Origin of the sequence: Rhodohalobacter sp. (assembly GCF_034521535.1) — a bacterium.
GTDB lineage: Bacteria > Bacteroidota > Rhodothermia > Balneolales > Balneolaceae > Rhodohalobacter.
Genome location: NZ_JAXHMF010000006.1, coordinates 57,672 through 173,014 on the forward strand (window position 1 = coordinate 57,672; position 115,343 = coordinate 173,014).

General features: G+C 42.7%; 113 protein-coding genes and 5 pseudogenes (2 of these 118 cut by a window edge). 45 read left to right on the forward strand and 73 right to left on the reverse strand.

Annotated elements, in window-relative coordinates; all coding sequences use genetic code 11:
- From U5K35_RS12520 to U5K35_RS12565, 10 genes are all read right to left on the reverse strand, one after another.
- On the reverse strand, window positions 1–173 hold the start of the coding sequence (locus U5K35_RS12520) for a hypothetical protein (protein ID WP_322571830.1). It extends 238 nt beyond the left edge of the window; 173 of the gene's 411 nt are visible here — the first part of the coding sequence; its start codon is at window positions 171–173; its stop codon lies off the left edge, out of view.
- Between the two features lie 5 nt (window positions 174–178).
- Entirely contained in the window at window positions 179–613 is a 435-nt protein-coding gene (locus U5K35_RS12525) for a hypothetical protein (RefSeq protein WP_322571831.1), read from the reverse strand.
- Between the two features lie 381 nt (window positions 614–994).
- On the reverse strand, window positions 995–1,726 hold the full coding sequence (gene ric, locus U5K35_RS12530) for an iron-sulfur cluster repair di-iron protein (protein ID WP_322571832.1): 732 nt from the start codon (window positions 1,724–1,726) through the stop codon (window positions 995–997).
- A gap of 271 nt (window positions 1,727–1,997) precedes the next feature.
- The gene (locus tag U5K35_RS12535; protein WP_322571833.1) at window positions 1,998–2,465 is read right to left on the reverse strand and encodes a plastocyanin/azurin family copper-binding protein; all 468 of its coding nucleotides are present in this window, start codon (window positions 2,463–2,465) and stop codon (window positions 1,998–2,000) included.
- Window positions 2,466–2,478: 13 nt separating this feature from the next.
- Window positions 2,479–2,916: a cupredoxin domain-containing protein gene (locus U5K35_RS12540; protein WP_322571834.1), complete on the reverse strand. Its 438-nt coding sequence runs from the start codon at window positions 2,914–2,916 to the stop codon at window positions 2,479–2,481.
- A complete protein-coding gene (locus tag U5K35_RS12545; protein ID WP_322571835.1) occupies window positions 2,913–3,515 on the reverse strand; it encodes an SCO family protein in 603 nt (200 codons plus the stop codon). Before U5K35_RS12545 ends, U5K35_RS12540 begins: the two co-directional genes overlap by 4 nt.
- A gap of 31 nt (window positions 3,516–3,546) precedes the next feature.
- On the reverse strand, window positions 3,547–4,386 hold the full coding sequence (locus U5K35_RS12550) for a formylglycine-generating enzyme family protein (protein ID WP_322571836.1): 840 nt from the start codon (window positions 4,384–4,386) through the stop codon (window positions 3,547–3,549).
- A gap of 78 nt (window positions 4,387–4,464) precedes the next feature.
- Window positions 4,465–4,977 carry a hypothetical protein gene (locus U5K35_RS12555; protein WP_322571837.1) on the reverse strand — a complete coding sequence of 171 codons (513 nt, stop codon included), beginning with the start codon at window positions 4,975–4,977 and terminating at the stop codon, window positions 4,465–4,467.
- Window positions 4,974–5,483, reverse strand: a complete 510-nt coding sequence (locus U5K35_RS12560) for a multicopper oxidase domain-containing protein (protein ID WP_322571838.1) — start codon at window positions 5,481–5,483, stop codon at window positions 4,974–4,976. The genes U5K35_RS12555 and U5K35_RS12560 overlap by 4 nt, the downstream gene beginning before the upstream one ends.
- Window positions 5,476–5,598, reverse strand: coding sequence for a hypothetical protein (locus U5K35_RS12565; protein WP_322571839.1), 123 nt, complete (start codon window positions 5,596–5,598; stop codon window positions 5,476–5,478). The genes U5K35_RS12560 and U5K35_RS12565 overlap by 8 nt, the downstream gene beginning before the upstream one ends.
- A 354-nt stretch (window positions 5,599–5,952) precedes the next feature.
- Between U5K35_RS12565 and U5K35_RS12570 the strand changes: the two genes are divergently transcribed.
- Together U5K35_RS12570 and U5K35_RS12575 are read left to right on the forward strand one after the other, a co-directional pair.
- The gene (locus U5K35_RS12570; RefSeq protein WP_322571840.1) at window positions 5,953–6,258 is read left to right on the forward strand and encodes a transposase; all 306 of its coding nucleotides are present in this window, start codon (window positions 5,953–5,955) and stop codon (window positions 6,256–6,258) included.
- An 11-nt stretch (window positions 6,259–6,269) separates the two neighbouring features.
- The gene (locus tag U5K35_RS12575; protein ID WP_322571841.1) at window positions 6,270–7,130 is read left to right on the forward strand and encodes an IS3 family transposase; all 861 of its coding nucleotides are present in this window, start codon (window positions 6,270–6,272) and stop codon (window positions 7,128–7,130) included.
- 139 nt (window positions 7,131–7,269) lie between these two features.
- Here U5K35_RS12575 and U5K35_RS12580 read toward each other — a convergent pair whose 3' ends face one another.
- The 5 genes from U5K35_RS12580 to U5K35_RS12600 form a co-directional block, all read right to left on the reverse strand.
- Window positions 7,270–7,458 carry a hypothetical protein gene (locus U5K35_RS12580; RefSeq protein ID WP_322571842.1) on the reverse strand — a complete coding sequence of 63 codons (189 nt, stop codon included), beginning with the start codon at window positions 7,456–7,458 and terminating at the stop codon, window positions 7,270–7,272.
- A 6-nt stretch (window positions 7,459–7,464) separates the two neighbouring features.
- Window positions 7,465–8,988: a DUF4010 domain-containing protein gene (locus tag U5K35_RS12585; protein WP_416221636.1), complete on the reverse strand. Its 1,524-nt coding sequence runs from the start codon at window positions 8,986–8,988 to the stop codon at window positions 7,465–7,467.
- A 56-nt stretch (window positions 8,989–9,044) separates the two neighbouring features.
- Window positions 9,045–9,425, reverse strand: a complete 381-nt coding sequence (locus U5K35_RS12590) for a cytochrome c (protein ID WP_322571843.1) — start codon at window positions 9,423–9,425, stop codon at window positions 9,045–9,047.
- Between the two features lie 149 nt (window positions 9,426–9,574).
- On the reverse strand, window positions 9,575–10,138 hold the full coding sequence (locus tag U5K35_RS12595) for a hypothetical protein (RefSeq protein WP_322571844.1): 564 nt from the start codon (window positions 10,136–10,138) through the stop codon (window positions 9,575–9,577).
- Window positions 10,092–10,787 carry a hypothetical protein gene (locus U5K35_RS12600; RefSeq protein ID WP_322571845.1) on the reverse strand — a complete coding sequence of 232 codons (696 nt, stop codon included), beginning with the start codon at window positions 10,785–10,787 and terminating at the stop codon, window positions 10,092–10,094. The genes U5K35_RS12595 and U5K35_RS12600 overlap by 47 nt, the downstream gene beginning before the upstream one ends.
- Window positions 10,788–11,023: 236 nt before the next feature.
- Here U5K35_RS12600 and U5K35_RS12605 point away from each other — a divergent pair.
- Window positions 11,024–12,013: pseudogene (locus U5K35_RS12605) on the forward strand (LLM class flavin-dependent oxidoreductase).
- A gap of 36 nt (window positions 12,014–12,049) precedes the next feature.
- Here U5K35_RS12605 and U5K35_RS12610 read toward each other — a convergent pair.
- The 10 genes and pseudogenes from U5K35_RS12610 to U5K35_RS12650 form a co-directional block, all read right to left on the reverse strand.
- Window positions 12,050–12,469, reverse strand: a complete 420-nt coding sequence (locus U5K35_RS12610) for a PIN domain-containing protein (RefSeq protein ID WP_322571846.1) — start codon at window positions 12,467–12,469, stop codon at window positions 12,050–12,052.
- Complete coding sequence (locus U5K35_RS12615; RefSeq protein WP_322571847.1) at window positions 12,466–13,020, reverse strand: DUF6364 family protein; 555 nt, start codon at window positions 13,018–13,020, stop codon at window positions 12,466–12,468. The genes U5K35_RS12610 and U5K35_RS12615 overlap by 4 nt, the downstream gene beginning before the upstream one ends.
- Before the next feature lie 255 nt (window positions 13,021–13,275).
- A pseudogene (locus tag U5K35_RS12620) lies at window positions 13,276–13,503 on the reverse strand (Txe/YoeB family addiction module toxin); the annotation flags it as partial.
- Window positions 13,504–13,509: 6 nt separating this feature from the next.
- A complete protein-coding gene (locus tag U5K35_RS19760) occupies window positions 13,510–13,719 on the reverse strand; it encodes a type II toxin-antitoxin system Phd/YefM family antitoxin (RefSeq protein ID WP_416221637.1) in 210 nt (69 codons plus the stop codon).
- 103 nt (window positions 13,720–13,822) lie between these two features.
- Entirely contained in the window at window positions 13,823–14,191 is a 369-nt protein-coding gene (locus U5K35_RS12625; RefSeq protein ID WP_416221647.1) for a cupin domain-containing protein, read from the reverse strand.
- 121 nt (window positions 14,192–14,312) lie between these two features.
- The gene (locus tag U5K35_RS12630; protein WP_322571849.1) at window positions 14,313–14,603 is read right to left on the reverse strand and encodes a type II toxin-antitoxin system RelE/ParE family toxin; all 291 of its coding nucleotides are present in this window, start codon (window positions 14,601–14,603) and stop codon (window positions 14,313–14,315) included.
- Window positions 14,593–14,832 carry an addiction module protein gene (locus U5K35_RS12635; protein WP_322571850.1) on the reverse strand — a complete coding sequence of 80 codons (240 nt, stop codon included), beginning with the start codon at window positions 14,830–14,832 and terminating at the stop codon, window positions 14,593–14,595. Before U5K35_RS12635 ends, U5K35_RS12630 begins: the two co-directional genes overlap by 11 nt.
- A gap of 171 nt (window positions 14,833–15,003) precedes the next feature.
- The gene (locus U5K35_RS12640; RefSeq protein ID WP_322571851.1) at window positions 15,004–15,162 is read right to left on the reverse strand and encodes a hypothetical protein; all 159 of its coding nucleotides are present in this window, start codon (window positions 15,160–15,162) and stop codon (window positions 15,004–15,006) included.
- Window positions 15,163–15,381: 219 nt separating this feature from the next.
- A complete protein-coding gene (locus tag U5K35_RS12645) occupies window positions 15,382–15,561 on the reverse strand; it encodes a type II toxin-antitoxin system RelE/ParE family toxin (RefSeq protein ID WP_322571852.1) in 180 nt (59 codons plus the stop codon).
- The gene (locus U5K35_RS12650; protein ID WP_322571853.1) at window positions 15,549–15,806 is read right to left on the reverse strand and encodes a type II toxin-antitoxin system Phd/YefM family antitoxin; all 258 of its coding nucleotides are present in this window, start codon (window positions 15,804–15,806) and stop codon (window positions 15,549–15,551) included. Before U5K35_RS12650 ends, U5K35_RS12645 begins: the two co-directional genes overlap by 13 nt.
- A 191-nt stretch (window positions 15,807–15,997) precedes the next feature.
- On the opposite strand from U5K35_RS12650, the gene U5K35_RS12655 reads away from it, so the two are divergent.
- From U5K35_RS12655 to U5K35_RS12665, 3 genes are all read left to right on the forward strand, one after another.
- Window positions 15,998–16,345: a hypothetical protein gene (locus tag U5K35_RS12655; protein WP_322571854.1), complete on the forward strand. Its 348-nt coding sequence runs from the start codon at window positions 15,998–16,000 to the stop codon at window positions 16,343–16,345.
- A gap of 100 nt (window positions 16,346–16,445) precedes the next feature.
- Window positions 16,446–16,715 (forward strand): hypothetical protein, encoded by a 270-nt coding sequence (locus U5K35_RS12660; protein ID WP_322571855.1) that lies wholly within the window; start codon window positions 16,446–16,448, stop codon window positions 16,713–16,715.
- A gap of 627 nt (window positions 16,716–17,342) precedes the next feature.
- On the forward strand, window positions 17,343–19,187 hold the full coding sequence (locus U5K35_RS12665) for a hypothetical protein (protein WP_322571856.1): 1,845 nt from the start codon (window positions 17,343–17,345) through the stop codon (window positions 19,185–19,187).
- Between the two features lie 781 nt (window positions 19,188–19,968).
- Here U5K35_RS12665 and U5K35_RS12670 read toward each other — a convergent pair.
- The 7 genes and pseudogenes from U5K35_RS12670 to U5K35_RS19770 form a co-directional block, all read right to left on the reverse strand.
- A pseudogene (locus U5K35_RS12670) lies at window positions 19,969–20,153 on the reverse strand (DUF488 domain-containing protein).
- A 123-nt stretch (window positions 20,154–20,276) separates the two neighbouring features.
- Window positions 20,277–20,642 (reverse strand): phosphosulfolactate synthase, encoded by a 366-nt coding sequence (locus tag U5K35_RS19765; RefSeq protein ID WP_416221638.1) that lies wholly within the window; start codon window positions 20,640–20,642, stop codon window positions 20,277–20,279.
- The gene (locus U5K35_RS12675; protein WP_322571858.1) at window positions 20,581–20,799 is read right to left on the reverse strand and encodes a phosphosulfolactate synthase; all 219 of its coding nucleotides are present in this window, start codon (window positions 20,797–20,799) and stop codon (window positions 20,581–20,583) included. The genes U5K35_RS19765 and U5K35_RS12675 overlap by 62 nt, the downstream gene beginning before the upstream one ends.
- Window positions 20,800–21,413: 614 nt before the next feature.
- Window positions 21,414–21,617 carry a hypothetical protein gene (locus U5K35_RS12680; RefSeq protein WP_322571859.1) on the reverse strand — a complete coding sequence of 68 codons (204 nt, stop codon included), beginning with the start codon at window positions 21,615–21,617 and terminating at the stop codon, window positions 21,414–21,416.
- Between the two features lie 102 nt (window positions 21,618–21,719).
- Window positions 21,720–21,971 carry a hypothetical protein gene (locus U5K35_RS12685; protein ID WP_322571860.1) on the reverse strand — a complete coding sequence of 84 codons (252 nt, stop codon included), beginning with the start codon at window positions 21,969–21,971 and terminating at the stop codon, window positions 21,720–21,722.
- Window positions 21,972–22,496: 525 nt separating this feature from the next.
- On the reverse strand, window positions 22,497–22,907 hold the full coding sequence (locus U5K35_RS12690) for an MmgE/PrpD family protein (protein WP_322571861.1): 411 nt from the start codon (window positions 22,905–22,907) through the stop codon (window positions 22,497–22,499).
- A 357-nt stretch (window positions 22,908–23,264) separates the two neighbouring features.
- The gene (locus tag U5K35_RS19770) at window positions 23,265–23,462 is read right to left on the reverse strand and encodes a DeoR family transcriptional regulator (RefSeq protein ID WP_416221639.1); all 198 of its coding nucleotides are present in this window, start codon (window positions 23,460–23,462) and stop codon (window positions 23,265–23,267) included.
- Window positions 23,463–24,144: 682 nt separating this feature from the next.
- On the opposite strand from U5K35_RS19770, the gene U5K35_RS12695 reads away from it, so the two are divergent.
- The 5 genes from U5K35_RS12695 (at window position 24,145) to U5K35_RS12715 (ending at window position 31,505) form a co-directional block, all read left to right on the forward strand.
- Window positions 24,145–24,522 carry a group III truncated hemoglobin gene (locus U5K35_RS12695; protein ID WP_322571862.1) on the forward strand — a complete coding sequence of 126 codons (378 nt, stop codon included), beginning with the start codon at window positions 24,145–24,147 and terminating at the stop codon, window positions 24,520–24,522.
- A 136-nt stretch (window positions 24,523–24,658) separates the two neighbouring features.
- On the forward strand, window positions 24,659–27,034 hold the full coding sequence (locus U5K35_RS12700) for a TonB-dependent receptor (RefSeq protein WP_322571863.1): 2,376 nt from the start codon (window positions 24,659–24,661) through the stop codon (window positions 27,032–27,034).
- Window positions 27,035–27,820: 786 nt separating this feature from the next.
- The gene (locus U5K35_RS12705) at window positions 27,821–28,228 is read left to right on the forward strand and encodes a hypothetical protein (protein ID WP_322571864.1); all 408 of its coding nucleotides are present in this window, start codon (window positions 27,821–27,823) and stop codon (window positions 28,226–28,228) included.
- A gap of 184 nt (window positions 28,229–28,412) precedes the next feature.
- The gene (locus U5K35_RS12710; RefSeq protein WP_322571865.1) at window positions 28,413–29,225 is read left to right on the forward strand and encodes a FixH family protein; all 813 of its coding nucleotides are present in this window, start codon (window positions 28,413–28,415) and stop codon (window positions 29,223–29,225) included.
- 63 nt (window positions 29,226–29,288) lie between these two features.
- Window positions 29,289–31,505 carry a TonB-dependent receptor domain-containing protein gene (locus tag U5K35_RS12715; RefSeq protein ID WP_322571866.1) on the forward strand — a complete coding sequence of 739 codons (2,217 nt, stop codon included), beginning with the start codon at window positions 29,289–29,291 and terminating at the stop codon, window positions 31,503–31,505.
- Between the two features lie 35 nt (window positions 31,506–31,540).
- Here the strand turns inward: U5K35_RS12715 and U5K35_RS12720 are convergent, their stop codons facing one another.
- From U5K35_RS12720 to U5K35_RS19780, 5 genes are all read right to left on the reverse strand, one after another.
- Window positions 31,541–32,176 (reverse strand): TetR/AcrR family transcriptional regulator, encoded by a 636-nt coding sequence (locus U5K35_RS12720; RefSeq protein WP_322571867.1) that lies wholly within the window; start codon window positions 32,174–32,176, stop codon window positions 31,541–31,543.
- A 166-nt stretch (window positions 32,177–32,342) separates the two neighbouring features.
- Window positions 32,343–32,543 carry an IS3 family transposase gene (locus U5K35_RS19775; protein ID WP_416221640.1) on the reverse strand — a complete coding sequence of 67 codons (201 nt, stop codon included), beginning with the start codon at window positions 32,541–32,543 and terminating at the stop codon, window positions 32,343–32,345.
- A complete protein-coding gene (locus U5K35_RS12725; protein ID WP_322571868.1) occupies window positions 32,543–33,205 on the reverse strand; it encodes an IS3 family transposase in 663 nt (220 codons plus the stop codon). The genes U5K35_RS19775 and U5K35_RS12725 overlap by 1 nt, the downstream gene beginning before the upstream one ends.
- 11 nt (window positions 33,206–33,216) lie before the next feature.
- Window positions 33,217–33,378: a hypothetical protein gene (locus U5K35_RS12730; RefSeq protein ID WP_322571869.1), complete on the reverse strand. Its 162-nt coding sequence runs from the start codon at window positions 33,376–33,378 to the stop codon at window positions 33,217–33,219.
- Window positions 33,356–33,472, reverse strand: coding sequence for a transposase (locus U5K35_RS19780; RefSeq protein ID WP_416221641.1), 117 nt, complete (start codon window positions 33,470–33,472; stop codon window positions 33,356–33,358). The genes U5K35_RS12730 and U5K35_RS19780 overlap by 23 nt, the downstream gene beginning before the upstream one ends.
- A gap of 426 nt (window positions 33,473–33,898) precedes the next feature.
- On the opposite strand from U5K35_RS19780, the gene U5K35_RS12735 reads away from it, so the two are divergent.
- From U5K35_RS12735 to U5K35_RS12745, 3 genes are read left to right on the forward strand one after another with little or no spacing between them, the layout of a single operon-like run.
- Window positions 33,899–34,999 carry an efflux RND transporter periplasmic adaptor subunit gene (locus tag U5K35_RS12735; protein WP_322571870.1) on the forward strand — a complete coding sequence of 367 codons (1,101 nt, stop codon included), beginning with the start codon at window positions 33,899–33,901 and terminating at the stop codon, window positions 34,997–34,999.
- An 8-nt stretch (window positions 35,000–35,007) separates the two neighbouring features.
- Window positions 35,008–38,175, forward strand: coding sequence for an efflux RND transporter permease subunit (locus U5K35_RS12740; protein ID WP_322571871.1), 3,168 nt, complete (start codon window positions 35,008–35,010; stop codon window positions 38,173–38,175).
- Window positions 38,172–39,527, forward strand: coding sequence for a TolC family protein (locus U5K35_RS12745; protein WP_322571872.1), 1,356 nt, complete (start codon window positions 38,172–38,174; stop codon window positions 39,525–39,527). The genes U5K35_RS12740 and U5K35_RS12745 overlap by 4 nt, the downstream gene beginning before the upstream one ends.
- A gap of 455 nt (window positions 39,528–39,982) precedes the next feature.
- Here the strand turns inward: U5K35_RS12745 and U5K35_RS12750 are convergent, their stop codons facing one another.
- Both U5K35_RS12750 and U5K35_RS12755 read right to left on the reverse strand, forming a co-directional pair.
- Entirely contained in the window at window positions 39,983–40,387 is a 405-nt protein-coding gene (locus U5K35_RS12750) for a VOC family protein (RefSeq protein WP_322571873.1), read from the reverse strand.
- Window positions 40,388–40,587: 200 nt separating this feature from the next.
- A complete protein-coding gene (locus U5K35_RS12755; RefSeq protein WP_322571874.1) occupies window positions 40,588–41,532 on the reverse strand; it encodes a hypothetical protein in 945 nt (314 codons plus the stop codon).
- Between the two features lie 293 nt (window positions 41,533–41,825).
- On the opposite strand from U5K35_RS12755, the gene U5K35_RS12760 reads away from it, so the two are divergent.
- Both U5K35_RS12760 and U5K35_RS12765 read left to right on the forward strand, forming a co-directional pair.
- Window positions 41,826–42,302: a Dps family protein gene (locus U5K35_RS12760; protein ID WP_322571875.1), complete on the forward strand. Its 477-nt coding sequence runs from the start codon at window positions 41,826–41,828 to the stop codon at window positions 42,300–42,302.
- Window positions 42,303–42,706: 404 nt separating this feature from the next.
- On the forward strand, window positions 42,707–45,457 hold the full coding sequence (locus U5K35_RS12765) for a triple tyrosine motif-containing protein (protein WP_322571876.1): 2,751 nt from the start codon (window positions 42,707–42,709) through the stop codon (window positions 45,455–45,457).
- Between the two features lie 13 nt (window positions 45,458–45,470).
- Here U5K35_RS12765 and U5K35_RS12770 read toward each other — a convergent pair whose 3' ends face one another.
- The 14 genes and pseudogenes from U5K35_RS12770 to U5K35_RS12840 all read right to left on the reverse strand — a co-directional run bounded on the left by U5K35_RS12770 (window position 45,471) and on the right by U5K35_RS12840 (window position 67,050).
- A complete protein-coding gene (locus U5K35_RS12770) occupies window positions 45,471–47,702 on the reverse strand; it encodes a glycoside hydrolase family 3 N-terminal domain-containing protein (protein WP_322571877.1) in 2,232 nt (743 codons plus the stop codon).
- Window positions 47,703–47,718: 16 nt separating this feature from the next.
- Entirely contained in the window at window positions 47,719–49,746 is a 2,028-nt protein-coding gene (locus U5K35_RS12775; RefSeq protein WP_322571878.1) for a glucoamylase family protein, read from the reverse strand.
- 112 nt (window positions 49,747–49,858) lie between these two features.
- Window positions 49,859–51,127, reverse strand: coding sequence for a LamG-like jellyroll fold domain-containing protein (locus U5K35_RS12780; RefSeq protein ID WP_322571879.1), 1,269 nt, complete (start codon window positions 51,125–51,127; stop codon window positions 49,859–49,861).
- A 39-nt stretch (window positions 51,128–51,166) separates the two neighbouring features.
- Entirely contained in the window at window positions 51,167–52,639 is a 1,473-nt protein-coding gene (locus tag U5K35_RS12785; RefSeq protein WP_322571880.1) for a RagB/SusD family nutrient uptake outer membrane protein, read from the reverse strand.
- Window positions 52,640–52,649: 10 nt separating this feature from the next.
- Window positions 52,650–55,736, reverse strand: coding sequence for a TonB-dependent receptor (locus tag U5K35_RS12790; RefSeq protein ID WP_322571881.1), 3,087 nt, complete (start codon window positions 55,734–55,736; stop codon window positions 52,650–52,652).
- Window positions 55,737–55,747: 11 nt separating this feature from the next.
- The gene (locus U5K35_RS12795; protein WP_322571882.1) at window positions 55,748–57,211 is read right to left on the reverse strand and encodes a glucoamylase family protein; all 1,464 of its coding nucleotides are present in this window, start codon (window positions 57,209–57,211) and stop codon (window positions 55,748–55,750) included.
- A gap of 621 nt (window positions 57,212–57,832) precedes the next feature.
- Window positions 57,833–58,258 carry a DsrE family protein gene (locus U5K35_RS12800; RefSeq protein WP_322571883.1) on the reverse strand — a complete coding sequence of 142 codons (426 nt, stop codon included), beginning with the start codon at window positions 58,256–58,258 and terminating at the stop codon, window positions 57,833–57,835.
- Between the two features lie 212 nt (window positions 58,259–58,470).
- Window positions 58,471–58,782 carry a hypothetical protein gene (locus tag U5K35_RS12805; RefSeq protein ID WP_322571884.1) on the reverse strand — a complete coding sequence of 104 codons (312 nt, stop codon included), beginning with the start codon at window positions 58,780–58,782 and terminating at the stop codon, window positions 58,471–58,473.
- Window positions 58,783–59,153: 371 nt separating this feature from the next.
- A pseudogene (locus U5K35_RS12815) lies at window positions 59,154–62,379 on the reverse strand (efflux RND transporter permease subunit).
- Between the two features lie 53 nt (window positions 62,380–62,432).
- Window positions 62,433–63,506, reverse strand: coding sequence for an efflux RND transporter periplasmic adaptor subunit (locus tag U5K35_RS12820; protein ID WP_322571887.1), 1,074 nt, complete (start codon window positions 63,504–63,506; stop codon window positions 62,433–62,435).
- Window positions 63,507–63,535: 29 nt separating this feature from the next.
- Window positions 63,536–64,900 (reverse strand): TolC family protein, encoded by a 1,365-nt coding sequence (locus tag U5K35_RS12825; RefSeq protein WP_322571888.1) that lies wholly within the window; start codon window positions 64,898–64,900, stop codon window positions 63,536–63,538.
- 56 nt (window positions 64,901–64,956) lie between these two features.
- Window positions 64,957–65,157, reverse strand: coding sequence for a DUF2892 domain-containing protein (locus U5K35_RS12830; protein ID WP_322571889.1), 201 nt, complete (start codon window positions 65,155–65,157; stop codon window positions 64,957–64,959).
- 32 nt (window positions 65,158–65,189) lie between these two features.
- Window positions 65,190–66,344 carry an FAD/NAD(P)-binding oxidoreductase gene (locus tag U5K35_RS12835; protein WP_322571890.1) on the reverse strand — a complete coding sequence of 385 codons (1,155 nt, stop codon included), beginning with the start codon at window positions 66,342–66,344 and terminating at the stop codon, window positions 65,190–65,192.
- Between the two features lie 43 nt (window positions 66,345–66,387).
- Window positions 66,388–67,050, reverse strand: coding sequence for a metalloregulator ArsR/SmtB family transcription factor (locus U5K35_RS12840; protein ID WP_322571891.1), 663 nt, complete (start codon window positions 67,048–67,050; stop codon window positions 66,388–66,390).
- Window positions 67,051–67,315: 265 nt separating this feature from the next.
- Between U5K35_RS12840 and U5K35_RS12845 the strand changes: the two genes are divergently transcribed.
- Entirely contained in the window at window positions 67,316–69,115 is a 1,800-nt protein-coding gene (locus U5K35_RS12845) for a hypothetical protein (protein WP_322571892.1), read from the forward strand.
- A gap of 59 nt (window positions 69,116–69,174) precedes the next feature.
- Here the strand turns inward: U5K35_RS12845 and U5K35_RS12850 are convergent, their stop codons facing one another.
- The 3 genes from U5K35_RS12850 to U5K35_RS12860 form a co-directional block, all read right to left on the reverse strand.
- Entirely contained in the window at window positions 69,175–70,095 is a 921-nt protein-coding gene (locus tag U5K35_RS12850; RefSeq protein ID WP_322571893.1) for a Brp/Blh family beta-carotene 15,15'-dioxygenase, read from the reverse strand.
- Window position 70,096: 1 nt separating this feature from the next.
- Window positions 70,097–71,287, reverse strand: coding sequence for a lycopene cyclase family protein (locus U5K35_RS12855; RefSeq protein ID WP_322571894.1), 1,191 nt, complete (start codon window positions 71,285–71,287; stop codon window positions 70,097–70,099).
- Between the two features lie 150 nt (window positions 71,288–71,437).
- Window positions 71,438–72,403, reverse strand: a complete 966-nt coding sequence (locus U5K35_RS12860; protein ID WP_322571895.1) for a PorV/PorQ family protein — start codon at window positions 72,401–72,403, stop codon at window positions 71,438–71,440.
- A 139-nt stretch (window positions 72,404–72,542) separates the two neighbouring features.
- Between U5K35_RS12860 and U5K35_RS12865 the strand changes: the two genes are divergently transcribed.
- Window positions 72,543–73,613: an agmatine deiminase family protein gene (locus tag U5K35_RS12865; RefSeq protein ID WP_322571896.1), complete on the forward strand. Its 1,071-nt coding sequence runs from the start codon at window positions 72,543–72,545 to the stop codon at window positions 73,611–73,613.
- A 19-nt stretch (window positions 73,614–73,632) separates the two neighbouring features.
- Here the strand turns inward: U5K35_RS12865 and U5K35_RS12870 are convergent, their stop codons facing one another.
- Window positions 73,633–74,427, reverse strand: coding sequence for a hypothetical protein (locus tag U5K35_RS12870; RefSeq protein ID WP_322571897.1), 795 nt, complete (start codon window positions 74,425–74,427; stop codon window positions 73,633–73,635).
- 290 nt (window positions 74,428–74,717) lie between these two features.
- Between U5K35_RS12870 and gatB the strand changes: the two genes are divergently transcribed.
- The 9 genes from gatB (at window position 74,718) to U5K35_RS12915 (ending at window position 84,020) form a co-directional block, all read left to right on the forward strand.
- Entirely contained in the window at window positions 74,718–76,166 is a 1,449-nt protein-coding gene (gatB, locus tag U5K35_RS12875) for an Asp-tRNA(Asn)/Glu-tRNA(Gln) amidotransferase subunit GatB (RefSeq protein ID WP_322571898.1), read from the forward strand.
- Between the two features lie 53 nt (window positions 76,167–76,219).
- Window positions 76,220–77,578: a hypothetical protein gene (locus tag U5K35_RS12880; RefSeq protein ID WP_322571899.1), complete on the forward strand. Its 1,359-nt coding sequence runs from the start codon at window positions 76,220–76,222 to the stop codon at window positions 77,576–77,578.
- A gap of 9 nt (window positions 77,579–77,587) precedes the next feature.
- A complete protein-coding gene (gene tpiA / locus U5K35_RS12885) occupies window positions 77,588–78,358 on the forward strand; it encodes a triose-phosphate isomerase (RefSeq protein ID WP_322571900.1) in 771 nt (256 codons plus the stop codon).
- The gene (purD, locus tag U5K35_RS12890; RefSeq protein ID WP_322571901.1) at window positions 78,358–79,650 is read left to right on the forward strand and encodes a phosphoribosylamine--glycine ligase; all 1,293 of its coding nucleotides are present in this window, start codon (window positions 78,358–78,360) and stop codon (window positions 79,648–79,650) included. The genes tpiA and purD overlap by 1 nt, the downstream gene beginning before the upstream one ends.
- A gap of 135 nt (window positions 79,651–79,785) precedes the next feature.
- On the forward strand, window positions 79,786–80,784 hold the full coding sequence (locus tag U5K35_RS12895) for a hypothetical protein (RefSeq protein ID WP_322571902.1): 999 nt from the start codon (window positions 79,786–79,788) through the stop codon (window positions 80,782–80,784).
- Window positions 80,785–81,870 (forward strand): acyl-CoA reductase, encoded by a 1,086-nt coding sequence (locus U5K35_RS12900; RefSeq protein ID WP_322571903.1) that lies wholly within the window; start codon window positions 80,785–80,787, stop codon window positions 81,868–81,870.
- Window positions 81,871–81,957: 87 nt separating this feature from the next.
- Window positions 81,958–83,010, forward strand: a complete 1,053-nt coding sequence (gene holA / locus U5K35_RS12905; RefSeq protein ID WP_322571904.1) for a DNA polymerase III subunit delta — start codon at window positions 81,958–81,960, stop codon at window positions 83,008–83,010.
- 51 nt (window positions 83,011–83,061) lie between these two features.
- Entirely contained in the window at window positions 83,062–83,670 is a 609-nt protein-coding gene (locus U5K35_RS12910; RefSeq protein ID WP_322571905.1) for a sigma-70 family RNA polymerase sigma factor, read from the forward strand.
- 50 nt (window positions 83,671–83,720) lie between these two features.
- Entirely contained in the window at window positions 83,721–84,020 is a 300-nt protein-coding gene (locus U5K35_RS12915) for a hypothetical protein (RefSeq protein WP_322571906.1), read from the forward strand.
- On the opposite strand, the gene U5K35_RS12920 is transcribed toward U5K35_RS12915, so the two are convergent.
- The 5 genes from U5K35_RS12920 to U5K35_RS12940 all read right to left on the reverse strand — a co-directional run bounded on the left by U5K35_RS12920 (window position 84,013) and on the right by U5K35_RS12940 (window position 87,952).
- On the reverse strand, window positions 84,013–84,645 hold the full coding sequence (locus U5K35_RS12920; RefSeq protein WP_322571907.1) for a tetratricopeptide repeat protein: 633 nt from the start codon (window positions 84,643–84,645) through the stop codon (window positions 84,013–84,015). The genes U5K35_RS12915 and U5K35_RS12920 overlap by 8 nt on opposite strands.
- Window positions 84,642–86,840 (reverse strand): patatin-like phospholipase family protein, encoded by a 2,199-nt coding sequence (locus tag U5K35_RS12925; RefSeq protein WP_322571908.1) that lies wholly within the window; start codon window positions 86,838–86,840, stop codon window positions 84,642–84,644. Before U5K35_RS12925 ends, U5K35_RS12920 begins: the two co-directional genes overlap by 4 nt.
- 59 nt (window positions 86,841–86,899) lie before the next feature.
- Window positions 86,900–87,277, reverse strand: a complete 378-nt coding sequence (locus U5K35_RS12930) for a response regulator (protein WP_322571909.1) — start codon at window positions 87,275–87,277, stop codon at window positions 86,900–86,902.
- 98 nt (window positions 87,278–87,375) lie between these two features.
- Window positions 87,376–87,597 carry a translation initiation factor gene (locus tag U5K35_RS12935; protein WP_322571910.1) on the reverse strand — a complete coding sequence of 74 codons (222 nt, stop codon included), beginning with the start codon at window positions 87,595–87,597 and terminating at the stop codon, window positions 87,376–87,378.
- A complete protein-coding gene (locus U5K35_RS12940; RefSeq protein WP_322571911.1) occupies window positions 87,587–87,952 on the reverse strand; it encodes a hypothetical protein in 366 nt (121 codons plus the stop codon). Before U5K35_RS12940 ends, U5K35_RS12935 begins: the two co-directional genes overlap by 11 nt.
- A 207-nt stretch (window positions 87,953–88,159) precedes the next feature.
- Here U5K35_RS12940 and U5K35_RS12945 point away from each other — a divergent pair, with 207 nt between their 5' ends.
- From U5K35_RS12945 to tmk, 5 genes are all read left to right on the forward strand, one after another.
- Complete coding sequence (locus U5K35_RS12945; RefSeq protein ID WP_322571912.1) at window positions 88,160–88,738, forward strand: bifunctional nuclease family protein; 579 nt, start codon at window positions 88,160–88,162, stop codon at window positions 88,736–88,738.
- Window position 88,739: 1 nt separating this feature from the next.
- Window positions 88,740–90,356, forward strand: a complete 1,617-nt coding sequence (gene bshC / locus U5K35_RS12950) for a bacillithiol biosynthesis cysteine-adding enzyme BshC (RefSeq protein WP_322571913.1) — start codon at window positions 88,740–88,742, stop codon at window positions 90,354–90,356.
- Window positions 90,353–90,931, forward strand: coding sequence for a 5-formyltetrahydrofolate cyclo-ligase (locus U5K35_RS12955; RefSeq protein WP_322571914.1), 579 nt, complete (start codon window positions 90,353–90,355; stop codon window positions 90,929–90,931). The genes bshC and U5K35_RS12955 overlap by 4 nt, the downstream gene beginning before the upstream one ends.
- A gap of 90 nt (window positions 90,932–91,021) precedes the next feature.
- The gene (locus U5K35_RS12960) at window positions 91,022–91,684 is read left to right on the forward strand and encodes a PspC domain-containing protein (RefSeq protein WP_322571915.1); all 663 of its coding nucleotides are present in this window, start codon (window positions 91,022–91,024) and stop codon (window positions 91,682–91,684) included.
- Window positions 91,685–91,701: 17 nt separating this feature from the next.
- The gene (gene tmk / locus U5K35_RS12965; RefSeq protein ID WP_322571916.1) at window positions 91,702–92,304 is read left to right on the forward strand and encodes a dTMP kinase; all 603 of its coding nucleotides are present in this window, start codon (window positions 91,702–91,704) and stop codon (window positions 92,302–92,304) included.
- Here tmk and U5K35_RS12970 read toward each other — a convergent pair.
- Window positions 92,301–94,586: an efflux RND transporter permease subunit gene (locus U5K35_RS12970; protein WP_322571917.1), complete on the reverse strand. Its 2,286-nt coding sequence runs from the start codon at window positions 94,584–94,586 to the stop codon at window positions 92,301–92,303. The genes tmk and U5K35_RS12970 overlap by 4 nt on opposite strands.
- A gap of 82 nt (window positions 94,587–94,668) precedes the next feature.
- Complete coding sequence (locus tag U5K35_RS12975) at window positions 94,669–95,934, reverse strand: DUF1302 family protein (RefSeq protein ID WP_322571918.1); 1,266 nt, start codon at window positions 95,932–95,934, stop codon at window positions 94,669–94,671.
- A 239-nt stretch (window positions 95,935–96,173) separates the two neighbouring features.
- Here U5K35_RS12975 and U5K35_RS12980 point away from each other — a divergent pair, with 239 nt between their 5' ends.
- The 8 genes from U5K35_RS12980 (at window position 96,174) to pssA (ending at window position 103,293) form a co-directional block, all read left to right on the forward strand.
- Window positions 96,174–96,638, forward strand: a complete 465-nt coding sequence (locus U5K35_RS12980) for an SRPBCC family protein (RefSeq protein ID WP_322571919.1) — start codon at window positions 96,174–96,176, stop codon at window positions 96,636–96,638.
- A 66-nt stretch (window positions 96,639–96,704) separates the two neighbouring features.
- Entirely contained in the window at window positions 96,705–97,592 is an 888-nt protein-coding gene (gene aroE / locus U5K35_RS12985) for a shikimate dehydrogenase (RefSeq protein ID WP_322571920.1), read from the forward strand.
- A gap of 4 nt (window positions 97,593–97,596) precedes the next feature.
- Window positions 97,597–98,343 carry a peptidoglycan editing factor PgeF gene (gene pgeF / locus U5K35_RS12990; RefSeq protein ID WP_322571921.1) on the forward strand — a complete coding sequence of 249 codons (747 nt, stop codon included), beginning with the start codon at window positions 97,597–97,599 and terminating at the stop codon, window positions 98,341–98,343.
- 71 nt (window positions 98,344–98,414) lie between these two features.
- Window positions 98,415–99,266 carry a histone deacetylase gene (locus U5K35_RS12995; RefSeq protein WP_322571922.1) on the forward strand — a complete coding sequence of 284 codons (852 nt, stop codon included), beginning with the start codon at window positions 98,415–98,417 and terminating at the stop codon, window positions 99,264–99,266.
- 44 nt (window positions 99,267–99,310) lie between these two features.
- Entirely contained in the window at window positions 99,311–100,465 is a 1,155-nt protein-coding gene (dxr, locus tag U5K35_RS13000; RefSeq protein ID WP_322571923.1) for a 1-deoxy-D-xylulose-5-phosphate reductoisomerase, read from the forward strand.
- Window positions 100,466–100,470: 5 nt separating this feature from the next.
- Entirely contained in the window at window positions 100,471–101,814 is a 1,344-nt protein-coding gene (gene rseP / locus U5K35_RS13005) for an RIP metalloprotease RseP (protein WP_322571924.1), read from the forward strand.
- Window positions 101,815–101,820: 6 nt separating this feature from the next.
- The gene (locus tag U5K35_RS13010; RefSeq protein ID WP_322571925.1) at window positions 101,821–102,468 is read left to right on the forward strand and encodes a phosphatidylserine decarboxylase family protein; all 648 of its coding nucleotides are present in this window, start codon (window positions 101,821–101,823) and stop codon (window positions 102,466–102,468) included.
- Window positions 102,469–102,471: 3 nt separating this feature from the next.
- Window positions 102,472–103,293: a CDP-diacylglycerol--serine O-phosphatidyltransferase gene (gene pssA, locus U5K35_RS13015; protein WP_322571926.1), complete on the forward strand. Its 822-nt coding sequence runs from the start codon at window positions 102,472–102,474 to the stop codon at window positions 103,291–103,293.
- Window positions 103,294–103,303: 10 nt separating this feature from the next.
- Here pssA and U5K35_RS13020 read toward each other — a convergent pair whose 3' ends face one another.
- The gene (locus U5K35_RS13020) at window positions 103,304–103,807 is read right to left on the reverse strand and encodes a hypothetical protein (protein WP_322571927.1); all 504 of its coding nucleotides are present in this window, start codon (window positions 103,805–103,807) and stop codon (window positions 103,304–103,306) included.
- Window positions 103,804–104,871: an alanine racemase gene (locus tag U5K35_RS13025; RefSeq protein WP_322571928.1), complete on the reverse strand. Its 1,068-nt coding sequence runs from the start codon at window positions 104,869–104,871 to the stop codon at window positions 103,804–103,806. Before U5K35_RS13025 ends, U5K35_RS13020 begins: the two co-directional genes overlap by 4 nt.
- 164 nt (window positions 104,872–105,035) lie before the next feature.
- Between U5K35_RS13025 and U5K35_RS13030 the strand changes: the two genes are divergently transcribed.
- The 4 genes from U5K35_RS13030 to U5K35_RS13045 are packed head-to-tail and all read left to right on the forward strand — an operon-like array spanning window position 105,036 to window position 107,693.
- On the forward strand, window positions 105,036–105,482 hold the full coding sequence (locus U5K35_RS13030; protein WP_322571929.1) for an ATP-dependent zinc protease: 447 nt from the start codon (window positions 105,036–105,038) through the stop codon (window positions 105,480–105,482).
- A gap of 3 nt (window positions 105,483–105,485) precedes the next feature.
- On the forward strand, window positions 105,486–106,418 hold the full coding sequence (gene rimK, locus U5K35_RS13035) for a 30S ribosomal protein S6--L-glutamate ligase (RefSeq protein ID WP_322571930.1): 933 nt from the start codon (window positions 105,486–105,488) through the stop codon (window positions 106,416–106,418).
- Entirely contained in the window at window positions 106,411–107,355 is a 945-nt protein-coding gene (locus U5K35_RS13040) for a succinylglutamate desuccinylase/aspartoacylase family protein (RefSeq protein WP_322571931.1), read from the forward strand. Before rimK ends, U5K35_RS13040 begins: the two co-directional genes overlap by 8 nt.
- A 2-nt stretch (window positions 107,356–107,357) precedes the next feature.
- Window positions 107,358–107,693, forward strand: a complete 336-nt coding sequence (locus tag U5K35_RS13045; protein ID WP_322571932.1) for a hypothetical protein — start codon at window positions 107,358–107,360, stop codon at window positions 107,691–107,693.
- 26 nt (window positions 107,694–107,719) lie between these two features.
- Here U5K35_RS13045 and U5K35_RS13050 read toward each other — a convergent pair whose 3' ends face one another.
- From U5K35_RS13050 to der, 5 genes are all read right to left on the reverse strand, one after another.
- A complete protein-coding gene (locus U5K35_RS13050; RefSeq protein WP_322571933.1) occupies window positions 107,720–108,073 on the reverse strand; it encodes a response regulator in 354 nt (117 codons plus the stop codon).
- 181 nt (window positions 108,074–108,254) lie between these two features.
- Window positions 108,255–108,743, reverse strand: a complete 489-nt coding sequence (locus U5K35_RS13055) for a redoxin domain-containing protein (RefSeq protein ID WP_322571934.1) — start codon at window positions 108,741–108,743, stop codon at window positions 108,255–108,257.
- Window positions 108,744–109,346: 603 nt separating this feature from the next.
- Window positions 109,347–109,898, reverse strand: a complete 552-nt coding sequence (locus U5K35_RS13060) for a hypothetical protein (protein WP_322571935.1) — start codon at window positions 109,896–109,898, stop codon at window positions 109,347–109,349.
- Window positions 109,899–109,912: 14 nt separating this feature from the next.
- Complete coding sequence (locus U5K35_RS13065; RefSeq protein WP_322571936.1) at window positions 109,913–110,605, reverse strand: NADH-quinone oxidoreductase subunit I; 693 nt, start codon at window positions 110,603–110,605, stop codon at window positions 109,913–109,915.
- A 96-nt stretch (window positions 110,606–110,701) separates the two neighbouring features.
- Window positions 110,702–112,012 (reverse strand): ribosome biogenesis GTPase Der, encoded by a 1,311-nt coding sequence (gene der / locus U5K35_RS13070; RefSeq protein WP_416221642.1) that lies wholly within the window; start codon window positions 112,010–112,012, stop codon window positions 110,702–110,704.
- A 59-nt stretch (window positions 112,013–112,071) separates the two neighbouring features.
- Here der and U5K35_RS13075 point away from each other — a divergent pair, with 59 nt between their 5' ends.
- Window positions 112,072–112,305, forward strand: coding sequence for a hypothetical protein (locus tag U5K35_RS13075; RefSeq protein WP_322571937.1), 234 nt, complete (start codon window positions 112,072–112,074; stop codon window positions 112,303–112,305).
- Here U5K35_RS13075 and U5K35_RS13080 read toward each other — a convergent pair.
- Both U5K35_RS13080 and leuS read right to left on the reverse strand, forming a co-directional pair.
- Entirely contained in the window at window positions 112,302–114,320 is a 2,019-nt protein-coding gene (locus U5K35_RS13080; protein ID WP_322571938.1) for an ATP-dependent helicase, read from the reverse strand. The genes U5K35_RS13075 and U5K35_RS13080 overlap by 4 nt on opposite strands.
- Before the next feature lie 106 nt (window positions 114,321–114,426).
- A pseudogene (leuS, locus tag U5K35_RS13085) lies at window positions 114,427–115,343 on the reverse strand (leucine--tRNA ligase) (it continues 1,670 nt past the right edge of the window).

Here is a 115,343-nt window from a genome sequence, read left to right on the forward strand (position 1 = left end):
CCCATCACAAACTGCACCAGCCAGCCCCAGATGGCCAGTTCATAGTGCAGTGGCAGTGCTCCCCAGACAGCCGGGTGCAGGGGGAATGCTTTATGAATTAAAATCAGCCCGCCTAATATTACAGCAACAAGCAGGCTGAGAAGAGACAGCCGAATCATCCAAATCGATTGCATCGGCATCAGTTTTTCTCCCTTTTACGTGTTTTCTTTGGCTGAACTCTCGGCCATATTTCACCGATATACAGCACAATTGCCGCAACCTGGAGTATTGCCGAAACCACCACTGTAGTCGACAGAAGGCTGGATTCGGTAAAAACCGGTAGAAACGGCTCAGATAAAAAACGCATGATCAATCCGCCGTTCAGCAAATAAAACGCGCCCACCGCCAGCCACGACTGCTCTTTTTTTCGATCCCGCCTTTTCCGCGGAAACATCCAGATGGAAACGCCCATAATAATTTGGGTGATCCAGCCAATCACAATCATATGCCAGTAGACCGGCAGCAGAAGTTCAGATCCCTGAACTCCCGGCGATTCCGCAACAAGTGCCAAAACCACTCCTAACGTAAACCAGATCATCCCGGCTTTAATAAACCATCGAGTAATATTTGGCATTGTAATCCGCTATCGGTTATCGGATGCTGGTTATTTGTTAGCGAGTTGTAGAGTATTGTATTCTGGAAACGCAAAATCGGATTTGGTTTAAATAATTTGATGATGGACTAATTCTCACCTAAAAAGGGGAGATTGAGAGGGTGTTCACCAAATCTTATATGTACTGAGTTAACATCCCCCTGAATCGAGGCTGTCCAAAAAGTGAAAGTCCACGTAAACAAGCTTAAATAATTTAGACGTTAAATCCCTCTCTATTTGATAGAGAGGGAAATAGGGTGAGTCTGGAGGAAAAACCTAAATTATTTAAGCGGATTCAGGCAGAGTAATCCTTTTTGGACAGCCTCACTTTTATCTTTTTTATAACTGTCCTAAAAAAGGGCGTCAGGCCGCTACAAGGCGTTCTATTTTTTTGAATAGGATGTTGTTTTCGAGGTGTACATGTTTGTGCAGATCTTCCTCGAATCCGGCCAGGTTTTGATACAGCACCTGGTACGTTTTACACGCGTCAGCCGGGGGAGTAAAATCATTACTCAGCTTCCGGATGCGCGCCATGAGCTGTCCGGCACCCTCATGATCATCAATCATTAATTTGAGCTGATGTTTAAGTTCATCCAGCTCCTCTTCGCTGATCTTTTCTCCGCGATCCTTCTTTTCAGAGACTTTTTTAATAAGTGGAAATACTGTCTCTTCTTCATCCGACAGATGTTCCAGAAGCTCGTTTGATAGTGAAGAGAACAGCTTAAAGATTTCAACGTTTTCCGGGTGACGTTCGCCATGAACCTTCACAACTTTAGCTGCGTACATTGGAATCTCACCGGTTTTTTGGCGGACGAACGTATGGTGTGTGTTCATGATATAATCAATCAAAAAAGATGTGTCCCAGTCGCTATAATTATCTCCGCTTGAATGATTTACCCATTGTATACTTTTCAGCTCTTCAGTGATGTCTTCAAGATCAATTCCCTGCTTCTCACAAACAACGCCAAGTGGCCGTCCGCCGCCACAGCAAAAATCGATACCGTGAGCTTTGAATACGCCTGCAGCGTGATAGTTATCGCTTACAATGTCACCGATTTTCTGTTTCGTGATGGGTGGCTGGTTTTCTTTAATCATTTGCATAATTCGTTTATTGATAATTTAGTATTGTGTCAATGTTAAGGTGACGGGTTAGTCATCGGATGAGTCTATCATGAATTCACTCATTCTATCGATACTGCTCGGTTTTAAGAAAAAACTCATCCGATGACTCTCTCGTTCTATCCTAAAGTTTGTACACGACTTAACATTTGTATGAACGTGTTAATTTTGGCTGGACCTACCTCTTTCAGACACAACCGGTAAATCCGGAATACAGTCTCACCTGCATCCCGGTAGGATCTGTATTCTACTTTACGCGGAGAATACCAACCATTCCCCCTTGATAATGTCCGGGAAAGGTGCAGATAAAGTCGTAGTCACCAGGTGTTTCAGGTACGGTGAATTCTATGGTTGACGTTTCCCCGCCACCAATCATTTCGGTATAGGCTACCAGCTGATCTTCGTAATCGGGAGCGATATATTCATTGTCCCTGGCGCCCATCGAGGCCATTACGAATGCATCTGTATCCATATCCTGTGGAAGGATGGCGATATTGTGAGACATTGCCTGGGGAGGCATGTTGCTTACTACCTTAAATACAAGCTTGATGGTTTCACCGGGACTGGCTTCAATCAGCGTTTTATCGTATTTAAGATTGTCCATTCCGGTCACCTCAACAGTTCGGACATCGTCTTTTATGTCGGTTGAATAAACCGGAAGTGCCAGAGTTAATGCAAAGAGTACTACTGCTGTTATTTTGATAAGTGTTTTCATTGGTTTGATATATTTAATTGTTATAAATGGTCGGTTTTAATGTTGTCTTGTTTGAAATAATTTTTCCAATATGTCCCATACGTTCATGAGGCATACAGAAGTAGTTGTACTCCCCGGCCTGCTTGATGGTCAAAAACCATGTGTCGCCGGCCGATAGAATACCTGAATCAAATGACTCCGCGTTTGGTGGTATGTTTAATTCTCTCCGGTTGTCGGGATGATACGCTGTAACCGTGTGCATGCCCTCAACAACTTCGAAGCGAACCGTGTCTCCCGGCCTGACCTGTACCTCTTTTGGCTCAAATCGTGAATCGGCATTTGTGCCAATCACTTTCACCGTTACTGTATCAGGCTTGATTGTTTGTACGTCCTGATCTCCGTTACCATAAGCCGGAAAGGTAGTGATCAGCATAAGTATTATTACAGTGATATGGAGCCTGCCTTTCCTCATTGCAGCTCAGATTTGAACAAGCCTTCAATGGCTGAAGTTGTATCGCCGAGATCGCCTGTTATTCCTTCATTCCTAACGGAAATTTTACCCTGCCCGTCAAGCACCGTGATGAGGTTTGAATGCTCAAAATGACCATCACTTCGCTCGCGATACTGCACGCCTAGCAGCATAGCAAGCTCTCGGATGTCCGACTGTTGAGCCGTCACGAAATTCCATCCGGGGATATCCAGCTGTTCGTATTCCGCATAGGCTTTCAACGCCTCAGGCGTATCGTTTTTATAATCAAAACTTACCGCCAGAACCTGCACGCGGTCACGGACCTGCTCCTCTATTTCGTTGTAGAGTTTCCATGTTCTCTGCATAAGCACCGGACACGTTCCCGTACACTGGCCGTAGAACATCACCACCATGAGCGGTTGCCCTTTATAATCGGCAAGGCGAATAGTTTCACCATCCTGGCTGGTCCACTCCGCGTTCATGTGGTAGAGCGATTCAGCGTGAAATGTTTTCGATGCCTCAAGACCTGAGTGATCCATCTTCATGGTATGCTGGGATGATGCAAGCAGCGGTAATATCATTAAGCCAGGTAAAAGAAACATAAACTTTAGAAGTTGCATGGTAAGTCCTCCGTTAGTAAGTGGATTGATTTGTAGGGTGATTTATCATCAGTGCTGACGATTTCCCTTTTGTGCTTTCTGCATTTTCGGTAGAATCGTACGCGCACCTGAACCCCAGCATTCCTGTGGTACTGGTTGGCTTGAAACTCATTCGCGTGATGTAGCGAATGGACATTGCGTAACCGTACATGGAGCTGCTTCCCTGCATGCGGCCGATGGTGCCGCAGTCGAGAGATAAGTCTGACGCAATGGGCGGCTTGAAATCCTCTACCCACTCCATTACCAGCCCAAAGAGATCTTTTACGCCGTACCTGTTTTCGATTCCCGTGCTGCCAACCGGCTGTGTTTGATTGGCATCTACAGCTGAATACCAGCCGATCAGTTTAGAACTGAACTTGTCAGCCTCCGCTGGTGTGTCGAAGTCCATCAGCTGTGCCGCGTATTCCCACTCATTTAGAGTCGGCAGACGCCCGCCTTTCGAGCCACAGTATGCGTTAGCAGCGTACCAGGACACGCGCGTAACCGGCAGATCAGCTTTCGATTCATCACCATAATCACCGTCATCACTCCAATGTTGCAGGTACCGATTTTCGGCATAGAGCGGCGGAATGTTTGATGATGTCCATCGGGGATTGTTCTGCACAAACTGCCTGTATTGACTGTTCGTGACAGCTGTTTCATCCATAACAAAAGACTCTACCTGGTGTGGCTCGCCCTCTACTTCGGGGAGAACCGAGTGGAAACTGCCGGCCGGAATGTTAACCCGGGACGACTGCGCCAAAGTAACTGCCGTCAGCTGAAATGCTAACAGCACAATCGGTAACAGGAGGAGTTTTTTGGATGCATCTTTCATGGAATTCTGATTTTAATCTTACAAATGCTTAAGACAATTAAGCCACCCCTCAATCGGGATGGCTTTATTTTTGTTGATCTATTGCTGGCGCGGACCGGCTTTAAGCGTTCCGGTTGCTCCTTTTTCAGCATCCGCAAATTCGTGGTCAATCAGTATATATTTACCCTCTTCCGGAACGATAAAGTCAATAGTTGCTGACCCTGATGCACCAAGAAGTACGGTTTGCATGCCGCGCATTTCGTTGAACGGATGGCCTTCAAGCCAGACGCGGTCAAAAATGGCGCCAATCACGTGGAAGCTCGATGTTCCGCTGGGTCCATTATTTGAGAAGTGGATTCTCACGCGTTCTCCGGCATTCGCTTCAAGCGGCTGATCGTGCAGGATTGTTTGGTGGCCGTTAAATACCACATGAGATGGATTTACATTTTGTGCCGCTTCAAAATCATACTGATACAAATCACCTGAGCCTTTTTTAAGGTAGTACTCGGATTGAACAACTACGTATTCCCGGTCTACTTCATAATCTGTTGGGTAACCTTCTTTGGGCGATACAACCACAACACCATGTTGTCCCATCGCAGTGTGCATCAAACACTGGGTGTACCACAGTGATAGATGTAAGTACCCGCATAGTTTGCGATCCAGTCAAATTTGATGGTTTCACCGGGCGCAATAGTTCGCCATTTATCGTCTTTGGCAACCGTTCCCGCGTGGAAATCCATGGAGTGCGGCATCGGCATTATACCGGGCTTGGCATCCATATAGTTATTTTCGGCAACCTGTTGCATATAAGGGCTTGACTCGCTTCCAGGCTCGGTAATTACCACTTCTTCGTCAGACCGGTTTTTCATGGTAAATGTAATCCGGTCGCCTTCTCTTACGTGCAATACAGGACCAGGCACAGTGCCCCCGAATGTCCACGCCCTGTAGCGAACGCCGTTGGCCACTTCAATTTCCTGTACCATAGCGTCCAGCCGGACTTCATGATGTTTATTTCCCTCGTAATTAAGAGGGGCAAGATTGGGTAGCTGGGTAAAATGTTCACCCACAACCGGCGGGCCGTCGTAGTCTTCCGTGAAGACTTCAGCTTCAGCCATTCCAAACTGTCATGCCATCCATTGTGTACTCTTGCGACTGAGCAAGCAGATTGTGTCCGCCAGTGAGAATTAAGAGCGTCATCAGTAGAGTTGATATTCTAAGTAAAGTTTTCATAATAGTTGGTTTGTTGTTAATAATATAAAAGACTCTTTTGTCTTAAATAGAGTTACTATATAGCTCCTCCGCGTTTTTCAAATTAATCAACAATTATGAATTTAAGATAAAGATGTCTTAAATATATTCTGCCACTCCCATACAGCTCAATACTAATCTGAGTTCGATTCATGATTAGCTCGATTGTGCATACCTAAAACCTCAGTGTCCATTAATAAAAAACAGAGAAAAAGTCTTCCGCCAGCTGGCGGAGAGATTTAGTGGGGTGTTCACTGGGTTTTGCGATTGGAGTTTCTACATTTGAGTGGACATGGAGTTAAGGTATATTGAGGCATCTAAATTATACAATAACAAATGGGTAAAAAGAAAACTCGAAAAAGCTACACTAAACAATATAAGCTTGATGTGATCCAACAGAGTTATCAGCGGGAGAACATCAGTGAACTGGCCTCGGAGCTTGGATTATCTCCAGCACTGATTTATAAATGGAGAGCAGCCTATGGGGCCGGATCCACAGATAGTTTTCCTGGAAAGGGCGTGGAGAAGCTTACTCCAGAACAATCGGAGGTGCGCCGCTTAAAGAATGAACTGGCAGAAACTCGCATGGAGCGTGATATCCTAAAAAAGGCAATTGGCATCTTCGGCAAGACAAGTGGGTAATCTTTCAGTTTATGGCAGATTATGCAGAGCAGTATCCCATATCGAAGATGTCTGACGTATTTAAGGTGAGCCGAAGCGGCTACTATAGCTGGCTGGGCCGAGACCCCTCCAAGCGTGCCAAACAGAACGAGCGTCTTAGGCGCCTGATCCACGAGGCCTGGCAGGACTCGGACAAGCTGTATGGCTCGCCAAGGATTTATAATCTGTTAAAAAAAGATGGCTGTACAGCCTCCAGGCCACGTATTGCCCGACTGATGGCCAAAATGGGCATTGCCAGCCGAATTCGGAAAAAGTGGATTAAAACCACGCATTCGACTCATGGATGGCCGGTGGCGGCGAACTTGCTGGACCGCAACTTTGCCCCGGAAGGACTTGGCCAGGTCTGGGTCAGCGACATTACCTACATTCGTGGCGAGAAGGGCTGGATGTATTTAACCACGGTGATGGATCTTGGCGACCGGCAAATTATCGGGTGGTCACTCAGCGGTGGAATGAGCGCAGAGGAAACCAGTATTGCAGCTTTTAAACAGGCGGCCATGCGGCGTCCACCTGGCAAACACCTGATTTTCCATTCCGATCGTGGTGTTCAATATGCGTGTGACTCCTTTACAAAGGTATTAGGCAAGCACAGGATCACCCAAAGCATGAGCCGGAAGGGAAACTGCTGGGATAATGCCCCGGCGGAAAGTTTCTTTAAAACGCTCAAGCACGAACTGGATATGCCGGATTACTTCCAAAGCTACCAGCAGGCCAGATCAGCTATCTTTGAGTTCATAGAAATCTGGTACAACAGAAAACGCCTGCACTCGGCACTTGATTACCAAAGCCCGGTGCAGGCCGAAGAAAACTTAAAACATAAATCAGCAGCATGACTACCTTAACTGATTGTCCACTTTTTTGTTGCAATTCCAATTTGCGATATTCTGATGAACATCCCCCTACCTCCCCTTTTTTAAGGGGGACTTTCAATAAATAATTTATTAATCGAACTCAGGTTACTACTTGATTTTGCTATAAAATGAGATACAAACCTGCCAAAATTCCCGGCACGACTGCCGCCGTAAGAAACAGGATCAACTTTATACTCTCTTTCCAGCCGGCGATGACCGCAAATATAAATCCTTTCACAAGTGTATTAGTAGCTGATGCAAGCACAATTCCCATCGACGCGACCTCATCGCTTAAATCGTCCTGTGCCATACGCGATCAGGAGACGGCGATGGCATCCACATCCATCAAACCGGAAGCTACAGACAGCAGATAAATGCCTTCGTCTCCAAACCACTCTTTCACGGCCTCGGAAAGCAGAAGAATTAAAGCGAGCAGAAAACCGAACCTAAGAGCAAGCCCGAGCTGAAACGGGTTCTTGATTTCAATCTGCTGATCGCTGCTATCTTCTCCTCCGCCTTTCACAAGAAACCAGTAGCCGCCAATTAAAATACCAATAAACATAAGCCCGAGCGGAATCCAAAGGTGCTGCAAAAGCACTCTGTGAACTATAAATACTTCAATTCCAACCCGCACAAACATAATGGATGAGGCTACTAATATTCCTCCCATAAAAAACATTTTCTGCTTGCTGAGTCTTGCAAATTGGGCCATACTGAAAGTGACAGCGGTAGACGACGCCAGCCCACCGGTAACAGCTGTTAAAAACGTGCCTTTCTTTTCGCCGGTAAACTTTATGGCAAAATATCCCACAAAAGAAATCCCGCTGATCAAAACCACCATCCACCAGATCCAGTAGGGATTGAGCGCATTGTAAGGGCCGTACCCCTGATCGGGCAAAAACGGCAGCAGGGCCACTGAAATGATGAGCAGTTTTATACCGGCATACAGTTCCTTTTGTTCAATAACCCTTAGCCAGCCATGCAATACCGGTTTATAGCCCAGTAGTGTAACAACCAGAATGGTGGCGGCCATGGCAATTACCGGTTGTCCGATCACGGCCCAGGCGGCAAGTGCAAACGTAAGCATCATGGTAAAGGCAGTAGTTGTGCCTACGTCCCTGTCTTGTTTTACATCCAGAATATGTGCTGCAATAATCAAGGCCGAAACTGCAATGAATGCAGAGGCCAGTACCCAATCGCTGAGCGTGTCCGACAGCAGCGCCCAAACGCCCCCAAGCAAGCCAATAATACTGAACGTTCGAATACCGGCAATGCGCTCGCCCTCCTCTTCTTCCCGTTCGCTCCACCCGCGTTCAATGCCCACCAGCAGGCCGATGGCAAGCGCCACCAATAGTTTCAGTTCAGTATGATTTGAAAAGTCCATTTGCTGATATGTGTTGATCGACAACTGTTTATGCTCCTTAAAGAAAGCAAATAACCGGCAATAGACGAAACGAAATCGACTCTGCCTTTTAGCTTCATCAGTTACCAGTTTGCTTGAAAAAGAGTCAGGCAGTGCAAATGCGATGTAGCTATCGCCGCCCGGCGTACCCAGTTTGGTTCCGCCGCATGCTACCACTATGTATTGCTTTCCATCCACTTCGTAGGTACTCGGCGTTGCAAAGCCAGCCGCCGGTAGTTCTGTTTCCCAAAGAAGCTCTCCGTTGGTCTTGTCGAACGCCCTGAACATTCCATCCTTGGTCCCCGCGACAAACAATAAGCCCCCTGCCGTTGCAACCGGCCCGCCATAATTTTCACTTCCGGTTGGCGGATCATCTTCTCCGCGAATCTCTTTATGATCACCCAGCGTAACGTTCCACAGATATTTTCCCGTATTCATATCAATCGCGCTCAGTGTGCCCCAGGGCGGACGGATAGCATGATACCCGTTACTGTCTAAAAATCGTGTATACCCGGAAATTTGGTAAGAAACTTCGGGATCTCACCGGGCTGAGTTTCACCTGTTTCTCTGTCGGCACCTTCCGCCGCCTCCTCTTCCCCGTAAAGAAAAGCGACCAATGCTTCCACCTCATCCTCCGAAAGCTGGCTGCCAAAGGCTGGCATCATATTTCTGCCATTTTCGATTACATTCTCCACAACGTCTCTGTCCAGCCTGCCATCAAGATTACGGAGTGAGGGATACCCGCTTTCGGGGCTCCCGGACCGATCGGAACGGTGACACGCCGTGCAATACTGAACATAAGTCCGCGCACCTAAACTTAAATCGGCTAACTCATCATCATCCATAGCCGGCTCCAGGCTAATCAGCCACGCCATCTGGTTGCTGTTTGCATACAATATTCCATCAGGATCTGCTGCGGCGCCACCCCATTCGCCGCCGCCGTCAAGTCCCGGGAAAATTATGGTTCCTTCTGCACTCAGAGGAGTAAACGGACCCTCAAAACGGCTTTTATTAAACGTTTCTATCAGCTCATCCCTGTTTTCTGCATATGGACTGATGTCGCCGCGCAGTTAACATCTGACGGGCATATGGTTCCGGTTTCACCGGGAAAGGCTGCGTGGGCCAGGCCTCTTCGCTGGATGTGTGAAGGAGGAACGGCCCGCTCTTCAATCTCAAATAGTGGTTCGCCGGTCTCCCGGTTGAAAAGAAAAACATATCCGTGTTTAGTGATCTGGGCAACGGCATCCACTTTTTGGCCATTACGTGTCACCGTTATCAGGTTTGGAGGGGCCGGCAGATCACGATCCAAAATATCGTGATGGACAAATTGAAAATGCCAGATTCGTTCACCTGTTTCGGCATTCAGTGCAATCAGGCTGTTTGCAAAAAGATTTGCCCCCTTCCGGTTACCACCATAAAAATCGAAGGCCGCCGAACCTGTAGGAACAAAAACTATTCCACGTTCGCGGTCAACCGACATTCCCGCCCAGTTATTAGCACCTCCTATTTTCGGGTGGTTATGTGCATCTTCCGGCCACGTCTCATAACCATGCTCGCCGGTCTGGGATCGTACGGAATACCCATTCAACCCTCCCCGTCTTAATATTAAATGCCTGGATGTGTCCATCGGCAGCGCCGGAACCTTCCCCAACCCGAAGCGGCATAATAATTTTGTCTTTATAATTCGTACCGGGAGTGGTTGACATCACCATCTTATCAGCAACATCCTCATCCAGCCCTGCTTTCAGGCTTACGCGCCCGCTATCTCCAAACGATTCGACAGGCTCACCGGTTGAAGCATGGAGGGCATAGAGCCATTCGTCGCGAGCAAATAATATTCTGCTGTCACCTCCCTCCTTCCAGTATACAACTCCCCGATTGCTGTTCAGCACATGGACATCGCCCCCTTCTTCGCTCCAATATTCTTCACCGGTGGCGGCATTGAGCGCAAACGGGCGGACGGTTGCCGTCATACCGTACAGCGTATCGTTTACAATAATCGGGTTGGTTTGAACCTGTCCCGTATCTCCGGTGTGATACTCCCAGGCGACCTCAAGTCGGGATACATTTTGCCGGTTTATTTGATCCAGTGTGCTGTACTGATTTCGATCGGGGCCTCCCTGGTATTCGAACCATTCTGCCCCCGATCCAAACGTTTCATCCGGCGAAGGCTTACACGCCCAAAAACTGGTTGCAAAAAATACAACTACAAGAAAAAAAGAGAGGATTCGATGCATTATCTGGAGTAAGGAAATTTAAAAACTTTAAATAGATGAAGATGTTGAAGACGAAATCTATAATATACATTTCGATATTTATTATCATCTTTCAATTCTGCAGATTGCATTATAAAATAATCCCCCACACAGTTCACAAGATGGTTATATAATCCGAACTAATTGTACCGTTATTTTTTTTCGTTGCGTTATCACTATCGTTATAAATTTTTTCTCAAATTTTATTCTTCCCATAAATGATTCCCTTTTCAGTCTTAGATCTCGCCATTGTCACCGAAGGCAGCACGCTTGCAGAATCGATTAAAAATAGCCGCAGACTTGCCGTTGAGGCTGAAAAAGCCGGTTACAAACGGTTCTGGATGGCAGAGCATCACAACATGGAGAACATCGCCAGCTCGGCAACATCGATACTTTTGGGGCATGTTGCCGAAGCTACGGAATCGATTCGCGTGGGCTCAGGCGGCATCATGCTTCCAAATCATTCGCCGCTGATTATTGCAGAGCAGTTCGGCACGCTGGCCACCATGTATCCCGGCCGGGTTGACCTTGGGCTTGGGCGCGCGCCGGGAACCGATCAAACCACGGCAAACGCCATACGGCCCGACCGGATGAACCAGGTGCAGCAGTTTCCACAAAATGTGAAGCTCCTTCAGAAATAATCTCATCCTGCTGAGAACAGAAACAGCAGCGTGCGGGCAATTCCCGGTGAGGGAACCGACATCCCGATCTGGATTCTCGGCTCCAGCACCGACAGCGCCTATCTTGCCGCCGAACTCGGTCTGCCCTACGCCTTTGCCAGTCACTTTGCCCCGCAGCAGCTGATGCCGGCGTTGCGTATTTACCGCGAGCGGTTCAAGCCATCCGATCAGCTTGAACAGCCCTATTTTATGCCCTGCATCAACATCATTGCGGCCGATACGGATGCCGAAGCGGAGTATCTCTCCACCTCCATGCTGCAGATGTTTATGGGCGTGGTGACCGGCGATCGCAAACCGATGCCGCCGCCCGTAGATGATATGAGCACGGTGTGGTCGCCCCAGCAGAAGATGATGGTGCAGCAGATGCTGGCCTGTTCGTTCATTGGAAGTAAAGCATCCGTGATGGCCGATCTCGAGCAATTCATCGATCAAACCAACGCCGACGAGCTGATGATCGCTTCGTACGTATACAACTTTGAACACCGGCTGAAATCACACCGGCTGATTGCGGAAGGGGTTGAGGTTTGATGTGATGGACTTCAATCTGATAGTCTGTAATTAAAGTTATTCCAGAATTTCAATGACCTTCAGAAATTCTGCGGGGCTATACACGGGTAGTTCGCTTTTTTTGAAATCCTTTTGATTCCTGGTAAGAATAGCGTCAAGATTAGCATGAATGGCCGACTGATGGATAACACCATCCTCATAATCGGCAAAATCACATCCAACGGCCTCTACCAACACTGCTCTGGTAATCGCTGCAATGTGAAAAATTTTTAGTATATCCATCACATATTGTTCAGCGTTTTCCGGGTTAAGGGATTTAGCCAGCAAATAATGAATCGTTGTGACGGTTGTACCACATAACCATCCTTCAATTTTTCCTTCCTCGGCTAACCCAACCGCTCGAGATGAGGCTTCAAAGAAAGGCTCCCGCTCCAGGAAGACGTCCAAAAGAACATTTGTATCAAAGAGAACTTTCATTTGAGATGTTTATCCTCTAAGTACGTTTTATAGTCCTCTTCTGTGACGTCAGTATTTTTTAAAATACCGACAAACGAAGCAGTAACAGGGGGCAATTTATTTTGAGACGTTGTTGATTTCGATTCAAGGAGAGAGAAATACTCAGCCACCATTTGGGACACTGAGGTGCCTTTTTGCCTGGCTCTTTCTTTTGCCCGTTTTATTAATGATTCTTCTAACCGGAGTGTGAGTTTGCTTTTCATAAGATGACGTATATAATTTATATAAATATACGTCAGGCAGCCAGAAGAAAGCAAGAAAAATCCACTTAGAAAAGAAACATCAGGTGCTGGATGACCAACTAATTGTGGTAATGAGTATGCAAGAACCGATCTTGAACAGTTCATCGAGCAAACCAACGCCGATGAGCTGATGATCGCTTCGTACGTATACAACTTTGAACAGCGGCTGAAATCACACCGGCTGATTGCGGAAGGGGTTGAGGTTTGATGTGCCGGACTTACTTCAAATAATATGTTTATCGTTTGATGTAGTTCTGATAAAACACCCATTCATGATGTGAAGCTATTTTGAACGGGCGGTGAATCAAACCCGTCAGCCCGCAACTACAGCGTGCAGACAGGGGTGATAATTGCCAGACGCTGTAGGCGTCAAACACATGCTCAGCCCGGGTAGGAGGTCGCTACCGGACCAACGTATTGTCACATCGGCAGAAAGACAACCTCCGCATTGTATCTATGCAGGGTCAAAACAAAACATGGAGGTTGTTCGAATGATTCGTATTTCCAAACTAATCGTAGTGCATTCCGAATAATTTTGACAACCTTTTCCTCTTCATACACTTGATAAACTAAACGATGCTGGGTGTTGATTCTTCTTGAAAAAGCCCCTTCCAAATTGCCAACCAATTTTTCATATGGAGGCATGCCACAAAGGGTCTTCCGAATAACATCGTGAAGCAGCTCTTCAATTTTTGATTGTAATCCCGATGAAGCAGCTTTCCCGGCATCCTTTTCCGCTTGCCTGGTATAAACTCAAGTTTATAGGTACTCACCAGTCAAGCTCTCCTTCCGGTATCTTCCAGTGGAGTGTTCAGATCCTTCAACACGATTGATTTGCATACGAGAAATTGATGTGAGGTAAAGCGTTTCATGAATAGACCGCCAATCTTCTTCGCTAATTAAAATCGCATTGGACCGCTTTCCTGTAATCTGGATGGGTTTATGAGTCTCTGATGCCTCATCAAGCAATCGATAAATATCCTTTCGGGCTTGTGTTGCTGTTAGTGTTTATGATTTGATTACTTGGTCAATTAATAGATTCAGATATTATTTAAATCCTCTCTTTGGCTTCTCAAATGTAAACATCATTAGCAGCAGTACGTTCGTTTTCAGCTCCATCCCCTGTATTTACCACGCCTTTGGGTTCAATCAACAACAATTTCACCTCGTTTTCAGCGTGAGGTTTGTGTTCAACGCCTTTAGGTACAACAAACATTTCGCCTTCTTTTAAGCTAACGACCCCATCCCGAAAATCAATGAGGAGATTGCCTTCTAATACAATGAATGTTTCATCCGTATCCTGATGGCTATGCCACACAAAATCTCCCTTTATTTTTACGAGTTTAAATTGGTAGTCATTCATTTCGGCAATGACTTTAGGTGCCCATTGCTCATCAAATAGATTAAATTTTTTCTCGAAGTTTATGGCTTCATATTTCATCATGTATCTTTTTTGTATGCGGTATTAACGGACTGGCAGTTGTGCTTCCGGACGAATAATTTTGAAGTCGAGCAACCAATGCAAACCCATCAGCAGGAATTGCATGTAATACCCACAGGTTTTAAGTTCGAGATTTCCAATATCCTGGATTGCGCCTTAAGTCCATAACAGCAAATATTGTAATCTGATCTTCTTCAACTGAATAGATAATCCCATAGGGAAAGCGCGACACTAAAAATCTTCGTTCAGTTTTCGTGATTTTCGTTCCTGAATCTGCATACTGCTCGATTACAACCAGCACTTTTTCTACTTCATCAATAAAATCATCCCCAAGGCCAACAACTTGTTCCTCATAATATTCAGCTGCTTCAAAAAATTCTTTTCTGGCTTCTGAGTGAAATTTAATATTCACTTTTGAGGCGGTTTCTTGCTTCATTTAAAACATCCGATGCAGAATGAAGGGAAGCCTCACCAGATTTAAGCGACTCTTTTCTTTTTTGAACTTCATCAATCCATGCCTGTTCGATATCCGGATCAATTTTGCCATGAATGCTTTGCAACAATTTGTCAGCCAGACGTGCTTTATCCTTTTTGTTCAGATTCAGAGCTGAATTTTCAATCTCTTTTAAATCGGTGATCATAGGAAAAGTGTTTAGTTTACCTGAATGTAATTATTAACGATGAAAACCGGAAGAAATTAGATTTTTTGGTAGTGGGTTATCGGCTCTTGGCTTGTGCTCCCAGCCCGTAAACTTGTAATTCGACTCCGAAGCCAAAACTGGTAAGCATCAAGCCAGTTTTAGCATACCTGTTTATAATTTGTCATAATCTTCTGGTTCCACATCAGGAACTTGATCCATAATGTGTCTAAAATTCTGCTTGCTTGCCTTTTCTGCCCGTTCTTTAAGGTAATCTACTGTTAACAAGCCCGACATTTTCTCAGACACCGCCAGGGTGATAAACTGGTTCATAGAAACACTTTCTGGTTCAGCGAGTTCCTTTATTTTTTATGTAACAATTCGGGTAATCGAATGCTTAATGTACTCATGGTTATCCTGTATGATTGGAGAAATTCTTTTACAGTCGCCAGCTTAATGTCAAATTTATCAACGCCCTGAAAATCAGCTTTGTTATACGTTACAATATATTTGCAATTGGCTCTCACCGCTAATTCAAGGATCATATAATCTTCAGTATCCTTCAAATTCATCTACAAGCTTACCGCTTTTCGGATGGCCTGCTAAATAGCCTACCCGATTGAATGCCTCTCGAACCAAATTTTTAGCCGCCGCTGGGTTATCTAAAGAAATATAATCGGCAATTTCATCAAGCTCCTGAAGAGCAGGTTCGGTCCAAATTATTCGAGCCATCGCGCCATGCGCTTTTTGGCATCTGCATGCGAGACAACGCGATCTTCAAGAATAGCCTTTTCACCCCTGGCTAAGCCTTCCAGCAGTTTTAATTTCTTTTGAATCTGTTCGAAATGATCGACGTCAACCAGGTAAGCAGATGGTTTTCCATGCTCTGTTATCAATATCGGCTCTTTTTCTTCTCTGAGCTCCTTTAAGAGTTTTGTTGCCTGGCGCTTGAGTGTTGTAACAAGTTCTGTTTTCATAGTGATACTATAGTACTACTTTTTAAAATTTTGACAACTCTCTTATCTATTGGCATAACATTCGATACACAACATCTACACACTGATGCGAAGCGTTGTGGCAGAATATACGATTTCCGGTGTTGTTTGCAGCTATTCCGTAATCCAGAAGACATTTCGCGGCTCCAAACTATCATCGGTAGTCGCAGATTTTGGAAAAAACGACAAGATTTTATTTCAAGGAAATGAAGACCGGGGGCTCCAACGCCGGTCTTCCCTCCACACCCTTAAATTCTGGTTGTTATCCATTAATAAATTCCAACATTGGGACCATCGGTAGAGTGAACCACCATTTCATTGATAATAAACTGGAGATTTATGAAACGTTTGATTTTAATTACAGTACTTTTCTACGGAATCTTGGTGTAGAATCTGTGGTGGCACAGTCCGGTAATGGTATTCTTTCGGCAGGCCAACAAATTGAAGCAGCCGTTAGCGCGGTATCAGAACCTATGCGTAAAGGCGCTGGGTTCTGGGATCTGATACCTCTGGCGAGATAACTACCTGCGCGAAGGTTCAAACGAACTGGTCTGCCTGGCCGATGACCCCGCAGATGACCGGTTCCACGTAGCGTGCTACCACCAGGACCTTGAACCGTTTATGGCACGCGGCCGTGAACTCAAAGCGGAAGGGCACTCAACAGATGAAGTCCGTGAGATTCGCGAGCAGGAAATTAAAGAAGGAACACTCCCGATGCCCGAAAAACCGATGTCGCTCTACTCTCTCACCGGTGATGCTGACGCCTGGGATTACGAAACCGGTACAGACTGCAATCTGCGCGTCCGCTTTATGTGGTTTATGTTCCTTATGCAACCGTTGAATCTACCGGCATCTCCGCAACTCCCGCCAGCGAGGGAGCGCCGTGGCTGATGAATCCCGGCAAGCCATGGGCACATATTATGGTGGGAACGGGCCGGACTGTAGGTGAGAAAGGGCAGGATTGATACATCTGCTACAGTTCATCAATGGATCTTTACGCTCGAATTTATTAATCAGCCCCGGGCCACTCATCTCATTTTAGAACACAAAGCGATATGTAAAATAAATTTCCGGATGGGTTCGGCCCGGAATATTACCCACAACAAACCAGATCTTCACTAACGAGCTCCGCCTTGCATAACATCCGGTTTTGGATGAAAACTTTCCGCCTTCAACACATGGCTGTTAATCCCTTTCCCGGCTTTCACGTACGGCTGTATTGCAGACCATCATCTAAACCTGCCATCAAGCAATGCTGATGTATCTACAGTAATAATCATAATTCTACGTAACAATTGTACAAGTTATACTGAAATTGTCAAGTAGATGTTAATTTAAAGTCTAATTAGTCTTAATATTTATATTTTTGATATGTGGTAAAGCGAATTATTTAAACCATAAACGCCACTTAATTCGACCGAGCACGATTTATATCTATCAATAAAAGAGTTTTTATCTTATTTAGATTGCATACCTTTCATATTGTTTTACCCACCGATTTAATTCTTATTCAACGATATGCTTCAACACCAATTTCATATTCCGGTTATGGGAACCGGCCACTCTATCGACAGTCCCATTCGCGTTGCTCATCTTGGTATCAGTTCTGTTATGTCAGTAGTTGACGATTTGCTTTGTGAAAAAATCCGAAAGTATTACGCCGGGACGTTCAATCTCCCCTATCAAAATATCCCGCGATCAGCTGCAGACGGCAGAGCAGAGCGAATCACCGCCTACCTTGATACCGTTGCGGATATCGTATCATCCAAATTTGAAGAGCTCAAAAATGCTCCTCTGTTCGAAGATTCTGAAAAGGACCGGTACTTCAGCTTGCTGCCTGACGGCAACCCTCTGAAAACAATCTATCATCAGATTTCATCATTAAATGATGCGGACGAACGGAAAAAATGGATCGACGAGCTTACCGCTCGTATGACGCCCGGTTCAATCGATGTAAACATTATGGCCAAAGTGGATGCGCTGAGAACGGATAAGGACGATCAGCCAATGAGTTCTGAATTTAGTGATGCCAGCGCGGCGCTGCGTGGGTATGCAAATAGTAAACTCTCATCCTCCGGGCTGGTACTGTCTGCTGGATTTAATCCGAGGCTGTATGGCTATCTTTCCGAATTCAACGATTTTTACCGTGATGCTTCCGGACAGATCAAAAAACAAATTATCCTGAAGGTAAGTGATTTTCGATCGGCCCTGATCCAGGGGAAATTTTTAGCCAAAAAAGGACTTGAAGTTGCTGAGTTCCGCATTGAGTCCGGCCTGAACTGCGGCGGACACGCATTTGCGTCCGACGGCCACCTGATGCCGGTACTGCCTGCAGGAGTTCCGGGAGAAGCGGGAACAGCTTGTGGAAACCTTTCAGCCCGATGGTACAAAGTTTTTATGAAACGATCGAGATGGGACTACCCCGAACTGTCTGCCGAAGAGATCAAACCAAAAATAACGGTACAGGGGGGAATTGGCACAAACGGTGAAATGCGCAGGCTGCTGGAAGATTTTGAAATGGACGGCACCGGGTGGGGAAGCCCATTCCTGCTTGTACCTGAAGCTACCTGTGTGGATGAATTTACTTCTAAAGTACTGGCAAGTGCCGGTGAAAGGGAGCTGTATCTGAGTAACGTTTCACCGCTGGGCGTTCCGTTTAACAACGTTCGGGGATCAGGTTCTGAAATCCATAAAAAGGAATTGATCGCCAAAGGGAAACCGGGATCCAAATGCCCGAAAGGATTTTTGGTTTCCAATACGGAGTTTACCGAAAGTCCGATTTGTACTGCCTCTTCCCAGTACCAGCTTTTGAAAATCAATTCCATTCAGGAGAGTGATTTTTCTGATGATGACAAAGAGAAGCAAAAGAACAAGGTTATGGAAAAGACCTGTCTCTGCACCAATCTCGGCACGGGTTCACTGATCCGCCTCGGAATCATGAAACCAAGCTATGGCCGCCAGGCAATCTGTCCGGGCCCAAATATCGCATGGTTCAACCGGGAATATTCGCTTGAAGAGATGGTGGATCATATCTACGGACGCAGTGAATCCCTGGTGCCGGATGAGCGCCCACACATGTTTGCCAAGGAGCTGGTGATGTATGTGGATTATGTGAGTGAACTGTCGTTGCTAACCGACCCTGAAGATTCCGGCTGGAAGAAGTTGCTTAAGATGAAGAAGAACCTGGAACAGGGAATGGATCACTGTATGGAGATAGCGAACGGCACCGCATATCCCGGTGAAAACCTTGCATCACTTCGTGAAACAGTTACCGTTCAGCGGGAAAAGCTGAATGAAATTTCCCACGCGAATATGCTAACGCCGAATTGTATTTTTATTACTGTCAGCACTGACCGGATCTGACAGCGTTGATATTCATTTATGTGAGTTGACATGTGGTCTTCAAAACCCATAGTCCTGTTTCAAATCGTTCCTGACGCCGGAGGCGTATCCTGTTTATAGATATAAATGATGCCAAGTAAATGGAACCCGAGGCTTAAAATGCGTTATCATCCAAAATGTAATCGAAGGGTCGGGCCTGAATTGTGGGTCATGCACAATTGGTCATAGGACCTGCCGACAACCACTCTCCGGCTGCTTTTGAATGATTTGATGCGGAGGTTTGATGAATCAACTACGCACGGTTTCTATAAACAGAATGCTCCTTCTTTAAAGGCGTGGAAGCAGACCTATATCAATCTGAGCACCGATCGATCCTACAGGTTCAAGATCCTGGCGTGATGACGACGATCTTACGCTGACAGAAACCGGCAAAAGCCCAAGGAATCGGTACCAGAAAACATTGGCGCCGGAATGCTGTCGACCGCAACAGATGAAGCCTTTCAGAACCTCGACCGTGACGATAAAATCATCGAACATGGATGTCGCAATGCCTTTTGAAAGATCCAGAAGCGGGATGAAAGTGTAACGGCTGCAGAGTCACAATTCAAACCTATCAAAGCGGCGGGGGAGAATTCCCAGCGAAATAATGAGTGCTGAGGCGCAGGCCGGCGAGAGGCTGACCGAAAGTAGAATCATCATAAATGATCTTTAAAAAAACTGTTTCAACACAATGGCAGGATTGCGATCCTCACCTTCCGCAGCATACAGCAGCGCCAATCTGCCACCGGAGCCATCAATCAGCTCATATGAGTTCTTGCTCTTTCGCAGCCAATTCTCCTTTATACCGGCGGCTGAACTCCTCAAACTTTTCGGTATCGTGATCAAACCATTTTCTCAAGTCAGTGGACGGCGGTACCTTTTTGTTCCACTCATCCAGTTGTGCTGCTTCTTCCATACCCCTCTCGGCCAAAGCCGGTCTACCAGCACACGGTAGCCATCAACATCGTGAGATGGTTCCTGGAAATTTGCTTAATCTGAATATCGACAGTTGACAATCCATTTCATCGGTAGTCAGAGGCCGCATGCGTAAAGGCCGGCACCGGCGCAAACTCAACCTCCCAAGGGCTTTTCAAAACCTGGAGGCCTTACCAGACCACCCTCATACGTCAATACACGCCCCCAGCAGGCTCTTTCGTACCCCAAGTACCGCGGCGCAGCGTTTCGAGCTGGACATATCCCGGCTGCGACCCAGACGAATAAATTCACTTCGGGCCCGTAGTTCTTCATATACCAGGCAAATACCTCGGGATCGGCAGCTTCAAACATCAGCTTCTCCAGACCTATCTCGTCGATGAAATCCGCCTGGGACATTCGGTTCTCCAGGGGATCGGCGTTTTCGGTAATGCCTTCCGATTCAATCGCGAATCTGATAAGCTCCGGCTTCCAGAAAACGTTTGGTCTGTTTGCAACTGGCATAGCCGGTATCAAGCGTTCCTCTTCGCTCTCCAGTTCGCCTTCTCCTGGCCGTATCGCCTCCGGCACCAAACTGAATACCGATTTCGGGCTTGGCTTTCAGGCCGGCTTTCTGAACTTTTTCAATCAGCCGCAGCCAGTCATCGGTGGGGAGGGGCAATGCAACCCGGCCGATAGTTCGATGATGTCAAAACCGTAATCTTTGCAGGTGTCGATGTATCGATCCACGCCTCTCTTCCCTGGATGAGAACATATTCCGCATAAAGTCGCGCGGTAGAAGAACCAGGCAGCGACTCGTAGCCGTGCGGCAAGTGTCGAATTGAGCCACAAGTAACACTTTTCCCGGGCAATTCAGCGAAAACGATCCGCCGGAAAATTTCAGAGCGTCCACGTGTTCGCCCATCGTGTTCCATGATATCCTGCAGGCAGTCGGCTTGCCCATCACTGCGTAATAAGGGCCGCGAAATTCCCGGCGATTCCTGTTTCTCCTGCGTCCGTGTCTTGTTCGTTCTCGTCTAAAAAATCAAAGGTTTTTTCCTGCGTCATAACAATCCCCATTTATTTTTAAAATTTACGACCGTTTTTTCAAGCTTTCAGACATGGGCATTTTTCTTGGTCAAAAACCTGGGTTCGGTTTTTTTAATTAATCTGATTTATTAGTTAAATCTGTCACTGTGTTATCAAAAATACCATGTCTTGTGCGAGACTACTCTTCAAGTGTCATGCACCACCAGGCAAACGCTGACAGATCCGGTAGGTGCTGTTGGGTCTGCTTTACATCTTTAACTTCACATCTACCAACAGCTTCATCAGCTCTTTGACTGAATGGTTTTCAAAATCCTGTACCATGTCGATGATCTGTTCCCTCAGACCCTTTGACGTATATGGTTCAGCCAGCTTTTCGAATTTTTCAATGATCGTCTTCCAACTCGCTCGGACGGGTGTAAAGGCCCTCATAATCCTTTTTATCGATGGCATCGAGTTTCGACCGGTTTCTTCAGGCGAAGCGGTCAGCTGTTGTTGGCATCTCGCCTGGAAACCGGTCGCTGTATTCCTGATTTGGTTCTACCTTCACCTTTTTCAACAATTGTTGGATATCATTCGATTCGATCCCTGTCCTGTTGATATTGGGCGGGCAGCACTTGTCCATCCAACAAGCGCGGCCGATACCACGTACTGCAGGTTGTGGTCGGCCTCTTCCTTGGTGCGCACGATCGTTTTGTCGCCCTCCTCACCGCCGCCGATGATATTGAAGGCCACATCAAAAATCTCAATGTCTATTTTCTCCACATCTTTAGCGGTAAACCCGTGCTTTTCCTTTAGCTCCATCATCCCTCTTTATGGACGATTGAGAGTGAATTTCAGCGTTATATTTTTTTATGATGGTATTTGTAACCCGCTCCAAATCTTCATCCTGCCAGTCGATTGTAAAATCACCGGCGATTGCCTCCTTAAATCCTTTATTTCCTTCAAAGATGGCTGGCGGGCCGGTAATCCCGTATCCGGCAAGATATGCCGCATGGGTTCCGCCAAATGCGGTGTGGGGATAGGCGAGGCCCTTCCCACCGGAGAGTGCTCCTGTTCGTGCTCACACGAAGGGCATTCAGTGCCGTGCCGGATATTGCTACGGCATTGGCAGTTTGATCTTCATTTAATCCAAGCGCTTCTGGAAACACCTGCTGCCACAGCGTAAGATACCCTGCGAAACAGCGAGATCAAAATCCCTTATCGCGTACTCGGTAGCTTCATCAGACTCAATCGGCACTGGCACCTGATAAGCCACAGCCAGCGCCGTTAGAAAATCTTTGCCGCCTGAGATCCTGTTGTTTCTCCCGCCGGCGATGAATGGATCCGATGTTATCTGCTCGGATGGCAGGTTTCGCCTTTGGCCAGGTAGCTGTCGTTAAGACCGAGATATCGGATCAGGCCGCTGTTGTACAGGGCTGCGGCGGTCGGGGTGGCTTTCCCACCGCCAATCAGCGTACTGATCGCTGAACCGGCGAATTCTTCAATCATGGTCCGGATCGCTTTTACCGGAGGACCTTCTATTGCGCCTATTGCGGTTCCAGAGGGAATCGAGTAATCGGATTTTAACGGCGCATACATTGCCGCATCCAGATGCAGATCATAACAAGCATTGTTCGTAAATCTTGCTAAATCGTCTACAATCATAACCGTCGTTCCTTTTTGAAAATTAATAGACCAAATCACAGGCGTTTCATAAGTACAGGCGTGATCTCCTTCAACAATATAGTCGTTCCGTTCCATTTCTTTTCAAATATCTTTGATAAAAAGCAGCCTCCAACTGACATGGAAGTGTTGTCTCTTTCACTACTTCACCAAACAACCACATTCCTTTACGGTTTCCAAACTCTCCCCTTTATGTGGGTGATGTCCCGGCATAAAACCTTCCTCCTTACATCTCGATTAACGCACCGATAGATGATCCATCCTCTTCTTGCTCCGCCTCATCCATCAGGCGTTTGGCTTTTTGGAATCTTTTTTCCCGAAAACTGCTCGAAGAAATCTCTCATTAATGCGTCTTCTCCATTTTTTTTCAGGAATTTTAAAAACTCTCCCATCATTTTCGATTCATGGATGGGACTTGATCACGCCCATTCTCGGTCAGTTTATACTGCAGGCTGGTTGCCCTGGGCCCGACCGCTCATACTTGCGTTCGATATAACCATCGCGCTCGAGTTGCAAAAAATGCTCCCTGAGAGTAGTTTTTGCCAGTCCCATATGGTCCGTTACATCATCAATCGAAAGGATGCCGCTGCGTTTCAGAAGATCCAGAATTTCTTTTTTTGATCCGGTAATCATAATAATAAGGTTGATATAAATAGTTACATTTAAACTACTCAGCGAGCCTGTTTTCCAGGGCGGGTAGCAGCTTCACTCCAAGCGTGATATGCCTCTGATCTTATTGAAACAGGTCAGTCAGTCTTTATCAGGTGACTGAAAGCAGACAGTATCATCAACCCAAAATACTGCCCGTTTTACAAATTCTGTTTTTATACGTTTTGCAATCTGGTGCAGGGTTGCTTCCGATGTAAGTGTGAGTAAATCAACATCGGTTATCATAGCGTATCACTGCATTTACTTTTAATTCTGTGCTTGGCCCATAATAAGGCGATCCGATCATAAAAACAATAAAAACGGTAATTACCGATTATAATATTGTTTTGATCTGAATCGCTCCCTATCTTATGATTTCAATTGCAATAAAGTGGGAGGAAAAATCATCAACGAAACCAAAGACGCACTTCCCGATGCAGATAATGAGAGATTGATAAACGGGATCAACTGATTGATTCGGACCAGTGAAGAATGTCTCAGATACTGTCAGATTTTTCTCAAAACTAATATGCGATAAACCCTACATAAATTGAATTGCTGAAACTGAATCACGAATGAATATCCCTCATTCCCCTTTTTTAAGGGGAAAAGAAAGCAAACCCTCCAAGGGTTCAAAACCCTTGGAGGGTTAACCAAAATTGTTACAATGAATAAACCCGACATCCGAAACGACGACGATATCAAATTGCTGGTCCATACGTTTTATGGAAAGGTAGAGAATGATGAACGTCTCGGCTACATTTTCAATGACTTTGCAGAGGTTGACTGGGATCACCACCTGCCCAATATGGTTGATTTCTGGTCGAATCTACTGTTTCAAACAGGCAGATACAAGGGGCGCCCATTCCGGCAGCATCTGCCGCTGCCAATTCAGAAAGATGATTTCATCCGCTGGCTGAACTTATTCAAGGAAACGGTTGATGACCTTTTTGCAGGAAAAAAAGCAGAGTTCGCTAAAGAGATGGCATCCAAAATTGCGGCTTCATTTGCGCTTCGAATGGAGATGGAGGGTAAGTTCGATTAATTTTCGGGAAACAGTTCCAACTATGAGTTAGCAAGAAAGACATCAAATAGTTGATAGAAGTCTAACACAAGCGATGTCGAACGTAAAGAAATAATTTTAAGTTTTCTTAGAAAGATCTGCATCACAACTATATCCCATGAAATTTGTGTTTAGGACTTCACTTAATTTAACAATTGGTATTTCATTTCTATTTCTGATCGGTTTCTCAACCGGTATCCATGCTCAGTCTACAGGAACACTGACGGGTTATGTTACGGACGCTCGTTCCGGAGAGCCACTGGTTGGGGCCAATGTTGGTCTGCAAGGAACTGCACAAGGTGCCGCTACGGATAGTGACGGGTTTTATGAAATCGATAATATTGAGCCGGGCACTTATGTCGTCGTTGCCACTTTTGTGGGTTACGAAACCCAGCGCCAAAACAATATTAACGTACGAAGCGCGGGTAACAGGAATATCAATTTTGAACTGACACCTACAGCTGAGCAGCTTGAAGAAGTGGTCGTATCGGTATCTGAACCGTTTATCGCTCCTCCTGAAAATCCTGTCAGTTTCAGGCGCCTTTCGCCCGAGGCGATCTCAACCTATCCGGCCGGAAACAGCGATATTGCCAAAGTTGTGCAATCGCTGCCCGGAGTGTCCGGCTCCGTCACAGGGTTCAGAAATGACGTGATTATTCGCGGCGGCGCTCCCAATGAAAACGTCTACTATCTGGATGGCATAGAGATTCCAACGATTAACCATTTCTCCACACAAGGGAGTGCCGGCGGACCGGCGGGCCTGCTTAACGTATCGTTTTTTGAAGGGGTGGAACTTAGTACCAGCGCATTCAGCGCTTCGGCAGGGAATGCACTTTCAGGAGTGCTTCGTTTCAACCAACGCAATGGGAACGACCGTGAATTTCGCACCAATTTTCGCGTGGGTGCAAGTGAAGCCGCATTGACTACCGAAGGACCGCTATTTAAGGGTGAGGCAACTTCTTCCAACACCACCTTTATTGCCTCAGTCCGCCGTTCCTATCTGCAGCTATTGTTCCAGCTTATCGATCTCCCATTTCTGCCTGACTATTGGGATTATCAATACAAAGTGGATCATAAATTTAACTCCAAAAATCAGATCTCACTGATAGGTGTAGGATCCATCGACGATTTTCGGATTAACGTCCCGGACGATATTACCCCCGATCAGCAAGCCACCCTCGATCAGGTACCTGTTATTCAGCAGCAAACCAATACCACTGGACTTTCATATGAGCGCCGCCTGAGCGACGGTTTCGGCATTAGCCGTACGTCGCTGAGCCGAAGCAGTTTTTACAACGATTTTTCACGGTATCGCGACAACGAAAATCAGGATGGCCTTTTTTCCAGAAATCGCGCTCGTGAGGTTCGTTATACCTTGAGGAACGAAACAACTTTTTACCGAGAGCAATCAACCCTCTCTGTTGGTGGATCGGCACGGCTAAATAATTTCGAGAATGATTTTTTTGATGATAACACGAGTGTTTCATTTGACACTGATCTCAATTTCCTGAGTTACGGAGGATTCGTTCAGTGGTCATCCGAGGGGCTTACAGAAAAGCTGGATCTGACCGCAGGAATTCGGTTTGACGGTAATACCTTCACCGATAGTGGTAACGAGATTTATCGTACACTTTCGCCACGGGCAGCACTCACCGTTAATATCGATGAAGAAGGAGAGTGGAAAGGGGTGCTTTCTATCGGACGATATTATAAAATACCGCCGCTTACCGTGCTGGGTTATAAAGAATCCGGTGATTTCGTAAATCGAGATGCACAGTACATCAGGTCGGATCACCTTACCGGTGGAATTAACTATTTTCCTCGTTCGAGCACGAAAATCTCGGTTGAAGGATTTCTGAAATTGTATGATGATTATCCTGTTTCCAATCGGGAAGAGGTCAGCCTGGCCAATCTCGGCGGCGGATTTGAGGTTCTCGGAAACGATGATATTGAGTCTGTTGGAAAGGGCAGAACCTACGGTGTTGAATTCCTGACTCAACAAACATTAACCACAAATTATTATGCTATTCTCGCTTATACGCTATTTTGGAGTGAGTTCACCGGTTTTGATCGGGATCGCTATTTGCCTTCAGCCTGGGACAGCCGTCACCTTCTCACATTTACCGGCGGATATCAACTTGGCAATAGCTGGGAATTCAGCCTCAGAACACGCCTGATTGGCAGAACGCCGTTTGCTCCCATTAATGAAGAACGCAGCATCGAAACCTATCCCGAGTTTGTGTTCGACTATAGCCGGCTTGGCAGTGAACGCCTCAAGCCATTTAACGCTACCGATATTCGAATCGACCGGAAGTGGAATTTCCAAAACTTTTCATTTGACCTCTATCTCGAAATTCAGAATCTCTTTGCACAGGATACTCCATCGGAGCCGAGCTACCTGCTGGAAAATGGTGACAGTCCGCAACTTGTACGTGTTGATCAGCTTAGTGAATCATCCATATTGCCAACAATTGGGATTATCCTGGATTTTTGAAAATCGAGAATACTTTGAAGAGACGGTTTGCCGCATTTTATTGGATTCCATAATGATGAGACCTGTCGGAATGTGATCAAACTGATTGGTTTGTAGCTTTTATTAATAGTATGGGAAAAGATTTTAACCTGAATTATTCACAAAAATTATTAAAAATAGTTTAAACCTGAGTTCGGTTTTAAAATTATGATAAAAGATGCTCCCCACCTTCGTAAGGAGGGGACTTTTGAAGCATATCATTAATAATTAATAATCGAACTCAGGTTTTAAGGGTATATAAAATAGATATTAGCATTCTTACATATTAGTTGGCTTAGTAATCGTTTGGTCTACTCTGCGAAATGTTTCTGTATGCTGCGTTGTCCCGAAAATGGTGTACTCAACGTCCGTCAGCTCACGGACGTTTCTGCTTCCATTTTCAGAACGCCTTGCTCACAATCAAATTTCCCCGAGTTTGTCGGGACAGGGTTTGGTGAATAATTCAGGTAGGTAATTTCCAAGTACGAAATACTTTTTATACAAGAAGCATAAACGGAGTGCCCAAAGTGATAGCTATTCAGATGGTATGAATCAAACCAGTATTGAACTATTAAATGATAAATAAAGGTTACTATTTACGCTATATTCAAACCAGTATTGAACTTAAATGATAAATAAAGGTACTATTCGCTAAATCAGTTTTGTAAAGTCTTCTTTTGGTATTAAGTAATGCTTGTCTTTTTTATTCACAAATAATTGCTATTTTTTAGCGTGTTATCAAAATCTACATATCAAAAACCTATAGCATTGATTACTACTTTTATAATGCTATGGAATGTGGGCGGATGGCTCATGACAGGCGTTGTATTGAATCACTCCCATCACGAAAGCGAAAAATCGATTTGCGACATTTCTTTCTGCTATTGCGCGACAGACGAGGCAGAAACTGTATGCACCTGTCACCATCACGACATGGATGGCAATTCTGAGCATCAATCCGGTGACCACGAAAGCTCTGGCACGTGTTATTTCACAAATACACACACTCCAAATACGACAGCCTCACAGCTCGTTTTTACAAACAACCTAACGGCGTATTACTTTTCTGAACCCACGCCTTTTTATAGAACCACAACCACTTATCTGCCTGCTGAGCCGATTTCAAATCTGCTTCCCGGCAGTTACACCGACCTGCTCCGCCCACCACAGGTTTAATTTGTCATATCTCTTCTTTATCAACATCTGTCGCCCTCAGAATAACGTGACTGATGGATCAAATATGCAGTCGTCTCTCCGCCTGATTCTGGATTAGTGGTGGGTTAGCACTCTGTTTGATTGATCTTTCACACTCTGGCCGGCAGCATCTACACGAAACGAATTAAATCTTTGGTACAATTATATGAAATTTTTAAGATGGGCGGGCACCCTTACAGCCCTCGCGTTACTCATAATAACACTTTCATCCTGCGACACTACAAGCAGTTCTGATCCGGAACCTGAACTGGATCTCGTCACAATCGGATCTGTTGCTTCAGATGATTACACAATCTCTCTGGAGTCGAATTCCCCGCTCCAAACCGGTGCCAATCAACTCTACTGGAAAGTTGAGCGGGACGGAGACCTCGTTATTCCCGAATCGATAACCATCACACCAATGATGGATATGGGCGATATGATGCACTCTACACCCTTTCAGCAGCCGGAAGTTGCCACGGAAGATGATCGCTACTTCTCAAACATGGCGGTTTTTATTATGGCAAGCGGTATGATGGGAAGCTGGTCAATCGAATTCGAAATAACGTTGCCGAACCAGGAAGTACTAATCGGGGAGATGCCCGTGGAGGTAGATTCCTCTTGGCGGCTGACCAGTGTGCGAGATAACAATGACAAGATTTACTTTATTACATGGCTGCATCCGCGGCAACCGGTAACCGGCAACAACACGCTGAGATTTATGGTCCACACGAGAGATTCGATGATGAGTTTCCCTCCTGTCGAAAATGCTGAACTTGAGATCTATCCGTACATGGACATGGGAGGCGGCAGCGGTCACTCAACTGAGTTCACCTCTCCGGAAGCACAGGAAGCAGGCTACTACGAAGGATCCATCAATTACAGCATGAGCGGAACCTGGACAACCTCAGCAACCTTGAAGGTTGGGGATGTAACCCTGCCTGAAGTGATGTTTGAATACAGCGTTCAGGCACAATAAATCAAGGAAATTCGTGAACAGCGCCGGTATTCTTTACCGGCCTTTCACCAAACAAACAGAGCCATGAAATTTCTTATAGCCAATCTACTATTTTTGATTTGGGCATCATCTGCTTTTGCTCAGGTCTCCACGATTCGCGTACTCGATCGGGCTACCGGTGATCCCATTATACAGGCCCATGTCAAATCCGGTGAGGAGACCGTTATCGCCACTACCGATACCGATGGTTTCGTTTCTATTAACCGTGATGATCATCCCGTGATTATTTTAACAGCCGTGGGATACAAGACCCGGGAGTTCATGCTCAGGCCCGGCATGGAAACTCTCTACATGAATCCAGAAATTTACCGCAATGAAACCGGCCTGCTGGTGCTTGCAAATCGCGAAGGAGAAAACAATGTGCAGGCCTATCAACAGCAGCATCACGCCCAGAACATGGACCAGTTTCTCGATAAAATTGATGGTGTATCCACCAACAAGCGCGGGGCTTTTGCCTGGGAACCGGTTATACGCGGGCAGAGCGATCAGCGCATGAATCTGATGATCGACGGTATGCAGGTTTTCAAGGCCTGCGTGGATAAAATGGACCCGATCACCTCTTATGTTGAATCTTCAAATTTATCGGAACTCCATATCGACAAAAGTGGCAGCGATGTAGCTTCCTCAGGTGGAGGCAACAGTTCCATCAACCTTATTACCCGCCGGGCTGAACCGGAATCTTTTTCTATGAACGTAAGTACGGGCTACCGCCTGCCCGACAACTACCGCACGCTTTCTGTTGCCGGGAATACATCTGACCGCACCGGAAGACATGCCGTACGGTTTTCGGGAAGCTATAAAAAAGCTGATGATTTTGTATCAGGTAACGGTACACAAATCAATAATTCCCAGTACGAAAAACTGAATCTTAATGTGAGCTACAGGCATCGACTACCATCAAACCACATTGTTGAAGCAAATTATATTACAGATAAAGCGTATGATGTGGGATATCCCGCCCTGCTGATGGATGCAACCAAAGCACTGGCCGATATTGGTCAGGTCAGGTTTAACTTTGCACCCACCGACAGAAGCTGGCGAGTTGAAACTATTCAGATATACGCCAACGCCATTCGCCATACTATGGATGATTACAGCCGCGATGTGGAAAACCGGGACGTGATGGGAGGGATGCATATGCCGATGTTTGGGGAAACATTTACGGCCGGGACCCGGGTGAATGGTCAAGCCGAGATTGCCCGGCACTCATTTGAGTGGTTTCTGGAAGGGTATAATTCCCGGGCGTATGGAGATATGGAGATGAACAGCCTGGATCCCAATATTGAGGATATGTTCATCTACAACCTGCAGGACGTAACTACCTGGCAGGGAAATATAGGCCTGAAACATCGGTTTATGATATCGGATGACCTGTTGCTGAAAGCAGAGCAGAATATCGCCTTGAAGAATCTCGATACCGGAAGTGAGCGGTTTGCCTCATTTTTTGAAGGCCTGTATAACAGAGAGCTGAATACGCGTCCGAACATTCTCCTCTCAGCCTCTGGAAATCTGCTCTGGATGCCGTTTGACGACTGGAGTTTTTCAGGATCGCTTGTATACTCCGAGCGAATGGGGAATCACATGGAGCGGTTTGGACACTATATCTATAACTATACCGATGGCTATTTCTACGATGGAAACCCGTGGCTGAAGACGGAGCGAGCCATCAATACCGACCTTAATACAACCTGGGAAACGGATAGTCACTCCATCTCACTCTCACTGTTTCATAAGCAGTATTACAACTATATTGATGGTATTCTTTCTGAAACTACGGGAAACACCGGCCTTGAATTCAAGCGTTACGAAAATGTGGGAGACGCCACCATCACGGGCGGAGAGTTCCGAAGCCTGAACCGTCTGGGGCATCTGCTCAGTGTTGAAAATCGGGTCTCTTATCTGTACGCACGAAATCAGACTCTTGGTGAGCCGCTTCCGCTAATTCCACCCATTAAAGGCTTTAGTACCTTGCATCTGCACTTTGGAGAGAACAGGTTAATGGGTGAATTGGAGTGGGCCGCCGCTCAGAAACGAATTGCGCAAACCGCCTCTATTGAAGATGTTACAGGGTCATTTGCTGTACTGAACCTGACCTGGGAACGCGAATGGTTAAATGGCTCTCTCACATCCATTCTGCGAGCCAGCAACCTACTTGACCGGTACTATCACACACACACCAGTATTGGAAACATACCGGAAGCAGGGCGTTCGATAATGGTTTCTTTTAGCTATGCTTTTTGATAGCAGGGAACAGTTACCATTGCTATCACTGAAAGTTATTGTCCATTTTTCATCACCATGCCGACCAGATAATCAGGGATAAATGCTTCCCGGGCGTCAATGAACTCTGAAAAGCCCTCATCGTCCATATCCAATATAACTTGAATGACGGGACGGCCCAGGAAGGGAAAAACCAGTATGGCCATTATGTTCACAAAAATTTGTTCAGGCGGCAGATCTACGGTATTTCCTTTTTCCCTCTCTTCCGTGATCTGCTTCAGAAACGGCTGCACTCGTTTACCGATTTCACCGACTACAAATTTCTTCAGCCGGCTTGGATTTTTGTTCATCTCGTGAATCACAAAGAGGGGGATATCGGGATTGACTTTTAGAAGCTCAATATATTTTTTTGCAAATTTTCGAAGCTTTTCATTCAGCGGCAGATCCGCGTTGAGCAGCGAAGCCACCTGCGGCATCAGCTTGATGATGGAGAGCTCATACACTTTTTCGAATAGCTTCTCTTTTGATCGATAGTAGTAGTGCAGCATCGACTTGTTGATGTCCGCCTTATCCGCTATCTCCTGCATTCGCGCGCCTTCCAGTCCTTTACTCTGAAATATCTCACGGGCCGCTTCAAAAATTTTCTCTTCAGTGGATGACGAGGACTGTTCTGCTGATTCTTCTTTTTTCATGACAACATTTGTTTCAGAATGATTCTAAACTGAAACCCCAAATTCAATTTACACTCTGATAATCTAAAGAAGAAGTCTCCCCTAATAAGTGGAGATTTAGAGGGGTGTCAATCGGATTTTACCACGTTGGAATTGCAACAAAAAAGTGGACAATCAGTTAAGGTAGTCATGCGGCTGATTTATGTTTTAAGTTTTCTTCGGCCTGCACCGGGCTTTGGTAATCAAGAGCCGAATGCAGTCGTTTTCTGTTGTACCAGATTTCTATGAACTCAAAGATAGCTGACCTGGCCTGCTCGGTAGCTTTGAAAGTAATCCGGCATATCCAGTTCGTGCTTGAGCGTTTTAAAGAAGCTTTCCGCCGGGGCATTATCCCAGCAGTTTCCCTTTCGGCTCATGCTTTGGGTAATGCTGTAGGCTATCCAGTTCCTTGGTAAAATCCTCGCAGGCATATTGAACCCCACGATCGGAATGGAAGATCAGATTTTTGCCCGGCGGGCGCCGCAAGGCAGCTTGCTTAAAAGCTGCAATACTGGTTTCCTCGGCGCTCATTCCATCGCTGAGTGACCACCCGATAATCTGCCGGTCGCCAAGATCCATCACCGTGGTTAAATACATCCAGCCATGCTCCCCGCGAATGTAGGTAATATCGCTGACCCAGACCTGGCCAAGTCCTTCCGGGGCAAAGTTGCGGTCCAGCAAGTTCGCCGCCACCGGCCATCCATGAGTTGAATGCGTAGTTTTTATCCACTTTTTGCGGATTCGACTGCTTATGCCCATTTTTGCCATCAGACGGGCAACACGTGGTCTGGAGGCCGTACAGCCGTCATCTTTTAACTGATTGTAAATCCTTGGCGAGCCATACAGCTTGCCCGAATCCTGCCAGGCATCGTGGATCAGCCGGCGCAGCCGTTCGTTCTGTTTAGCTCGCTTGGAGGGTTCTCGCCCCAGCCAGCTGTAGTAGCCGCTTCGGCTCACCTTAAATACCTCAGACATCTTCGATATGGGATACTGATCTGCATAATCTGCCATAAATTGAAAGATCACCCACTTGTCTTGCCGAAGATGCCAATTGCCTTTTTTAGGATATCACGTTCCATGCGTGTTTCTGCCAGTTCATTCTTTAAGCGACGCAGCTCAGCTTGTTCAGGAGTTACCTTCTCCACCCCCTTTCCAGGAAAACTATCTGCAGGATCCGGCTCCATAGGCCGCTCTCCATTTGTAGATAAGAGCTGGTTTTAATCCCAGCTCTGAGGCCAGTTCGCTGATGTTCTCCCGCTGATAACTCTGTTGGATCACATCAAGCTTATATTGTTTGGTGTAAGCTTTTTCGTGTTTTCTTTTTACCCATTGGTTATTTGGTTGTTTTAGATACCTCAATATACCTTAACTCCATGTCCACTCAAATGTAGAAACTCCACACGTTTTGATAAACATCCCCCAATCCCTTTGTTAAGGGGGACACTTTCCAAAACAACCTCAATTGGTAAACGCATTATTCTATTTAAAATATAAAAGTTTAGAACAATTTTTAACTATATGGTTGAAATATTTGGTTGAAGGGAGGTAAGGTTGATAGAAGATTCTACAGTTTATTATCTGTAATAGATTAAGCATCAATTGTTTACAGATTCGAAGCTGAACCAATTTGTAAATTAACCATATGGTTGAACTATATGATTTATGTCCGTAAACTGTGGTCGAACACAAAACAAGAGTATGGACATGAATAAAGCCTATCTAAGTACTGCGGTACTTTTACTATTAATGATTACAGCCTCATGCAGTGATACATCAGGAGAGAAACCGCCCGAAAGCCAAATTGAGACTGCAGCAGCCGAACTCGATTCTCAGCAGGTTCGCTTTTTCAACGTGAAAACGGAATCTGTAGCAGATCGGGTAACTTTAAGCGGACGTCTTCGTGCGGATAACCGTGTTGAGCTTTTCCCGGAAGTGCAAGGCAGGGTGATGGAGGGAGGCAAGCCGTTTCAGGAGGGGATTTCCTATCAAAAAGGAGAAATTTTAGTAAAGCTGGACGACAGCGAAGCCGGGCTGAAGCTTCAGTCATCAAGAAGCAAGTTCAAAACCGTTGTCTCCGGGCTAATGGCCGATATCAAGCTGGACTATCCGGAAACGCTGCCGCAGTATGAGGAGTGGTTTAATACGCTGAGTGCTGAGAAGTCTGTTTCACCCATTCCCGAGTTTGAAGAGGGTGTACGCCGTTTCCTGGAGTCGAAAAGCGTGTATGAACTCTACTACAGCATCAAGAGTGCAGAGGAACAGCTGGAAAAATTTACGATTCGCGCACCGTTTTCAGGAGTTTTATCGGCCGCCAAAGCTGAGCCGGGTCAGGCAGTTGGGCCACAGTTTCATTTGGGTACGCTGGTAGATCCATCGCGGTTTATTTTAAACGCTTCGATTGAACCCGATGATGCAGAATGGATTCTGCCCGGACAAACGCTGGAGGTAAGAAATCAGGGTCAAAACAGAACGTATGCTGCAACCGTGACAAGAGTGAATCCGTCGGTGGATCCGGCCTCGCAACAGGTGTTTGTGTACCTGGAGGTTTCGGGCAATAACTTACGGGAGGGAATGTACCTGGAGGGTGAGATCGAATCAGAGAGAACAAAGGAGCTGGCCAGGATTCCAAAAACGGCTTTGACGAGAACGGGGGATGTAATTGCCAATAGAGACGGTCAGCTGCTTGAAGTGCCCGTTCAAATTGAGGAATTGGAGCGGAGCCACCTCTGGGTAAGCGGGTTGGAAAATGGGGAAGAGATCGTAGAAGATGTCACTGAACCGGTCAGCGGCCGAATCATCAAGTAGGAAATTCCATGAAGAGATTAATTAACTTTTTTGTCCGTAACCCCGTCATGGTTACCCTGGGGCTGATGATCATCGTTCTGATGGGTATCCTCAGCTTTAGCCAGACACGCTACACGCTGAATCCGCCCGAAGATCCGACTGAAATTTATGTGAATATCACGTATCGCGGCGCATCACCGCTTGAAATTGAAGAGCGGGCGATATCCAGAATTGAAGAGAACCTGAACGGTATAAACGGAATGGACCGTCATACCTCCGTGGCCCGGGAAAACAGCGGCCGCATCACCGTGGAGATTTTTGAGTGGGCCGATATTAATGAAGTGTTGGTTGACGTGGAGAACGCGGTGAACAGGGTAACAGACCTGCCCGAAGAGATGGACCGCCCGATTGTTTATAAGCAGGAGATGCTCAATCCCACGATTTCGCTTGCGCTGACCGGCGACATCTCGCTTCAGCAGAAAAGAGATTACGCCGATCAAATCAGGGACGAATTTCTTGTTGAGAAGGGAATCTCAAACGTAATCCTGCACGGCTTTCCTCCTGAAGAGATCTCCATTGAACTTAACGACGAGCAGATGGACCGGTTTGGTATTTCCGCGCAGGAAGTAGCGGAAGCTGTCAGGAAAAATAATATTGACATCACCGGTGGCGAATTGAAGATGGAGGATGCCAACTGGCAGATCAGGGCTGAAAACAAAGAGGTGACAGCGCTCGAAATTGCTCAGATTCCTGTGCGTTCGGGACTGAACGGTGAACGCGTGCTGCTGAAGGACATCGCCTCTGTAACAGATCAATTCGACGACCGGCCCATTGAACGCTATCTCGATGGCGAAGAGTCGGTGGTGATTCAGGTCGTGACCACCAACGAAGAGAATCTTGTGGCCATTGCCGAAGAGGTGAAAGAGTACGCCGGACATTTTAATACGCTGCACAGTGGCGTTGAGCTGACTGTGGTGGAAGATTTTTCCGAATTCGTGTATGAGCGTGTTGATTCCCTCAGGAGTAACGCTATTTTCGGTTTGATCCTGGTGTTGCTCATCCTCACGCTATTCCTTGATAAACGGATTGCGATGTGGGTCTCTCTCACGATTCCGCTGGCAATTTTGGGTACCTTTGCTACTGCACTGCTGGGGTATGATTTCACAATCAACGTGGTATCGATATTTGGCATTATCCTGGTTTTGGGTATGCTGGTGGATACCGGTGTGGTGGTTGCTGAAAACATTTACCGCCATTATGATGAATTTGGAGAATCACCTGTTGAGGCAGCCCGAAATGGCGCCGCGGAAGTTGCCTCACCTATGATCATCTCGCTTATGACCACAGCTACGGCGTTCAGCCTCTTCTTTTTTCTTCCCGGAAAACCCGGTGCCTTTTTTACGGAAGTCTCGTTTGTGGTGGTGAGTGCGCTGCTGGCCGCGCTCATTGTAACATTTCTTTTTCTGCCTCAGAAACTCACCGTTTCAAAAGTGTTGTCCGATCAGAATAAGCAAACCCGTTTTGAGAAAGCGATGGCGAGCGGGCTTACATCATTCAGGGACAACTATTTTATGCCATTTACTGATTTCATTTCTCACAAATGGCGATGGCTCAATGTGTTTGCCTTTATTCTTCTGCTGTTAGGTTCGGTTGCCCTGATCAGAACCGGCGTTTTACCGGTTACCTTTTTTCCCTATCTGGATGATGACGTTCAGCTGGTGCGGATAGAGATGGAGCCGGGAGTTCCGGTGGATACTACCCGGGCGAAGCTGATGAAAATTGAAGAAGCCGTATACAGAGTCGGGGATCGGCTCACGGAAGACAGAACAGATAACGAGAACGTAATACAGAATGTGGAGAGAATTCTGGGTCCCGAAAGCCACCAGGGAGAACTGCGAATTGTTATGATGGGCGGCGATGAGCGGGGAATTCCGGCCTACGAAATCAACAATATGTTCAGGGATGAAGTGGGAGATGTACCCGGCACAAATTACATCCGGTTTATTTCTGCACTTGCCGAGCACCGGTTTGGCGGACTCCCGGTGGATATTTCGGTTTCGGGAAAGAGTATAGAGAATATTCAGGAAGCTGCCGAAAAACTGAAGAGATCACTTGAAAAACGAGACGACCTGGTGGATGTAGCCGATACCGATCAGCGCGGCAATCCCGAACTGCATATTGAACTGTCAAAAGCAGGTGAACAGCTTGGGCTTACGCTTCAGGATATCATGATGCAGGTCCGAACGGCTTTCTTCGGGATGGAGCTTCAAACGCTTCAGCGCACAGGAAATGATGTGAGGGTGTGGCTGAGATTTCCTGAGGAGAACCGGGAGAGTTATCGTGATCTGATGGATGTTAAAATCAGAACGCCGAAGGGTGCTTATCCATTGTCGCAGGTGGCGCATATTTCGCCGACGGATGCATCTCTCAACGTCAATCATATTAACGGCCGGCGAACCATTCGGGTAGATGCCGACCTGGCTGATCCATCCCTTTCCGCTCCTGCAATCCTGGCCGATATCAGGGAAAGCACGCTGTCGCCCCTGGAGAAGGAGTTTCCCGGCGTGCAGTTTGTGATTGAGGGCCAGAACCGTGAATCGGCAAAAGTGACCGAGGCAATGCAGGCGGTAGCCCCGATTATACTGCTCGTCATCCTGGCGCTGATGGTCGTTAACTTTCAATCATTCAGTCAGACGTTCCTGGTTCTTCTTACGCTGCCGTTTGCCTTTACGGGCGTGGTGATCGGCCACTGGGTGCATGACGCAACCATGAACATATTTTCCCTGATCGGGATGATTGCACTCATCGGTATCCTGATCAATAACCTGCTGGTTCTTATCACGGCTTTTAATGATAATCTGAAGGCTGAAATGACGTTCGAAGAGGCGCTGAGAGATGCCGTACGGTCACGTTTTCGGCCCATTTTACTCACAACGCTCAGTACGGTGGCCGGATTGATTCCCATGATTTTTGTTGGCGGACTGGCGTCTGCATTTTTAAAACCGCCGGCCATTGCCATCGCTTACGGGCTCACGTTTGGATTGCTGATCTCCCTTACGCTTGCACCGGCTTTTCTGGTCATTTTCAACAACGCGAAATTCACAATTCTGAAGATACTGGGCAAAGAACCGGAGACACAGGAGAGTATTGAACCGGCAGTCATTCTTCATGAACATCATAAAAAGAACACACTATGAGATTGGTAATTTTATCTTTTATACTGGCGATTTTGGCTGGCAGCGTATCTGCTCAGGAAAAGTTCACCCTTGATGAAGCGATCAAAGCAGCGCTGGAGCACAACCACAGCGTGCAGATCAGCGATATTAGTGCGGACATTGCAGAGAACAGCGTATCGCGCGGAAACGCCGGTCAGCTGCCAAACCTTGCGATAACCGGAGGAGCAAGTGCTGCCTATAGCGATCTTGATGTCACACCGGGATCATTTTTCCAGAATCTGCTCAATCCACAGGGATCGAATCAGCAAGGGTCACCGCCGTCTATCTCGTATGATGGAGTAACCACCACGCAGTTCAATTCACAGATCGGGACACAAATGGTGATTTACGACGGAATGAAGGGACGATTGCGTTACAAATTGCTGGAAACGGGAAGCGATCTGGCCGATTTGCAGTACCGTACTGAATTGGAAAACACCATTTTAAATATCACCCAAACGTTTATAAATGTAGCTTCGCTGCAGAAAGCGATAGAGGTCAAGGAAGTTTCGCTTGAGCAAAGCAACGACCGCTATCGCACCATTGAAACGAGGCGGGAATACGGCCAGGTAAATGAGCAGCAGCTCTTGCAGGCCCTGGCGGATTTAAAAAGCGACAGTACGGCCTTTAGAAATCTGAAGCTTCAGTATGAAAATGCGTACCGCGATCTTCATACCGATATCGGGTGGGATCAGCGCGAGATGGATCCTGTGACAGATGAATTTGCTGGGACAGAACTGCCGGGTTACGAGGATTTTTTATCGATGATGATGGAGAACAACTCTCTGCTGAACATCAGGGAAAAACGGCTGGAGCAGGCTGAGCTGAATGAACGGATGACAAAAGCCGGATTTTTACCCTCACTAACCGCATCGGCCGGGTATGGTTACAGCTACATGAACGCAACCGAGGGTCAATTTGAGACGCAGGAGCAGCTCGGTTTTACCGGTGGATTATCACTGAAGATCCCGATTTTCAGCGGCGGCAGAAATCGTATTGAGTCTCAAAATGCAAAAGAGAGGAGTCGCCAGGAAGAGCTTCGAAAAGAGGAGTCGGCAATGCAGCTTCAAACCCGTTTTGAAAACAGCTGGCAGCAGTATCTGCACCTGGAAGATCAGCTTGAAACAGAGAGATCAAACCGCGCGGTTTACGAGCGAAATTACGAACGCGCGGAAGAGATGTTCAGCCGTGGTGAGATTACCGGAGTGGAACTGCGTGCAGCTCAGCTATCGCTGGAAAATGCGCGGCTAAGAGTGTCGGAAACCGGTTTTCAGCTGAAACAAACCGAGACACTGCTGCTCTATCTGAGTGGTGGGTTATTGGTGAGGTATTAAAAACATTTTAATAGAGCTTCGAAATAACCCCTCTCGAGAGGGGATCTGAATCACAAAACTAGCAGCTAAGCGTTGCTTTTAGGATGCACACGGCGACTGTTATGAAGCGCTCCGAATCCCACTCGGAGGGTATGTTCGCAATACAGCGCCGTGAAACTGAAAGCCTGTTTCTTCTACCAGATCAATGCATGCAACACACCCCTCGCTAAACTCACCCGGCTTCGCCGTTTCGTTTACGCTTTTTCGCTGTCGCGTGCAAAAGATGAGCCCTCTCAAGCCACACTTGGTCCCGATTTTTCGGGGAGGGATTATACAGTCTGTCACCTTCAAAATAGTGTTGCCCTGCACTACTACGCTATCTTCTGCGCTAAAGCTTCGAAGATCAAGATAACTTCGAAGAGCAGGTTTTTGGGCAAGATTAGGGGCTTGATATGACGCTACTCAGTCAGACTTATTCACCAATCAACTTCACAAATTCCGCCTCTGAACTGAAGACTTTTTTCCGTGTACTGGTGGAACTCAATTCTAACCCCGTTCGGATCTTCCGTCCATGACTGCCAGGTGTGATCTCCACCCAGCTTTTTATCCGTTGCGTCAAAACCGGAGGTACGCAACTTTGAGATCACCTTATCGATATCGTCCGTCTCAATGGCCATGTGATTGATATTACCCACAGCTCCGGGATCACCTTTGAACACTTCAATAAAGGAGTCGTTGCCAAGTTTGATATAAAACCCAAACAGCGCATCATCCTTCATGAAGATAAAACCTTTTTCCAGGCCCAGGACCTCACAGTAGAAACGTTCGGTTTCTGCAAGATCCTTAGTGTGAATACAAATATGCGCCAATCGTTTAATCATAGTTTTTGTAGAATTATTTAGAAATCGTTTAAAAAAATTTCAGGTATCAATGATAATCGGATTGACCTTCATAACTGATGCAAGATGATAATTTTTTCCGTGCTTCCGTGGCTATAATCAATCAAATTTCAGGATGTTTAATTATAACGGCACCAATCAATAGGATTTACAAAAAATCAATACCAGTCTGGGCTTATATATTAATTCCGATCCTGACCGCCACCACCAAACGACATCGCCGGATAATCACTCATTGTATACGTAACCGACGCATTCCGGTTGATATCGGTCACACGCATCGTAATCTTTTCACCGCTATTTAAGTCTTCCTGAATCATCTCCATCAGCATCCCGGCAGGGTAGTTTTCCGGAACATTTCCTTTCAACTCTTTAGTCTGCTCGTTGATTCGAAGCATCTTCTGAATTCCTAAATCTTCATCTTCAGTTACCCAATATTCCATCATTGTGTCTTCATTTTCCGATCTGTAACCCCGGCATTCCAAGCCACTGATGGTTTTGGTACCAATCTCTTCAAAGTTTTCCCACTCTTCCATCTCTTCCTGATCTGAATCCGTGGTTGAATCTGGAGCCATCTCTTTAAAATCTTCTGCCAGAGAGCGGGCCTGTTTCCAATCGTAGGCAAACGAAAACTTTCCATCTTCATTTTCCATCAGCATCACCATCGACTCGTTTTTTAGATCGTAAATCATAAACATCTCACCTTCAGACTCATCCATCTGTTCGCCCGAAAACTTAGTGCCGGAATATGATTCTGTTTCATTAAAATGCATTTTCATGATCATAGGACCATCAGAGTTACCATTCTTCTGAACGGTTTCAACTTCCATCGTAGTAATCACATCAAAACGATAAGCTTCTTCGGTTACAGCGTTGCTGTTCATTGTAAACGATACGTTTATACCGTCTCCTTCAGAACCAAACTCTTCTCCAAAAATAGATTGCCAGGATTTTTCCACGGCTCTTTCTGCAGCTTTTTCAACCTCATTGCTGAGTTTCTCCTCTACCTTGTCTTCAGCCGCTTTCTTGGCACGGTCTTTAAGCCTGTTAAAAATTTGTCCGTCGGCTGTGGATACAAAAGCCAGGGAAGTTAACGTGACAATCAGAAATGCTATTAATTCTCTCATATTGATTTGGTATTAAGTTAATGGTCTTATCTCTAAGCGAATATACAAGAATACAGCAATAATCCACATAAGAAGAGAGTGATTTGCCCAGATGATGTGGTCGCCAATGTTTGAGATGTTCAAATCAACAGATCGGGAGTATCCTTAAAGAACTTATATTTTAAAGTGCCATATACTTTTACGATTCGATTTTATTGATACCCCATATCGATAAGAAATAGGGCTTTTGAAAGCTAGATTTTGTATTTTATATATCATTGAACGAAAATAAAAACAGTTAAATAAAAAGAGATATGAGTACAGAAAATAGAATAGGACTGGATAGTGATAAGGTAAAAGAGTTGGCTGAAAAGCTGAATCTTCTTTTGGCGAACTACTCCGTCTTTTATCAGAATACGAGAGGTTTTCACTGGAACATCAAGGGAGATTCATTTTTCGTTCTGCACGAAAAGTTTGAAGAGCTCTATGACGATCTGAAAATCAAAATTGATGAAGTAGCTGAACGAATTCTGACGCTGGGCTATACTCCCGGTCACCAATATTCCAAATATGTTGAGACTTCTGAAATCTCGGAAAGCGGTAAAGTAACAGATGGTAAAGAAGCCGTTAATCATATTCTGGAAGCCTTTAAGGCAACCCTGAAAATTCAGCGTGAAATTCTTGAGCTTTCCGATGATGCAGGCGATGAAGGAACCAACGCTTTGATGAGCGACTACATCAGCGAGCAGGAGAAACTGGTCTGGATGTATGCTTCATATGTGAATAAGTAGATTGAATATAGATCATAGTTAAATTTTGATGCTGTTGTGTTTAATTACGCGACAGCATTTTTTTTTGAGAGAGACATTTTGGGTTGATTTAGTATATAAAAACTTGATTTCAATTCAAGTAAATGCCTTATTCACTAAAGTTCGATATAATACTTAAGTTAATGAGCGTGTGAAGCTTATAATAATTTAAGTGGATAGAAGGTTTGTAGTTTACAAGTGGTAAATACTTTCTTAAAATTTGAGTTAACTGAAAAGTGAAAAGCATGAATTATTAGATTTCCTCCGCTAATTTTTTTTAAAGAGAGAATATTAATATGCGCCGTATTTACCTGATTTTATTATTCTTCTTTTGTTTCAATTTGACTGATGGTTTGACCCAGACCAATTTTCAAGTAAATAACTTTTTGACATCTCAACAGAAGGTAGGTAATCAAAACTGGGATATTGCGACTGATGGCTCTCAACGGATACTTGTTGCCAATAATTATGGTCTTCTCGTAATAGATGGGGAAGCAACACGCCTGCATAATCTGCCTGAAGAAACGATGTTTCGTTCAGTTGAGTACATAAACGCTCGAATTTACACAGGTTCGTTCGAGGATTTTGGATTTTGGGAAGAATCTGAATCAGGAGAGCTTCTATACCATTCGCTGGCATCCCGATTGGAAAACCCGGAGATGAATAATGATGAAGTATGGAAGATTGTTGAGTACGAAGGGGTTATTTATTTCCACAGTTTTGGTTCTGTTTATGCCTATAATGGAGAGGATGTTTATCGCTTAAATACTCCGGGTTCTTTTATGTTGCCACATCTAGCGGGAGGCCGGGTTTATTCTCAGTTAATACAGGGTGGATTATACCGTCTGGTAGATGACGAATTTGAGCTTGTTCCGGGCAGTGATTTTCTGGAAGATGAAGAGGTTAAATCGATTATTGATCTCAAGGGAAATAAAATTTTGATCGGTACTTCAAACGGGATGTATACGTACGACGGGCAAACATTTGAAGATTGGGATGCAGAAAGAACAGAAGAGGTTATTCAGAATCAGATTAATAAAATGGTCCGTACTGAAGATAAAATAGTAGTGGGAACCATTCTGAATGGCCTTTATATCTTCGACTTAAACTTCAATCTAATCAAAAACATCAATACACAAAGCCATCTTCAGAATAACACCATTTTATCACTTGAAGTGGATTCGGTGGATAATCTATGGGTAGGAATGGACAGAGGGCTCGATTATATCGATTTCAATACACCTGTTAACGTCTATAGCTACGAAATGGACGATATCGGCAGTGTATATTCCGCAGAACTTTTTAATGATGAACTTTATATAGGTACCAATCAGGGTATTTACTGGTTAAAGAGTAATGAAAATGGAAGTTTCTATGATATATCCTTGATACCTGATTCCCAGGGGCAGGTTTGGTTCATTAAAGAAATTGAAGGGGTACTCTATGCCGGTTTAAATGACGGGACCTTTGTAATAGAGAACAAAACCCTTAGAAAAGTTGGTTATGAAAACGGCGGATATAATTTAAAACGGTATCCCGGAGAATCGCGGAATATTTTACTGCAAAGCACGTACAACAATCTGGTGGTCTATCAGAAAAATGACTCGGTTTGGGAACAGTCAAACATAATGACCGGTTTTCAGGCCCCCGCAAGATTTCTTGAATTCGATCATCTTGGAAATATTTGGCTTGGGCATGCGGTACGCGGTATTTTTCAACTACAGCCAAATATACAGTTCGACAATATTTCTAATGTGAAAAATGTAAGTCTCGCTGATGGTCTGCCTCTAAATAACAACAGGGTGTTTAAGCTTGGCAACAGAATAATGACTTCGGTTGCCGACACCCTTTATGAATGGGATGCTATTCATGAGCAGTTTGTACACTTTAATGGGTTAGATCAATTCTTTACGGAGAGCGGAGTCGTTAAAAATATTATTCCGGCCGGAATGCAGCGCTTTTGGGTTATTAAAGATTCTGAAATCCTGTTATTGGAAGTCCATTTTAATTCTATAAAGCTACTGTATAGGGTACTTCCCGATATGTATAATTTTAACCTAGTGGAAGGATATGAAAATGTGGTTCAGCTAACCGAAAATCTGCATCTTTTCTGTCTGGATGACGGGTTTGCAATTTTAGATATGGAACAAACCCGTCATTCCAAGTTTCCCATCCCACGCGTTCGTATACAATCTGTAAGCGCTGTTGATTATCAAGAGAATCAAACTGTTTTTAATACTGAAGAAGAAAATGAGATTGAACTATCAAACCAAAATAACACAGTAACATTTAACTGGTCAACGTCACAGCTTGCAGGTATTCCAGCGTTTTTTCAATACAAACTTGATAATTTAGATGCAGGCTGGAGTAGCTGGAGTGAAGATCAACAAGCAGAATATCTGAGGTTGCCTTCGGGAGTGTACACTTTCTCTGTACGTGCAATAGATCTCAACGGTTCTTTAACAGAAACGACTTCTGTCACAGTTACAATTCAAAAGCCCTGGTACCAATCACCGTTTGCATACTTTTTATATTTTTTGATGTTTGCTTCATTAGGCATAACACTTCGTTTGTATTATTCGAGAAAAAGATGGAAAGAGCATGGGAGATTTGTGAGTGAAAGACACACTGAAATGGCTCGGGATCGCGAAAAAGCCAATAAAGAGATCATCAAACTCAAAAACGAAAAGCTACAGTCCGAAGTTGATCATAAATCATCTCAATTAGCCTCGAACACTATGGCGATTATGAGAAAAAACAATCTCCTCAGTACGATTAAAGATGAACTTCAGCTTCAAAAGGATAATCTTGGAGAATCATTTCCTGATAAAAGCTATACCAAATTGATGAAACTGATTGAAGATGGTGTTGAAGATGAACACGAATGGGAGATATTCGAACAACTGTACAATGAAGCTCACGGAAACTTTTTCAGACGCCTGAAGGAAACCTATCCGCAGTTAACGCCAAGTGACCTAAGGCTGTGTGCTTATTTACGGATGAATCTTTCCTCAAAAGAGATCGCACCTCTGCTAAATATTTCAGTTCGGGGAGTGGAAGAACGCAGATACAGGCTGAGAAAACGCCTGGAAATTTCTACGGAAACAAATCTTACCGAACTGATTATGACGTTCTAAAGCAGTTCCCAGATCAATCCTGTAGTTCAAATTCTGCATTTTGCGTGTCGCGCGAGTTTCCACCAATGAAGATCATAAATTCACCCGGTTCAGAACCATAACTCATGTCCAGTCTGTAAAATTTCAGATCGTTATTGGTTATGTTAAATACTACGTCTTTCGACTCACCCGGTTCAAGATATATTTTTTCAAATCCTTTAAGTTGTTTTACGCGTGGTGCCACAGAAGCCACTTTATCATGCAGATAAAACTGAACTACTTCTTCACCTGCCCGGTTACCTGTATTGGTTACGGTAACAGTGGCGTCTATGCTTCCGCTTACGTCCATAGATTTTGAGGAGAGCGAAACGGGGCTGTAATCAAACGTGGTGTAGCTGAGTCCGTATCCAAATACGTAGAGTGGTTCGTTTTCAACGTCCAGATATTTGGTTGTGTATTTGCTGTTGGGATCGAACGGTCGGCCGGTATTCCGCATATTATAGTGAATTGGAATTTGACCCACGTTTCTTGGGAATGTCATTGGCAGTTTTCCTGATGGGTTATAGTTGCCAAAAAGAACATCAGCAATGGCATCACCTGCAGTGGTTCCCAAAAACCAGGTTTCCAGAATTGATGGAATATTTTCATCAAGCCAGTTGATGGTTAGGGGACGGCCGTTCATTAATACCGCCACAATGGGTTTACCGGTAGCGTGAATTTCCCTGGCGAGGTCCTCCTGTGCACCCGGTAGACTGATATCTGTGCGACTGGCAGCTTCGCCCGACATTTCGTAGCTCTCACCGAGCGCAAGAATCACTAAATCGGCACGCTGAGAGGCTTCAACCGCATCTGCAAATCCTGTACGGCTATCATCATTGATTCCAGTTCCTTCAACAAAAATAAATTCAATATCCGGTTTTTGATTTTTCAAACCCTGCAACAGCGAAACGGATTTTGTCCAGTCGCCCGCAGCAGACCAGCTCCCGATCATATCTCGCTGATTATCACCCATTGGCCCGATTACAGCTATGGTCTGGATATCCTCACTGATAGGAAGCAACTGATTCTCATTCTTCAGCAGAACAATTGAGCGCTTTGCCATATCTCGTGCAGCTTCTATATTTTCTGGTGTCATAATTTCCTGCTCTTGCCTCTCGGTTGAACTGTATCGGAAAGGGTCATCAAACAAACCAAGTTGGAATTTTACCCGAAGCACATAACCCGCGGAACGATCTATCTGGCTCTCTTCGATTCTTCCATCTTCAACAAGATCTGCCAGTGTTTGGTGGTAATAACCATCCTGCATACTCATGTCTACACCTGCATCGAGAGCGAGTTTACTTGCCTGATGTTCATTTTCTGCCACACCGTGAAACAGGAGCTCCATAATGGCTGTGTAATCAGTAACAACAAATCCGTCGAATCCCCACTCATCACGCAAAATATCCTGAAAAAGATAGGAGTTTGCTGTTGCCGGTATTCCGTTCAGATCGTTAAATGCCGTCATCACAGAAACGGCACCGGCATCAATAGCAGCCTTAAAAGGAGGGAGGTAAACTTCCCGGAGTTCTCTGTCAGACATATCCACACTGTGATAATCGCGACCTGCCTGGGCAGCTCCATAACCGGCAAAGTGTTTTACAGTTGCTGCAAGAGTATTCAAATCTTTTAGATCGTCTCCCTGAAACCCTTGTACTTTCACTTCGGCAATTCTCGATCCAAGGTAGTGGTCTTCTCCGGCTCCCTCAATAACGCGTCCCCATCGCGGATCTTTTGAAATGTCGACCATCGGAGCAAAAGTCCAGTGCAGACCCTCGGCAGCTCCTTCGCGAGCAGCAATCTCAGCGGTTTGTTTCATCATGTCTAAGTCCCAGCTTGAGGCTTCGGCAAGGGGAACGGGGAAAATAGTGCGATGCCCATGAACAACATCATACCCGAACATCAAAGGAATTCCAAGTCGAGTTTCATTCACAGCAATTTCCTGTAACTTTCTTGTGTACTCGGCTCCGTAGGCATTAAAAATAGCACCCACATCTCCATTTTTTATGTCCTCGAGGTATTCCGGACGTAAAAATGCGCCTGTCTGATCCATGTCACTTGTATAGAGTGTGAGCTGGCCAATTTTTTCATCAAGCGTCATGATTGAGAGCAGTGAATCTACTTTTTGATCGATACTGCTTTTTGAACTGTTTTTAATATCGGTACTGCCACATCCTGCAAAAGCCAGAAGTACTGAAAGTACAATGAGCAGATGTAATTTTTTCATAGTAAACCCTATTTAATTATTCATTTACGGTTTCAAAACTAAGAGAGTCCAAGGCATCCTGAACTTCCGGTGCCTGCATGAACAGATCCCAAAGCAGACCTGTCCGGTGGTTTTCAATCATGATGATGATCGGCCCCTGATCAATAGCGAGATAGGAATCTGCCCACCATCCTTCCGTTGGGTTAAATGCATCATGGAACCCATATTCCCCCCAAAGTTTATCACCCAGTACGTAATAGAAATGATGAATGGCATCCATCGATTCTTCGGGTGTGTAGGGGATAGAAGAAATGGCGGCAGTGGGAGTAATTGTACCATTATCTCTGGTTGGCTCATGGGCAAGATAGCCTTCAAAATTGTCACTGGCAGTTAATCCCCAGCTATCGGAGCTGTAGCCAACAAAATTATTGGGATTAACAATAGAATGTTCGCGATTGATAAGCGTATGGTTTCTGTTTTGCCGCCAGTAATCAGCATAGGTGTCTGTAAGATTTCTCGGATCGAGCCCAAGGAATGAGTAATGTGCAAAGAAAAGAGGGCCACCATAATCATATCCCACTGGAAGTTCGATGTTGTAAAATAATTGCCCATTGGTGATGTTTCCTGATCGCGCCCATCCCTGATGGTACACGTCGGGTTCTATTCCGTGGTTTGTTGAAGAAGCCGCCAGCAAATATACAATTAGAGCTTCATTGTAACCGCGAACCTGCATATTCATTTGCCACCCATGATTTTCTGACCAATGCCAGTATAAAACATTCTGTCCATCGCGGGTATACCAGTCCCATTCAATAGTGTCGAGCAGGCCGTTAATTTTACTAATTAGTTCATTTTCTTCCTGAATGCTTTCGTCCAGGAATTCCCTTACGGTGATCAGTCCCTGAGCCATAAATGCTGTTTCCACAAGATCCCCGCCGTCATCATATTCGCTGAAAGGTATGGTATTTCCAGTGGCTCCATGCATCCAGTGTGGCCAAACGCCGTGAAAACGATCTGCGGAGGTGAGGAAGTCCACAATTTTATTCAGACGTTCGACTCCCTGGCTTTTTGTAATAAACCCCCGATGTATGCCCACCAAAATAGCTTTTAAACCAAATCCGCTACCACCGATGGTTACCGTATCACCTGAAGTGTTTCGTTCTCGTGCCAACCCACTTACGGGATGCGCAAAATCCCAGAAATATTTGAATGTTGCTTCCTGTATTTTATCGAGCAGCTGCATATCCGTTATTTCCGGAAATTTGTATTCCGGGTTTAATCCGGTTTGAAACCTTCTGTTAAAGGATTCAAAATCGAATCCATTTTTAAAGGTAAGATTATCACTGATGTTGATATAGTAGTGGCGATAGTAATCCAGCTCTTCCTGTGATGTGATAGTAACTGTCAGTGAATCATTTGAGAAGGAGTACTCAGCATCGATTACGGGAGTGATTCTGATGATATTTTCAATGTTTTGATCGCTGATCACATCAGAAAACGTCAACTCTAAGGATATTGAATTGTAAGTTACATCTCTTAATATATTTTGCTCTTCCAGCTCCTGATTGTTAACGGTGGCTGAGATAACCTCTCCTGATCCATTTATGGTTTCAAATGTAAATTCGGCTCCGGGGAAATCAGCTCCATGTGAAGCCTGAATGTCATCAGAAATAATAAGCCGGTAAACAGTGTTGTATTCTAAATTCTCCTGAGAATTAACTGAAATTACACGTTCTCCGTCAGTTAAAGCGGTATTCACCAAAATATCGGTTTGTTGCTCTGCATCTTGAATAGTTACAGCTTCGGCAATTGTTTGGGCATTAATCGGGGAAGAAAATTCAATCAGAAATTCAGTTTGTGTCGAAATATCAGTTGTTGTCTGGCTTGGTGAAAGAGTTTTATTATTAGCAGTAACTTTTATGAGTTGAAGTACATCTGTATTCTGTTCAGTGCTTTTATTATTACAACCTTGCGCAAAAAGAATGAGGACCAAGAATTGAACAAAAAATATACTGCGAAGTTGTTTCACAATCGGGAAGGCGGGCAGGGTCTGTTTGTAATTCATACATTCACCAAAAAATATTAATAGTTACTAAAAACCCCCGATAATCAAGAGAAGAGATATAAATTTGAGAAAAAAAGTGACCCATACTTCCGCATGGGCCACATATTGTTTTTTAATTTTCAGACTGATACATCAACTGGATTTCAGTATCTGTAAGTACTTTGTGATATACTTTTATATCATCAAGTTGGCCTTTAAAATGCTGTGCTGTAGGGAAATCGTATCCTCCCCAAGGTTCGTTATCCCACATGGTTCCTGCTCGTGATTGTATAAAACCAAATGCAAGATCATTCACAACATCGGGTTCCTGGCCGGCATATTGAATGCCTGTAACCGTTCGTTGTATGGAATCTTCAGGCCACAGATCGAAGTCAAAACTCTTCATCAGTTCACCGTCATAATAGAGCCGTGCTTTGCGGTCGTTTCCATCATAACTCAAAGTAACATGGAGCCAGTTATCTTTTAAAAGATTAACCATCTGCTCTATGGTCAAGCTTTTGGCGAAATCCCATCCCTGCCAGCCGCCACTGTTAGCATCGGTTGCTTCTGCAGGAAACCACATATCTTCTCCAACAGGCGTACCATCTGCTGTTTCGAACTGAATGGCAAACTTGGCAGATTCATAATTTGCAGTTACTTCAAACTGGATGCCCCAAAAAGCGCCTAATCCAATTACAAAATGGCCTGTAGGATCACCATTTTCATTTACATGTCCTTCTGAATTTGTTTTAACCCAAAAACTAAGGGTAAAATCAGAAGTATTTATGAGTTCATCAGCATTGGGTATTTCAATAATGCTGGTATTACCATTAAAGGTAGCTGCCAGGCCTGCTTCACTGTTTCGGCTTTCAGTGTAGGTCATATCAACATCAGCAGACGAAGGATAATTACCGGTTATATCATCCGGGCTATCTTCGAATGTCCAATGAGCAACCATTCCGGAAGGGCTAAATGTACCCGCTGTGGTAAAGGAACGGGAAGTGGTTGCCAACGGCTGATCTTCTTCGTTCAACAATCCGGCACCAAGAATGAGCTCATAGAGTGCACCCGAACTCAGCTCTTCCTGAAGTTGTATGGTAATGGTTTGTCCGCTTGCTGAGATCTGTAACGGAATATTTGTATCGTCATAATCCTGAATTAACGATATGTTAGCTGAAGTTGCCGTAGAAGCTTTCACATTGGAATTAAATGTAATTTCTATGGTTGCATCAACAGGCACATCATCCGGCGACTGTGCGGTGTTCAGGTCAACGCCGCCAGCAGTTATGGATTCAATATTCAAATTGACAGGGTCATTACTGTCAGTTCCACATGCCTGAAACATTACAGCTATCATAACAATAGCTGAAATTATCAGTAGGTAGGTATTTTTAATCTTCATAATAGTATGATTTTATTTGGGTTGATAGTTTGTAATCTTTTACCAATTATCGTTTTGGGTGAGTACGCCCTGCGACAGGTCGATTTCACTTTGGGGAATTGGTAACAGTTCGTGTTTACCGCTAATGAAACCATATTGGCCCAGAACATCTTCTGCTTTCCCGGTTCGTACAAGATCCCAGAAACGGTGTCCTTCCAGCGCAAGTTCTACTCTGCGCTCTTCAATAATCAGATCTCTGAGAATCTCTTTATTCGTTTCTGTGATATCCGGGAGTATAGATTCATCTCCTTGTCGTGCTCTTTCACGAACTTGGTTAAGGTAGATTAAGGCTTCATCTGGTTGATCATTTTCATTAAGAGCTTCTGCAGCCATTAAAAGCACATCTGAGTAGCGAATCAGGCGGCGATTGTGGCCATATTGAGTATCTGTTGAGGTGCCGGGAATCCACACTTTACGGTTGTAGCTTTCAATTTGCAGAATATCGTTCTCGTCAACGTATTCATCCGGGGTGGTACCATCGCCGGCAATTTCGATACCGTCAATTACATCACCTAGTTCGATGATGGTCGCTTCCCTGCGCGGATCGTTGTTACCGAAAGCATCGCGTAAATCAACACTTGGCCGGTTAAATCCCCATCCTCGGTTTGGTGTGCCTCGAACGCCCTGAGTGTTGGCATATTGATTGCCTCCTTGACCGGCAGTAGATACGGCACCTATTTCAAATACCGACTCAACACCATGTTCTCCTTCGGGACCATTGGCATCAATAAAATTAGGTTCCAGGTCATAATCGCCTGATTGGATAACTTCAAGTGCATACTCCTCGGCGTTTAAAAAGTCCTGTTGAAACAGATACACTCTAGCAAGCAGAGCATTGGCTGCACCTGCAGTTGCACGGCCTAGATTATTGGGTCCGTATTCACTTTTAGCTGGAAGATTGTCAATGGCGAACAGCAGATCCTGTTCAATAAGTGTATAAATATCACTTTGAGGTGATTTAGAAAGTTCAATTGCTGTTTCAACTTCTGTGACTAAAGGAACACCCCCAAACGCACGTGTCAAATCGAAATAGTACAATGCGCGTAAAAAACTGGCTTCGCCAAGGTATCTGCTCTTAAGTTGCTGATCCATCTCAATAGGTTCTACCCGTTCGAGCACAATGTTTGCCCTTCGAATTCCCTGATATAGGGAGTTCCACCATCTGTCGAGCCCATCTTGAGTAGGGGTGTGGGAAAAATTATCATAAGGACCTACAGTATTTGCCCCATCATTGGGATTGCTGCCCTTGTGGGCATCGTCCGACATGATATCCAGAATGGGAAAGCCGCCACTGTGGTAGTGCCACTCTCGCAGAGTAGAATATACAGCGTTGGTTGCCTGAAGAGCATCTTCTTCTGTTGTTGGAAACACTTCCTGAGTTAACTGGCTTTGGGGGCTAACACTTAGGAAATCCTCGCAACCTGTAAAGGCAACAAGTACAGCAGTGATAAGTAAAAGTTGAAAGATTTTCATAGTTATGGCCTCAAAATGTTGTGTTTATTCCAATGGAAATGACTCTCGGAATCGGGTAAACACCTGTATCAATTCCGTTTGACAGTACATTACCGCTGCCGATTTCCGGTGTATAGCCAGAGTACTCAGTCCAGGTGAATAGGTTTGTAGCTTTGACGTAAATTCTAGCCCTTGCCATCTGAATTGCATTTGCAATAGTAGAGGGTATGCTGTATCCAATGTTCAAGCTTCTTAATCTCAAGTAAGAACCATCACTGATGAATCGGTCTGATGGCAGAAAGTTGTAGCCTCCATAGGAGGGACGCGGTTCAGTATCGCTGGTTCCTTCGCCGGTCCATCTGTTCCAAACATGTTGTTCAAAGTTGTAGGGATCGGGGCGGACAACATTTTTACCATTAAATATTTTATTACCGTACTGTCCCTGGAAGCCAACCGAGAAATCCCAGTTTTTATAGTCCAGATCAACTGAAAAACCATATACAAATTTTGGAATAGGAGAGCCAAGGTAGGTTCTGTCGTCACCATTAATCTGTCCATCTCCGTTTATATCAACAAAACGTAAGTCGCCTACGCCGGCTTGTGACGAACTTGGATAGCTATCGAGTTCAGCTTGATTTTGAAAGATTCCGTCCGTTTTATATCCAAAAAATGAACCTATTGGACGGCCTATAACAGACCTTGTAACGCTTTGGCCGTTTGCCAAAAATCCGCCGATTAACTCATCATCTACGCCGCTGATGCCACCTATAGTCTGCACCTCATTATGAACGGTATTACCTAAAACAGTTAATCCATAAGAGAAATCGCCGATGTAGTCCCTCCAGTTTATCCTGAATTCAACTCCTCTGTTGAGGATGGAGGCGGCATTAAAGCGTACACGCTGGCCCTGGCCGTTTCCAAGATGTCCGGGAGTTGATAGTTCGACCAGGATATCGTCGGTTACCCGGTTATAAAAATCAAACTCACCGGAAAGCCGATTATCAAGCAGGCCAATTTCCAATCCAACATCCGTTTGTGTTGTGGTTTCCCATTTTAAATCCGGATTACCCGATTGGCCGTAAGTAGAAGCGATGTAAGTGGCATCAGGGTTTCCAAAAACAGCCACCAAATTGGAATTAACCCGGGCAAATCGGTCGTAGTAACTTATTTTTTCATTACCGATTTTTCCCCAGCTGGCACGCAGTTTAAGATTGTTGATTAAAGTGACATCCTGCATAAATGCTTCTCTGTCGATATTCCACCCGAAAGCAACCGATGGGAATGTACCCCAGCGATTTTCTTCGGAAAATTTAGATGATCCGTCTCGTCGCAGGGTTAATGTAGTTGTGTACTTATCATTGTAGGAATACACAACCCGTCCCAGATACGATATCATGTTGTAAAACTGGTTTGGATCAACTCCATTAAAAATGGAGGAGAGCATGTTGATATTATTTGCCTCATCAATAATGTAGGACGGTTGCATATACCAAAACTCTTCACCGTCGCGAATCACATTTTGTCCGGAAAGCTGAAGGATTTCTGATTTGGTTTGCTGTATGGTAATACCTGCAACCGCATTCACTTGATGTTTTTCATTAATCTCTTTGATGTAATTGGCCGTATTTTCCCACAGCAGATTGTAGTTAATACCCTCACTTTTAAAGAGATCACTAAATTCGTTGTTCTGTTGAGACTCGGAACCATCCGGGTTGAAAACTGTGAATGCCGGTGTAAAACTTTTGCCTCGGTTAAGGGCAGCATCGGTTCCAAAACTGCTACGAAGCATCAAATCATTTGCGATCGTAAACTCTCCAAACACATTTCCAACTACTCGTACACCGCTATTAAAATTATTAGAGTTTTCGAGGTCAGCCAGAGGATTTCCCACATTGAATACAACTCCATAACTGCCATCATCGTAGAACGGTTCAAGAAGGGGCTGGGCACGGTAAGCGGCAAATGTTACATTGGGTGCAACCCGCTGTTTGTAGGGCGATATGGTTAGATTATTGCCAAGCTTAACCGACTCACTAATGTTGTAGTTGTTGTTTATTTTTAGATTGAGCCGTTCAAAGTTAGATTTTTCAATGATACCACCTTGTTGAAAGTATCCCAGACTCACATAATAATCGGAATTTTCGGATGCACCGCTAACCGATATCTGGTGATTCTGAATGGGGGCCACATCAAAAATTAAATCCTGCCAGTCGGTGTTTGGAACAAGATCTACATTATTGTATGATCCGGCTCTGATTTCGTTGGCAATTATAGCAAACTCGCGCCCGTCTAAGAGGTCAATTTTATTTTCGAGCTGCTGTATACCGGATTCTATTGAGACTGAAACTAACGTTTCGCCATCAAGGCCGGCCCCGGTTTTGGTTTGAACAAGAATGACACCATTCGCACCCCTTGACCCGTAAATGGCCGTTGCAGATGCATCTTTCAAAACTTCCATCGATTGAATGTCTGCAGGGTTCAGAAATGAGATATCATCAATAATTACCCCGTCAACTACGTAGATCGGTGATGAGTTATTAAACGTGCCTACACCACGAATACGAACGGCAGCACCGGCTCCGGGCGCACCGGATGTTGTAGTTATTTGTACACCACTTACTTTTCCCTGTAGTGATTGCTCTGCATTTAAACTGGTGATTTTACCAATTTCTTCAGCCGAAACCTGACCTATTGCTCCCGTTACATCACGTTTTCTTACTGATCCGTAGCCAATTACAACCAGTTCATCCAACTCACCAATACTGGGCTCTAATTCTATAAAAAATTCCTCACGTCCATCAATGGTAATTTCCTGAGCTATGTAACCCACATATGAGAAAACCAGAATCTGTTCATCGGGTTGAAGTGTTAGGGTAAAATTTCCTTCAAAATCGGTAACTGTCCCGCGAGTATCGCTGCCTTTTACGCGAATATTGACTCCCGGTAAAGTTTCACCTGATTGCGCATCAACCACCGTACCGGTAACTGTTTGCTGTGCAATTGCAAATTCTGTTTGAAACAAAACAGTACTAAGGAGAGCAAAAGACATAAAAAACGTTTTTACAGCTATAACTCTCATCATTTTCCTAAAATCACAATCTGTAATGGATTTGTTCATTTTCTACCCGTTTAGTATTCATTTTTATCATTAAGCCAACCGCCTTTAAAACCGGCTTTTTTTAAACCCTTTTTGATGTACTTATTCTCTTTAAGAATATTCCAGATCAGTTCTGTTTGATAATTTTCGAGCTGAATAATGATCGGTCCCTGATCAATTCCGATGTAATCAGGATTATACCAGCCATTTTCGTCGTAGGTAAGGTTAAAGGAGTCTAAAAACCCATATTCTGCATATAACTTTTCGCCGAAGGTTTCTTTCATGGTGTAGAGAGCGTTAAGCGTTTCTTCGGGGGCAAATGGGATGGAACCGCCGGCGGCAGTGGGGGCGATGGTACCGTCATCTACTAAATATCCGGATGCTGTACCACGTGCTGTGTACGTGTGAAAGTTAATAGCCTGCCCATCTATATTTTTCGTAACGTTTGCAGGTCCGTCGCTGGCCGTTAATCCCCAAATGTGTTCACTATACCCTTTGAATTCGCCCGGATTATCTTTGCAGTAAGCCCGGTTTGATAGGGTAGCACGCCTGGAGTTTTCAAAGTAATCGATTCCCATATCACGCATGTATTCATCCTGTATCTCTCTAAAATCAATAAACATATGTGAGTATTGATGACCAAACAGAGGCCCGAAATTTATATGCTCGTAACCGTAGAAATCGGTCCATGTATTGGTTGATGTCCAAACATCCCACGACTCATCGGGAATAGGGTGTGTTGGCGAACCTAACCCCAGTACCATCAATATTATCGACTCATCATAACCCTCCCATTGAGAGTCTATAAATCCTCTTTCGGGATGCCATCCCATAGACATGGTTGAATTTCCGTTCATAGCCCAGTTCCATTCAACACGGCGGTAGAGAGAATCGGCGAGTGCCCGTATTCCCGACTCAACAGAATTGTTACCATCAAAATAACTTTGAGCTGTAAGAATACCGGCCATTAGCAGTGCGGTATCTATGGTAGAGAGCTCAACCTGCTGATATCTTGTGCCTGTTTCGTAGTTCAGGAAATGGTAAAAGAAGCCGCGATGGCCTGTCTTACCTTCTGAATCAGTGCCTTGCGGGGCATTCCAAACCCATTCCAGCACGTTATACACCCGATCTGCTCCATCTTCTCTGGAAATGTATTCATTATGAATGCCAATAATATAAGCGGGTAAGGCAAATCCGGTGGCAGCAATACTTGTAAACGACCTGCTTGGATATCTGTCATCCGTTTGCCAGGTTTCGGTGTCCACAACTTCCCAAAAATAGGTGAAGGTTCTCTCCTTAAGATCTTCCACAAAATCTGATGGCACTCCATACAATAAAGAGTCAGATGGAGTTATTACTGAGTTGGTGGGCAGGGAGGATGTCTCCTGGATTGCGATATCTTTAGCATGCGCCTGATAGTTTAATCCACATAACAAAAAAAGTATAACAGCCAGGCTGAGATATTTAGAAGTTATATTTTGGCTGAAAAAAACCATGCTAATTAAATTTTATGACTTAAAAAATATTGATCGCCTTCACCATTCATACTGATGCATTTTCTTGTCTTTTTTAATATGAATCCAAAAAAAACTGTAACCAAATATTTTGAACTCAATAAGATTACTACAGTTCAAAAAAGCGCTTTTTTGGACTACTACAATACTACGTCACCTGTTATCTGAATGGGCTTGAGACATATATTGGACGGTGAGATAAGGTATTTTGGCGTCAAAACCACAATTACACATTTACAAAGAAATAATAATCGTGAGTTACTTTAAAACCCTTAAATGAGAATGGAATAATAAGTACATCTACTGGGATCACAGCCTGGCCGAGATCTCGGTATTTGAGAATATTGAAATGTTTTACAACACAAAGAGGGTGCATTCTAGTTTGGAATGTTATAGTCCAGACAAGTTTGCTGCTCAACAACCGACAAAAAGCATTTATGTTTGAGGCTGAACGGATCGTTCAAAATTTAAATAGCAGTATCATATCTATAAGGCCTCATGTCCTTACGGTAAAATTTGTTGGCTTATATTTTTGATCAAGTATTCCTCTACTGTTTCTGCGAAGGAGGGGGATTCTATCTTCCTCGATTTTTAAAAATGAGCTTAAAACGTAAAATAACGCACGCCTTCTTGCTTCATAAATTCAGCTACTTCCGGCGGTGCAGCGGTTCCGATCCCGTCCATCAAGTCAGTTTCGGTATAGTCGCGGTTTGGCAGATAAATACCGCAGACATCAACCTGTACACCTTTATTCATTAGCCCCATCAGGAGCTGCTTGGGAGAACGGTCAACCGGAGCAAAAGACGGAGATTCTGAATCCTTGAGAGCCAGATCGCCCGCATCACTGCAGAGCAGCACGCGTACCGGTACATCCTTGTTGAGTGACTGCGTGGCCAGAACCATCGCCATCATCTGGGTTTCGGCATCGTCGCTGGTCAATACCACAAATAGCGGGTCGTTTTCGGATTGGGCTTCAGCCAGACCGGCGAAGCCTAAAAGTGTGATAAGAAATGTTATAAGTGTCTTCATGTTAGTTGTGTTTTTTGATATAAAAGGTGAATAACTGAGTATGATTTTTAAATGAGTACTGATTTTAAGTGATTATTAACCAACAATGTTCAATTTGATAACCCAACACACCCCTCGCTAAATAAAGCAGGCTGCGCCTCTTTATTGTACGCTTTTCCCCTCTCGAGAGGGGATAGATTGATGCGCGTTCAGCGCAGGAATCAGGGGTGTGTTTAAGCGAAATCCTCCACGGCTACCTGATAGGCGTGCAACGGATTGTCTCGATCTCCTTCATACTCTTCGTTGTATTTCCCAACCTCTTTCAGAATATTTTTCACTGTAGTCTCATCCTGAAAAGAAAAGAAGAGAGTAGAGTATATTCCCTGATCGCCCTGTGAAAACCAGGTTCGGATATCCGGCTTATGTTTTTCGGTCCGGAAGCCGTACATCTCCGTTTCACTGTACACGGGAACGTTGTTTCGGGTCATCATTGCGCGGACCTCGTCTGAGAATTCGGCGATGCTCAATATGATTAGTAGTTTCATGGGTTTGGTGGTTTGGTGTTGTTGTTTTCAGACCTGACAGATTTTTGAAACCTGCCAGGTCTTGCTTCAATTAATTTAAATTTTGAATACAGCCCCTCGACTCAACTCATCGCAATCAACCGACTCACAGGCTCGGGGCCTCATTTATTCTGAATTCTTTAACCCTGCACTGCGCTATCACTTGTACAGGGCTATTCATATTTAGCACCTCCGGTGCTGTTTTCTTGCAATCGAAAACTTGATATATAATTTTCTATTCAGTTAATGATTAAACCCAATAGGTAATGAGGAGTGTCTTTCTAATTTTGGTTTAAAGTCAAAAACACCCCTCCCGGCTCACGCCGTACTCCCCTCAAGGGGAGAATATTTGATTAATTCCTCACAATCTCTTCCGGTTTTCGATTCTTGTTCACCATAAAGTAGATCAGCGGAACCGTAATCAGCGTCAGGGCAGTGGATGCAATCGCTCCGCCCATCAGTGAAATGGCCAGTCCCTGGAAGATCGGATCAAACAGGATCACAATCGCTCCAATCACTACCGTACCGGCTGTAAGCAGAATCGGCATGGTTCGCACCGCACCGGCTTCCACAACGGCATCTGACAACGAATTGCCTTGCCTTAAGCTGATCTGAATAAAGTCGATCAGCAGCACCGAGTTTCTCACCATAATCCCTGCCAGTGCAATCAATCCGATCATCGAAGTTGCGGTAAAGAATGCGCCCGTAACCCAATGACCAATCAAAATTCCGATCAGCGAGAGTGGAATGGCAATCATCATGATAATCGGCACGCCAAAGTCCTGGAACCAGCCGACAATAAGGATGTAGATAATGACCAGCACCACGGCGAAGGCAATACCCAGATCACGGAATACCTCAAGTGTAATCTGCCATTCTCCATCCCATTTAACCGTAAGATCTTCACTTGTAAACGGCTGACCCGCAAATGCCTGTTCCAGGCTGTATCCGGCCGGTAGCGCGATATTATCAATTTCATCCCTTGCATCCAGGATGGCATAGACCGGACTTTCAATCTCACCGGCCACTTCAGCGGTTACATAAACGACTCTTCGCTGATTTTTCCTGTGAATGCTCTTCTCCAGAGTGTGCTCTTCCTGTTGTACCAGGTCGGCGATTGGAATCATCGCCCCGGTTCTGGATTGAACATGTAATCCACTGAGTTGATCTGCTCCGGACCGGTCTGCTTCATCCAGCTTCATTTTAATGGGTACAAGAGTCGCCTCGTTTTCATCATATAGCGAACTTACAGGATGTTGCCCCAGAATCATCCCGAGGGATTCAGAAATCTGGTTCGGCATCACGCCGGTGACTGCAGCTTTCTCTCTCTGTACTACAAACCTATATTCAGTCTGCTCAGCTTCAACCATCCAGTCAGTATCCACGATACCGGGAGTTTGAGTAAAGATTCCCTTTGATATCTTCTCCAATACCTCGCTGCATCTCCAGGTTTGGTCCATAGATCTCAGCGACAAGGGTTGACATAACCGGAGGTCCCGGTGGAACTTCCACCACTTTGACGTTGGCATTATACTTTTCACCCACAGCCTGAACCAGCGGCCTCATGCGCTTTGCAATATCGTGGCTTTGATCCGATCTCATGCTTTTGTCCACCAGGTTCACCTGAATATCTGCCACGTTTGAGGACTGACGAAGGTCATAGCTTCGTACCAATCCGTTAAAGTTAATCGGTGCGTTTGTGCCGGAATAGATTTGGTAGTCATACACTTCGGGGATGTCCAGAAGAACCAGCCCTACTTCCTGAGCCACAGCCTCCGATCGCTCGAGCGTGGTTCCCTCAGGCATATCGATGATGAGCTGAATCTCATTTTTGTTATCAAACGGAAGCATTTTCACCTCTACCCATCGAACATAAAACAGTAGAAGTGTGGCTAAAAGCACGGCTGTTGTTCCCATGAGGAATGCCCAGCGTTTCCAGGTGCTCTCCATCAGCGGTCTCATCGTCTTGTCGTACACTTTGTAGATAATAGTCTCTTCCAGTTTATATCCTTTTCCGGATGATTTACTGCCTGACTGAACACGGGCTGCCCTCAGCAGTCTGTAGCCGAGCCAAGGAGTTGCAATCAGGGATATAATGAGTGAGAGGATCATGGCAACGGTTGCGCCAATTGCGATCGGACTCATATAGGGTCCCATCAGTCCGGAGACGAATGCCATCGGAATCACGGCCGCAATGACCGTAAATGTGGCTAGGATCGTCGGATTACCGACCTCATTAATCGCGTAGATGGCTGCCTGCTTGAACGGCAGATTTCTCATCTTAAAGTGGCGGTGCATGTTTTCGGCCACAATAATGGAGTTATCCACCACAATACCGGTCACAAATACCAGGGCAAACAGTGTAATCCGGTTGAGGGTGTAGTCGTACATGTAGTAGAAGAATAGAGTCAGGGCAAACGTAATCGGCACCGAGATGAAGACCACGAGCGCACCGCGCCAACCCATCGCCAGAAATACGACAAAGGAAACAGCCAGTACGGCTACAACTAAATGAATCAGTAGCGTGCTGACTTTCTCTGTTGCGGTTTCACCGTAGTTCCGGGTGGTTTCAACCTGAATATCAGATGTAATTACCGAACCGCTCAGTTTCTCAACCATTTCATCAATCTGAGTTGCAATGGTCATGGCATCCGCTCCCTGACGCTTGGCTACGGATATAGAAACAGCAGGGTAGGAGAGACCGGCTTCCATATTTTTCTCCACAGCGGAAACGGGTCCGGGAACATAGGAGACATAATTTGCAGGCTCGCCCGGTCCATCTTTCACTTCTGCTACATCTCTGAGAAGGATGGGATCGCCTTGCCGAACATCCACAACCAGTGAACCTACGTCATCGGCCGTTTCCAGGAAATTTCCGGTTTGAACCCGAAACTCCTCATCATTTTGGGTGAATGTACCCGATTTAAATTCACTGTTGGCGGCCTGAATGGTTTGGGCCACACGAAGCGGGTCAATCATCATAGAAGCCATCTTGTTTTTATCGAGCACTATTTCGACCGTTCGGGATCGACCTCCGTGAATCTTGGTTTCTGCTACATCGGTTATCGATTTAATTTCATTATCCAGCTCCTGAGCTACCCTGCGGAGATGATAGTCATCGTGCGTATCACTCCAAAGAGTAAGGGTTACAATTGGAACGTCGTTAATGGACCGGGTTTTGATAAGCGGCATGGTTACCGGTTCCGGCTTGGTATCCATGAATTTCATAATCTCGTTATAGAGACGCACCAAACTCCGCTCTACATCCTGGCCTACATAAAATCGGGCTGAAACCATCGCCTGTTCAGGCATGGAAGTGGAGTAGACATACTCAACTCCGGAAATATTGGAGAGAATTTTCTCCAATGGAATCGCTATTCGATTTTCAACTTCCTGGGGTGATGCGCCCGGATAGCCGACATATATATCGGCCATCGGTACGTCAATTTGTGGTTCTTCTTCGCTCGGTGTAAGCCAAACGCCATACACACCGATCGCTAAAAAGGCGATCATCAGAAGCAGTGTCAGCTTCGAATCGATAAACGCCTGTGCAATTTTACCTGCTAATCCGGTTTTCATTTTTCTCTATTTCAATTCAAATTTTTGATTAAAAGAATGTCTTTTTGAAATTCTTATCGTACGCTGAGAAGTTGACCCTGACGTAAAGATTGTCCGGGTGCGTACACATACTGTTCACCCGGCTTTAGTCCGGTTAATATTTCTACAGAATCACCCAAATTTTCACCCAGGCGGACCCATCTCAATACAGCACGGTTGTTTTCTGATATCGTATAAATTCCGGTAAGCTGGCCGCGTCTGACAATGGCATCAGCAGGTATGGTTAAACTCTCCGCCTGACCGGTTTTCACCCCGATCTGGGCAAACATCCCGACTTTAAGATTATTTGAGATTTCGGAATCGTCTATTACCGCTTCAATTGAAAACTGACGGCTTATCGGATCTCCGGCCTGGCTTACCGCGGTCAAGCGGGCGGGAATATTAGACACGCCGGCAGCTGAAACAGAGACCGTAACAATTGATCCCTCTTCAAGAGTTGTTATCTGACTTTCAGCTACAGTGGCCGTAATTTTAACAGATCCCGGATCTGCCACAGAAACAAGCGGATGTCCCGGAGCAGCCATATCACCTTCAGAGACAAACTTGCTGCTTACAATTCCTGAAAACGGAGCACGAATCACTGTGTAGGAAAGCATCTCATTTACTTCGTTGAGTCTCGCTTCCAGAGCTTCCATATTTGCCTTGGCTATCTCATACATGGTTGAAATATCATCCAGTTCTTTCGACGTAGCACTATCTTCGGCATAAAGATTCTTGATTCGATTATAATTTTTCTCGGTGTTTTCAAGATTGGCTTTTGCCTGAACCATGTTGGCTTCAATCTGTGATTTTTGTGCCCGGATCTGGTCATCTTTAATGCGTACCAGCAGATCTCCTTTTTGAACACGATCGCCAACAGTAACCGGAGCAGAGGTTACGGTTCCCATCACGATGGTACTGAGGTGCGCCTGATTATTGCTTTCAACTTTAGCCGGGAAAAGCATTCCTGACAAATTTGCTGAAGCCTCAGCCGTTCGAAGTTCCACTTCAACAGAATCCTGCTCAATATCGGCGGTCTTATCATCACTGCATCCGCTCAAAAGTGATACGGCAAGCAGCAGTGTTAACATTCCTGAAATAGGTTTCATGATCTTATTCATTTTCTTTGTAGTTATTTTTAATTGTTAAAATCCTGTTCAAGAAGCATCTCCAGCGCGGCGATACTCATATTGTATTTGTAAAGAGCCATCACGTTTTTAAGTCTGGCTTCAGCTAATTTGGTTTCGGCTTCCAGCAGATCCGTGGTACGCTCCATTCCTTCCCGGTACCTATTGGTTCGGATTTTTACATCCTCTTCTGATTGCTCAATAGACTCTTCCGTCAGCTCGAGTTCTTTTTCTGCATGTTCCAGAGAGCGATAAGCTTCACGAACCCTGTTTTCCATCTCAAACAGATGGCTCTGCTGCATGCTTTGAGCTTTTCTGTAATCAGCACGAGCTTCCATAACCTTGCCGGCCTGACTAAATCCGGAGAAGATATTCCATCTCAGATTAGCCCCGATCATGTAGGAGTTGGCATCGAATCCTCCAAAATCCGGATCGTTATACTCATAGCTCCCAAAAAGATTTATTTTAGGCAGAAAACTGAACTTGGCTGATTTGCTCATCCGTTCTGCAGCTTTCACTCTCTGTTCAATGGCCCGCGTCTGCGCATTGTTTACTTCAATATTGGACAGATCTGATGGAATAAAATTTCCGATGGTGCGATCCAGATCTTCGGTTGGAATTATCTTTTCTGAGCCGTCCATGCCAAGTAAAAGAGCCATCTCTTCCTGTACGTTGTTCAGTTGATTTTCACTGTTTATTTTCCGGCTTTCCATTTCCAGTTCGTACACTCTGGCTGCCAGGTAATCTTCTTTGCTCAGAAGGCCCTCTTCATAAAAGTTCTGCGCCTGTCGTCTGTGTTCGGATGCAGTTTCAAGCGCGTTTTCCAATACTTCAATCTGGCGGGTATGAAGAATCAGGCTGTAGTACTGATTGCGTACCTGGTAGCGCACATGGTTTTTGGTTCCCTGCAGTTGTTCATTTGCTGAATTTAACTGACTCTTTACGGCACCGCGCTGCATCATCATATCCGGATTAAACAGTGGCTGCCGGACTTCAAATTTTGCACTGTAGTTTTCGTACGTATCCGGATCATTCAACAGTGCAGGGTTAAAATCCTGTTGACTTACAACTTCCTGTTTCAGCTTAAATCCAAATACGTTTAGCGGGTCATTTGTCGAAACAGCATTGTATTCAAACGCAAGCTGCGGAAGGAATACTGCATTTGTCTGCCGGTACTGAGCCCTGGTTTTATCGACATCAAATTCAGCCTGATCTATTGAGAAATTTTGCTCAAGTGCAATTTCCATGGCCTCCTGGAGCGATAGTGAAAGCATTGAATCATCATTCGTAGCTGATTGAGCCGATAGTTGAACCGGCGTCATAAACAACATCAAAATGATGTATACTTTTAGTACATATGAAATTTTAAAATTCATCTTAGTTATTGTTATTTAATTATTTATCGATTTCTATTCAGTCTCCTGCGGAAAGCTTACTCCTTTCTAAATCCCAGATTATATTTCTTGATCATATTCTCAGCAAAACACCACCTTGAGAATGCCGACTGCATCATATTTAAGCCAACAAATAGGGTGAGCAGATACCAGAAAGGGGAGATGAAATAACCAAGTGTCAGACTGATAGTCACCATAGAGCCGGCAAATAGCCGCATTGTTCGTTTTACGGGATTCATAATGTATTCTACTTATTTAATGAATAGTTGATTTAGAAATTTTTGATAAACCATGATTTTTCAAATAGCACCTTTTCCCAATGCTGGATGATGCTCGGGCTTTTCGTGTCTACGTCCGAGTCATAAAAATCACCGCTCACTTTTTGAGCTCTGTCGCCAAGGTCGAGTATATATTTACCTTCTCCCTCAAATGTTTTATTGGACTCTTTACCGGATATGTCCCGGGCAATATTATGAGCTACGGTTAAACCCTGGTGTTGAGCAAATACTCCGGCCTTGGCCAGTGTTTCGCCGGAATCAAGAGGAATTGTTGTGATATCACCGATGGCATACACATTCTTGAAATCTGTTTCCAGTGTTTTTGGATTAACTTCAATCCAACCGGATTTTCCAACCAATCCTGTTTCACGAATTACAGACGGGCATTCATGCTTAGGAGTGTAGGCTAAAAGATCAATATCCTCGATAATGGTTTCGTCAGCACCGGTTGTAAACGTTAACTTGTTTTCAGATGCTGATACTATCTGATGATTAGGCCGGTAGCGGATTCCTTTCGACTCCATAAGCTGTTTCACATTCTCTGAAATCTTTTTACCGGCAAAGGGCATCGGTTCAGATTCCGGGGTGTAAACGGATATCTCTGTTTTTTCACTCAAACCCTTCTCTCTGATATAATTTTCAATAAGCATTGCCGCTTCGTATGGAGCAACCGGTGATTTGTATGGCAGCGATGGTACCAGAATGGCAATGTTGCCCCCCTTAAAGTCTTTCAGCTTCTCATAAAATGAACTTGCTCCGTCCAGGGTATAGAAGTTATGCCCCACATTGTCCAAATTATACTCTGAAGACTGTTCAACCCCCAGAGAAACAATCATGTAATCGCCTTGGTACTTTTCACCCTTTACCGTTACAGAAAGTTCATTTGGATCAACTGACTCAATTTCTCCGAGTACAACTTCAATTCCGCGTGCTTCAATCTTCTTAGTATCTTGTTGAACATCGTCCCGATCTCTTTTACCAACCATCAGCCAGGTTAGTGAGGGGCCGAAAACATTATGCTTCTCTTTTTCAAATACCAGGATTCTGGCTAGATTTATCCCATCCTCGTTTCCAATTTTTCTGCTGAGCTCTTTGGCTGTATTAATACCGCCAATTCCGCCACCTAATACCAGTATTGTTTTATTCATAATATTTTCGACTTATACTTTTTTGTAGTTGGATAAAATAATCTTAGAGTTTTTCAACAGGCATGCCTTCAGCTTCCCAATCCGGAAACCCATGTTCCAGACGGCTGGCTTTATATCCATTTGTACTTAGAAACATTACGGCTACATCCGCCATCATACAGAGTGGACCACGGCAATAGGCAACGATTTCTTTATTTTTGGGCAGTTCACTCATCTTTTTCCTTAGCTCATTGAGTGGATAGGAGAGGGCATTTTCAATGTGGCCATTTATGAACTCCTCTTCAGGCCGAACGTCGACGATTACCACGCTGTCGGTTTTAATTTTTTGGATCAGCTCATCCCTGGATATCGTTTTTAATTCGCTGCGCTCTTTACGAAAATCATTGAATAGATTGTTGATCTCTTCATTTTGGGAGAAACCAAGACGCCTTAAAGCACACCACGATTTAAAAACCTGCTCGTTTGCCAATTTGTAGTAGTTATATTTTCCACGCTTTTCACTCACAACCAGCATTGCATTCTTCAATACCTGAAGATGTTGAGAAGCATTGGCAACCGTTAAATTGGTATTTACAGCAATGTATTCCACCGGAACCGGGCCTTGTGCCAGAAGATCCAGTATTTCCAGTCGATGTGGATTTCCCAACGCCTTGGTCATTCCTGACATCTCTTTGTAGAGTGATGTTTTAAATTCTCGAATGTTCATGCTCATTTTCTTTTGTTCACATAAATGATAAGGAGGGTAATGTCCTCATTCAATAAATCTATTGAATATATATGAATGGTTTGTGAAAAACTTATAATATGATGAATGACAATTATATACAGTAGGTATCTAAACTAATTATCAGATATTTAATGTAACATTAGTTACAAATCAAACCGGGTAATTCGGGTATAAAGTTATAAAGAGTATTTTGTCTTTATTATCGTATCTTGTCTCTAAGCATTTTTTAACACAGTAAATTTATATGATTCAAAATCAACACTACTTTCACATTCCGGTTATGGGAACCGGCCATTCTATTGACAGTCCGATCAGGGTTGCTCATTTAGGAATTCACTCAGTAATCTCAATCGTAGATGATCTGCTATGTGAAAAAATCCGAAAGCACTACAGCAGTGAGTTCAATCTCCCATACAAAAGCATAGCTCGTTCATCTCAAGATGGCAGGGCAGAACGTATAACAGCTTACCTGAATACTGTATCAGACATCGTAACTCAGAAGTTTGACGATCTCAAAGAATCACCTCTTTTCTCAGATTCTGAAAAGGATCGATACTTTCATTTACTGCCGGATGACAATCCGCTTAAAAAGAGTTACCTGTTTATTTCATCGCTTGGGGATAAGGAGACTCGGGATCAGCATATAAAAGATTTGACCGAGAAAATGACTCCGGGAGCTATTGATGTCAATATTATGGCAAAAGTAGACGCACTCAGAAAGGGCACCGATGGCGAGCCGATGAGTTCGGAATATAGCGATGCCAGTGCAGCACTCAGGGGATTTGCAAACAGCAAGCTGGATTCGAGCGTGGTACTTTCAGCCGGGTTTAATCCGAGACTATACAATTATCTGGCAGAATTTCAGGATTTCTACCGGGATCAATCCGGGAAGATCAAGAAGAAAATCATTCTAAAAGTAAGTGATTTCCGATCTGCATTGATTCAGGGAAAGTACATGGCCAAGAAAGGACTTGAAGTTGCAGAATTCCGAATTGAATCGGGTCTGAACTGTGGAGGTCACGCATTTGCCTCCGATGGTCAACTGCTGCCGGTTTTACTGCAGGAATTTCGAGACAAGAAAGATCAGCTGCAGAAAAGCTTCCAGCCGCTGATCAAAAGTTTTTATGAAGCACAGGGATGGGATTACCCAACCGATGATACAGAAGTTGCCAAGCCGCGTATTACCGTACAGGGCGGTATCGGCACTCACGGTGAACTACAGCGCTTAATGGAAGATTTTGAAGTGGATGCCACCGGATGGGGCAGTCCTTTTCTATTGGTACCCGAAGCTACATGCGTGGATGAATTTACATCGAATGTGCTGGCAGGAGCCGGGGAAGAGGATCTCTATTTAAGCGGAGTATCACCTTTAGGGGTTCCGTTTAATAACGTTCGGGGATCAGGTTCAGAAATTCATACCAGGGAACTGATTGAAAAAGGAAAACCGGGCTCTAAATGTCCCAAGGGATTCTTGGTATCCAATACAGAGTTTACCGAAAATCCAATCTGTACGGCTTCTTCTGAATATCAACTCTTGAAAATCAATCAAATTGAGGAGAGTGAACTCCAACAAGAGAAAAAAGAACGTGCAAAAGAGAAAGTACTGGCTAAAACATGCCTCTGTACAAATCTCGGAACAGGTTCTTTAATCCGGCTGGAAATTATGAAACCATCGTACGGCAGGCAGGCGATCTGTCCCGGGCCAAATATCGCCTGGTTTGATCGGGAATACTCTCTGGATGAGATGGTGGATCACATTTATGGCCGTGTTGAATCACTCGTGCCGGAAGAACGTCCCCATATGTTTGCAAAAGAAATCAACATGTATGTGGACTATATTTCGGAGCTTGCGATAATTGCGGGTGATGAAGATCAGGAGTGGAAAAAGCTGAATAAGATGAAAAAGAACCTGGAGCAGGGAATGGACTTCTGCCTGGAAATTTCTGCTACAGATGCGTATTCCGGTGAAAACCTGGAATCTATCCGTAAAACCATCGAACAGCAGCGTTCACGACTTGAAGAGATCTTTTCAGTACCGGCGTAATTAACCGGTCTAAAAAATTGGAACAGGAATCTCTGAAAATGGGGTTCCTGTTTTTTTATTTAAACCTCCCGGTACATTTTATCGGCAATAAAAAGATGGGGCAGGGTGAGCACGCTAATGAGTATGAACATGAGCGTGATAAATTCACCTTCCAGCTGTAGGAATTGATTTATACCGTACAGCATGAGTAACCCTAATAAGGATACGAGAGTAAATGGAGTGGCTTTTTTGTAAAACTCCATAAACGAAAGGCTTTTCCGCTTAGACTCGAAAAACTCCTTCATCTCATTTACATGACCAATGGAGTGCCACAGGGCAAAATAAATCGCGAACCCGATCAGTGGACCTGTAACCAGTATCAGTCCGGTAAGTAATGCGCTGTCTGCTACAAAGCGAATGTTTTGTTTAAAGTGATTTTGTAGAATCCCCCACAGGGTAAACGCCGCATAGAGAGACAGTAGAACTAAAACAGACAGTGAAGCATCCGGCATAAACTCTTCAAATGCTATAAGATCCATTCTCATTGCTTCTGAAATGATAGGGTACGTTGTTGAAGGATCAGAAAAGACAATTAAACCGATAATGAGCACTCCTCTGAGTATATACCAGAGATAATTTGGTGCTGACGTGTCCAGGAAATCTTCCATGTCGGCCTGACCAAAATGATAAATGGAGATTAACAGAAATAGAATCATGCCGGCTATCGGAGCAAATATCCAGAGAACGGCAATAATCAGCATAATAAACAGATAGCTGGCGTAGAACAGAAGGTGATCTTTGAGGGAGCTCTTTAGTCCGTAGAGCTCCGTTGCCATGATGTGATCTATCGCGCCGTGTGGAATCCCGATTATAAAAACAGAGGCCAAAAGAATGGGTAGCGTCAATTGATTTAGAAAATCCGGTAGAATCAACGCTATCCCGATTAATACGAGAGAAGTACCTACTGCCAGACGATTCAGTTGAACAGAAGAATGCCTCATTTTAAGCTCCCGCTAGTATTCGATGCTTCATTTTCCAAATGGACTTAAAAAAGGGTGTATAGGGAAGCGTTGAGAAAATTTTTAGTTCCTGTCCTAGATGAGTTTCCTCCTCCAAAAATTGCAATATTCTGTCAAAACTGTTCTTCTTAAACAGATCGTGAAATATTTGAATAGACTTGTCTATATCACGATCTAAAATAGAGAGCAGCATCATATCGTATATCCTAAATCGGTAGGTAGATGCTCTCTGGCTAGGTATGGGTAATTCAGATTCAAGGGCATTTACAATATCCTTGCTGTGTTTTTGAATTCTCGTGAAGGTATATCCTGTAGTAGGTTTAGTGAATCCTCCGGCTGTACCCATGTTGTAAACATGATCGCAATACATGGGTGGATACCTTCGATCTTCCATCGGAATGACTCCTTTTTCTCTTCGAATGATAGAGAAATCGTCACTTTCCAGGTTAAATTTATTTTTTAAATAGTTGATTAACTCCAGCTCATACTGCTCATCAGTCAGTACCTCAGATGAAAATATTGTGTATTCAATAAGAGCTCTGGTTTCAGAAAAGGGTAGTGTGTAGAAGAAAGAGATTCCGTTTGTCTGAGGAATATCAAAATCCATAAATATGGCCTTATCCGGATCGAAAAAATTCTTCTTAGTCTCTATTTCCCAGCCTAAAAAATGTTGCTTAAGGGAAACATCTAATTTTTCCATTTTAAGACCCGGTGGCTTAAGTGCGCTCTGAAAAATGTGCTTAGCCTTGAAATTTCCCTGTTCTGTAAAAATGACTCCCTGGTTCCCTTCAGCTTTAAAATCAAAGATCTTACTCTCCATCAGCGTAACACTGCTTGAATTTTCTGCCAAGCTCAAAATCTTTTCTGAATAGTCAACGCTTCTGATACAGTAGTATTTATACTTATTGAGGTCTTCACTCATACTGTTGGAGAGGGCAGAGACTTCCAGATTATACCAAGTGTGGTATATCAAATCTTCAAACGAAATGTTTGAATCATCCCAAAAACACCACGTCTTATCATTAACAGGAGTGAAATTGAGATCAACCAGTAAAATTCTTTTCGAGTTTAATTTATCTGACTGAAGAATATTCCACAGCAGACTCAATCCCGAGGCACCGGCACCTGCGATTATATAATCGTAGTTATGATCTTTACTATCTGTAGAATTCATAAGCTCTTCGTAAAAAAGGCTCCAAATCTTAAAAGAAATGGAGCCTAACCCTAAAGAACAGCCTCACGATGTTGCTGTTTTTAAGAAAAACAGTTGGGAAGGCTGTATTGAACAATTAAACCAACCTGTTTTAAAGAATCTCCGTTCAATTCAATTAAAATAATACTCTAATCCAAACGAGTGAGCAGTACCATAACCTGTGGAGAATGGAATAAAAGCATAGTTTACTCTTATCGGGTCAATTAGAAATCCCATTCCAATACTGTAGGGGCGTTCTGTAGGACCAAAACGATACGCTGAGTAAAGCTGAAAGAGATCAGCAATTTCAGCGTCTACACCAACTGTCAGATAATCGTCGTCTGCATCTTCCGCTGTAAAATCTCCCGTGTAATTATTTTCAAACGGTCGAGCCCATTCCGAAAATGTACTTAACAAGACGGGCAGGTCGTTTTGTCCGGGAGTGGAAAACTCAATAAGCTGGATTGCAACACCTGCCTTAAATAAACTGGGTAGCGTTGATGCTGTCTCATTCAGATTCTCCATTTTACCAATATTATTCACCGAAAACCCTGCGGCTATTCTATCATCAAATAGCCTTGCTGAGGTACCAAAATTGAAAGAATAGCCATTTGCTCTCAATTGAAAAATTTCTTCACGTAAATACTGTCCTGTTATCCCTACTGAAAAAGATCCGATCCGGTATGCGGCTGCACCGCTTAATGAGAAATAGCTGATTGAAAAGGTTCCTGTAGATAGCCCGGGCTGATTTCTTGCCTCAAAATCGTCAGCCTGCGTACTGTAAACTCCAAAACCATATGTGAGCCCATCTCTTTTCACGTGAAAAGCCGCAAATTGATTATTTACATTGGCTATCCATAAAGAGTAATTGACCTGCAGTCCGGATCTATTTTCGAATGATAGTAGTGAAGGGTTGGTATACATTGATGAAGAACCGGTTGGAATAGCAACTGTTCCTTCACCCATTGCCAAAATTTGCGCTGACGGTCCGATATTTAAAAAATCCAGTCCGCCTGCCGTATCTTGAGACATACCCGGTCTCAATGCAAAAATCGACAAAAATAGAATGGCTATAATCTGCTTTAAGAATTTTTTCAAAACAACAACTTTTACGTAATCTTAAAATTGATATTATTGACTGCTGAAAATATCGGTCAGTTCTCTCTGTAAACCAAATCTACAGCAAGGTCCGGTTAAGAGAATGAATTCTTAGTCTAACGAAATCTTCAATACAGTCATGAACAGTAAAACAGAATATCGCTACAGAATGCCGGCCGAGTGGCATCATCACGCAGCTACACAGCTTCATTGGCCTTCCAATACGGATACTTGGCCAGGTGAAAGACTCGAAAGGGTGGAAGCCGTCTATTTGAATATAATTAAGGTGCTTCATCAGTACGAACCGATAATACTGTTGGTTGATGAACAACAATCGGTGAATGAAGTGAAGAATAAGTTGGAAGAGTATTCTGTTGATATGGCAAACCTGCATATCTACTCCTTACCCATAAATGACGTATGGGCCAGAGACTGCGGTCCGATATTTGTTCAACACCGGGACTTTTCTGACCGATATGCAATCACAGACTGGGAGTACAACGCCTGGGGAGAAAAATATCCGCCGTTTCAGGATGACAATCGGCTACCGGAATGGTTTGCACAGAAATTCAACCTGAAAAAATTCGAAACGGAAATGGTCCTTGAAGGGGGATCAATTGAAACAAACGGCAATGGAGTTTTATTGACAACAGAATCTGTTCTTTTGAACAAAAACCGGAACCCGGATCTTTCCAAAGAGGAAATTGAAGAATCCGTAAAGTATTACCTTGGAATGGATAAGGTAATTTGGTTAAAAAATGGTTTAGCCGGTGACGATACAGACGGACACATCGATGACCTGTCCCGTTTTGTAAATCAAAACACGATTTTAACAATGATAAGCCAGGATCCGTCTGATGTAAACTATGCCGTATTGAAAGAGAACTATGAAATTTTAAAAAGAGCAACGGATCAAAATGGAAATCCATTTAACATAATCACACTGATTTTGCCTCAAACCAAAATTGAAGGCACAACAGTAGACGGTTCAGAGTACGTACCTGCCAGTTACGCAAATTTCTACATTGCAAATGGAGTAGTACTTCTTCCTCTGTATGATGAACGCTACGATGAGGATGCTTTAAATCTATTGGCTGAGTACTTCCCGGACAGGGATATTGTAGGCATTGACTGCGCAGATTTAGTTTGGGGGCAGGGTAGTATTCACTGTATTACACAACAACTCTACGCGGTTGATTTCAAAGGATAGCCTGAAATTCTTTTTTTAATTATAGAGCTTCTATCAACTCCCAAAGTTCGTATTTAATAAGATCCCGGGTTCTGTAAATATGATCGAAAAACTCATTTATATCAGTATCGGGATGAGTATGTCTTATTAATTCCTCAGTAAAAGTAAACTCGATATCTTCGAGGTTGTCGTAGTAGTCAAGTGTTGAAAAATTATATCCATAGTTGAGTCCGCCGGGCATGAGAAGTTCATGCAGTTCCCATCCTTCCATCTGATCTCGGTCCATTCTCTCTTCATGCATGGGTAGTGCAATTTCATCTTCAAACATCTGATATTCATACTCATATCCCAGACCCACATTCATATAGTTCATTACAATATACCTGCTGGGGGAGAATGAACTGTCAGCGATAACACTGTTTCTTACCCTCCAAAGTTCGGAATGATTAGGTGATAAAAATCTCAAGTAGTCATCGGTTAAATTTTCTCTTTCATCTTGCGAAAGCTGATTTGAATACTGATCAAATACGTCTTCAAAGCCGGATATATCATCACTTATCGTAATAACTACATAATTATAGAACGAGTTTTGAGTTCCGGGATAGGTAACTTGATAAACATACCAGTCTTCTATGCTGCCGTTTTCCTTTCGTAACTCCTGAATAGATAAAAAAGTGGAAGAGATATGACGTAAAAAATCATCCTCCGAACTGTTTTCGATTTTCAGGTAATCGATGTGCATATATTTACCCTGCCGTTCCTGAGCGTTTGTCGAAAGAGCAAGAATCAAACAGACCAAAATAGTAAGAAGAGATATTCGAATCGGAGTGGCCATGGTATCCTCCATTCAGAATTAAAAGTTAATTTAATTAACAAAATTCTATCAACAATTCGAAGTGTTTGATCACTTTAAATCAAAATTATCGTACCGATATTGAAAATAAAGCTAAATAATTAAAATAACTGACACTCTAAATCAAGTCATACTACAGGAATCTTTTACGATCAAGTTAAAGGTATTTAAATCTATTCAGATCAATTAAGACGGTTTATATTTCCTTGTTACATTGTCTTTATACTTTCATATCTTCAGGCTAAAGTGTTTTTGTAACTATAATCTTACAAATGTCAACGATTTCAAACGAGAAGTACGAGGCTGTTATCGGGCTTGAAGTACATGCCCAGCTTTTAACCAACAGTAAAGCATTTGCGCCTGTGTCCGCCGAATATGGCTCGGCACCCAATACCCAGGTTACCCCGCTCTGCTTAGGCCATCCGGGAACTTTACCTGTCCTAAATGAAAATCTTGTTCGATACATCATTAAAATGGGTTTGGCTACTAATTGTAATGTAGCCGAAAAGTCTATTTTTGCCAGGAAAAACTATTTTTATCCTGATCTTCCGAAAGGCTATCAGATCTCCCAATATGACACTCCAATCTGTTTTGACGGCCATATTGATATCGAACTGGAAGAATACGACAAAAAAATTGGTATCACCCGTATTCATATGGAAGAAGATGCGGGAAAATCCATCCACGATCAGGATCCCTATCATACACTTGTTGACTTAAACCGGGCCGGAACACCACTTATCGAAATTGTTTCCGAACCGGACCTTCGCACTCCTCAGGAAGCGTATGCTTACCTCACAAAAATCAAACAGATTGTTCAGTATCTGGAAATTTGTGACGGAAATATGGAAGAGGGTAGTTTAAGGTGTGATGCCAACGTTTCTGTACGTCCCAGAGGACAAAAAGAGTTTGGCACGCGAACAGAGCTTAAGAACATGAACTCATTCCGGAATGTTGAGCGTGCAATTACTTACGAAATTGAACGCCAAATCGAATTGATAGAGTCAGGCGGTGAAGTTATCCAGCAGACCCTGTTATGGGATTCCAACAAGCTCGAAACCCGTAAAATGAGGAGCAAAGAGGAAGCTCATGACTATCGCTACTTTCCGGAGCCGGATTTACCGCCTGTAGTAGTCACTGAAGAACTCCTGGATGATATACGAAAAGACTTACCGGAACTGCCCAGTGTTCGATATCGTCGGTTTATTGATGATTTTGACCTGTCGGAAGATGTGGCTTATACGCTCACAGAAACCCGTCAGCTTGCTGATTATTATGAAAACACGTTGGTTGAGCTGAATGAACCAAAAGCCGTTGCAAATATTATTCTCACTGAGGTTTTAAGGGTGCTCAATGAGAAGAGTTTTACGATTCGTGACTTTTCAATATCGGAATCGAGGCTGGCGGATCTTGTACAATTAAAGTTGGACGACAAGGTAAATTCATCGGCAATGCAGGATATTTTTAATGCAATGCTTAATTCAAACAAATCCGCAGAAAATCTTGCTAAAGAGTTGAATTTGATTCAAGTTTCAGATTCAAACTTTATTGATCCGATCATTGATGAAGTCATATCAAATAATCCCGACGAGGTAGCTCGTTACAGAGATGGGAAAAAAGCTTTAATTGGCTTCTTTATCGGTCAGGTTATGAAACAGTCAAAGGGTAAAGCAAATCCGCAACAAGTTCGGGAGCGCATATCTGAAAAACTCGAAGAATAGGTTCGGCTTACTAAATCGATCTACAGAAAATTTTCATTATCAAAATTACTTTAATGAACTACAAAGCTGCTTTTATTTTATTTATTGCCGCTATTGTGATGTTTGGGTGCTCAAAAAAAGATTCAGAATTAAACGAAGCTTACATTAGTGGTAAGGTAACAGTCGACGAAAATCTGGACAGCACCGGAGACTACAGCGGAATTCAACTAATGGTCTCATTTCAAACAAGCGAAGATGAAGCACGCGACACTCTATTCCATGCTGTAACGGATGTTGATGGTAATTTTTCCGGAACTGCTCAGTTTGAAAATCGGGATCTCTACCCAATAATCGTTTCCAGAAATCAAAATACCTTTGGAATCCTAAACGTGGTTTTTGCTGACGGTGATTCCATCTCTATTCAAGCAGAACTGCCGAATGTAGATCAAACGGCTGAAATTTCTTCCAAAGAGAATGATGTGTTTAAGATCTATGAAAGGGTTGAAAGAAATTTTAATCGAGTAGCACAATACATCAATGCGGGAGCACTTTCTGAAGATAGTGTACTAGTTGAACTGCGAAACTGGAGTAATCTTTACTGGGATCTCTATAATGAACATAAAAACACATTCGCAGCAGAATTAGCCGGTAACATGTCGATTACCTTATTGAGTGGATGGAATGACTCACTGATGGTTGAGAGGGCAGAATCATTGATTGGTGCCCAAAGCAGTTTGCGATCTAACGGACGCTCTGTACTTGTTGATTACTATGCCGAAACTGAAGGCCTGGACAGGGCAATTTCATTTCTGAACAGAGTTGAAAATCTGTCAACAGAAAGGAACGCCATTATGACAACTCAAATGGATAAGATTGAAATACTCTACGACAGCTCCAGAACTTCTGAAGCTGCTGCTCAACTGGATCAGTTCCAGGAGCAGTTTAAAGACGTGCCATTGGCTATGGAGTGGGCAGAAAATATCAGTTATGATATAGAATTCTTAGCACCGGGCTCTCCATTTCCCGACTTTTCATTTGTAACCATTACGGGTGATTCGGTTACTACCAATAGTTTGGAGGGTGTTCCTTATATCATCGAGATTACAAGATTTGATAATCCATTGTATCAGCGACAATATGATCGTACAGTTGCTATCTATCAAATTTATAGCAACTTTGGTTTAGACATTATTACGGTTCCGGTTGCCACAAATCCGGTCATGTTTGAAGCGTTTTTTGAAGAACGGGACATGTTTTGGAAAGTGGTTCGGCCAGACTCATTTGATGCCGAAGAATTGATAGAGCGATTTAACATTACAAGGGTTCCTACCCGATTTTTGGTAAATTCAGACGGTCAAATTATCCGCCGTTATATTGGCGAAGAATATCAGGAAGTAGTACGAGGACTTCAGAACATAACATCAAGCAACTAATTTAAGATTATGAGAAAATTACTTATAGCAGGCAACTGGAAAATGAATGCGGGACCAACCGAGGCTAAAGTTTTAGCCGATGAAATGGCTGAAGTATGGAAAAATAAGGAGTTCAATCACGAAGCTTTGATCTGCCCTCCGTATGTATCACTGCCTTTTGTAGTCAAGAGTTTTAGAGATTCATTTTTTAAAACCGGTGCACAAAACGTATATACAGAAGATAATGGTGCTTTTACAGGTGAAATAAGCACATCTATGCTGAAAGAACTCACCTGCGACTATGTGATCTTAGGCCATTCAGAACGGCGTGAATATTTTCAGGAGTCGGATGAGTTTATCGCAAGTAAGGTTGTTAAATCGCTAAGCGATTCTATTCGGCCTATTCTATGCGTAGGTGAAAAGCTTGAAGAGCGTAAAGCTAATGAGCAGAAAACAGTTGTAGAAAAACAACTCAAAGCTGTTTTAAGTCAGGTAGATGAAAAACATGCGGAAGACTTTGTTGTGGCTTACGAACCGGTGTGGGCCATTGGAACAGGGGAAACCGCATCGCCGGAACAGGCGCAGGAGATGCACGCATTTATACGATCTTTAATTGCTGATAACTGGAGTCCTGAAGCCGCTGATAAAGTTCGAATTCTTTACGGTGGAAGCATGAAACCCGCAAATGCCGAAGAACTGCTCTCTCAAAAAGATGTAGACGGTGGTTTGATTGGAGGTGCAAGTTTGAAAGCAGACAGTTTTAGTGAAATCATGACGATTGCCGAGCAAACATCGAAATAATGGATACCAACTATAACGTTCTACTTATCGGTAGTGGCGGAAGAGAACATGCGATTGCGTGGAAACTGAGTAAATCACCCGATCTTGGCACGCTTTATAATGCTCCGGGTAATCCGGGAACAGCTGAGTTAGGACTCAATATCAAATTGAATACCGACCATTTTTCTTCCGTTGCCGATTTTTGTAAAGATCACTCGATCGATTTAGTTGTAGTGGGTCCAGAAGCACCATTAGTAAATGGAATTGTCGACTACCTTGAAAAAGAGGGAATTGCAGTATTCGGGCCCAAAAAATCTGCCGCAATGCTTGAGGGAAGTAAACAGTTTGCCAAGGAATTTATGGTCAAATATAAAGTTCCAACTGCGGATTATGCTGTTTTCTCTTCAGATGAATTTGATGATGCTTTAAAGTTTGTACAGTCTAAAGAGAGTTACCCGATTGTTTTAAAAGCAGATGGACTTGCGGCCGGGAAGGGTGTATTTATCTGTGATTCTGAAGAAGAGGTTAAAAAGCGACTGGATACACTTAAAAATGATGAAAAGCTGCAGGAAGCCGCCAACAAACTCGTTGTAGAAGAATTTATGGAAGGCGAAGAAGCTTCCGTATTTGTGATTGCTGATGGCCACACATCTCATATTCTTCATAATGCGCAAGATCACAAACGAATCGGTGAGGGAGACACAGGATTAAATACAGGAGGTATGGGAGCATATTCTCCTGCTCCCGTTTTAACTGACGAAATGCTTGATCTTGTAAAACACGAAATTATTGAGCGTACCATCACCGGTATGCAGTTAGAGGAAGCCGCCTATCATGGAATACTCTATGTAGGACTGATGATTACAAAAGACGGTCCCAAAGTTGTAGAGTATAACTGTCGTTTTGGAGATCCGGAGTGTCAGGCCATTTTACCACCTCTTGAAAACGATCTGCTGACGCTGATGATCGCTACTACGGAACAGCGGCTTGATGAAATTTCGATACAGTTGGATAATGACTACCGGTGCTGTGTAGTTCTGGCTAGTGATGGATATCCCGGATCATATCCGAAAGGAAAGGTTATTACGGGCATAAACTCAGTGGATGATGATTCTCTTGTTTTCCAAGCCGGTACAAAAAATGATGGGGATGATCTCGTTACCTCCGGCGGACGCGTATTAAGTGTTGTAGGGAAAGGAAATACACTTAAGAAAGCAATCGATCATGCCTATAAAAATGTTAATAAGATTGATTTCGAAGGTTGCTATTATCGCGAGGATATCGGCCATAAAGGCTTGAAACGAACTTCTTGATCCATTTCACAACAGTCGTTATTCAGTCTTGATGATATAAACCAAAAGTGTATTGACGCCGCTTCTGCCTTCTTAGGTAATACTCCTTTTTGATATACCTTTTATAAAATCCAGTAAATTCACTCAATCATTCTGATGAGTCAATCTCTACAACATCTCATTTTTGACTCTTCCGTTCCATTTGCTGAAAGAGCTGCTAGCGTCTTTAATTTTCAAAGATCCTCCAATTCAGTCTACTCAATATTTACTGAAGTTTTAGGTATCAGCGGGGATATTTCCAATGATTTTCCAATCCATAAAATCCCTTTAATTCCGATACGGGTATTCAAGGAGGGCGAAATAAAAAGTTATGAGGGAACTGCGGATCTGCTTTTTAAAAGCAGTGGAACCGGAAGCATGACTCAAAGCCGGCATTTTGTGAAAGACCGGTCCTTATATATAAAAGCTATAGAGAAAGAGTTTTATCGTCACTTTCCAAAAGAGAGCACGTCTCTACTTTGCTATACACCCGGATATGCAGAAAATCCTCACTCATCACTTATCTGGATGTTAAACCATCTTGTAGAAGAGGATCCCTCCGGGCTGAGTCGATTTCTTCCGCTGCAAAAACCTTTAAAAAAGGAATTAATACGAAATCTTATAGATTCAGGTCAAAGCATCGTTATTTTTGGAGCTGCATTTGGTCTTTTGGATCTAATTGAAGTGGGATCGGATTCTCTTCCGGAGTCAACGCACATTGTGGAAACAGGAGGGATGAAGACTCATCGCCGAGAAATCTCAAAAACAGAATTGCGAAACATGATTTCTGAGGGATTTGAAGTTCCTCAACATCATATTCACTCAGAGTACGGAATGTGTGAACTGTTAAGCCAAAGTTACGCCATAGGGGGAGAATGGTTTGAGGCTCCGGACTGGGTAAAAATTTCTGTACGTGATGCAGAAGATCCAACAAAAATTTGTGATCCTCTTGAGCCGGGTAAACTCGGAATCATAGATTTGGCAAACCTTTATTCTAGTTCATTTATTCTAACGGACGATATGGCCGTAATGGATGAATCAGGTCGATTTAAAGTTTTGGGCCGATGGAAAAAAGCTGAAATGAGAGGGTGTAATTTTCTAATCGATAGTGAATAAATGGTGACTGAGACTCGCGAACATATAAAAAATATTTCCGGTGCCATCGATGCCTGGCTGCAACCGGATAATCTCTCTCTGAAAAAAGCTATTGACCAAACAGTAGAAGAAAACCTCTTTGGGTTGGAGGACATAAAGCATCAAATACGTCATCTGAAATATTCGCTAACAGAAGATAATCTGTTGAAGTGGGCAGAAATAACGAATCTGAAAATATCCGGGCTTAAAGGCAAAAATATACTGTGCCTGCACGCCGGTAATTTACCTTTAGTTGGTCTTCAGGATTTGTTGGCAACTGTTCTAACGGGTGCAAATTATGTGGGTAAACTATCCAGAAAAGATCCATACCTGCTTCCAACATTGATTGAAAAACTGGATGATCATAAAATTAGTGGTGATAGGCACTATTCAGCAGATTTGAATGATTTTTCAAATAAAGAAGCAGATGCAGTTCTGTTCGCCGGCTCTGAAGACTCCGTGAATTCTGTAATTTCAAATCTCAAAGATTTAAATATTGTAGACTTTGAAACTCCAAGATTGATGAGGACTGCCCATTTTTCTATTGCGTTTATAAATGATCACAACAAAGAAACAATGGAAGACCTTGCTGAAGCAGTCTTCAGGTATGGCGGTACAGGATGTAGATCGGTAGCTATTGTCATAGCGCCTTTCAAATTGAAAAGCCAAAAATGTCATCTCACAGATTATTTTGAAATATTTTGGCTGAAAAATCCTCAACACGAGAAACCGGATCAATCCCTTTTTTATAGGTTTGCGACCAACAAAGCATTGGGGATAGACCAGGCTTGGTTAAACGATTTTCTGATTGAAGAGAGACTTTCAAAACCAACAGATAAGTTTGTGCTGCAGTGGATTCAGGGAGATGAAGATACACTGAAAGATATTGTTGATAAGTTTAAAGACGGACTGCAAACGGTCTACACAACCTCAGAATCTCAAATGGCAGATTTCAAGAAGGAATTGGAGACGGAAACAGATCTTCTTTCTAAAGCGCAAACACCTGATATATGGTGGAAGCCTGATGGTATAGATACAATTACATGGCTGCAGAAAGAACTGGGGTAATGAGATTCGAATCTATAATTTAGATCTGATTTTCATACCTTAAGAATTCATTCAAGCGACTTTTCAACACAAAAACAGAGTTAACTTTTGGCGAAAAAAAGCAGTATAGATCTATTTAAAGAAGCCTTTCGCGAAATAAAAGGGCAAAAAGATATAAAGCCCATTTACTACCTGCACGGGGAAGAAGATTTCTTCAAAGACATGCTTCAAGAGGAGATAGCCAAATTTGTCCCGGATGAGCAAAAGGACTTTAACTTTGACTTGATTTACGGATCGGAATCCAATCCATCAAAGGTGCTCAGTATTGCCCGAAGCTATCCGATGATGGCCGATCGCAGGGTAGTTATTGTAAGAGACTTTATTAAACTTGGCGAAAAATCTGAAGATGGATCACTGAACGATTTCATCTCATACATTAAACAGCCAAATCCAACTTGTGTCTTATGCCTGATAGACTCAAAATTTCCGGATAAACGAACCGGCCTCGGCAAGGAACTTAATAACAACGATAAAGTATCAGAGTATAAGTTCGAAGAAGTTCCGGATTATCAGTTGCCCGACTGGATTTCCGATTGGACCAAAAACATTCACAAGAGGGAAATTAATCCTGCAGCTGCTCAGCTGTTGGCACAAATGGCCGGTCCGGATTTGAAGCTACTGTCCACTGAATTGGAAAAAGTGTGTACTTTTGTGGACACCGGAGAGCGTGTTGAAATTAACCATATTAAAAAAATTTCCGGCTCATATCGCGATTACAACGTCGTAGAGCTGAAAAATGCGGTGGTAAACCGGAATCTACATCAAGCACTTGGCATATCGGAACAGATATTGCAACACAATAATCACAGCGTTGGAGAAGTAATCAAAACGTTGGGGTTCTTTTACATTGTGTTTTGCAATATCTGGCGAATATGCAGGCTAACTGAAAAAGGTCTTTCCAAAGATCAGATTCAGACCGAACTGGGCATTAAAAACAATTACATTTTTAATGCCCAATGGAGGGAAGCCTCAAACTTCAGACTGGCAGAAATGCCGCGGATATTTGAAGCCTTGCTCGATGCAGATCGGGCAGCAAAAGGCTTCGGCACACTGGATACCTCATCGATATTTCTCCTTCTGCTTAAGCGCATCATCGGGTAAACGTATTAGCCCGGTGTTGCGGTAAACAAGCAACTAAAAAGGGGTAATACCATGAAAGCTTCTAAAGTATCCGATTTAAGACAAATGTCAGACGAAGATGTAATGGAACAACTGCAGTCAGGCGTAGTTGAGGCGTTCGACATCATCGTTCAAAGATACAAAGACAGGCTTCATAACTTTTTGTATCGCTACACACACAATCATGAAGACTGCGAAGATTTAGTGCAGGAAACCTTTTTGCGAGTTTACCGCAGCCGTCAATCCTACGAAAGAATCGCTAAACTCTCTACCTGGATGTATACTATTGCTTTGAACCTTGCTAAAAGCATGTACAAGAAGAAGCAACGTATGAGTTTGATATCCATCCATGCTGATGAATCAGATCCCGATGATCGTGAGATGCAGATTACAGATACTGTTATTCTCCAGGACGAAGAGCTTCACCTTAAATTAAGTGTTCAGGAGCTCGAAAGAGCACTTCAGGAGCTGAATGAGGACTTCCGGGAAGCTGTAATCCTAAGAGATATACAGCAATTGACTTACGAAGAAATTGCGGAAATTACTGACACAGCAATGGGTACAGTAAAATCCAGAATCAATCGTGGACGTCAACAACTGCAGGAAATTATCGGCAGTTATGTGAATTCGGAAACAATTTAATTAAACAGGAGTATGAATTTCTGAACGCCAAATAGAAATTCATACTCCTTATGCTTACCAAGCCTGAAAAAAGCACACTACTTACCGATTTTATACTGGATTACAGTGAGAACAGACTGACGGGTTCAGAATTATCTGCTTTTAAAGAGTTGATGAACAGCTCGAAAGTGGTTTGCAAAGCAGCTGTAAACGGTAAGAACATTCGAAGAGCTATGGCTACGTTGCCAAAACGAAAAGTTAGTAAGCGGTTCGACCAAAAAATGGCTGCTCGATTTGCCATGGAACTTGAAAGAGAAACTACAGAAAACAATGCCAAGAGAGTAGGGAATAGAAGTATTTCTGCTATCTAGTTTTTGGATCTGATATCTTTTTCCTGAGCCCCAAAATCTCATCATGATTAGGGTCCGCATTCAATCCTTTCCGTACGTATTCCATCGCTTCCTCATCCGCCTTAGCCTGATGTAGTATCCACGCTATATTATGATACGCATCAGCAAACGTCTCATCTCTTTTTATAGCTTCCTCATAACACTTTGCAGCTTCAATATGCTGATTCTGTCTTAGAAAGAAATTACCCAGATTAAAATGCGATAGTGCATTTTCCCCATTAATACGTGTTAAATAATGAAACAGCTCATGGGCTTTATCAAACTGGCTGACAGCCTCATAGCAGTCTGCCAGGTTATTTAGGGAAGGGATATGATTAGGATTCTGATCCAATGCTCTGAGGTAAATATCAATAGCCAGATCAGGTTGATCATTTTCGTTGAAGGCGTTGCCCAAATTGAATAGAAAAGCTACTTTTTTTGGAGCAAGATCAACCGCTTTTTGCAGATATTTTATTGAATCTGAGAATTCCCCTAAGAGATAGTGGCCAATTCCCAGATCATGAAGCAAGTTAGCACTTTTTGGTTTTTTCTTTAATTGCTGTTCAATAATTGAAATCTGTTTTCTGATTTCAGCTTCGTTTTTCAAAATTGATATCCTATTTGAAGTTCTGCTTGGAAAGAATTTACGGTACCTGTAGAAAGAGTTACTTTAATGGGCCCAACAACGGTTAAAGCCCCCAAAGATAGTGAAGCTCCGTAATCAATATCATTTTGTTTTGGATTTAGATTCCAATCTTCCAGAAATCGTCCCGCGTAAAAGTCAATATTGATAAATCTATGGTAAAACGGCTCTGCCTGAATGCCTAAGGAAGCCATTTGAACGTGTGGGGTAGATACTTCATATCTGTCTATGCCTCCAAACCGGAGGTAACCAATATCTTGATAATAAGAGTTGGGGGTGTACCAATAACCCCATGGTAATTCATTACCGTAAGAATAACCTGCCAGGAGACTATTTGTAAGTGACAATTTGCTTGACAGCTCATAAAATCCTTTCCAGTAAAACTTGACTGAAGAAAATTGAATTGGACTAAAGACCATTGCGTCGCTGTAGAAAAACTCTGCCAACACTTTTTGACCACTTGTTGGATAAGACTTTCTATTCAGAAAATCATACCTGTATTTCGCAAATAGTGCATGATATCCATCATTTACGGGTTCTACTTGTTCAGGATTAATTTCATTTCCGCGATAAGTAAAATCCTTTCTAATACCCAGTGCAAAAAGATGCTGAGTACTAAAATAGTTACCAAAAGATACTTCGCCGCGAATAATATGATTTTCAAATCTGGATACTCTTTCTTTATTCACAAACCAATCCACACTCTCTCTATTAAATTCTAGTGAAGTGAGTGCAGCAAATCTGGAACCCAGAGCACCATAGTAGATGTAGTCGGCACCAAACATTAATTGGTCGCCTAACCGCGACTCCAGTTTGTTAATTGATCCATCGTGAAACAGATTTTGAAACGAGGCTTCAAACAGGATGGAAGCCTGAGTTTGAGATTCGTACCTCAAGCCAACTTTAAAATCATTACTCTGATTCTCCTTTATGTTTACATGCAGATTATAATAATAAAGTGTATCCGGTTTAATTCGATAGGTAACTTGTTCAATATATTGAGAGCTGTAGAGCCTGCTGATTTTTTCATCAATCATTTCAGGCCCCAATTTTGCACCTGTTTCAAACTGCAATTTTCTTTTTATGAAATCATCATCAAACAGATTATTCCCTTCTATGATTACATCTTGAATTGGGAGGGGAGACGGGGCATCTATTGGTTTTCTGGGCTTGTATTCATGCTTCTGTCTTTCGGCAATTTTTTTAAATTCTTCAGAATATTTTTCACCCGCTTCTAAACCAATTTCCAGGAAAGTTTGCATCAAATCGAAAGAAGCGATAGAATATTTATCCATCTCAGGCATCGTGATTACTAAATCGGCTTTTTTCTTCTCTTGCTGTACACGTTCATTTATCCTGTACTGAACGGACTGATTCATAATCTCAGTCAACGTGTTTAAACTATCACTGGGAGCCAGTGGGGTGGATACATCAACAGCAATAATATAATTTGCCCCCATTTTAATCGCATCCTGAACCGGCAAATTTCGAGCAAGTCCGCCATCTACATAATACTTCCCATTGATTTCGTGCGGTGCAATAGCCGATGGAATGGATATGCTTGCTCGAATTGCATCAGGTAAATATCCGGACCTAAAAACAACGGCTTCACCGGTTTCAATATCCGTAGCAATTGTGGCAAAGGGAATTGGGAAATTATCAAAATCATCAGTTCCGTGGGCCGACCAAACCAATCGGGAGATGTACGTGTAAATATTTTGGCCTGTAATAATCCCTTGAGGTAAGGATAATCCACTTTCGCTTATTGGAACGGTTAAGATGGTTCGTCCATCGAATCCCTTTTCATAATTGGATGTATATCTACGATTGGGTTTCTCTGTAAAGAGCTCCATAAAATTACTTGTTTTGCTTAATTCTATGAGCTGATCAGCAGAATATCCGATCGCGTAGAGTCCGCCAATCAAACTACCCATACTGGTTCCGGTGATGTAATCAATTTGCACCCCTGCTTCTTCCAATGCCTTTAAAATTCCAATGTGGGCAACTCCTCTTGCTCCACCGCCACTTAAAACTACACCAACTTTCAGAGAGTCGGATTGAAGCGTTTGGATAGATGAACTCTTATTCTCTGATTGGGCCTGAAAAGGGAGAAAAAGATAAAACAGTAAGGCGAGTAGATAAATTGATTTTTGCTGCATAATTATTAAACCTGATAATGATCTCTTGCTTTCATTCAGGTACTACGAAAAAATATCTATTATGTTTTGAAAGCATGCGAAATAGCTCGTTCAAGATTTTCCGGAGTGATTGGTTTAGAAATAAAAGCCTCATGGTTTGTTTCAGAAGCTCGATTCTTAGTAATATCGTCAGTATTACCTGTTATATAGATGACCTTTACGTCCGATTTTTTACGTATCTCTTTCATGGCATCAATCCCATCCAGCTCATCTCCAAGCTTAATATCCATGATGATCAGGTCAACTCCCTTTAGCTTCAGAGCAGAGTCGACAGCAGCAGCACCTTCAGACACCGTTGCCAATACCGTATGCCCAAGTTTATTGATGAAGCGCTCCATTATAACCTGCTGTACGCCATCATCTTCTACCAGAAGAATTTTTTTGTTATCCTTTTCCAAAGCTATAAGTAAATTTAGTTCTAATTATCAGGAGCAATTTAATAAAATCTTACTCTTATTTAAGGGGTAAATATATCTGAAATTTCTCTTCTAAACACTTAAAATGTAAAACCTTCTGAGGATAAGATTGATTTTACTTTTTCTGTGTGAGATCCCTGTATTACAATCGTTTTACCATCTACGTGACCACCGGCACCACAGTTGCTCTTTAACTTTTTAGCCAGCTTCTCAATATGCTGCGGGTTATGATTTACCCCGGAGATTACCGTAATGGGATTACCGGTTTTAGGATTTCTTTTTTCTTTTATATCAACTTTCACTTGTTACCTCAATTTGTCTATTCTGAAAATATGAAATTGCAAACGCTCCCAGCCAAGCAGCAGGAATGTAAATGATTAAGGAAAGTAACCAAAACCATAGCGGGTAATCAACCGATAAAAGATTGTACAGATCAAGTCCCATGAGTACAACTCCTACCCAGCCGGCTGATAGAATGGTTACAGTAGGGTGTGTGAGCCTGGCAACAGCACCTCCAAAAAAACTGCCAGTAAGGTTGCTGAACAATATTCCAATCAGAAAAACAGGATTATCTCTTACAAAATCAGCATAAACGGATGGATCAAACTCCATGACTGTATCTTCAACCGGATATAAAGCAATATTTATAAATTGCATGATATGCATTATTAAGATCGATGAAATAATCCCTAAGCCGATTGCCGCAATTTTCCAGATTTGTCTTTTAATCGGAATGTTTAAATCCAAAACGTGTTTATGGTTAAAGAACAGTAAAGAACTGTTTAAGTGAAAAAAATAATTAGTTACCTTTAAGGAAGGTAAGGAATTATAAATTTTAAGGAGATAGATTTGCAGACAGTCAAAATGGATATTTTGGGTCTTTCCACCAGTCCAAGCAGTGGTGGTGCCTATGCTTTGATTTTATCAGAAACTGAAGGCAACAGAAGGCTCCCGATCATTATTGGTACATTTGAAGCTCAAGCCATTGCTTTGGAACTGGAGAGTATTAAACCTCCCAGGCCTATGACCCACGATTTGCTTAAGAGTATAGTTGAAAACTTTAGCTCTAAAGTAGAAAAAGTAGTGATTAATGACCTTAATGAAGGTACATTTTTTGCTCAAATCCACTGCACAGGTGATGAAAGTAATGAATTCCATATAGATGCACGCCCAAGTGATGCAATAGCTTTAGCAATCCGTTTTGGTGCTTCTATATATGTGAATACAGCTGTTTTGGATGAAGCCGGTATTGAAACAGATACAACCTCGGTCGAATCAACTTCTAAGGGGAAGGGGAAAAGTAAAAAAGGAGAGCAGGAGGCAGGCAGAACAGAGATGACGAAAATGGAGGAACTGGAAAATGAACTCCAAACAGCTATAGAGACTGAAAATTATGAAAAGGCTGCCAAAATCAGAGATAAAATTCAAAAACTGAAGGGGTGAAGTGAATATTAAATCCCATTCTTTTTCTGATTTACCATTTTCTAAGCTTTTCAAAGATTACGTAGAACAGAAAAAAGAGATAACTGATTTTTTTGAAATCCCGCCTTTTTCAACAAATGATCTGGTAAAGAAATCTGAAGATATCTCATTTCCTTCAGATCGGAATAAAGTTTCTGACGCTCTAAAGGAATTTAATTCCCAATTTGAACCATCAGAAGCCACGCATCTAAATATTGAAAAGTTGCGTGATCCAAAAACACTGGCTGTAGTGACAGGCCAGCAGATGGTATTATATGGCGGGCCCGTCTATACTGTTCTGAAAACTCTGACTGCAATTCAGCTCGCAAAAAAATATGAGCAAGAGTTAAATCGACCTGTGGTTCCTGTTTTTTGGCTGGCCGACGAAGATCATGATATCGAAGAGATATCTCAACTTGGTCTGATGAACCGAGACGAAATGACTAAATGCAGCGATTCGTTTGAAGAGCCTGGGAAAAGAGTGGGGCAGTACTCCATAAAAGAAGTCCATCATCAATTAAGAACTTGTATAAAAAGCGGCCTGATTGATACTGACTTCAGCAACAAATTATGGGAGATTCTTGACAGCAGCTACAACGAAAAACACACTGTTGTAAAAGCTTTTGGTCTCTTCATGCAAAAACTGTTTGGAAGCCATGGCTTAATAATTGCCGGCAGTAATGACGATACAATTAAATCACTATCCAAAAGCACCCTTACTCAAAGTATTTCCAAAGCAGATGACATTGCAGATCGATTGAAAGAGAATACCAAGAATCTAAAAAAACTGGGTTACGAGGGACAAGTTCATCTTAACAACAGTAACCTCTTTTATATTTCAGATAATGGGCAAAGAGTAAAAATACAGTATGATGGTGATGTTTGGTTTATTGATAACAATGATAAACGCTGGAGCTCAAATGAACTGATCCAAGACATCAATGAGAATCCAAATCAATTCTCTCCAAACGTATTTTTAAGACCCATTCTTCAGGATAGAATTTTACCGACTTTAAGTTATGTGGCCGGACCGGGAGAAATTGCTTATTACGCCCAAATGAGAGGGATTTATGAGTATTTTGATCAATCTATGCCTCAAATCGTTCCGAGATTCAGCGCTACTCTGATAGAAAGCAGTGTTGATCGAATTATGGATAAGCTTCCTTTCGGCATAAAAGACTACAGCAAACGGATTGAAGATTTGGAGTCGGAGTACATTGAACAGACCGATCAGCCGGATCTGGAGAAAATTTTCGGAGACTGGAAACAACGCATTGATAGTATTACAGATGAAAAGAAGAGTGTAATTGGAGAAATCGATCCGACCCTAAAAAATACAGCCGGGAAGGCGAGTGCAACTTATTTTTCAGAACTCGATAAGCTAAAGGGAAAACTCTATAAGTCTTTAAAGCAGCAGGAAAAAACTCAATTGGAGAGAATACTAAAAATAAAGTCGAATCTATTTCCCAACGGCAATCTCCAGGAACGGGAAATTGCTTTTATCTACTATCTGAATAAGTACGGCACAGAACTTTTCGACGAAATATTGACATCACTTGAAAATCAGAAACCGGATACTCATAAGCTTATTAAGCTATGAGTTCTGATGAAAAAAGAGAGCAAAAAAGGAGTCTGAGAAAGTTCTATTTGCAACGGAGAATGCAAATTCCCGGTGACCAAATTGACTTATATAACGAGGCAATCTTTGAAAAGGTAAAAACGCTTCAGGAATTTCAAGAAGCGGATATCATTCACATTTACGCTTCAATGGATGATCGAAATGAGGTGGATACATTCCATATCATGGATTATACATTAAAAACTAAGAAAAGGGTGATTGTTCCGGTAATGAAGCAAGCCGGTAAATTGAAACATTGCGAAATCGATTCAACAAGTTCACTGAAAAAAAACAGTTGGGGAGTTCCTGAACCGGTTAATCAAAATCCGCTTGATGAGATAAATCCCGATATTATATTTGTGCCAATGGTAGCCGGAGATCTTCAAAAAAATCGGTTGGGATACGGGAAAGGATACTATGATCGGTTTTTGGCATCAACTAAATCCGTTAAAGCAGGACTTCTGTTTGAAAAACAGCTCTCAGATGAATCTATTCCAATTGACACTTACGATGTACCGCTGGATATTTTGATCACCGAAAAAAGAATTTTGAAGTAGTTTCGCAATTGACCGGTAGATCAATTAAAGTGAAACAAGAAGGTTGCCTGATCGTATCATCGATAAAATTGATATTCAAATTAACGCCTTATGAGCACAAAAACTTCACCCATCGATTCTTCACTTGCCGTATCAGACCGGGAACTGCAAAGCACGCTTCAGGAGTTTCTGGAAGAGAATGAAAAGAAACCGACACCCAGCATCTGGAATATCAGAACCATTACCGGTTTGGCTTTGGTTTTTACTGCATTTGCATACATTGGCCACAGCGTTGCTACAGAAGTATTAGGGTTAAGTTCTCTGCCTTTCATAGGAGGGCTCATACAATTCATGCCTTATATTGGCGGTGCGCTACTGGCAGTTACGCTTTTGGCGATGTTTAAGAAATCCGGCGATAAAAAGAAAAAGGATGAAGCTATAGAAGAGGAGCAGGTTAAAGAGACATACGACAAGCTGGATCAGTTTTTATACAATGAAAAGGAAAGAACAAGCAAAAAAAGCAGAAGCAAATCCTCTCAAAGTGAAATATTCGCTTACAGCAGTTCAAATAAACTGATGAAATCTCGAACGGATTCAAAAATTTCAGGTGTATGCGGTGGATTGGCAAAATATCTTGGAATGAACTCCACGATTGTTCGAATTCTGTTTCTTGTTGCATTATTTATGAGTTCGGGTACTGCAATTCTTGCGTATATTGCGATGGCTATTGTTATGCCTAAAGAACCCATCAGCTTGATGGATGATTTTAATTAAAAACTGATAACTCAATCGTGCTCATATCATTTGAAGGAATTGACGGATGTGGAAAGTCAACTCAAATCAAACTCCTAAAAGCTTATTTCAGGGATAAAGGGGTGAAATTTTCTGTCTTCAGGGAGCCGGGTGGAACGGAAATTTCAGAAAAAATCAGAAATCTGCTTTTACATGAAACTGATGACATGGATCCCACTACAGAACTGCTCCTGTTTTCAGCCGCAAGATCACAGTTAGTAGCAGAAGAGATTATACCAAGATTAAAAAAAGGGGAGATCGTAATCCTGGATCGTTTTTACGACTCAACCACAGCTTATCAAGGGTACGGTCGTAAATCAGCTAAGCTTTCCCATATCGAAACTTTAAACAAGCTGGCTACTCACAACACTGAACCCGAGATCACCTTCTATTTACGTATTGATCCCAAAGAGGCTGCAAAACGCACACAAAGGGGAATTAAAGACAGAATGGAAAAAGCAGGTGAGGATTTCTTCAGGGAAGTTTACAGCGGATATGATATGCTTTCCCGTTTAGAAAGATTCGAAGTTATTGACGCAACTAAATCTCCTGAAGAGATTCATCAGAAAATCATTCAACGACTGAATAAAGTTCTCAACTAAATTTTAAGCTTGGGCTTTAACCAATAGAAGAGAGAAGGAAGTACAAATAGATCTGCCAGCAGAGCTCCCAAGATCGTTGTACAAACCAGAATTCCCATCATGGCTGTTGATGTAAACGCGCTGGTGATAAGCGTACCAAAACCTGCAATCAAGATTAAGCTGGTAACAATAATGGCTCTTCCTGTCCGAACCGTAGTTGCCGTTAAAGAAGGAAACATCGCCTTACTTTTCAGGTATTCAATACGGAATCTGGCCAGGTAGTGTATGGAGTCATCTACAGCAATACCCAAAGCAATTGTGAATATTACAGCTGTTGAAGGTTTAATATCCACGCCCGCAAATCCCATTACGCCCCCCACAATTACCAATGGAATAATATTTGGTACCAGGGCGATCAAAGCCATCTTAAAACTTTTGAATAGCATTGCCATGATCAATGTTATAGCAAATATGGCGAGCATGATACTCCATGCCAATGAGTAAACAATTTTATCTGTAAGATCTGCACTGAGGATTGTTGTGCCTGTTACAATAACTTCCTCATCCGGAAAGAGCCTCTGCATTTCACTTCTGAATTCATCCCGAATTTCATTTATTCGCTTTGATCCGGCATCTTCTGTCTGAGCGGTAATACGAAGTTTTGTGTAATCAAAATCAACCAGATTGTAGAGTTCATCCGCCTCATTAATCTCCATCAAAAGAGTATATTGAGCAATAGCCTGATCACTTTCGGGCAGCGGGAAATCTAAATTTTCATTTCTTTCTCCATCTGTTAACACCCGGTGAACTTCCCCCATAAGTGTGTGAAAGCCAACCACCCGATGAATTTCTGGATATTCAAGAAGTTTCTGCTCAAACCGGGAAACTCTTTCCAGTAAATCAGCTGAGAGCGCACCGTCCGGTTCTCCTGTATCTATAAGGAATTCCATCGGGAACTGCGGAGCTATCTGATCAGAAAAAAACTGACTGTCCTGCATTAGTTCTGTATCATCCCCCACATCGTCAAATACCTTACCATTCACGTCAATTTTGGTGATACCCACTGAAAACATGATGGTTACTAAAAGACCAAAAATTATGATCTTTCTGTAGTTGAGCCTGTTCAGTCCCGCAACTTTGTTAAGCCATTTTTGAAGCAGTGGATAGAAAGAGCCAGACTTTTCATCAAAAATTCGTTTACTCTTTAAACGCGATAGTATAACCGGCAAGAAGAATATTGTTACAACGTAAGCCAGCAGAACACCTACGGCTGTGTAGATCCCAAACCTGCGCATCGGCATTACCGTACTGGTAAACAGAGTAGCAAAGCCAATAGCTGTAGTCAGGCTGGTTAGAAAAGTTGCGCTCCCAAGCGTTTTCAACATTTCAATGATAGAGTTGTGCTTTGAAAAGCCGGACTCCCTGGCATCATCATATTTTGATATCATATGAATGGCATCTGCAACACCTACACAAAGCAAGATAGGGGCAATGGTGCTGCTCATGATTTCAAGATATCCTCCCGTAAGCTGAATGATGGCAACCGTTAAAAGGAGGGTAGACCAAACAATAACCATAGGAAATAAAACTCCCCAAATAGTTCGATAGATGTACCAGAGAAGAAGAATAATGAGAATAGAGGAGATTGCGATATACATCACAATTTCCCCGTTTAACAGATTTACGTATTGATTTCTAAAGTAGGGTATCCCTGAAGTGTGAAATTCATAGTCGGATCTGTACTCACGCAGCACATCGTTAATTGAATCGATGATATGATTTCTGTTGAAAAAAGTATTCTCTTCCTCATTTATCCTAAGGACGATAGCCGTTGCATTTCCGGAGCTATTGATTAAAGCACCATTTAAAAAAGGATCATGCGTGATGTTCTCTTTTATATTTGAAAGCCGTTCTTTTGATGAATTTTCCAGATCAAAGTAGGGATCAAATGTGAGCTCACCATTTTCACTTTTAATCTCTTGAGCATCCAGGATGGATAACACTTCAGTCAGATAATCAATCTCTTCTAGCTGGGCTGTTATAGATTGCAAATCCAACAATACTTCTTTAGTAAACAGTGAATCCGTTTTAAATCCAATAATGATGCTGTTGTCGTCCCTTCCAAATTCATCCTCAAGTTTCTCATAATCTGCAATAACGGGGTCTTCATCAGGATAAAAACCTTCCAGATTGAAGTCAGTTCGGATGTTCGAAGCCGGAAATATGGATACAAAAAGTAAAACCGTAAGACCAAACAGAACAGACTTAGGATGTGCGAGTATAAATTCTCCGAATTGCTTCAAAAGGTCTAAAAATTTACTTGAGTGAATATGTTTTGTTGGCTGTTTGTTGAACCGAATTCAGTCGCCTTAAATTCCGGAATTTTTAGAAATAGACAGATATTTTTGAGAAGAGGAAGCTGTTCTGCCTGAATTGATTAAAGGTAAAATGACCATAAAATGGAGTAATCGGTTTGCCTCCAAATAGATTTGTGCCAACAGTAACTTCAAAACCGTCATCTATTTCATATGTACCCTGTGCCTGTATCCAAAAATCTTCAGCGTAGAAATTGTACCGGCTTAAGGTAGAAACCTGTAACCTATTTCTCAAAAATGCCCGATTTGTAAGCAGTGTGACATAAGGAAACAGTCGTTGAGGTAATATTCTGTCTTCGTAATTAAATATTGTTTCCATGTAAAATTGCAGACTTATAAGTGTACTCCATTGTTCTGTTTCAATTCCTGCCATTGAATGCAGCCACGGTTTCTTGAGCAAGTATCCATCATCTCTGACCTCAAATTCCTGAAGTACTTGTAATGCCGTTGGAAGATCTTCAAGGGCTTGCTCCAGCCGGTTGATCGGTACGGGTAAAAAAGTAAAGAGCCGTTCATAAACAAATAGTTGCTCAGTCTGAACTTTCCAGTTTTCACTTATCATCCATTCCAAGGAAATTCCGCCCATTGGAGATGCGTGATATGACTCAAACAGGTCTACTGAAGGTGGATTTGGAAAATTGAATGGGTTGATATTCAAGGCATAGGCCGGCATTGGATGAGACCAATACAACAACATAATATCCAAATCCAAAGATGTTGTTGAACGTAAACCAAATCGGGATGCAAACTGCATATCTGATAGCTTAAAACCTTCCTCTTTTCTTTCATAGTTAAACGGAATAGGAGAAGCTATCTCCTGAACGGGAAACCACCTGGATCCCGGCGATGGTAATCTGTCCGGCTCAAAAACCGGATTAAGTATCAGTTGAAGTGAGTTAGAACCAAAATAACGCTGAAAATTAATGGCTGTTAATCCCAGTCTTAGATCTGCAGGATCCTGAGTTAGAAATTCTCTCAAATCAACGGGAGACAGAATATCAGTTACAAATCCACCGGTAGCACGCCCCCAGCTAATAATCTGGCGACCTATTCTCAAATCACTATTATCATAATATCTGTCAAAATAGGCCTCTCTTAAAATAATTTCCGTTTCAACATCCCTTTTAGCGTATTGATGCAAAAAATCCGTTTCCACAAAAATATTACCGGCCGAAATCGAGGTATTCAGTTGCAACCTTAACCTGTTTCTGCCTGCTACAAATTCATGGTCGCCTGTAGTTTGAACAGCATTGTAGTTTTGGAGTAGTCCATTCACATTTGTTTGTGCTTGGAGAGTACTGCTGCTGACAGTTAAGAGGGGGATAAAGAAGAAAAATAGAACAAGCTGGAAAATATAGTTGAAACAAATCTTATTTATACAATTTATTTTTGAAATCAATTGAAGCTTAATCAAAATATGCGTAAATTTAATGCATTGTGGATGTCTTCTATATACACCACAATTATTATCAATTCTGAATTATAACTTTTCATTTCTGAAGCTTAATCATACCTATGGCGCACGAAAGAATCGATGTAGACTTACCCTTAGCCAAAGTTTACGAACTGTTATCCAATCCCGTTCATTTTACAAATTTTCTGGAACGCATTGACAGCATAGAAAAAATAAACTCCCAAACGTTTGAATATACAACCAAGATTGGGAACGAGGAGTTTCAATGGACTACAAATATTATTGACAATCTGAGGAATACCCGATTTGCTTGGATTACGATTAATGGAAATTTGAACCAAACCGGTACAATTCGTTTTACACCGCTCGATAATGGTGAAAGAACAAGAGTTGACGTTTCTTTGGATTACAGAACATTTTTCGGCGAAGCTGAAGAAGATCTTGCCAATTTTATTGAAGGACTTCCTGCACAACTGAAAAAAGATCTCGATAAATTTAAAGATTTAGCCGAATCAGGTACGTTTAACGACGAAACTGAAGAGGAGACTAAGGAAGTAACTGCCTAATTCGTTACTATTCTTTACTATCTTTACACAAAATTGCGCCTTAACTTCTGTTGAGGCGCTTTTTTTTTGCCATTATTCAAAAGAACAACCATGACCTTCTCATTCAGAGAATTTAAAAATTCAAAAAAAGCAAAAAGTCCCCATTTTTTTGTAGTTGGAAATCCAATTGAACATTCACTCTCACCCGTGATGCATCAAGCCGCTTTGGATTTTCACGGCATAAATGCAGAATACCATGCAATTAACCTGGCACAGGCTGAAATCTCAGATTTTATTAGTTGGCTTAATCGCGATGAATTTTTAGGCTGTAATATTACGATTCCCTACAAAAATCAATTCATTGAAGTTGTTGACCACATCGATGATTATGCCAGGGAAGCAGGCGTAATTAACACTATTGCAAAATCAGAACATAAACTGATAGGGCACAACACCGATATTCATGGATTTACAGCGCCACTTACACAGTACGCTGATCGAATTGAAGGGGGGAGGGTGATCGTTTTTGGCACAGGTGGAGCTGCAAAAGCTGTAAAGATTGGGCTTGAGGATTTGGGAGTTGAAGAGATAGTCTTTGTTTCCCGCTCCCCGGAAAAATCAATCGTGAATTCCGATCACGTCTGGGTAGAAACAGTTTCCTATGATCAATGGCAATCTTATGCTGATGAGGCATGTATGTTTGTCAACACAACTCCCTTAGGGATGTCTCCAAATATAGACCGATCTCCAATTTCGGATTTGGACAGCGAACTGCTTGAGAGTAAAATTTGCTATGACCTTATATACAATCCCATTCAATCTAAGTTTTTACAGCAAGCAGATAAGTTTGGCGCCACAACAATCAATGGATTGGATATGCTAATTATGCAGGGAAACAGATCGTTTGAAATATGGACCGGGAAAACATTTCCAATTAATGATATTAAAAAGTTGCTGATCAATAGGTTAAAGTAGATCAATGAAATTATTCTATCCAAGCATATTTGATAAAGATTCCCAAATTACAGCTCTATTTTCGGAATCAAATAAAGAGATCATAAATACGGGCGGCTATGTACCCGGACTCAATTTAGGATACAATACTGAAGCAGAACCGGCCGAAGTTGACAAAAATTTTAAGTTACTATTCAATAAAATCGGATGGAACCGGACTCATTTAGCCATTGCAAATCAGATACACGGTTCAAACATCATACAAGTGACTGAGCCCGGTGTTTACGATGATACTGACGGTTTTATAACAGATAAAACGGGGTTATCACTGGGTATTAGAGTGGCCGACTGTGTGGCTATTTTGGCGGGTGACTCAGTGAACGGAATTATTGGAGCTTTTCATGCCGGATGGAAAGGCGCGGCTGATAATATTGTACCCAAGGGAATTAGAAAAATGACTCAATTAGGAGCAGATCCGGATCATATTCGTGTATACCTAAGCCCATGCATTTCATTTAAAAACTTCGAAGTGGGAGAGGAAGTAGCGTCTCAATTTCCCGATCAGTTTGTGGACCGTGAATCATATAAAAAGCCCCATGTTGATCTAAAGGGGTTCATTCACCGGCAGTTGTTAAATTCCGGCGTTAATAAAGAGAACATCGAATTATCTGAGGATTGTACGGTTCAAGACTCTAAATATTACTCTTATCGAAGAGAACGAGACAGAGCGGGCAGAATGTTAGGGCTTATTAAATTGAACGAACAAAATTAATCCGACCTATTTTGCGCATCAGTTATTCGCCCGGTTATGTAGCTCAATTGCCAAAAGACCACGTTTTTCCGATGAAGAAATTCTCGGGTTTGCATGATTATCTAATCAATAACGGTCTGTTTAAAAGTTCTGATGTGATTGAGCCATCCATGGTAGACTTTGCTAACCTATATACAGCTCATACGCAGCGATACGGCCATGGTGTCTGGACAGGTAACCTGACCAAAAAGGAAGTCCGAAGAATGGGATTGCCTTGGTCTAAAAGTTTAGCAATACGATCCAGACTGGCTGTTCAGGGTACAATCAATACCGGACTGATGGCTTTACAAGATGGGATTGCAGGTAATTTAGCCGGAGGAACACATCATGCCATGCCCGATCACGGTGAAGGGTTTTGTGTATACAACGACGTAGCTGTTGCAATCAAGGTTCTCAGGCAATCAAAATGGGTCAATAGGGTGTTGATCATTGACGTAGATGTACACCAGGGAAATGGAAATGCAGCTATATTTCAAGATGAACCCGATGTTTATACTTTCTCTATACATGGTGAGAAAAACTATCCATTTGTAAAACCACCGTCAAACCTCGACGTGGGATTACCCGACAAAACCGAGGATAAACAGTATTTGAAAACACTCTCAGACTCTCTTGATAAAGTATTTGATGAGTTCACACCCGATTTAGTCTTTTACCTTGCGGGAATTGACCCACTGGAGGAAGATCACTTCGGCAGACTTTCGCTAAGCTTAAAAGGTATGGAGGAGAGAGAGCGAATGGTTATCGAAACAGTAACACAAAAAGAGATACCGCTGGCGTTATTACTTTCAGGCGGTTATGCTCCAACAATCCAAAAAACTGTTGAAGCACATGCAATTATGTACAAAGCAGCGAAAGAAATTTCTGCACCGTACTTTCGTTAAAGATTCTCTATTTTTACAGTTATATATTAACAAGACAAGAATATTTGCAACAGAAAAAAATTGCGATTTTAGGATCTACGGGCTCAATAGGAACTCAAGCAGTAGAGATAATATCATCGAGGCCTGAGCATTTTAAAGCCACAACCCTTACAGCCAACAGCAGTTATCAAAAGCTGGCTGATCAGGTAAATACACTGAAGCCAAATACTGCTGTTCTTTGTAACGAAAGCCATAAGAGAGATTTTCTTAACCTGTTGACATTCAAACCGCAAAATATTCTATTCGGAAAGGATGCATTAGAGCAGGTTGCATTGGAAGAGGACTACGATATCCTTCTAAACAGTTTGGTAGGATTTTCCGGATTCAACTCTACATACAAAGCGCTGAAAGCCGGTAAAAGGGTCGCGCTTGCCAATAAAGAGTCTCTGGTGGTTGGCGGAGAACTCTTGAGTAAGCTTGACGGTTTTACCAATGGGAATCTTATTCCTGTTGACTCAGAACACTCTGCAATGTTGCAAGCCCTAATTGGAGAGCAGAAAAGCTCCATTCAAAAAATTATTATTACGGCCAGTGGCGGTCCCTTTAAGAATTATACACCGGATCAATTAAATAGAGTCACTGTAAAAGACGCCTTGAATCACCCCAATTGGGATATGGGATCAAAGATTACCATTGATTCTGCGACAATGATGAACAAAGGACTGGAAATTATTGAGGCTAAATGGTTTTTTGATCTTCCTATTGATCAGATCGAACCTGTTGTACACCCACAAAGTATTATTCACTCCATCGTCGAGTTTATAGACGGTTCATCTAAAGCACAATTGGGGCCACCGGATATGAAGGTTCCGATCCTCTACGCACTCACGTATCCTGATCGAATTGATTTTCCAAATAAGACGTTGAACTATACAGAATCGCTCTTGATGGAGTTTGAACCCGTTAATTATAACTTATTTCCTTGTATCCATTTAGCTATTGAAGCGGCAAAAGAAGAGGGGTTGGCGCCCGCTATCTTGAATGCAGCAAATGAAATTGCCGTGGAGCGATTTTTGAACAATGAAATTCGTTATATTGACATCCCAAAAATTATTGAAAATTCTTTAACCAACATTCAAAACAACAAGGATATTACTCCTGAAACGTTATTTGAAGTTGATAAAGAAACTCGTCATTACGCGAACGCATTATTACGGTAGATTTTATGGATTGGTTAGTAAATTTTTCAAGTACCATACTCATATTTATAGCTGCCATATTTATTCTGGTAACTATCCACGAGTTAGGTCATTTCATTGCAGCAAAAATATTTGGGATGAGAGTCGATAAATTTTCTATTGGCTTTCCACCTAAAATATTTGGCTTTAAAAAAGGAGATACCGAGTACGTTATTGGTGCAACTCCGCTGGGTGGATACGTGAGTATTGCCGGGATGATTGATGAGTCTATGGATACTGAGTTTGTAGATGAAGAAGTCAAACCGGACGAATTCAGGGCGAAACCTGTATGGCAGCGTATGATCGTAATCACCGCCGGTGTTATCTTTAATGTTATATTGGCTGTTGCAATTTACGCCGGTATCGCTTTGCACTACGGTGAGACGGTAGTTCCTATTGAGTCGATGGAGGGAGCTTATGTGAGCGAGAACTCTGTTGCACACCAAATAGGTATGCAGACCGGAGACAGGCTTATTGGGGTCAACAATAGAGAAGTTGAACATTTCAGACAGCTGTTAAATCCGGCTGAGCTTACCGGAAGAGAACTCACATTTTTAGTTGAACGAAATGGCGAAAGAGTCACCCTTTCAACACCACCCAATTTCCTGGATCTGGTAAGTAAAGATGGATTCATCTCTCAGGAAAACTATCTACCAAGCTCATTTTCTGCTGTACAAGAGGGCAGTCCCGCAGAACAGGCCGGCTTGCAAGGTGGGGATAAAATTGTTGCCGTAGACGGGGAACCGGTTAACTATTGGGTACAGTTGGTGGAAAAAATTCAGTCTGCTGAAAATACTCTTACACTTGATGTTGAAAGAAACGGTGAACGTTTTCAAGTATCTCTAGCACCTGACCCGGAAACCGGACAAATAGGTATCGCTTCACCCAATCCGGAAGGTTCGTTTAGTATTGAACAGCTAAACTACAATTTTGGTGAAGCTCTTGGAGTAGGTGTTGAACGTTCTAATGATGCACTGTTTGGAATTGTGCAGGGTATTGGCAAAATGTTTTCCGGTGATATTTCTGTCAGGGAAAATCTTGGCGGCCCGGTAGCCATTGCCAACGTCACCCGTGAAGCAACAGAACGTGGAGGATGGCTGGGTTTTTGGAATATTACCGCGTTTCTGAGTGTTACACTCGCAATTATGAATATGCTTCCTATTCCGGCATTGGACGGCGGTCACTTTATGTTTTTGCTTTATGAAGGCATCACCCGTCGCGAACCGTCACCAAAAGTAAGAATGGGCCTTCAACAACTTGGTTTTATACTGCTCATCGGACTATTCATTCTCGTTACTTTTAATGATATTTTACGCACATTCGGAGGCTAATTACTGATGCTTGCTAAGGAAGGTTTTTCAACTATACTTGTTGTATTTGGGTTTAGTTTACTTGTTATTTTTTTCACCTCTTTTGCTCCTGCCTGGGTTGGTTATATTGTATATCCAATTTTAGCCGTACTCTGTGGATTGGTTCTCTATTTTTTCAGGGATCCGGATAGAACCACCCCCGATGATGACTCACTCATCATTTCGCCGGCAGACGGTAAGGTAGTACTTATACAAGATGTGAAGGAAGATGAGTATGTCGGTGAAGAGGTTACTCAGGTAAGTATATTTCTCTCCCCACTTAACGTACACGTAAATAGAAATCCGATTTCGGGTAAACTGGAGTATGTAAAGTATTATCCCGGTAAATATTTAATGGCTTGGGAAGACCATGCATCCGAAATGAATGAGAGAGCCCATTTTGGTGTGTTGCATTCGTCAGGAATGAAAATGATGTTTAAACAGATCACCGGCTTCATGGCCAGGCGCATCGTTTATAATTTGGAAGAAGGAGATCATCTAAAAGCCGGAGAAAGGTTTGGGATCATGAAATTCGGTTCCAGAATGGACCTGCTGCTCCCAAAAAATGTAGAGATTGATGTAAAGATTGGAGATAAGACAGTAGCAGGTGAATCAATCATCGGAAAAATTCAATAATTCATGAAATATCCCATTCAAAAACTCAGGTTCAAAAAAGGGGAGAAGCGCAAAAGAAAAAGACTGAAGCCTATCCCCAAAATTGTTGTACCGAGTTTTTTTACGCTGATGAACCTTTTTTGTGGTTTTTTATCCATACTATTGGTCGCCGAGGGAAATCTGGTTGCAGGAGCCTGGCTTATTGTTTTAGCCGGTTTGTTTGATGTTTTGGATGGTTTTATGGCAAGGCTTGCTAATGCCACCAGCGAATTTGGAATGGAGCTTGATTCGATAAGTGATGTCGTTTCCTTTGGAGTTGCGCCCGGTTTCTTAATTTATATTTTTGCTCTAAACGAGCTCGCCATCATCGGAATTTTATTGAGCGCCTTACCACCTCTTTGTGGGGCCATTCGTCTAGCGCGCTATAACATAGAGTCTAAGTATGACGAATTAAACTATTTCAGAGGACTGCCGATACCCGCACAAGCTGTAATGTTTTCCGGATTCTATCTTACTTTCAATAATAAACTTTTCCTGTTTGACGGATTTGAACAGGGAGTTATAAGTGTATTGATTCCCGTTGTTATTCTTCTTTCTTTTTTGATGGTCAGCACTATTCCATTCGATAAGATTCCTCGGTTTGATCGGGAGTCTGTTAAGAAGTATAAAGCACGACTCATACTTCTGGCTGCTTACCTTGTTATCATTTTAATTTTACAAGATATAGGGCTGATAATTGTGTTTTCCTTTTTTATTCTAAAAGGTTTGCTAATGGGACTCTATATTTTCTGGAAACAGGCCTTTACAGACGATCCTGACCCGCTGGATAATGGGGCAAACTTTTGATAGGAATAGGTTAGTTTATTTTTTCGATTTCCTGATTTACAAACTCTTCAATTTTCTCAGCATTTTCAGAAGTAAGCGGGATTACCCTGCCAAATAGCTGTGCCATATAGATCCAGTCATCAGATTTTCCTTTCTTGAACCGAACACAACGATCTTTTTTAGCAAAATCGTTATAAAGCGATTTATTCGGCATCCGGTCTGTTTTTAAGTCTTTTATTTTCTGAAGACGAAAATTTTCTTCATAAACCAATCTATCTCGGACGTGGTACTTCAGATAGAGTGTACCATCTTCAGATGTAAACGAGATTACCACTTTTCCGTCCTTTACCTTAAACAGGCTTAGAACCATAAGCGCAAAGAATGAGAATGAGATAAGGCGCAAATAGCCCCCGAGCAAAACTTCGTCAACCATCAGGTAATAGGTGAATAATATGAGTGCAGCGATTCCACTCACTGTAGCAATCGTTGGCCAAAAACGAGAATACTTCTCTTCTATTTTCAAAGTCTGACTCATGATAAAACTCTTTTTTGGATGATTTCACCGTCTGCTGTGTAATAGCATTTAAACAGATTTACGGTTAAACAGGAGTGAATAGGGAGGATACTAATACAGTTGTCTTCATCTACAAGATCCGGATCAAATCCAGTTAGAGTACCGTGTTCCTGAGACAGGCCTGAAAGCCTTACTCCATCAGAAGGGACTATATCTTTTCCATCCATTTTAAATGCCTGCCCGTAGTTTTTAGAACCATTTTGCTCTATATAATCTTTTGAAAAGTGAACGGCTCCGCCGTGTACGATTGCTTTATCATTGCTGATTTTCTGGCTGAGCGGAACTTTAACAAAAACTGCAACATCATTAGGACTACAACTTCCTATCTGGACCTGCATCCAATCATAGAAAACCAGATTGCCCGGTGTGATTTCATCAATGCCGTCAAAATCCTCTAAAACAGATGCGGAAGGGGTGTCACCCAATGAGGTCTTTGCGTACGGATAGAGCCTTTTTAATTCTCTCAATGCAGATAGTGAATTATTTACCTTTTCCTTTATTTCTGATTTTCCATGAGCTTTGTAGGTTCCACCATCATGGATATAAAAACCGTGGAATTCAGAGTACTTACCGTTTTTAATGGTTTTGATCAGATTTTCAATCTTTTCTTTTTCATTAATCGATATGCCGCTTCTACCATACCCGGCATCAATTTCGATGTAAACCTTAAACGTTTTGCTCAGTTCACTGTTTAATAATGAAACATCATCTTCCCGGTTCAGGAATAGCCGAAGTTTTGCTTTTTCCTGCAGATCTTTCAATCCATCAATCATACCTCCATAAAATGGAAAAGCGATGGTTATATCATCCCAATCATCCTGAACAAAATATTTAGCCATTTCTACTGAAGAAACTGTAATTCCGGTTACTCCAAAATCACGAAACCAGCGCCCGATTTCTATCGATTGATGTGTTTTAAAATGTGGACGGAATTTTAGACCGTGTTTTTCAGCTTTTGAGACTATTCGTTTAATATTATTCTTGCAACGGGTTTTATCTATATAAAGAAAAGGAGAGTGCACCATCTTTGTTTATTAGTACCGATTATTTATTAAGTATGAAATATTGAACTCATTTGTATGAGCTAACAATCTTTGAAATGAATTCAATCTAAAGGTCATTAACTAAAATTTAGAATGAATTACACGCTAAAAGGTCTTATTATTGAACCATCAAAAAAAGGAAAAACTTGCAAAAAAAGAATACGAAACCTGTCATTGGCAGATTAGAGAAAATAGACTTTCCTGAATTCTCTATCTCAAATTTAGATGCAAAAATTGATACCGGTGCTTACACGTCAAGTTTACACTGCCATCATATAGAGCCGATAAAATCTAACGGTGAACATTGGGTTCAATTCATTTTGCTGGATCCCAATCATCCGGAGTACGAGGAAAATCCATTTTCGTGTCCTGTTCATAAAATCCGGAAAGTTAAAAGCTCAAACGGACAAATACAGGAACGGTTCACCATAAAAAGAAAAGTCAGGTTTTTTGGAAAACTTCGAACAATAGAGCTTACACTAACCAACAGATCAGAAATGAAGTTTCCGGTTTTAATTGGACGTAAATTTCTGACAGATAGGTTCTTAGTAGATGTATCAAAAAAATATTTAACCCATCAAGACATATCATAATCCATGACGCAACAATCATACAGAATTGCAATACTTTCCAGAAACCGATCACTTTACTCCACTAAAAGATTAATTGAGACGATAGAAAATAAAGGCCATGAAGCTATAGTTTTGGACCATTTGAAGTGTGATATAGTGATAGAACAGGACAGACCGTCTATCTACTATCAAGGAGAACGCTTAAAAAATATAGATGCTGTTATTCCTCGAATTGGTGCTTCCGTAACTTTTTACGGAGCTGCAGTAGTGCGCCAATTTGAAATGATGAACATACCGACAGCCGTTGAATCTCAAGCACTGGTTCGCTCACGTGACAAACTCAGAAGTCTTCAAATAATGGCAAGGTCTAATGTGGGAATGCCTAAAACAGTATTCACAAACTACAGTAAAGAGGTTAAGAAAATTATTGATAGTGTTGGCGGTGCACCATTAATTGTAAAACTTCTTGAAGGTACACAGGGGTATGGTGTTGTATTAGCACCGACCAAAAAAGCTGCTGAATCCATTATCGATGCGTTTCACAGCATGAAAGCCAGGGTAATTGTCCAGGAATTTATTGAAGAAGCTAAAGGTGCAGATATCCGTGCATTTATAATCAATAATAAGGTAGTTGGCGCCATGAAGCGGCAAGGCAAAGAGGGTGAATTCAGATCAAATTTACATCAGGGCGGTACAGGAAAATTGATTAAGCTTTCTAAAGAAGAACGAAAGGTTGCTTTAACAGCAGCAAAAGCTATGGGATTATCCGTGGCAGGCGTTGATATGCTGCAATCAGAACGAGGTCCTCTCGTGCTTGAGGTAAACTCTTCACCCGGTCTTGAAGGAATAGAGAAAACGACAAATAAGGATGTGGCTTCTGAACTGATCAATTATGTAGTGGACCTCATTGAGAGTTCAAAACTCAAGAAGAATAAGAAGTTCAAGTCCAATGCCTGATTTCATAGAAATTAATGGGGAAAAAGTTGCAAGGGGAGAGGACAAACTGATAAACCTCTCTATTGCAAGACTGCCCACTTATACCAGTATTGATCTGCCGGTTCGTGTAATAAGGGGTGAAAAACCGGGCCCGGTGCTCTTAATTTCGGGCGGACTGCATGGAGACGAAATCAACGGGATTGAGATTGTAAGGCGAATGCTGGTTAAGAATATTCTCAGACCAGAAAGCGGATCAGTAATCGCCATTCCATTGATGAACGTCTACGGATTCATACAGAATGTACGCGGTGTTCCGGATGGCAAAGATATCAACCGCAGTTTTCCGGGGTCTAAAAGCGGATCATTGGCCAATCTGGTTGCATATAACATCATGAATGAAATAATACCAAAGATAGATTACGGTATCGATTTTCATACAGGTGGTGCAAGCAGATCCAATTTTCCACAAATTCGATGTACGTTTGATGTACCTGAAAATATTGAACTTGCTAAAGTTTTTTCACCGCCCGTAATTTTGCACTCTAAACTGATTGAAAAATCATTCAGAAAAGCGGCCTATAAAAAAGGGAAACAAATTCTCGTGTTTGAAACGGGCGAATCTTTGCGGATAGACAATATGGGTATTGAGGAGGCCATTAAAGGCACGCAGCGGTTAATGAAACATTTGGGTATGATTAAAAATGCACCGGAACCTCAGAAAACTGAAATATTTGAGAAGTCAAGCTGGGTAAGGGCTAAAATAGCCGGCTTATTTCATCCAAAAGTTATTTTAGGGGATAACATACATAAAAGACAGTTACTGGGACGAATCACAGATCCCTATGGGAATGAAACAGTTAAAGTAGTCAGTAACTATAACGGTAAAGTGATAGGATTAAACTATAATCCTGTTGTTCACAAAGGAGATGCAATCTTACATATAGCAAACAGAGCTTAATCATGAAGTCAGATTTATTATTTTACGTAGTATCAGCAAGGAAATGGTCCGATTTAACAAGAGGCGGACTATTTAAGCCGGAAGAACTTATAGAGAGCAATAAAATTACCCTTATAACGGCAGAAAAAGTAAACGGCTACTTGAATAGTAAGTATCAGGGAAGGAAGAATTTATTTTTATTGATCATTGATATTACGAGGATGGAGAAAAGGCCTAAAAAAGAAGATGAAGGTCACTATGTAGTAGAAGATGCTATTCCGGTAGTTGCAATTCTTGATAAAATTCGCTTAGACAGTAATAAAGAGGGGGAATTCGATATTCAAATTGATCAGAACTAAGAAAGGAACTTCATAATCATTAGAGCTTATTCAGCCTTAGAAATAGATTCCTTAAGAATATCTACTGAGATTGGCTTAATGAGGTAATCGACATAGCCATACCTGCTGGCTTTTTCTCTAAATTTATTGTCAGAGTTACCGGTTATGTAAATGACTTTAATATCATTTTCCTTCTTTAGGGTTTCTATAACCTGGATACCATTAATTTCGTCTTTCAGTTGAATATCCATCAGAACCAGATCAGGAGAGGCGTCCCTTATTTTTTTGATCGCTTCAGAACCTTCAACTGCAGTACCGCTAATGATATGACCCAAACGATCTAACATTTTTTTAAGCATTAGCTGTAAGACACGATCGTCCTCGACAATAAAGATTTTCATAACGTGCTGTAGGTGAAATAGGATATTTTTATTGTGAATAAGTTAAGAAAATAAACAGGATCAATATAATGATATATAATAATTCGTATAATATATATTATGTAAAGCTAAGATATTTTATTAATATGCACTCAATAATCATTTAACAATATCACTCCCCTCGTTTGCTCTGACTTATATGCTATTTGGTTTCAGCAACTTCATCAGATTTAGATAAGACTTTTTGAATAGCTCTAAAGTCCGGCAGATTGCTCGCATCTTCCAAAACTTCAGCATATTCTACTTTTAGATTTTCATCAATCACAAATGCAGCTCTCTTTGGAACGCCTTTCAAACCGTAAAAGTCATCATATATAATATCAAACTGCTCGGAGACCTCTCTATTGAAATCACTCAATAGCGTAAAGTTCAGATTGTTTGCTTTTTTAAACTCTTTGAGTACAAAGAAACTGTCCACACTTATACCGACAACATTTGCCTTTAGCGAGTTATAGAGCTTCATATTATCCCTGGTCACACACAACTCTTCAGTACATGTACTGGAAAAAGCCAGAGGAAAAAATAATAGCACTGCTTTACCATTTTTTGTTAGATCTCTCAGACTCTCTTGTTCCCCATTTGTGTTTTGGAGTGAAAAGTTCTGTACTATGTCCCCTTTAGAAATGGCCATATCTTTTAATACTCGAGTTTGAATTATAAAATTTAGTTAGCGAAAAGCTTAGCAAACCTACACCTATGGCGGCTAATGTTTGCCATAACCAAAACCCTATATAATTCAGTTCCTCTATCCAAAAAAGTATTCCGGACGCAGTTAACAAAGTTACTGCCAATGATGTGAGAAGTAAGTTTCGTTTTTCTTCAAAATGACTCATTAAAAGAAATACCATAGAAAGGACAGCCGCTATTTGAATTAATTGAAGAACCAACTCAATTATGGACTCATTACCTGAAATCAATGGGTACAAAATTGGGATTAAGATGGGAAAAAACGTGATTATATAAGGATATCGGGCAAATTCAGGCTTCAATTTTCTATTTGTTATCAGCAGAATGATCAATACTATAGAGAAAATTGAAAGTGAAAGAACTTCCGACACCAACCATGAATTACTGTAGTCTAAAAATTTATTAACCTGGTAAAAGATAATCGAGATTAATGCGAAAAGGCTGATGTATTTAACATCCTGATGTTTGCTCTCCAGGGCAATAAAAATATATGTAGCGCCAAGAGCGGATATTAAAATGATTAGTATTTCACTCCAAATCATTCATATCAGTTATTTTGACGATTTCTAGCTTTTGCGTTGATCTCTTTTTGTGCCATCTTTTCGTTCTGATATATCAGAATCAGATCAGTTATCTCTTTAAGATGTTTTCTCTCTTGCCGGACCATACCTTGCACAAAATCATAAAGTGTGATTATTCGGCCTGATTGATTTTTAACCCCTCTCTCCCAGTCGATTAGAGGTATATTTTTTAGCACATTGAGGAGCGCAGCACGATGCTTCGAAATTTTCCTTAGAGCTTTTTGTATATCTTTTTCACTCTCTTCAATTTCGAAGGTTTCCTTGTACTCTTTAAACTCAGATAGATCAAGAAGGTGGTTCTCTGCAAAGATTTGCTCTATAATGGGTCGATAATAATTTATCTGGGCGTGGTCGATTAACTTTAGAGTGGAATAGATCGACATCCCTTCAGGTGGGTCTTCGGAATGTGGCACTCTGTCTATGACATACTGCAGAGCCTCGGCTTCATCTCCGAGATAACTCACATCATCCATCAACTGTTCGTACTGTTCCTGAGTAACTTCCTGATCAGTCATCATAATAAGCTACCGATCTAAACAGACCAGTGTTTAGATGCTTCCGTAGCATCATTTTTCTTTTGCTGTTCTAGCATATCAACCAGAGAAAGGCCTGTATTCCAATCGGTGTCCCGATCTCTTACAGAGTGAATGTTATTTTCTTCCTGAAAATCCCAGAATTGGCCAAACTGTCTGTTTTTATATTCTCTTAAAAACTCCAGGCGATCAGAAAGGTCTTCTTTTGCTACCAACAGTCTTTCCTTGTCGTAAATCGCATCTTCACGCGACTCAAAAACGATATCGTAGTCTTTACTCATCACAATCGCTTCCTCAGGACAAACTTCTTCGCAATATCCGCAATAGATGCATCGAAGCATATTGATCTCAAAAAAGTTGGGATATCGCTCCTTTGGATCATCAGAATCTTCATTTGCCTGCATACTGATAGCAAGTGGCGGGCAAGCCCGTGCGCAAAGCCCGCAGGCAACACAACGTTCTTTGCCGTTGTCTTCAACCAAAACCGGACGTCCGCGAAAGGATGCAGGCGGATCCCATTTCTCTTCCGGATAATTCATCGTAAATGTGGGTGCAAACATTTGCTTAAAGGAATACTTCATCCCTTTTAAAATTTCAGGAATGTAGAGTTTTTCCAGAAACGACAGTTTACGTTCCCGCTGAAAATCTTCGCTTATTGGGTTCGCAGCCGGTTTATCAAGATTTTTTTGCATTCTGATGCGCGTTTGAAAAGATTTCTGATACTGATTTTGAAATGAAAATAAGCCTTTAAACTATCGGGTTCAAAGATAATTCCATAAATATAAGAGTTATTTTTGACGAAATACCATTGTAATCGGTACTCCTTCAAACCCATACTCTTCACGTAATTTACTCTCAATAAAACGCCGATAATTGGGCGGTAATTCCTGAGGGTTGTTCATAAAAAATTTAAATACGGGCGGATTGCTTTTAACCTGAACCGCATACTGTATTTTAAGTTTTCGTCCGCGCTTCACCGGTAGTGCCCTCTCCTTCAACATATTGCCTATAAAGTCGTTCAGTTCCGGAGTTGATATCTCTTTCCTCCTTTCCTGAATGACTTTTTCAGCCGTAGAGATTACTTTTTCTATTCGCTGGCCGGTAAGAGCGGATATAGAAATGATTGGCACATACTTCAACGTCGGCACTTTGCCGTAGATATATGTGTGAAACTCTTTTAAAAGATTTGTGTTTTTATCCGGTACGGTATCCCATTTATTGAGCGCGATGACAATTCCCTTATTGAAATTTTCAGCCTCTCGCAAAATGCGTTTATCCTGATCATCAAATCCCTGGTTTGCATCGAGCATTAAAATAACTACATCCGCTTCTTTAATTGCCCTGTTCGTTCGAACTGTACTGTAGAATTCAACATTTTCTTTAACTTTTGCTCTTTTTCGAAGCCCGGCAGTATCTACTATAATGTAGTTTTTACCTTGATACTCTAACTGACTGTTGATAGAATCGCGTGTTGTTCCGGGAATATCCGTTACAAGGCACCTGTCACTTTTCAAAAGAGCATTCATCAAACTGCTTTTCCCAACGTTTGGGCGTCCTACAAAAGCTATTTTTGGAAATTTAGGTTCTTCTATCTCAGCTTGTTCAGGCGGTAATTTTTCCACCACTTTATCCAAAAGATCACCGGTACCTGTACCGCTGATTGCTGAAACCGGATAAATTTCATCGAAACCCAGGCTGTAAAATTCAACGGCTTCCATCGTTTTTTGCTCGTTATCCGCTTTGTTGACGACGAGAAATACCGGTTTCTCCTGTTTACGAAGCATATTTGCCACAGATTGGTCAAGTGAACTAATCCCGCTTTCAGTATCCACAACAAACAGAATCACGTCCGATTCGTCCATTGCCATGTGAACCTGTTCTCTGATACCCGCTGTGATGACGTCTTCTTCATTTGGAAGATAACCGCCTGTGTCTACAACAGTAAAGTTTCTGCCATTCCAGTAGCTTTCTCCGTAGTGTCTGTCTCTTGTAACTCCATAGTCATCATGGACAATGGCTTTTCTTCTCCCGATTAATCGGTTAAATAGCGTAGATTTTCCTACATTGGGTCTGCCAACGATTGATACTGTTGGATTCATATTCTTTATTAATTGTTTATTTTAGAAGAGCGAAAGTTAATGATTTTTATTGTAAGCTAATGCTTGAAACTTTATACAACTATTTTGGTTTTGTCGGATCGCTGGGCGTTTCATTCCTGGCTTTTTTATTCTTTGTATTCTGGATGGCCGGTGTAGCCGGAATCTGCTCTTTAGAAAGGCCAAAACACAAACAATTTATATTCTTTTCACTGGCTATATTTGTACCGATATATCCCGTTCTATGGCTTATTGCGGACATGATTAAGCAGAGAAAGCAGTTGAAGAAACTTTAATTTTGTAATTGTCCTCCCTGCCCTTCAATTTGTTTTTGCTGAGGTTCATTATCCTCAACAAGCAACCATGGCTCTATAAGTTCATCTGAAAGATTTTCAATGAAACGTGATGGATTGGAAAAATAGTCGCCATATCGACTTTGAAAAAGTGCCGGATAGGTTATAAAAAGATTTTCCTTAGCGCGCGTTACGGCCACATAAAGAAGCCTTACTTCTTCATCAAGCTGATCCTCGTCATCCAATGCATACCCCGATGGCAGGATTCCATCAAGACATTGAATCAGAAAAACTGTTCGCCACTCCAGTCCCTTTGCTGAATGAATCGTGCTCAAAATCAACGGGCTTTCATCTTTCTGTGCAGTTTCGGTCTCAATTGCTGTAGCTTCAATTGGATCCAGAGCAATCTCCTCGATCATGACTTCCAAAGACCGATACGTTCCTGATATGTCAACAAAGGTTTCCAGATCCTTCATCCGTTTCGGGTGATCGTCAAACCGTTTTTTGCAAAACACCGAATAGTAGTCCACTACGGCCTGAAGTTGTTCCGGTACGGAACCTGAAAGTTGTTTTAATTTTGAAAACAGTTCACCTAAGGCTTTCAGCTGTGTTAAATAACGTTCACTAATGTTTGGAGCATTTTGCGGTCGAAAAGGATCTCCATTTTGATGAGCCCATAAAAATAAATCTTCGGCCGTTTTAGGACCAATACCGTCAATAAGCATTAAGATCCGATTCCAGGAAATTGAATCTTTTGGATTGAGCAAAACCCGCAAATGCGCAAGCACATCCTTTACATGAGCCGCTTCTGTGAACTTTTGTCCGCCGTATTTGATGTAGGGAATATTCTTTTTATTCAGCATTACCTCCAGATCAAATGAATCCCGGCCGTTTCTGAACAGAACCGCTATATCATTGAGTTCTGATCCCTGCTCCCGAAGGTTTAAAATCATCTGTGTTAAAAAACGGCTTTGATCATTCATGTTAGCCGCTTTGACCAAACCCGGCAGATCTCCTTTTTCGTTGTTTGTGTAGAGCTTTTTGTCAAACTTTTCGCGGGCTTCTTCTAACACACGGTTCGCTACATCCAGTATTCGCTGGGTTGAACGATAGTTCTCTTCCAGTTTGATAATCCTGGTGTTTTCAAAAAGATCAGGAAACCGCATCATATTTTTATGATCGGCACCCCGAAATGAATAGATACTCTGTGCATCATCACCAACAGCCATTACATTCTTATGATAGCTGCTGAACAGCTGAGTTAATTCAGCCTGCAGTGCATTGGTGTCCTGATATTCATCCACCATCACATGCCGGTTTTTAGAGGCGATCTGAGTTCTCACCTTCTCATTATTAAGAAGCAGATCCCGGGTTTTAACAAGCAGGTCATCAAAGTCCATGACAAAGTTTATCTCTTTGTAGTCCTGATATTTAGAGTTTAACTCTTCAATTTTTTCTAAGTGTGAAATAAACTGAGGATACTCATCTTCAATCGTTTCTCTAATAGATCGCTGCTTATTAATAGAACTGCTGATTATTGAATAAAGAGTCGATTTTTTCGGGAATCTTTTTCTCTCCTTGGGAATGTCCATCCTGCTTCGGACCAGGTTAATGACATCCATTGCATCGGCCGCATCAATAATCGTAAAATTTTCAGGATACCCTAAGCTTTCGGCATTCTGATGCAAAAGTTTGCTGCAGTAGTGATGAAACGTTCCGCCCTCTACCCTTTGGCACCTCTCATCCAGGATCTGACTGGCACGACGAAGCATTTCATGAGCAGATCTTCTTGTAAATGTTAAGAGAAGTATTTCTGATGGATCCGTTCCGCTTTCAACAAGTCTGGCCACACGGTAAACAAGCGTTCTTGTCTTACCGGTACCTGCTCCGGCTACAAGAAGAACCGGGCCATTATCGTGCATAACGGCATCCAACTGAGCCTTATTTAATAAGTTCTCATACTCAATTGTATAGTCAGCGGGAGATATATCATCTTTGGAGAGGACAAACTTTTTCATGCCTCAAAACTACAAAATGTATTCACATGTAAAAAATATGTTTGCACCCGATGGATCGTATTGGAGTAAATCAGCCTGAAGCTTTAAGAACTCCAGACTGACTAATCTAAGAAGGTTTTACAACAAGATTAATAATCCTGCCCGGCACAAAAATCTCTTTAACGACTGTTTGTCCATCAAGATACTTTTGAACTTTTTCCTGCTGCTTAGCCAGCCCAATTACAAACTCTTTGTCTTTGGCTTTATCGGCGGGCACCTTAATCTGCTCTCTAACTTTACCGTTGATCTGAACCGGATACTCTATCGTATCACTCTTCAGATACTCTTCGTTAAGCTTAGGCCAGTCTTCATAAGCCAGGGTCTCTTGATGTCCCAGTTTACTCCAAAGCTCTTCTGCCACGTGCGGAGCAAATGGAGCTAAAAGCAAGATGTAGTCTTCAGCAATCTCCTTTGGAACAGAATCCCACTGATTGGCTTCATTAACAAAAATCATCAGTGCAGATATAGCCGTATTAAACCGCATGTTTTCAATATCTTCAGTGACTTTCTTTATTGCCTCATGCAGAACTTTAAGCTGATCCCTGTTGGGTTCACCTTCAGTAACATTCAACACTTCTTCCTCACCGTCACCCAAAAAGAGTCTCCAGGAACGATTCAAAAAGCGATTGACACCCTCCACTCCTTTGGTGCTCCACGGTTTAACCTGCTCAAGCGGTCCCATAAACATCTCATAAAGGCGTAGAGAGTCAGCTCCATATTGATCAACCACATCATCGGGATTGATAACATTTCCCCGCGATTTGGACATTTTATGAGCTCTGGCTTCGACAGTAATCTCAGTGCCTTTCATTACAAAACGATCCCCTTTCTTGTCAACATCTTTTTCTGAAAGAGGAACTCTCTGAACATCTTCCAGACCGTCGGCTTCATCAGCAGAGATCATTTTTCCATCTTTTTCAAATGCTGTGTACTCCATTTCGCCAAGAATCATCCCCTGGTGAACCAGCTTTTGAAATGGCTCTT

Bases quoted from the DNA above. Each gene is read 5' to 3' on its own strand.
- U5K35_RS12850 (WP_322571893.1), bottom strand. From the start codon at position 70,095: ATGAGGCATTCTTCTGTTCAACTGAATCGTCTGGCAGTAGGTACTTCT.
- U5K35_RS13040 (WP_322571931.1), top strand. From the start codon at position 106,411: ATGCCTGATTTCATAGAAATTAATGGGGAAAAAGTTGCAAGGGGAGAG.
- U5K35_RS12925 (WP_322571908.1), bottom strand. From the start codon at position 86,840: ATGCAGCAAAAATCAATTTATCTACTCGCCTTACTGTTTTATCTTTTT.
- U5K35_RS12745 (WP_322571872.1), top strand. From the start codon at position 38,172: ATGAGATTGGTAATTTTATCTTTTATACTGGCGATTTTGGCTGGCAGC.
- U5K35_RS12725 (WP_322571868.1), bottom strand. From the start codon at position 33,205: ATGGCAGATTATGCAGATCAGTATCCCATATCGAAGATGTCTGAGGTA.
- U5K35_RS13060 (WP_322571935.1), bottom strand. From the start codon at position 109,898: ATGATGACTGATCAGGAAGTTACTCAGGAACAGTACGAACAGTTGATG.
- U5K35_RS12525 (WP_322571831.1), bottom strand. From the start codon at position 613: ATGCCAAATATTACTCGATGGTTTATTAAAGCCGGGATGATCTGGTTT.
- U5K35_RS12535 (WP_322571833.1), bottom strand. From the start codon at position 2,465: ATGAAAACACTTATCAAAATAACAGCAGTAGTACTCTTTGCATTAACT.
- U5K35_RS12645 (WP_322571852.1), bottom strand. From the start codon at position 15,561: ATGGCTCGAATAATTTGGACCGAACCTGCTCTTCAGGAGCTTGATGAA.
- pssA (WP_322571926.1), top strand. From the start codon at position 102,472: ATGAAATATCCCATTCAAAAACTCAGGTTCAAAAAAGGGGAGAAGCGC.
- U5K35_RS12955 (WP_322571914.1), top strand. From the start codon at position 90,353: ATGAGTTCTGATGAAAAAAGAGAGCAAAAAAGGAGTCTGAGAAAGTTC.
- U5K35_RS12610 (WP_322571846.1), bottom strand. From the start codon at position 12,469: ATGAAAGTTCTCTTTGATACAAATGTTCTTTTGGACGTCTTCCTGGAG.
- U5K35_RS12585 (WP_416221636.1), bottom strand. From the start codon at position 8,988: ATGAATACGGGAAAATATCTGTGGAACGTTACGCTGGGTGATCATAAA.
- U5K35_RS12795 (WP_322571882.1), bottom strand. From the start codon at position 57,211: ATGGTTTTTTTCAGCCAAAATATAACTTCTAAATATCTCAGCCTGGCT.
- U5K35_RS12785 (WP_322571880.1), bottom strand. From the start codon at position 52,639: ATGAAAATCTTTCAACTTTTACTTATCACTGCTGTACTTGTTGCCTTT.
- U5K35_RS13075 (WP_322571937.1), top strand. From the start codon at position 112,072: ATGCTTGAAACTTTATACAACTATTTTGGTTTTGTCGGATCGCTGGGC.
- gatB (WP_322571898.1), top strand. From the start codon at position 74,718: ATGTCAACGATTTCAAACGAGAAGTACGAGGCTGTTATCGGGCTTGAA.
- U5K35_RS12715 (WP_322571866.1), top strand. From the start codon at position 29,289: ATGAAATTTCTTATAGCCAATCTACTATTTTTGATTTGGGCATCATCT.
- U5K35_RS12915 (WP_322571906.1), top strand. From the start codon at position 83,721: ATGCTTACCAAGCCTGAAAAAAGCACACTACTTACCGATTTTATACTG.
- U5K35_RS12640 (WP_322571851.1), bottom strand. From the start codon at position 15,162: ATGAACCAGTTTATCACCCTGGCGGTGTCTGAGAAAATGTCGGGCTTG.
- U5K35_RS12570 (WP_322571840.1), top strand. From the start codon at position 5,953: ATGGGTAAAAAGAAAACTCGAAAAAGCTACACTAAACAATATAAGCTT.
- U5K35_RS12855 (WP_322571894.1), bottom strand. From the start codon at position 71,287: ATGAATTCTACAGATAGTAAAGATCATAACTACGATTATATAATCGCA.
- U5K35_RS12945 (WP_322571912.1), top strand. From the start codon at position 88,160: ATGGATATTTTGGGTCTTTCCACCAGTCCAAGCAGTGGTGGTGCCTAT.
- U5K35_RS12615 (WP_322571847.1), bottom strand. From the start codon at position 13,020: ATGGGTGTTTTATCAGAACTACATCAAACGATAAACATATTATTTGAA.
- U5K35_RS19775 (WP_416221640.1), bottom strand. From the start codon at position 32,543: ATGCCCCGGCGGAAAGCTTCTTTAAAACGCTCAAGCACGAACTGGATA.
- U5K35_RS19765 (WP_416221638.1), bottom strand. From the start codon at position 20,642: ATGCCAGTTGCAAACAGACCAAACGTTTTCTGGAAGCCGGAGCTTATC.
- U5K35_RS12995 (WP_322571922.1), top strand. From the start codon at position 98,415: ATGAAGAAATTCTCGGGTTTGCATGATTATCTAATCAATAACGGTCTG.
- U5K35_RS12740 (WP_322571871.1), top strand. From the start codon at position 35,008: ATGAAGAGATTAATTAACTTTTTTGTCCGTAACCCCGTCATGGTTACC.
- U5K35_RS12575 (WP_322571841.1), top strand. From the start codon at position 6,270: ATGGCAGATTATGCAGAGCAGTATCCCATATCGAAGATGTCTGACGTA.
- U5K35_RS12805 (WP_322571884.1), bottom strand. From the start codon at position 58,782: ATGAAACTACTAATCATATTGAGCATCGCCGAATTCTCAGACGAGGTC.
- U5K35_RS12770 (WP_322571877.1), bottom strand. From the start codon at position 47,702: ATGAAAAAATTACATCTGCTCATTGTACTTTCAGTACTTCTGGCTTTT.
- U5K35_RS12755 (WP_322571874.1), bottom strand. From the start codon at position 41,532: ATGAGAGAATTAATAGCATTTCTGATTGTCACGTTAACTTCCCTGGCT.
- U5K35_RS12865 (WP_322571896.1), top strand. From the start codon at position 72,543: ATGAACAGTAAAACAGAATATCGCTACAGAATGCCGGCCGAGTGGCAT.
- U5K35_RS12820 (WP_322571887.1), bottom strand. From the start codon at position 63,506: ATGAAACCTATTTCAGGAATGTTAACACTGCTGCTTGCCGTATCACTT.
- U5K35_RS13010 (WP_322571925.1), top strand. From the start codon at position 101,821: ATGCTTGCTAAGGAAGGTTTTTCAACTATACTTGTTGTATTTGGGTTT.
- U5K35_RS12590 (WP_322571843.1), bottom strand. From the start codon at position 9,425: ATGGCGTGGCTGATTAGCCTGGAGCCGGCTATGGATGATGATGAGTTA.
- U5K35_RS12700 (WP_322571863.1), top strand. From the start codon at position 24,659: ATGAAATTTGTGTTTAGGACTTCACTTAATTTAACAATTGGTATTTCA.
- U5K35_RS12830 (WP_322571889.1), bottom strand. From the start codon at position 65,157: ATGAATCCCGTAAAACGAACAATGCGGCTATTTGCCGGCTCTATGGTG.
- purD (WP_322571901.1), top strand. From the start codon at position 78,358: ATGGATACCAACTATAACGTTCTACTTATCGGTAGTGGCGGAAGAGAA.
- U5K35_RS12600 (WP_322571845.1), bottom strand. From the start codon at position 10,787: ATGCATCGAATCCTCTCTTTTTTTCTTGTAGTTGTATTTTTTGCAACC.
- U5K35_RS12760 (WP_322571875.1), top strand. From the start codon at position 41,826: ATGAGTACAGAAAATAGAATAGGACTGGATAGTGATAAGGTAAAAGAG.
- U5K35_RS12960 (WP_322571915.1), top strand. From the start codon at position 91,022: ATGAGCACAAAAACTTCACCCATCGATTCTTCACTTGCCGTATCAGAC.
- U5K35_RS12730 (WP_322571869.1), bottom strand. From the start codon at position 33,378: ATGGAGCCGGATCCTGCAGATAGTTTTCCTGGAAAGGGGGTGGAGAAG.
- U5K35_RS12910 (WP_322571905.1), top strand. From the start codon at position 83,062: ATGAAAGCTTCTAAAGTATCCGATTTAAGACAAATGTCAGACGAAGAT.
- U5K35_RS12650 (WP_322571853.1), bottom strand. From the start codon at position 15,806: ATGAAAACAGAACTTGTTACAACACTCAAGCGCCAGGCAACAAAACTC.
- U5K35_RS12565 (WP_322571839.1), bottom strand. From the start codon at position 5,598: ATGAAAACTTTACTTAGAATATCAACTCTACTGATGACGCTCTTAATT.
- U5K35_RS12900 (WP_322571903.1), top strand. From the start codon at position 80,785: ATGGTGACTGAGACTCGCGAACATATAAAAAATATTTCCGGTGCCATC.
- U5K35_RS12940 (WP_322571911.1), bottom strand. From the start codon at position 87,952: ATGCAATTTATAAATATTGCTTTATATCCGGTTGAAGATACAGTCATG.
- U5K35_RS12665 (WP_322571856.1), top strand. From the start codon at position 17,343: ATGCTTCAACACCAATTTCATATTCCGGTTATGGGAACCGGCCACTCT.
- U5K35_RS12800 (WP_322571883.1), bottom strand. From the start codon at position 58,258: ATGAAGACACTTATAACATTTCTTATCACACTTTTAGGCTTCGCCGGT.
- U5K35_RS12560 (WP_322571838.1), bottom strand. From the start codon at position 5,483: ATGGCTGAAGCTGAAGTCTTCACGGAAGACTACGACGGCCCGCCGGTT.
- U5K35_RS12735 (WP_322571870.1), top strand. From the start codon at position 33,899: ATGAATAAAGCCTATCTAAGTACTGCGGTACTTTTACTATTAATGATT.
- U5K35_RS12895 (WP_322571902.1), top strand. From the start codon at position 79,786: ATGAGTCAATCTCTACAACATCTCATTTTTGACTCTTCCGTTCCATTT.
- U5K35_RS12790 (WP_322571881.1), bottom strand. From the start codon at position 55,736: ATGAACAAATCCATTACAGATTGTGATTTTAGGAAAATGATGAGAGTT.
- U5K35_RS12550 (WP_322571836.1), bottom strand. From the start codon at position 4,386: ATGAAAGATGCATCCAAAAAACTCCTCCTGTTACCGATTGTGCTGTTA.
- U5K35_RS13055 (WP_322571934.1), bottom strand. From the start codon at position 108,743: ATGGCCATTTCTAAAGGGGACATAGTACAGAACTTTTCACTCCAAAAC.
- rimK (WP_322571930.1), top strand. From the start codon at position 105,486: ATGACGCAACAATCATACAGAATTGCAATACTTTCCAGAAACCGATCA.
- U5K35_RS19770 (WP_416221639.1), bottom strand. From the start codon at position 23,462: ATGATTACCGGATCAAAAAAAGAAATTCTGGATCTTCTGAAACGCAGC.
- U5K35_RS12660 (WP_322571855.1), top strand. From the start codon at position 16,446: ATGGCACGCGGCCGTGAACTCAAAGCGGAAGGGCACTCAACAGATGAA.
- U5K35_RS12980 (WP_322571919.1), top strand. From the start codon at position 96,174: ATGGCGCACGAAAGAATCGATGTAGACTTACCCTTAGCCAAAGTTTAC.
- U5K35_RS12625 (WP_416221647.1), bottom strand. From the start codon at position 14,191: ATGAAATATGAAGCCATAAACTTCGAGAAAAAATTTAATCTATTTGAT.
- U5K35_RS13025 (WP_322571928.1), bottom strand. From the start codon at position 104,871: ATGGTGCACTCTCCTTTTCTTTATATAGATAAAACCCGTTGCAAGAAT.
- der (WP_416221642.1), bottom strand. From the start codon at position 112,012: ATGAATCCAACAGTATCAATCGTTGGCAGACCCAATGTAGGAAAATCT.
- U5K35_RS12840 (WP_322571891.1), bottom strand. From the start codon at position 67,050: ATGAACATTCGAGAATTTAAAACATCACTCTACAAAGAGATGTCAGGA.
- U5K35_RS12720 (WP_322571867.1), bottom strand. From the start codon at position 32,176: ATGAAAAAAGAAGAATCAGCAGAACAGTCCTCGTCATCCACTGAAGAG.
- U5K35_RS12690 (WP_322571861.1), bottom strand. From the start codon at position 22,907: ATGGAACGGAACGACTATATTGTTGAAGGAGATCACGCCTGTACTTAT.
- U5K35_RS13020 (WP_322571927.1), bottom strand. From the start codon at position 103,807: ATGAGTCAGACTTTGAAAATAGAAGAGAAGTATTCTCGTTTTTGGCCA.
- pgeF (WP_322571921.1), top strand. From the start codon at position 97,597: ATGAAATTATTCTATCCAAGCATATTTGATAAAGATTCCCAAATTACA.
- U5K35_RS12750 (WP_322571873.1), bottom strand. From the start codon at position 40,387: ATGATTAAACGATTGGCGCATATTTGTATTCACACTAAGGATCTTGCA.
- U5K35_RS12775 (WP_322571878.1), bottom strand. From the start codon at position 49,746: ATGAATTACAAACAGACCCTGCCCGCCTTCCCGATTGTGAAACAACTT.
- U5K35_RS12635 (WP_322571850.1), bottom strand. From the start codon at position 14,832: ATGATCACCGATTTAAAAGAGATTGAAAATTCAGCTCTGAATCTGAAC.
- U5K35_RS12685 (WP_322571860.1), bottom strand. From the start codon at position 21,971: ATGATGGAGCTAAAGGAAAAGCACGGGTTTACCGCTAAAGATGTGGAG.
- U5K35_RS12835 (WP_322571890.1), bottom strand. From the start codon at position 66,344: ATGAATAAAACAATACTGGTATTAGGTGGCGGAATTGGCGGTATTAAT.
- U5K35_RS12545 (WP_322571835.1), bottom strand. From the start codon at position 3,515: ATGTTTCTTTTACCTGGCTTAATGATATTACCGCTGCTTGCATCATCC.
- U5K35_RS12540 (WP_322571834.1), bottom strand. From the start codon at position 2,916: ATGAGGAAAGGCAGGCTCCATATCACTGTAATAATACTTATGCTGATC.
- U5K35_RS12780 (WP_322571879.1), bottom strand. From the start codon at position 51,127: ATGAAGATTAAAAATACCTACCTACTGATAATTTCAGCTATTGTTATG.
- U5K35_RS12580 (WP_322571842.1), bottom strand. From the start codon at position 7,458: ATGGCACAGGACGATTTAAGCGATGAGGTCGCGTCGATGGGAATTGTG.
- tpiA (WP_322571900.1), top strand. From the start codon at position 77,588: ATGAGAAAATTACTTATAGCAGGCAACTGGAAAATGAATGCGGGACCA.
- rseP (WP_322571924.1), top strand. From the start codon at position 100,471: ATGGATTGGTTAGTAAATTTTTCAAGTACCATACTCATATTTATAGCT.
- U5K35_RS12695 (WP_322571862.1), top strand. From the start codon at position 24,145: ATGAATAAACCCGACATCCGAAACGACGACGATATCAAATTGCTGGTC.
- U5K35_RS13065 (WP_322571936.1), bottom strand. From the start codon at position 110,605: ATGCAAAAAAATCTTGATAAACCGGCTGCGAACCCAATAAGCGAAGAT.
- U5K35_RS12880 (WP_322571899.1), top strand. From the start codon at position 76,220: ATGAACTACAAAGCTGCTTTTATTTTATTTATTGCCGCTATTGTGATG.
- U5K35_RS12710 (WP_322571865.1), top strand. From the start codon at position 28,413: ATGAAATTTTTAAGATGGGCGGGCACCCTTACAGCCCTCGCGTTACTC.
- ric (WP_322571832.1), bottom strand. From the start codon at position 1,726: ATGATTAAAGAAAACCAGCCACCCATCACGAAACAGAAAATCGGTGAC.
- U5K35_RS12825 (WP_322571888.1), bottom strand. From the start codon at position 64,900: ATGAATTTTAAAATTTCATATGTACTAAAAGTATACATCATTTTGATG.
- U5K35_RS12870 (WP_322571897.1), bottom strand. From the start codon at position 74,427: ATGGCCACTCCGATTCGAATATCTCTTCTTACTATTTTGGTCTGTTTG.
- U5K35_RS12845 (WP_322571892.1), top strand. From the start codon at position 67,316: ATGATTCAAAATCAACACTACTTTCACATTCCGGTTATGGGAACCGGC.
- U5K35_RS12680 (WP_322571859.1), bottom strand. From the start codon at position 21,617: ATGCCATCGATAAAAAGGATTATGAGGGCCTTTACACCCGTCCGAGCG.
- U5K35_RS13080 (WP_322571938.1), bottom strand. From the start codon at position 114,320: ATGAAAAAGTTTGTCCTCTCCAAAGATGATATATCTCCCGCTGACTAT.
- U5K35_RS13045 (WP_322571932.1), top strand. From the start codon at position 107,358: ATGAAGTCAGATTTATTATTTTACGTAGTATCAGCAAGGAAATGGTCC.
- U5K35_RS13050 (WP_322571933.1), bottom strand. From the start codon at position 108,073: ATGAAAATCTTTATTGTCGAGGACGATCGTGTCTTACAGCTAATGCTT.